The 113,499-nt window shown below is 65.0% G+C and carries 112 protein-coding genes (2 of these 112 running past the window's edge); 80 read left to right on the top strand and 32 right to left on the bottom strand.

The window, feature by feature from the left end:
* A protein-coding gene (locus XH93_RS38495) for an N-carbamoyl-D-amino-acid hydrolase (RefSeq protein WP_194471444.1) crosses the window boundary here: on the top strand, positions 1-154 show its final stretch. Its footprint begins 779 nt before the window's first position; the window shows 154 of its 933 coding nt (coding positions 780-933); its start codon lies off the left edge, out of view; it ends in the stop codon at positions 152-154.
* 49 nt (positions 155-203) lie between these two features.
* Here the strand turns inward: XH93_RS38495 and XH93_RS38490 are convergent, their stop codons facing one another.
* The gene (locus XH93_RS38490; RefSeq protein ID WP_194471443.1) at positions 204-866 is read right to left on the bottom strand and encodes an aspartate/glutamate racemase family protein; all 663 of its coding nucleotides are present in this window, start codon (positions 864-866) and stop codon (positions 204-206) included.
* Positions 867-1,021: 155 nt separating this feature from the next.
* Here XH93_RS38490 and hydA point away from each other — a divergent pair, with 155 nt between their 5' ends.
* Entirely contained in the window at positions 1,022-2,491 is a 1,470-nt protein-coding gene (gene hydA / locus XH93_RS38485) for a dihydropyrimidinase (protein ID WP_194471442.1), read from the top strand.
* Positions 2,492-2,498: 7 nt separating this feature from the next.
* Here the strand turns inward: hydA and XH93_RS38480 are convergent, their stop codons facing one another.
* Positions 2,499-2,813 carry a hypothetical protein gene (locus tag XH93_RS38480; protein ID WP_194471441.1) on the bottom strand — a complete coding sequence of 105 codons (315 nt, stop codon included), beginning with the start codon at positions 2,811-2,813 and terminating at the stop codon, positions 2,499-2,501.
* Between XH93_RS38480 and XH93_RS38475 the strand changes: the two genes are divergently transcribed.
* The 8 genes from XH93_RS38475 to pucL all read left to right on the top strand — a co-directional run bounded on the left by XH93_RS38475 (position 2,812) and on the right by pucL (position 11,196).
* A complete protein-coding gene (locus XH93_RS38475) occupies positions 2,812-4,416 on the top strand; it encodes an ABC transporter substrate-binding protein (RefSeq protein ID WP_194471440.1) in 1,605 nt (534 codons plus the stop codon). The two genes, XH93_RS38480 and XH93_RS38475, sit on opposite strands and share 2 nt — an antisense overlap.
* A gap of 20 nt (positions 4,417-4,436) precedes the next feature.
* Positions 4,437-5,378 (top strand): ABC transporter permease, encoded by a 942-nt coding sequence (locus XH93_RS38470; protein ID WP_194471439.1) that lies wholly within the window; start codon positions 4,437-4,439, stop codon positions 5,376-5,378.
* Entirely contained in the window at positions 5,375-6,298 is a 924-nt protein-coding gene (locus tag XH93_RS38465; RefSeq protein ID WP_194471438.1) for an ABC transporter permease, read from the top strand. Before XH93_RS38470 ends, XH93_RS38465 begins: the two co-directional genes overlap by 4 nt.
* A gap of 19 nt (positions 6,299-6,317) precedes the next feature.
* Entirely contained in the window at positions 6,318-7,307 is a 990-nt protein-coding gene (locus tag XH93_RS38460) for an ABC transporter ATP-binding protein (RefSeq protein ID WP_194475500.1), read from the top strand.
* Positions 7,304-8,302, top strand: coding sequence for an ABC transporter ATP-binding protein (locus XH93_RS38455; protein ID WP_194471437.1), 999 nt, complete (start codon positions 7,304-7,306; stop codon positions 8,300-8,302). Before XH93_RS38460 ends, XH93_RS38455 begins: the two co-directional genes overlap by 4 nt.
* 562 nt (positions 8,303-8,864) lie before the next feature.
* Positions 8,865-9,152 (top strand): hypothetical protein, encoded by a 288-nt coding sequence (locus XH93_RS38450; RefSeq protein ID WP_194471436.1) that lies wholly within the window; start codon positions 8,865-8,867, stop codon positions 9,150-9,152.
* Between the two features lie 96 nt (positions 9,153-9,248).
* Positions 9,249-10,130, top strand: a complete 882-nt coding sequence (uraD, locus tag XH93_RS38445) for a 2-oxo-4-hydroxy-4-carboxy-5-ureidoimidazoline decarboxylase (RefSeq protein ID WP_139857872.1) — start codon at positions 9,249-9,251, stop codon at positions 10,128-10,130.
* A 223-nt stretch (positions 10,131-10,353) separates the two neighbouring features.
* A complete protein-coding gene (gene pucL / locus XH93_RS38440) occupies positions 10,354-11,196 on the top strand; it encodes a factor-independent urate hydroxylase (RefSeq protein WP_194471435.1) in 843 nt (280 codons plus the stop codon).
* A gap of 63 nt (positions 11,197-11,259) precedes the next feature.
* On the opposite strand, the gene XH93_RS38435 is transcribed toward pucL, so the two are convergent.
* Both XH93_RS38435 and XH93_RS38430 read right to left on the bottom strand, forming a co-directional pair.
* Complete coding sequence (locus XH93_RS38435) at positions 11,260-13,980, bottom strand: molybdopterin-dependent oxidoreductase (RefSeq protein ID WP_194471434.1); 2,721 nt, start codon at positions 13,978-13,980, stop codon at positions 11,260-11,262.
* Positions 13,977-14,798: an FAD binding domain-containing protein gene (locus XH93_RS38430; protein ID WP_194471433.1), complete on the bottom strand. Its 822-nt coding sequence runs from the start codon at positions 14,796-14,798 to the stop codon at positions 13,977-13,979. The genes XH93_RS38435 and XH93_RS38430 overlap by 4 nt, the downstream gene beginning before the upstream one ends.
* 130 nt (positions 14,799-14,928) lie before the next feature.
* Between XH93_RS38430 and XH93_RS38425 the strand changes: the two genes are divergently transcribed.
* Entirely contained in the window at positions 14,929-16,278 is a 1,350-nt protein-coding gene (locus tag XH93_RS38425; protein ID WP_194471432.1) for an 8-oxoguanine deaminase, read from the top strand.
* Between the two features lie 53 nt (positions 16,279-16,331).
* Here XH93_RS38425 and XH93_RS38420 read toward each other — a convergent pair whose 3' ends face one another.
* The 5 genes from XH93_RS38420 to XH93_RS38400 form a co-directional block, all read right to left on the bottom strand.
* Positions 16,332-17,411: a BMP family ABC transporter substrate-binding protein gene (locus tag XH93_RS38420; RefSeq protein WP_139486680.1), complete on the bottom strand. Its 1,080-nt coding sequence runs from the start codon at positions 17,409-17,411 to the stop codon at positions 16,332-16,334.
* A gap of 70 nt (positions 17,412-17,481) precedes the next feature.
* On the bottom strand, positions 17,482-18,399 hold the full coding sequence (locus XH93_RS38415) for an ABC transporter permease (RefSeq protein WP_194471431.1): 918 nt from the start codon (positions 18,397-18,399) through the stop codon (positions 17,482-17,484).
* Positions 18,386-19,477: an ABC transporter permease gene (locus tag XH93_RS38410; protein WP_194471430.1), complete on the bottom strand. Its 1,092-nt coding sequence runs from the start codon at positions 19,475-19,477 to the stop codon at positions 18,386-18,388. Before XH93_RS38410 ends, XH93_RS38415 begins: the two co-directional genes overlap by 14 nt.
* Positions 19,461-21,032, bottom strand: a complete 1,572-nt coding sequence (locus XH93_RS38405) for an ABC transporter ATP-binding protein (RefSeq protein ID WP_194471429.1) — start codon at positions 21,030-21,032, stop codon at positions 19,461-19,463. The genes XH93_RS38410 and XH93_RS38405 overlap by 17 nt, the downstream gene beginning before the upstream one ends.
* Positions 21,033-21,302: 270 nt before the next feature.
* The gene (locus XH93_RS38400; protein WP_139486676.1) at positions 21,303-21,563 is read right to left on the bottom strand and encodes a hypothetical protein; all 261 of its coding nucleotides are present in this window, start codon (positions 21,561-21,563) and stop codon (positions 21,303-21,305) included.
* 17 nt (positions 21,564-21,580) lie between these two features.
* Here XH93_RS38400 and XH93_RS38395 point away from each other — a divergent pair, with 17 nt between their 5' ends.
* Positions 21,581-22,675, top strand: a complete 1,095-nt coding sequence (locus tag XH93_RS38395; RefSeq protein WP_194471428.1) for a hypothetical protein — start codon at positions 21,581-21,583, stop codon at positions 22,673-22,675.
* 109 nt (positions 22,676-22,784) lie between these two features.
* On the opposite strand, the gene XH93_RS38390 is transcribed toward XH93_RS38395, so the two are convergent.
* The 5 genes from XH93_RS38390 to XH93_RS38370 form a co-directional block, all read right to left on the bottom strand.
* Positions 22,785-23,285, bottom strand: a complete 501-nt coding sequence (locus XH93_RS38390; RefSeq protein ID WP_194471427.1) for a nucleoside deaminase — start codon at positions 23,283-23,285, stop codon at positions 22,785-22,787.
* A gap of 92 nt (positions 23,286-23,377) precedes the next feature.
* Positions 23,378-24,562, bottom strand: a complete 1,185-nt coding sequence (locus XH93_RS38385; protein ID WP_194471426.1) for a 2Fe-2S iron-sulfur cluster-binding protein — start codon at positions 24,560-24,562, stop codon at positions 23,378-23,380.
* Complete coding sequence (locus tag XH93_RS38380; protein ID WP_194471425.1) at positions 24,559-25,395, bottom strand: xanthine dehydrogenase family protein subunit M; 837 nt, start codon at positions 25,393-25,395, stop codon at positions 24,559-24,561. The genes XH93_RS38385 and XH93_RS38380 overlap by 4 nt, the downstream gene beginning before the upstream one ends.
* Positions 25,392-27,779 carry a xanthine dehydrogenase family protein molybdopterin-binding subunit gene (locus XH93_RS38375; protein ID WP_194471424.1) on the bottom strand — a complete coding sequence of 796 codons (2,388 nt, stop codon included), beginning with the start codon at positions 27,777-27,779 and terminating at the stop codon, positions 25,392-25,394. Before XH93_RS38375 ends, XH93_RS38380 begins: the two co-directional genes overlap by 4 nt.
* A 35-nt stretch (positions 27,780-27,814) precedes the next feature.
* Positions 27,815-29,092, bottom strand: coding sequence for an amidohydrolase/deacetylase family metallohydrolase (locus XH93_RS38370; RefSeq protein WP_194471423.1), 1,278 nt, complete (start codon positions 29,090-29,092; stop codon positions 27,815-27,817).
* A gap of 141 nt (positions 29,093-29,233) precedes the next feature.
* Here XH93_RS38370 and XH93_RS38365 point away from each other — a divergent pair, with 141 nt between their 5' ends.
* From XH93_RS38365 to XH93_RS38330, 8 genes are all read left to right on the top strand, one after another.
* Positions 29,234-29,716 (top strand): MarR family winged helix-turn-helix transcriptional regulator, encoded by a 483-nt coding sequence (locus XH93_RS38365; RefSeq protein WP_194471422.1) that lies wholly within the window; start codon positions 29,234-29,236, stop codon positions 29,714-29,716.
* 306 nt (positions 29,717-30,022) lie between these two features.
* Positions 30,023-31,009, top strand: a complete 987-nt coding sequence (locus XH93_RS38360) for a nitroreductase family protein (RefSeq protein ID WP_246799429.1) — start codon at positions 30,023-30,025, stop codon at positions 31,007-31,009.
* Between the two features lie 36 nt (positions 31,010-31,045).
* Positions 31,046-31,903: a transporter substrate-binding domain-containing protein gene (locus tag XH93_RS38355; RefSeq protein ID WP_139486668.1), complete on the top strand. Its 858-nt coding sequence runs from the start codon at positions 31,046-31,048 to the stop codon at positions 31,901-31,903.
* Positions 31,904-31,969: 66 nt separating this feature from the next.
* A complete protein-coding gene (locus XH93_RS38350) occupies positions 31,970-32,575 on the top strand; it encodes an amino acid ABC transporter permease (RefSeq protein WP_246799428.1) in 606 nt (201 codons plus the stop codon).
* Positions 32,572-33,228 carry an amino acid ABC transporter permease gene (locus XH93_RS38345; RefSeq protein WP_194471420.1) on the top strand — a complete coding sequence of 219 codons (657 nt, stop codon included), beginning with the start codon at positions 32,572-32,574 and terminating at the stop codon, positions 33,226-33,228. The genes XH93_RS38350 and XH93_RS38345 overlap by 4 nt, the downstream gene beginning before the upstream one ends.
* A gap of 9 nt (positions 33,229-33,237) precedes the next feature.
* The gene (locus XH93_RS38340; RefSeq protein ID WP_194471419.1) at positions 33,238-34,023 is read left to right on the top strand and encodes an amino acid ABC transporter ATP-binding protein; all 786 of its coding nucleotides are present in this window, start codon (positions 33,238-33,240) and stop codon (positions 34,021-34,023) included.
* A 22-nt stretch (positions 34,024-34,045) separates the two neighbouring features.
* Complete coding sequence (locus XH93_RS38335) at positions 34,046-34,438, top strand: RidA family protein (RefSeq protein WP_194471418.1); 393 nt, start codon at positions 34,046-34,048, stop codon at positions 34,436-34,438.
* 11 nt (positions 34,439-34,449) lie between these two features.
* Positions 34,450-35,055, top strand: coding sequence for a DUF1989 domain-containing protein (locus XH93_RS38330; protein WP_194471417.1), 606 nt, complete (start codon positions 34,450-34,452; stop codon positions 35,053-35,055).
* A gap of 424 nt (positions 35,056-35,479) precedes the next feature.
* On the opposite strand, the gene XH93_RS38325 is transcribed toward XH93_RS38330, so the two are convergent.
* The 4 genes from XH93_RS38325 to XH93_RS38310 all read right to left on the bottom strand — a co-directional run bounded on the left by XH93_RS38325 (position 35,480) and on the right by XH93_RS38310 (position 39,585).
* Positions 35,480-36,112 carry a MarR family winged helix-turn-helix transcriptional regulator gene (locus XH93_RS38325; protein ID WP_139486662.1) on the bottom strand — a complete coding sequence of 211 codons (633 nt, stop codon included), beginning with the start codon at positions 36,110-36,112 and terminating at the stop codon, positions 35,480-35,482.
* Positions 36,113-36,704: 592 nt separating this feature from the next.
* The gene (gene fliI / locus XH93_RS38320; protein WP_194471416.1) at positions 36,705-38,030 is read right to left on the bottom strand and encodes a flagellar protein export ATPase FliI; all 1,326 of its coding nucleotides are present in this window, start codon (positions 38,028-38,030) and stop codon (positions 36,705-36,707) included.
* A gap of 27 nt (positions 38,031-38,057) precedes the next feature.
* A complete protein-coding gene (flgF, locus tag XH93_RS38315) occupies positions 38,058-38,786 on the bottom strand; it encodes a flagellar basal-body rod protein FlgF (RefSeq protein ID WP_194471415.1) in 729 nt (242 codons plus the stop codon).
* A gap of 4 nt (positions 38,787-38,790) precedes the next feature.
* Positions 38,791-39,585, bottom strand: a complete 795-nt coding sequence (locus XH93_RS38310) for a DUF1217 domain-containing protein (protein WP_194471414.1) — start codon at positions 39,583-39,585, stop codon at positions 38,791-38,793.
* A 138-nt stretch (positions 39,586-39,723) separates the two neighbouring features.
* Here XH93_RS38310 and motA point away from each other — a divergent pair, with 138 nt between their 5' ends.
* The 37 genes from motA to XH93_RS38125 all read left to right on the top strand — a co-directional run bounded on the left by motA (position 39,724) and on the right by XH93_RS38125 (position 70,465).
* Positions 39,724-40,623, top strand: coding sequence for a flagellar motor stator protein MotA (gene motA / locus XH93_RS38305; protein WP_139857850.1), 900 nt, complete (start codon positions 39,724-39,726; stop codon positions 40,621-40,623).
* Between the two features lie 2 nt (positions 40,624-40,625).
* Complete coding sequence (locus XH93_RS38300) at positions 40,626-41,564, top strand: flagellar motor switch protein FliM (protein ID WP_371815140.1); 939 nt, start codon at positions 40,626-40,628, stop codon at positions 41,562-41,564.
* A complete protein-coding gene (locus tag XH93_RS38295; protein ID WP_194471412.1) occupies positions 41,545-41,856 on the top strand; it encodes a hypothetical protein in 312 nt (103 codons plus the stop codon). The genes XH93_RS38300 and XH93_RS38295 overlap by 20 nt, the downstream gene beginning before the upstream one ends.
* 110 nt (positions 41,857-41,966) lie before the next feature.
* The gene (gene fliN / locus XH93_RS38290) at positions 41,967-42,359 is read left to right on the top strand and encodes a flagellar motor switch protein FliN (RefSeq protein ID WP_139486655.1); all 393 of its coding nucleotides are present in this window, start codon (positions 41,967-41,969) and stop codon (positions 42,357-42,359) included.
* A gap of 2 nt (positions 42,360-42,361) precedes the next feature.
* Entirely contained in the window at positions 42,362-43,402 is a 1,041-nt protein-coding gene (locus XH93_RS38285; RefSeq protein WP_139486654.1) for a flagellar motor switch protein FliG, read from the top strand.
* Positions 43,403-43,415: 13 nt separating this feature from the next.
* Positions 43,416-44,501, top strand: coding sequence for a flagellar biosynthesis protein FlhB (gene flhB / locus XH93_RS38280; RefSeq protein WP_194471411.1), 1,086 nt, complete (start codon positions 43,416-43,418; stop codon positions 44,499-44,501).
* A 298-nt stretch (positions 44,502-44,799) separates the two neighbouring features.
* On the top strand, positions 44,800-45,177 hold the full coding sequence (gene flgB, locus XH93_RS38275; protein ID WP_139857847.1) for a flagellar basal body rod protein FlgB: 378 nt from the start codon (positions 44,800-44,802) through the stop codon (positions 45,175-45,177).
* 11 nt (positions 45,178-45,188) lie between these two features.
* A complete protein-coding gene (gene flgC, locus XH93_RS38270) occupies positions 45,189-45,605 on the top strand; it encodes a flagellar basal body rod protein FlgC (protein ID WP_139486651.1) in 417 nt (138 codons plus the stop codon).
* Positions 45,606-45,607: 2 nt separating this feature from the next.
* The gene (locus XH93_RS38265) at positions 45,608-45,934 is read left to right on the top strand and encodes a flagellar hook-basal body complex protein FliE (protein WP_139486650.1); all 327 of its coding nucleotides are present in this window, start codon (positions 45,608-45,610) and stop codon (positions 45,932-45,934) included.
* A gap of 16 nt (positions 45,935-45,950) precedes the next feature.
* Entirely contained in the window at positions 45,951-46,739 is a 789-nt protein-coding gene (gene flgG / locus XH93_RS38260; RefSeq protein WP_139486649.1) for a flagellar basal-body rod protein FlgG, read from the top strand.
* A gap of 13 nt (positions 46,740-46,752) precedes the next feature.
* Positions 46,753-47,217 carry a flagellar basal body P-ring formation chaperone FlgA gene (flgA, locus tag XH93_RS38255; RefSeq protein WP_246799427.1) on the top strand — a complete coding sequence of 155 codons (465 nt, stop codon included), beginning with the start codon at positions 46,753-46,755 and terminating at the stop codon, positions 47,215-47,217.
* The gene (gene flgI, locus XH93_RS38250) at positions 47,217-48,350 is read left to right on the top strand and encodes a flagellar basal body P-ring protein FlgI (RefSeq protein ID WP_194471408.1); all 1,134 of its coding nucleotides are present in this window, start codon (positions 47,217-47,219) and stop codon (positions 48,348-48,350) included. The genes flgA and flgI overlap by 1 nt, the downstream gene beginning before the upstream one ends.
* 67 nt (positions 48,351-48,417) lie before the next feature.
* Complete coding sequence (locus XH93_RS38245; RefSeq protein WP_194471407.1) at positions 48,418-49,167, top strand: MotE family protein; 750 nt, start codon at positions 48,418-48,420, stop codon at positions 49,165-49,167.
* On the top strand, positions 49,164-49,859 hold the full coding sequence (gene flgH, locus XH93_RS38240) for a flagellar basal body L-ring protein FlgH (protein ID WP_194471406.1): 696 nt from the start codon (positions 49,164-49,166) through the stop codon (positions 49,857-49,859). The genes XH93_RS38245 and flgH overlap by 4 nt, the downstream gene beginning before the upstream one ends.
* A 42-nt stretch (positions 49,860-49,901) precedes the next feature.
* Positions 49,902-50,345 carry a flagellar basal body-associated FliL family protein gene (locus XH93_RS38235; RefSeq protein WP_139486645.1) on the top strand — a complete coding sequence of 148 codons (444 nt, stop codon included), beginning with the start codon at positions 49,902-49,904 and terminating at the stop codon, positions 50,343-50,345.
* On the top strand, positions 50,342-51,082 hold the full coding sequence (gene fliP / locus XH93_RS38230) for a flagellar type III secretion system pore protein FliP (RefSeq protein WP_139486644.1): 741 nt from the start codon (positions 50,342-50,344) through the stop codon (positions 51,080-51,082). Before XH93_RS38235 ends, fliP begins: the two co-directional genes overlap by 4 nt.
* A 277-nt stretch (positions 51,083-51,359) precedes the next feature.
* Positions 51,360-52,268, top strand: a complete 909-nt coding sequence (locus XH93_RS38225; protein ID WP_194471405.1) for a flagellin — start codon at positions 51,360-51,362, stop codon at positions 52,266-52,268.
* A gap of 220 nt (positions 52,269-52,488) precedes the next feature.
* Positions 52,489-53,403, top strand: a complete 915-nt coding sequence (locus XH93_RS38220; RefSeq protein WP_139486642.1) for a flagellin — start codon at positions 52,489-52,491, stop codon at positions 53,401-53,403.
* Positions 53,404-53,647: 244 nt separating this feature from the next.
* Positions 53,648-55,267, top strand: coding sequence for a flagellar basal-body MS-ring/collar protein FliF (gene fliF, locus XH93_RS38215; protein ID WP_194471404.1), 1,620 nt, complete (start codon positions 53,648-53,650; stop codon positions 55,265-55,267).
* Complete coding sequence (locus XH93_RS38210) at positions 55,264-55,932, top strand: hypothetical protein (protein ID WP_194471403.1); 669 nt, start codon at positions 55,264-55,266, stop codon at positions 55,930-55,932. The genes fliF and XH93_RS38210 overlap by 4 nt, the downstream gene beginning before the upstream one ends.
* Positions 55,933-55,938: 6 nt before the next feature.
* Positions 55,939-57,282 (top strand): MotB family protein, encoded by a 1,344-nt coding sequence (locus XH93_RS38205; protein WP_194471402.1) that lies wholly within the window; start codon positions 55,939-55,941, stop codon positions 57,280-57,282.
* Complete coding sequence (locus XH93_RS38200) at positions 57,279-58,466, top strand: chemotaxis protein (RefSeq protein ID WP_194471401.1); 1,188 nt, start codon at positions 57,279-57,281, stop codon at positions 58,464-58,466. The genes XH93_RS38205 and XH93_RS38200 overlap by 4 nt, the downstream gene beginning before the upstream one ends.
* A 22-nt stretch (positions 58,467-58,488) precedes the next feature.
* Positions 58,489-59,772 carry a flagellar hook-length control protein FliK gene (locus XH93_RS38195; protein ID WP_194471400.1) on the top strand — a complete coding sequence of 428 codons (1,284 nt, stop codon included), beginning with the start codon at positions 58,489-58,491 and terminating at the stop codon, positions 59,770-59,772.
* Positions 59,723-60,304: a transglycosylase SLT domain-containing protein gene (locus XH93_RS38190; RefSeq protein WP_194471399.1), complete on the top strand. Its 582-nt coding sequence runs from the start codon at positions 59,723-59,725 to the stop codon at positions 60,302-60,304. Before XH93_RS38195 ends, XH93_RS38190 begins: the two co-directional genes overlap by 50 nt.
* 82 nt (positions 60,305-60,386) lie before the next feature.
* Positions 60,387-61,631, top strand: a complete 1,245-nt coding sequence (locus XH93_RS38185) for a flagellar hook protein FlgE (protein WP_194471398.1) — start codon at positions 60,387-60,389, stop codon at positions 61,629-61,631.
* 34 nt (positions 61,632-61,665) lie between these two features.
* Entirely contained in the window at positions 61,666-63,147 is a 1,482-nt protein-coding gene (gene flgK, locus XH93_RS38180; protein WP_194471397.1) for a flagellar hook-associated protein FlgK, read from the top strand.
* Entirely contained in the window at positions 63,144-64,187 is a 1,044-nt protein-coding gene (locus XH93_RS38175) for a flagellar hook-associated family protein (protein ID WP_194471396.1), read from the top strand. The genes flgK and XH93_RS38175 overlap by 4 nt, the downstream gene beginning before the upstream one ends.
* 47 nt (positions 64,188-64,234) lie before the next feature.
* The gene (gene flaF, locus XH93_RS38170) at positions 64,235-64,582 is read left to right on the top strand and encodes a flagellar biosynthesis regulator FlaF (protein ID WP_194471395.1); all 348 of its coding nucleotides are present in this window, start codon (positions 64,235-64,237) and stop codon (positions 64,580-64,582) included.
* Positions 64,579-64,989, top strand: a complete 411-nt coding sequence (flbT, locus tag XH93_RS38165) for a flagellar biosynthesis repressor FlbT (protein ID WP_194471394.1) — start codon at positions 64,579-64,581, stop codon at positions 64,987-64,989. Before flaF ends, flbT begins: the two co-directional genes overlap by 4 nt.
* A gap of 14 nt (positions 64,990-65,003) precedes the next feature.
* Positions 65,004-65,414, top strand: a complete 411-nt coding sequence (gene flgD / locus XH93_RS38160) for a flagellar hook assembly protein FlgD (protein ID WP_194471393.1) — start codon at positions 65,004-65,006, stop codon at positions 65,412-65,414.
* 3 nt (positions 65,415-65,417) lie between these two features.
* On the top strand, positions 65,418-65,684 hold the full coding sequence (fliQ, locus tag XH93_RS38155) for a flagellar biosynthesis protein FliQ (RefSeq protein WP_194471392.1): 267 nt from the start codon (positions 65,418-65,420) through the stop codon (positions 65,682-65,684).
* Between the two features lie 78 nt (positions 65,685-65,762).
* Positions 65,763-67,844 (top strand): flagellar biosynthesis protein FlhA, encoded by a 2,082-nt coding sequence (gene flhA, locus XH93_RS38150; RefSeq protein WP_194471391.1) that lies wholly within the window; start codon positions 65,763-65,765, stop codon positions 67,842-67,844.
* Complete coding sequence (gene fliR / locus XH93_RS38145; RefSeq protein ID WP_194471390.1) at positions 67,841-68,593, top strand: flagellar biosynthesis protein FliR; 753 nt, start codon at positions 67,841-67,843, stop codon at positions 68,591-68,593. Before flhA ends, fliR begins: the two co-directional genes overlap by 4 nt.
* Positions 68,594-68,599: 6 nt before the next feature.
* Positions 68,600-69,022 carry a hypothetical protein gene (locus tag XH93_RS38140; protein WP_139857825.1) on the top strand — a complete coding sequence of 141 codons (423 nt, stop codon included), beginning with the start codon at positions 68,600-68,602 and terminating at the stop codon, positions 69,020-69,022.
* Positions 69,019-69,483: a rod-binding protein gene (locus XH93_RS38135; protein WP_194475498.1), complete on the top strand. Its 465-nt coding sequence runs from the start codon at positions 69,019-69,021 to the stop codon at positions 69,481-69,483. The genes XH93_RS38140 and XH93_RS38135 overlap by 4 nt, the downstream gene beginning before the upstream one ends.
* A gap of 41 nt (positions 69,484-69,524) precedes the next feature.
* Complete coding sequence (locus XH93_RS38130) at positions 69,525-70,010, top strand: flagellar biosynthesis protein FlgN (RefSeq protein ID WP_194471389.1); 486 nt, start codon at positions 69,525-69,527, stop codon at positions 70,008-70,010.
* Complete coding sequence (locus XH93_RS38125; RefSeq protein WP_194471388.1) at positions 70,007-70,465, top strand: hypothetical protein; 459 nt, start codon at positions 70,007-70,009, stop codon at positions 70,463-70,465. Before XH93_RS38130 ends, XH93_RS38125 begins: the two co-directional genes overlap by 4 nt.
* A 183-nt stretch (positions 70,466-70,648) precedes the next feature.
* Here XH93_RS38125 and XH93_RS38120 read toward each other — a convergent pair whose 3' ends face one another.
* Positions 70,649-71,419 (bottom strand): response regulator transcription factor, encoded by a 771-nt coding sequence (locus XH93_RS38120; RefSeq protein ID WP_194471387.1) that lies wholly within the window; start codon positions 71,417-71,419, stop codon positions 70,649-70,651.
* Positions 71,420-72,231: 812 nt separating this feature from the next.
* Between XH93_RS38120 and XH93_RS38115 the strand changes: the two genes are divergently transcribed.
* Complete coding sequence (locus XH93_RS38115) at positions 72,232-73,191, top strand: hypothetical protein (protein ID WP_194471386.1); 960 nt, start codon at positions 72,232-72,234, stop codon at positions 73,189-73,191.
* A 67-nt stretch (positions 73,192-73,258) separates the two neighbouring features.
* Here XH93_RS38115 and XH93_RS38110 read toward each other — a convergent pair whose 3' ends face one another.
* From XH93_RS38110 to XH93_RS38090, 5 genes are all read right to left on the bottom strand, one after another.
* Positions 73,259-73,837, bottom strand: a complete 579-nt coding sequence (locus XH93_RS38110) for a MarR family winged helix-turn-helix transcriptional regulator (RefSeq protein WP_194471385.1) — start codon at positions 73,835-73,837, stop codon at positions 73,259-73,261.
* 341 nt (positions 73,838-74,178) lie between these two features.
* Complete coding sequence (locus XH93_RS38105; RefSeq protein WP_194471384.1) at positions 74,179-74,610, bottom strand: nuclear transport factor 2 family protein; 432 nt, start codon at positions 74,608-74,610, stop codon at positions 74,179-74,181.
* A gap of 416 nt (positions 74,611-75,026) precedes the next feature.
* Positions 75,027-76,181, bottom strand: coding sequence for an OpgC domain-containing protein (locus tag XH93_RS38100; protein ID WP_194471383.1), 1,155 nt, complete (start codon positions 76,179-76,181; stop codon positions 75,027-75,029).
* 176 nt (positions 76,182-76,357) lie between these two features.
* The gene (locus XH93_RS38095) at positions 76,358-76,972 is read right to left on the bottom strand and encodes a TetR/AcrR family transcriptional regulator (RefSeq protein ID WP_194471382.1); all 615 of its coding nucleotides are present in this window, start codon (positions 76,970-76,972) and stop codon (positions 76,358-76,360) included.
* Between the two features lie 90 nt (positions 76,973-77,062).
* The gene (locus tag XH93_RS38090) at positions 77,063-78,235 is read right to left on the bottom strand and encodes an acyl-CoA dehydrogenase family protein (protein ID WP_194471381.1); all 1,173 of its coding nucleotides are present in this window, start codon (positions 78,233-78,235) and stop codon (positions 77,063-77,065) included.
* Between the two features lie 199 nt (positions 78,236-78,434).
* Here XH93_RS38090 and XH93_RS38085 point away from each other — a divergent pair, with 199 nt between their 5' ends.
* The 4 genes from XH93_RS38085 (at position 78,435) to XH93_RS38070 (ending at position 83,756) form a co-directional block, all read left to right on the top strand.
* A complete protein-coding gene (locus XH93_RS38085; RefSeq protein WP_194471380.1) occupies positions 78,435-79,541 on the top strand; it encodes an asparaginase in 1,107 nt (368 codons plus the stop codon).
* Positions 79,542-79,564: 23 nt separating this feature from the next.
* Positions 79,565-80,377, top strand: a complete 813-nt coding sequence (locus XH93_RS38080) for an MBL fold metallo-hydrolase (RefSeq protein ID WP_194471379.1) — start codon at positions 79,565-79,567, stop codon at positions 80,375-80,377.
* Between the two features lie 123 nt (positions 80,378-80,500).
* Positions 80,501-82,360 carry a molecular chaperone HtpG gene (htpG, locus tag XH93_RS38075; RefSeq protein ID WP_194471378.1) on the top strand — a complete coding sequence of 620 codons (1,860 nt, stop codon included), beginning with the start codon at positions 80,501-80,503 and terminating at the stop codon, positions 82,358-82,360.
* A gap of 247 nt (positions 82,361-82,607) precedes the next feature.
* Positions 82,608-83,756: a DUF3095 domain-containing protein gene (locus XH93_RS38070; protein ID WP_194471377.1), complete on the top strand. Its 1,149-nt coding sequence runs from the start codon at positions 82,608-82,610 to the stop codon at positions 83,754-83,756.
* 238 nt (positions 83,757-83,994) lie between these two features.
* Here the strand turns inward: XH93_RS38070 and XH93_RS38065 are convergent, their stop codons facing one another.
* The 3 genes from XH93_RS38065 to XH93_RS38055 form a co-directional block, all read right to left on the bottom strand.
* Positions 83,995-84,441: a DUF2147 domain-containing protein gene (locus XH93_RS38065; RefSeq protein ID WP_194471376.1), complete on the bottom strand. Its 447-nt coding sequence runs from the start codon at positions 84,439-84,441 to the stop codon at positions 83,995-83,997.
* A gap of 162 nt (positions 84,442-84,603) precedes the next feature.
* Positions 84,604-85,989 (bottom strand): MATE family efflux transporter, encoded by a 1,386-nt coding sequence (locus XH93_RS38060; protein ID WP_194471375.1) that lies wholly within the window; start codon positions 85,987-85,989, stop codon positions 84,604-84,606.
* A 255-nt stretch (positions 85,990-86,244) separates the two neighbouring features.
* Entirely contained in the window at positions 86,245-86,775 is a 531-nt protein-coding gene (locus XH93_RS38055) for a GNAT family N-acetyltransferase (protein WP_194471374.1), read from the bottom strand.
* 140 nt (positions 86,776-86,915) lie between these two features.
* On the opposite strand from XH93_RS38055, the gene XH93_RS38050 reads away from it, so the two are divergent.
* The 13 genes from XH93_RS38050 (at position 86,916) to XH93_RS37990 (ending at position 103,134) form a co-directional block, all read left to right on the top strand.
* Positions 86,916-87,515 (top strand): superoxide dismutase, encoded by a 600-nt coding sequence (locus tag XH93_RS38050; RefSeq protein WP_194471373.1) that lies wholly within the window; start codon positions 86,916-86,918, stop codon positions 87,513-87,515.
* A 240-nt stretch (positions 87,516-87,755) separates the two neighbouring features.
* Positions 87,756-88,142, top strand: coding sequence for a fluoride efflux transporter CrcB (crcB, locus tag XH93_RS38045; RefSeq protein WP_246799426.1), 387 nt, complete (start codon positions 87,756-87,758; stop codon positions 88,140-88,142).
* 1,362 nt (positions 88,143-89,504) lie between these two features.
* Positions 89,505-90,218: a protein TolQ gene (gene tolQ / locus XH93_RS38040; RefSeq protein WP_139486548.1), complete on the top strand. Its 714-nt coding sequence runs from the start codon at positions 89,505-89,507 to the stop codon at positions 90,216-90,218.
* Positions 90,219-90,252: 34 nt separating this feature from the next.
* The gene (locus XH93_RS38035) at positions 90,253-90,726 is read left to right on the top strand and encodes a biopolymer transporter ExbD (RefSeq protein WP_139486549.1); all 474 of its coding nucleotides are present in this window, start codon (positions 90,253-90,255) and stop codon (positions 90,724-90,726) included.
* Positions 90,727-90,761: 35 nt separating this feature from the next.
* Positions 90,762-91,694, top strand: a complete 933-nt coding sequence (locus XH93_RS38030; protein WP_246799425.1) for a cell envelope integrity protein TolA — start codon at positions 90,762-90,764, stop codon at positions 91,692-91,694.
* A 93-nt stretch (positions 91,695-91,787) separates the two neighbouring features.
* On the top strand, positions 91,788-93,089 hold the full coding sequence (tolB, locus tag XH93_RS38025; protein ID WP_244622510.1) for a Tol-Pal system beta propeller repeat protein TolB: 1,302 nt from the start codon (positions 91,788-91,790) through the stop codon (positions 93,087-93,089).
* Between the two features lie 183 nt (positions 93,090-93,272).
* Positions 93,273-95,597 (top strand): bifunctional diguanylate cyclase/phosphodiesterase, encoded by a 2,325-nt coding sequence (locus tag XH93_RS38020; protein WP_194471370.1) that lies wholly within the window; start codon positions 93,273-93,275, stop codon positions 95,595-95,597.
* 141 nt (positions 95,598-95,738) lie between these two features.
* A complete protein-coding gene (locus XH93_RS38015; protein ID WP_139486553.1) occupies positions 95,739-96,473 on the top strand; it encodes a hypothetical protein in 735 nt (244 codons plus the stop codon).
* Positions 96,474-96,725: 252 nt separating this feature from the next.
* The gene (gene pal / locus XH93_RS38010) at positions 96,726-97,208 is read left to right on the top strand and encodes a peptidoglycan-associated lipoprotein Pal (protein ID WP_139486554.1); all 483 of its coding nucleotides are present in this window, start codon (positions 96,726-96,728) and stop codon (positions 97,206-97,208) included.
* Between the two features lie 261 nt (positions 97,209-97,469).
* Positions 97,470-98,513, top strand: coding sequence for a tol-pal system protein YbgF (gene ybgF, locus XH93_RS38005; protein WP_194471369.1), 1,044 nt, complete (start codon positions 97,470-97,472; stop codon positions 98,511-98,513).
* A gap of 51 nt (positions 98,514-98,564) precedes the next feature.
* Positions 98,565-99,590, top strand: a complete 1,026-nt coding sequence (tilS, locus tag XH93_RS38000) for a tRNA lysidine(34) synthetase TilS (RefSeq protein WP_194471368.1) — start codon at positions 98,565-98,567, stop codon at positions 99,588-99,590.
* 256 nt (positions 99,591-99,846) lie between these two features.
* Positions 99,847-101,769 carry an ATP-dependent zinc metalloprotease FtsH gene (gene ftsH / locus XH93_RS37995; protein WP_139486556.1) on the top strand — a complete coding sequence of 641 codons (1,923 nt, stop codon included), beginning with the start codon at positions 99,847-99,849 and terminating at the stop codon, positions 101,767-101,769.
* A gap of 165 nt (positions 101,770-101,934) precedes the next feature.
* The gene (locus tag XH93_RS37990) at positions 101,935-103,134 is read left to right on the top strand and encodes an ABC transporter substrate-binding protein (protein WP_194471367.1); all 1,200 of its coding nucleotides are present in this window, start codon (positions 101,935-101,937) and stop codon (positions 103,132-103,134) included.
* A 174-nt stretch (positions 103,135-103,308) separates the two neighbouring features.
* Here XH93_RS37990 and XH93_RS37985 read toward each other — a convergent pair whose 3' ends face one another.
* Positions 103,309-104,811, bottom strand: a complete 1,503-nt coding sequence (locus XH93_RS37985; RefSeq protein ID WP_194471366.1) for a hypothetical protein — start codon at positions 104,809-104,811, stop codon at positions 103,309-103,311.
* A 299-nt stretch (positions 104,812-105,110) separates the two neighbouring features.
* Between XH93_RS37985 and XH93_RS37980 the strand changes: the two genes are divergently transcribed.
* Positions 105,111-105,791, top strand: a complete 681-nt coding sequence (locus tag XH93_RS37980) for a TetR/AcrR family transcriptional regulator (protein WP_139486559.1) — start codon at positions 105,111-105,113, stop codon at positions 105,789-105,791.
* Between the two features lie 87 nt (positions 105,792-105,878).
* On the top strand, positions 105,879-106,307 hold the full coding sequence (locus tag XH93_RS37975) for an OsmC family protein (RefSeq protein WP_139486560.1): 429 nt from the start codon (positions 105,879-105,881) through the stop codon (positions 106,305-106,307).
* A 33-nt stretch (positions 106,308-106,340) separates the two neighbouring features.
* On the opposite strand, the gene pyk is transcribed toward XH93_RS37975, so the two are convergent.
* Together pyk and XH93_RS37965 are read right to left on the bottom strand one after the other, a co-directional pair.
* Positions 106,341-107,777 carry a pyruvate kinase gene (gene pyk, locus XH93_RS37970; RefSeq protein WP_194471365.1) on the bottom strand — a complete coding sequence of 479 codons (1,437 nt, stop codon included), beginning with the start codon at positions 107,775-107,777 and terminating at the stop codon, positions 106,341-106,343.
* Complete coding sequence (locus XH93_RS37965; RefSeq protein WP_194475497.1) at positions 107,774-108,331, bottom strand: DUF1036 domain-containing protein; 558 nt, start codon at positions 108,329-108,331, stop codon at positions 107,774-107,776. Before XH93_RS37965 ends, pyk begins: the two co-directional genes overlap by 4 nt.
* 252 nt (positions 108,332-108,583) lie before the next feature.
* Between XH93_RS37965 and XH93_RS37960 the strand changes: the two genes are divergently transcribed.
* From XH93_RS37960 to XH93_RS37950, 3 genes are all read left to right on the top strand, one after another.
* Positions 108,584-108,886, top strand: coding sequence for a DUF1244 domain-containing protein (locus tag XH93_RS37960; RefSeq protein WP_076862154.1), 303 nt, complete (start codon positions 108,584-108,586; stop codon positions 108,884-108,886).
* Between the two features lie 282 nt (positions 108,887-109,168).
* Positions 109,169-109,441: a DUF2312 domain-containing protein gene (locus tag XH93_RS37955; RefSeq protein WP_139486562.1), complete on the top strand. Its 273-nt coding sequence runs from the start codon at positions 109,169-109,171 to the stop codon at positions 109,439-109,441.
* Between the two features lie 131 nt (positions 109,442-109,572).
* Positions 109,573-111,336: an adenylate/guanylate cyclase domain-containing protein gene (locus XH93_RS37950; RefSeq protein ID WP_194471364.1), complete on the top strand. Its 1,764-nt coding sequence runs from the start codon at positions 109,573-109,575 to the stop codon at positions 111,334-111,336.
* Between the two features lie 33 nt (positions 111,337-111,369).
* Here XH93_RS37950 and XH93_RS37945 read toward each other — a convergent pair whose 3' ends face one another.
* Together XH93_RS37945 and XH93_RS37940 are read right to left on the bottom strand one after the other, a co-directional pair.
* A complete protein-coding gene (locus tag XH93_RS37945; RefSeq protein WP_194471363.1) occupies positions 111,370-112,962 on the bottom strand; it encodes a DUF882 domain-containing protein in 1,593 nt (530 codons plus the stop codon).
* 268 nt (positions 112,963-113,230) lie between these two features.
* Positions 113,231-113,499 carry the 3' end of a L,D-transpeptidase family protein gene (locus XH93_RS37940; protein ID WP_194471362.1) on the bottom strand. The gene runs 1,981 nt beyond the window's last position, so the window shows 269 of its 2,250 coding nt (coding positions 1,982-2,250); the start codon falls outside the window, past its right edge; its stop codon occupies positions 113,231-113,233.

Below are 113,499 nucleotides of genomic sequence, written 5' to 3'. Positions count from 1 at the left end.
CACCGAAGAGGACGAATTGCTGGTTCACCCCTGCGATCTGGACGCCACCGCTTTCGGCAAGGACACGATCTTCAACTTCGCGCAGCATCGTCGCATCGAGCATTACGGCCTGATCACCAGCCGTACCGGCGCACAACCGCCTCCGGAAAACTGATGTCCGAAACCCGGACGCCGTGGCTCGCACGTGTCAAGAACGATTGGAATCAGTGATGGGCGAACTGCACAGTGCCCAACGCCATCGTCACGGCGGCCTGTGTCGGATCGATCACGGGAATCCCGAGGGCCTGTTCCAGCGCTCGGCGGTGGCGCGCCATGCCGGCGCAGCCCATCACGATGGCGCCGGCGCCATCTTCGTCCTTCAGAGCGCGACCGACCTCGATCATCCTCGCCAGCGTTCCTTCGCCCGATGCGGTCTCCGCCACGCTCATGTTGAGCGGTCGTTCCCCCGACAGGCGATCCATCAGGCCCATCTGCCGGAGATAGCGCATATGACGGTGGATCGAGCGCTGCGCGATCGCGATGACGCCGAACGAATCGGCGCGCGCCAGCGCCGTCAGCACGCCGCACTCGGCGATGCCGAAGACGGGGCGGTCGGTTGCTTCACGGCAGACATGCAGACCAGGATCGCTGTAGCAGGCAATGACGAAGGCCGCCGAGCTGTTGTCGCTCTCCACCAGCCGGCGCAGCGGCATCGTGACACTGTCGGCATCGGCCTGGCTCTCGATTCCGTAAGGACCTTCGGCCAGCGTCGTGCAGATGATTTCGGGACCGCCCTCAAAGCCAAGCGGCTTCAAGGCGTCCTCGAGGCCCTGGGTGACGCGTTGGTTGGAATTGGGATTGATCACGAGGATGCGTGGCCGGGACATCGTGGTTTCCTGCGGAATGATGCTTCGCGCGGCAATGTGAGGCAGCGCCATGGCGAGATTACAGCAGAGGCAATCGACGTGCCATCAGCGATGCGCGGCCCGCGCGATCTGTGCGTTCTTCGAAGGGCGTAAGAGCCAGGATCCGGGAGTTTGTGATGACTGAATTCACGTATGATCTCGTCATTCGCGGCGGACGCGTCGCGACTGCGAGCGATGTGTTCGAGGCCGATGTCGCGATTTCCGGTGAAACGATTGCTGCGATCGGTCACCGGCTGGCGGGCGGGCGGCGCGAGATCGACGCGCGCGGCAAGCTGGTTCTGCCGGGCGGTGTCGACAGCCACGCCCACATCGAGCAGCTTTCGGCCGCGGGCATCGTCAACGCCGACACGTTCGAGAGCGCGACCGTCTCGGCGGCCTTCGGGGGCACCACCACCGTGATCCCGTTCGCGGCCCAGCACGTTGGCATGAAGCTGCCCCAGGTGCTCGAGGAGTATCACGCGCTCGCCAGAAAGGGCGCCGTCATCGATTATGCCTTTCACATGATCATTGCCGATCCGACCAGGGAGACGCTGGAAACGGATTTGCCTCGTCTGATCAGGCAGGGGCATGGTTCGATCAAGATCTTCATGACCTACGACCGGCTGAAGATCGAGGATGAACCGCTGCTGGATATCCTGCTGGCGGCGCGTGAGGGCGGCGCGATGTTGTGCGCTCATGCCGAGAATCACGGGATTATCTCCTGGATGGTGAAACGGCTGCTCGCGCGCGGCTACACTGATCCGAAATACCACGCCATCAGCCATGCGCGCGTCTCTGAAGCGGAGGCGTTCAATCGCCTGATCGGCATGGCGGCCCTGATCGACCAGCCGATCATGATCTTTCACGTGTCGACGGCGGAAGGCGCCAGGGTGATCCGCGATGCGCGCGGCCGAGGGCTGAAAGTATTCGCGGAAACCTGCCCGCAATATCTCTTTCTTACCGCCGACGATCTCGACAGGCCAGGCGTGGAAGGCGCGAAGTGGATGTGCAGCCCTCCACCGCGTCGCGCGGCTGATCAAGAGGCGTTGTGGCAGGCGCTCGCGCTCGGAGATTTGCAGACGGTTTCGTCCGACCACGCACCGTATCGGTTCGACGAAACCGGCAAGCTGCGCGCCGGCCCCAATCCCAACTTCAAGCAGATCGCGAACGGCTTGCCGGGACTGGAAGTGCGTTTGCCATTGCTGTTCGACGCGATGGTCTCCCAAGGCCGCCTGGGGCTTGAAAAATTCGTCGAATTGACCGCGACTGCACCGGCCAAGATCTACAATCTGCATCCGCGGAAGGGCTCGATTGCAGTCGGGGCCGATGCGGATATCGGGATCTGGGATCCGCAGCGTGAGGTCACGCTGAGCGACGCCATGATGCATGATCTCGCCGGCTACACGCCCTTCGCCGGCCGCAAGCTGCGCGGCTGGCCGGTCATCGTGCTTTCGCGCGGGCGCGTGATCGTGTCCGACGGCAAGCGTTCGGTCGAAGCGGGCTCCGGCCGTTTCCTTGCGCGTGGCGGCGGCGAGGCAGCGAAGCCAACCGGACGGCTGGTGCCGGACATGGATCCGGAACTGAATTTCGGTGCAAGGCTTCTGTAAAGGCTTCTTAGCCACTTGCGGCGACGTGTCCGGGGTGAGCGTCAGCCCGTCCGGACAACGTCATGATCGACAGCATAACGTTGTCAAGGGTGTCGGTGGGCACCTGATCGAGGATCGCAAATCCGCGTGATCGCATTGAAAAATGCGCCCGCCCGAAAGGTGCCGCTGCCCCGGCGCCGCCGGACCATGCTGGCATACCATTTGCACGCAAATTGATCAGCATCACCGGTTCGACCGCCGGGATCACCTCACCTTGTGCCAAATCTCCGCCGATGAAACCGGCGGAGTGGCCACGACAACCCGATGTTTGGGAGAGTTTCATGGATCGCAGGACTCTGTTGAAAGGATTGGCCGGGGCAGGCAGCCTCGCGGCGACAGGCGGCCTTTCGATGCCGGCCCTTTCCCAAGGCGCAGCGGCGCGCACCCTGCGCTTCGTGCCGCAGGCCAATCTTGCGAATTTCGATCCGATCTGGGGGACCCAGTATGTGGTGCGCAACGCCGCCGCGCTGGTGTGGGACACCCTCTATGGCGTCGACGCGACGTTGCAGCCGCAGCGTCAGATGGTCGAGTCCGAGGAAGTCACCGATGATGGCTTGACCTGGACCTTTCGTCTGCGGTCGGGGCTCAAGTTCCACGACGGCGAGCCTGTGCGAAGCAAGGACGTGATCGCAAGCCTCACGCGGTGGTCGGCCCGCGATCCGATGGGACTGATGATCAAGGCGCTCCAGCAGGAGTTGACTGCCGTCGACGACAAGACTTTCAAATTGGTGCTGAAGCAGCCCTATCCGAAGCTGCTCTACGCGCTGGGCAAGAACAATACGCCGATTGCCTTCATCATGCCTGAGCGCATTGCGCAAACCGACCCGTTCAAGCAGATCACCGACTATGTCGGTTCGGGGCCGATGAAGTTCGCGAAGGCCGAGTGGGTCCCCGGCGCCAAGGCGGTGTTCGAGAAATTCACCGACTATGTGCCGCGGCAGGAGAAATCGTCCTGGCTCGCCGGCGGCAAGCAGATTCTGATCGACCGCCTGGAATGGGTGGTGATCCCGGATCCCGCCACGGCAGCAGCCGCATTGCAGAACGGCGAGGTCGATTGGTGGGAAAGCCCGATCACCGATCTCGTGCCGGTGCTCAAGAGCAACCGCAACATCAACGTCGACATCGCTGATCCGCTCGGCAACGTCGGTTCTTTCAGGATGAACCACCTTTACCCGCCGTTCAACGACGTCAGGGCGCGGCGTGCGGTACTGATGGCAATGAGCCAGGAAGACTACATGCGGGCGCTGGTTGGAGATGACACCTCGCTCTGGAAGCCGCTGCCCGGCTTCTTCACGCCGGGCACGCCGCTTTATTCGGAGGCGGGCGGCGAGATCCTCAAAGGCAAGCGCGATTTCGACGCGGCCAAGAAGCTGCTGGCGGAGAGCGGCTATTCGGGCCAGCCGGTCACCTGCCTCGTGGCACAGGACCAACCGATCACCAAGGCGCAGGGCGACGTCACCGCCGATTTGCTGAAGAAGCTCGGCATGAATGTCGATTTCGTCGCGACCGACTGGGGCACGGTCGGATCGCGCCGAGCCCAGAAGACGCCTCCGGGGCAGGGTGGCTGGCAGATGTTCCACACCTGGCACGCCGGTGCCGACTGCATCAATCCCGCGCCCTACAACGCCATTCGCGCCAATGGCGACAAGGCGTGGTTCGGCTGGCCTTCGAGCGATGCCGTGGAGAAGGATGTCGTGGCGTGGTTCGAGGCCAAGAATCTCGATGAAGAGAAGGCGGCGATCAATCACCTCAACAAGGCGGCACTCGAGGACGTGGTCTATGCGCCGACTGGCTTCTTCCTGGGTTACACGGCATGGCGCAAGACCATCTCCGGCATCGCGAAGGGGCCGCTGCCGTTCTTCTGGGGCGTGTCGAAGACCGCATGACGACGGCACGGTGAACCGACATGGTCTCGTATATCCTGCGGCGCATTGTCGCGACGTTGCCGGTGATGGCAATCGTCGCGCTGTTCGTCTTCAGTCTGCTCTACATTGCGCCGGGCGATCCGGCAGTCGTGATCGCCGGCGATCAGGCCAGCCCCGCCGACGTTGAACGGATACGACAGAGCCTCGGCCTCGACCGGCCGTTTCTGGTGCAGTTCGGGTCATGGCTCTGGCACATCCTGCACGGCGATCTCGGCACCTCGATCTTCACCAGCCTGCCGGTCTCGACGCTGATCGCGCAGCGTATCGAGCCGACACTCTCTCTGATGGCGATTGCCCTCTCTCTGACCGTTCTGATCGCCGTGCCACTCGGCGTCGTGGCGGCGTGGAAGGCGGGAAGCTGGATCGACCGCAGCATCATGGCATTCGCCGTGTTCGCCTTTTCGCTTCCTGTTTTCGTGATCGGATACGTCCTGGCCTACGTGTTCGCGCTCAAGCTCGAATGGCTCCCGGTGCAGGGCTATACGCCGATCGCCGAAGGCGTCTGGCCGTGGCTGCAGAACCTGATCCTGCCGGCGGTTGCGCTCGGCGACGTCTACATCGCGCTGATCGCACGCATCACGCGCGCTTCCATGCTCGAAGTGTTGCAGCAGGATTATATCCGCACGGCTCGCGCCAAGGGTCTTGGGATGCGCGACATCCTGTTCGTTCATGCGCTGAAGAACGCCGCAGTTCCGATCGTGACGGTGATTGGTATTGGCATTGCCCTGCTGATCGGCGGCGCTGTGGTGACCGAAAGCGTGTTCGCGATCCCGGGCCTTGGCCGACTGACGATCGACGCGATCCTGCGCCGCGACTACCCGGTCATCCAGGGCATCGTGTTGCTGTTCAGCTTCCTCTATGTGCTGATCAACCTAATGGTCGACGTCATCTACACCCTGGTCGACCCGAGGATCCGCTATTGACCGTATCCACCACCCGCACTGTAACCCTGCCTCCGGGCCTCGTCATCGCGCCGCAACTGCCCGATCTGCTGCGGCCGGTGAAAATCCGGCGCGGCGTGCTCGGCTTCCTTCGCAGTCATCCGACGGTTGCGATCGGCGGCGCATTGCTGCTCTGCCTGGTCCTGGTTGCGGTCTTCGCGCCTTATCTCGGGACCGTCGACCCGACCGCGCTCGCACCCGCCAAGCGTACACGCGCGCCATCGGCCGACTTCTGGTTCGGCACCGACATGCTGGGCCGCGATATCTATTCACGCGTGCTCTACGGGACGCGGGTCTCGCTCACCGTCGGACTTTCCGTGGCGGTGCTGGCCTCGCTTGCCGGTCTTGCGGTCGGCCTCGTCTCGGGCTTCGTGCGTTGGGCGGATGGGATCTTGATGCGGTTCATCGACGGGTTGATGTCGATACCGCCGATCCTGCTCGCGGTTGCGTTGATGGCGTTGACACGTGGCAGCGTCGGCAACGTCATCCTGGCGATCACGGTTGCCGAGATCCCGCGCGTGACGCGGCTCGTGCGCGGCGTCGTGCTGTCGTTGCGCGAGCAGCCTTACGTGGACGCTGCCACGGCCTCCGGCACGCGAACGCCGATGATCATCATGCGTCACATCCTGCCCAACACGCTGGCGCCGATGTTGGTCCAGGCCACCTATATCTGCGCCAGCGCCATGATCGTGGAGTCGATCCTCTCCTTCATCGGCGCAGGTACGCCGCCGACCATTCCCTCCTGGGGCAATATCATGGCCGAGGGCAGGGCGCTGTGGCAGGTCAAGCCTTTCATCGTATTCTTTCCTGCCGCGTTCCTGTCCGTCACCGTGCTCGCCGTCAACCTGCTCGGCGACGGCCTGCGTGACGCGCTTGATCCGCGCATGGCGAAAAGCCTGTAGGAAGTCGAGGTTTGATCCGATGGCATTGCTCGAAGTCGAGAATCTGCAGATCCATTTCCGGACGCCCGATGGGATCAACCGGGCGGTCGACGGTGTGTCCTTCCAGGTCGACGAAGGTGAGACACTGGCGATCGTCGGCGAATCCGGCTGTGGCAAGTCGGTCACCTCGATGTCGCTGATGCGGCTGATCCCCGAGCCGCCGGGCAGGATCGCGGGCGCGGTCCGTTTCCAGGGCAGGGACTTGCTGCAACTCTCCGAACGCGAGATGCGCGCCGTCCGCGGCAACGACGTCTCGATGATCTTCCAGGAACCGATGTCGAGCCTCAATCCGGTGCTGACCGTCGGTCGCCAGATCGGCGAGACATTGCGGATGCATCAGGGCCTGGACAAGCAGGCTGCAGAGGTGCGCGCCGTCGAGATGTTGAATCTGGTCGGCATCCCGGAGCCGGCGCGGCGTGTGCGCGAATATCCGCATCAACTGTCCGGGGGCATGCGCCAGCGCGTGATGATCGCGATGGCACTGGCCTGTAATCCAAAGCTCCTGATCGCCGATGAGCCGACCACAGCGCTGGACGTCACGATCCAGGCGCAGATCCTGCAGTTGATGCTGGACCTCAAGCGCCGGGTCGGGGCGGCGATCGTCCTGATCACTCATGATCTCGGCGTGGTTGCCGAGATCGCCGAACGCGTCATGGTGATGTATGCCGGCCGCAAGGTCGAGGAAGCGCCGGTGGCCAGGCTGTTCCGCTCCCCCCGCCATCCGTATACGCAGGGCCTGCTCGGCGCGGTACCCAAGCTCGGCTCTTCCCTGACCGGCGCGGCGCGACGGCTCACCGAGATTCCCGGGCAGGTCCCCAGCCTCAAGAAGGCCATCGAGGGCTGCGCCTTTGCCGGGCGGTGTGCGCTCGCGACCGATCTTTGCCGGCAGGTCGCGCCGGGTCTCGAAGTAAAAGGCCCCGGCCATATCGTCGCGTGCCATTACGCTGCCAAGGAAGCTGCTGCGGCATGAGCGCCCCGCTGCTCCAGGTCAACGACCTCAAGAAGCACTTCCCGGTTCGTAGCGGCCTGTTCGGCCGCAGGTCCGGCTCGGTCTATGCCGTCGATGGCGTGTCCTTCGAGGTCGACCGTGGCGAGACCCTGTCGCTCGTCGGCGAATCCGGCTGCGGAAAATCGACGGTCGGCCGGGCGATCCTGCGACTGTTCGACATCACCTCGGGCCAGGTGGTGCTCGATGGCCAGCGCATCGACGATCTTTCACCCGGCGGGCTGCGCGCCATGCGCCGCCGTGTTCAGGTGGTGTTCCAGGATCCGTTCTCCAGTCTCAATCCGCGGATGCGCGTGCGCGATATCCTGGCCGAGCCGATCCGCAATTTCGGTCTCGCCAAGTCTGCCGCCGACCTCGAGATGCGCGTTGCGGCGCTGATGGACACCGTGCGCCTGCCGCGCGACGCGCTGAACAGGCGGCCCCACGAATTCTCGGGCGGTCAGCGCCAGCGTATCGGGATCGCCCGCGCGCTTGCGGCGGAGCCCGACCTGATCGTCTGCGACGAGGCGGTGTCGGCGCTCGACGTCTCCGTCAAGGCCCAGATCGTCAATCTGCTGCAGGATCTGCAGCAGCAATTCGGTCTTGCGCTGCTCTTCATCAGCCACGATCTGGCGATCGTCGAGCACATGACGCACCGTGTCGCTGTGATGTATCTCGGCAGGATCGTCGAGATGGCGCCAAGGCAGAAGATCTTTACCGCACCGGGGCATCCCTACACCAAGGCCTTGCTCTCGGCGGTGCCGGTGCCGGAGCCTGGCGCCGCGCGAAACCCGATCATCCTGAAGGGCGACGTGCCGAGTCCGATCAATCCGCCGAAGGGTTGTCGCTTCAACACCAGGTGCCCGTTCGTCTTCGACCGCTGCAAGGCAGAGGAGCCGCAGCTTCGGTCGGCCGGAGACGGTCAGTGGGTGGCATGCCATCTCGAAGCGCTTCCGGAGGCGCCAGGCTCCGCCGGATGAACGATATGGGCGCCGCGATGCAACGGTCGGCCTGGCGGACAATGCATGCGCATGCCACTATCAGCGAGCATCGGAGGAGATGTTTGGCGCCTCCCCGATTCAACCCCGCGAGGCCCCAGGGCGAACGAAGCCCGGTATTGGTCTAATGTCCGGCCGGCGCCGAATACCCGCCGGTGTAGTAGGACGGAGCGGGACTGATCACCCTGGAGGGTTGCCATGCTGCATAGGCGTCGGTGGGGCGTGCCTGCGATTGATGTGTCGGTGCAGCCTGGGGCTTGCGGTGGCGCTCTGCGGCCGTAGCGCTCTGCACGGTCAGTGCAAGCAATAGACCTGTCGCGACAGCGTAAACGTTCTTGCTCATTGGGCATCTCCCTCGCGCTTTCGAGCCGGCGTTATCGCCGGCTCGTTCCTCAGCAAATAGTGCTTGCAAGGGCGTTCCTTAGGGTGGCTACAATCACGAAGCAGTGCGCAAAATAATTGGGCGCGACTAAATTTTTGGCAGGGTCTATCGTCTGCCGGCACCAGTCAGTACCGGCTTGGACGCACCATCCGAAGGTACCCGATGAGAACGAAAATCCTTCTGGTCATGCTGCTGGCCGTTTCGCCGGCATCGGCAGAGACGCGGCCGACGCCCAAGGCCCTTCCAAGAGCCGCGGCCGGGTCGGCCGACGTTTGTGCTCCGATCGGCAAGACCGCAAAAGGCGAATTGGTCTACTCGATGAAATGCGAGGACGTGCCGCAGCCACCACCGGCCGCCGCGCCGGCGGCCGAGGCCAAGCAAGCCGCGCCGCCGCCCGAGCCGGAAACGCAGCGGACCGGATTGTTCGGCTGGTCCTACGACCGGCGGTAGCAGGGGGCACGCTACCGCGGTGCGCATTCCCACGGATGACGACCCAGCGCATTCCAGGTCGAAGTGTCATCCATCGAATGGACAATCGGACGGCCCATGACGACATTGCCTGATCTCAACAACGCCAGCCGAGATGATTTTGTCGCGGCTCTCGCCAATGTCTTCGAACACTCGCCCTGGGTTGCCGAGCAAGTTTCGATGCAGCGGCCGTATGCCGGCATCACGCAATTGTTCATGGCGATGAAGGCCGCCGTCGAGCGGGCGCCGGCAGAACTGCGGCTGGCATTGATCAAGGCGCATCCCGACCTTGCCGACAAGACGCAGCGTGCGGCGGGCCTCACCAGCGAGTCCAATGCCGAGCAAAACAGCGTGGGGCTCGATCGGCTGTCCGATGCGGAGTACGACGCGTTTCAACGCGTCAATAGCGCCTATCGCGCCAAGTTCGGCTTCCCCTACATCGTCTGCGTGCGCCGTCACACCAAGGATTCCATTCTGCGTGACTTCGCGCGCCGATTGCCGAACGACGCCGCTGCCGAGATGAAGAACTCCGTGGAGGAGATCTGCCGCATCGCAGCGCTAAGGCTCGACCAGACCGTGACGGCCGACGACAGGCTTGCCGTGCATGGGCGTCTTTCAACCCATGTGCTGGATACTCACAGCGGCAAGCCCGCGGCGGGGATTACGGTTGAACTGATCGAACTTGCAGAACTCGGCGCGAGCCGTACGGTGACGCGGACCTCGACGAACGCCGACGGACGCACCGATCGCCCCTTGATCGGTGGACGTCCCGTTCCCGCGGGGCAATACGAGCTGCTGTTCGAGGTCGGCGACTACTTCGCCAAGCGTGGCGTGCCCTTGTCCAGTCCGCCGTTCCTGGACAAGATACCGTTGCGCTTCTCGGTCAGCGAACCCGAAGGCCATTTGCATGTCCCGCTGCTCGTGACGCCATGGAGTTACGCGACCTATCGCGGAAGCTAGCTACGGAATCGGAGGCGGCAGATGACTGCTGAAAGGCGCGGCAGGGATGGTGAAGATCCCGGCAGGGCGGCCATGCCGTGGGGCCACGATCCAGTGATCGAGCCTGGTCTATCCATGGCGCGGTGGGTGGCGCGAGCTTGCCGATGGCACAAACGTTGCTCAATATCGGCCACGACGGGCGGCGGGCGATGCCGGCCGCGGGGCCATAGCTGGAGGCTTTGACGTGCCGCTGATCAAGAACCGATATGGAAAGGGCCGCGTTCGCGTGATGCGGATTCATCGCGACGGGGAGCGGCAGGAGGTCAGTCAGCTCAACATCAAGGCGATGGTCGAAGGCGACTTTGCCCGCACCTATACCGATGCCGACAACAGCATGACGGTGTCGACCGATACCATCAAGAACATCGTCAATGTCGTTGCGCGTGAAAACACCGGGCTTTGTGCCGAGGAGTTCTGCCAGGTGCTGGCGAGGAAATATCTCGACACCTATCCGCAGATTTCATCCGTCGCCCTCACCTCACACGAGACCAGATGGACCCGCCTGAGTTTCGAGGGCAAGCCGCATCCGCACAGCTTTGTGCTCGACGGCAACGGCCGTCCCACGGTCGAGGTTGCGATGGCGCGGGGCGGAGCGCCGACGCTGGCGTCAGGCGTCGACGGGTTCGCATTCATGAAATCGACCCAGTCGGGCTGGGAAAGCTATGTCAAGGATCGCTACACCACGATCCCGGAGACCGCGGATCGCATCTGCGCGACCAGCATGGTGGCGTCGTGGGCGTGGTCCGCAAAGCCGGCGAGCTATCCGGCGGCGAATGCAAGGATCCTCGACTCCATGCTGAAGGTCTTTTCGACCACCTACAGCAAGAGCGTGCAGGACAGTCTCTACCGCATGGGCGAGGCAGCGCTTGCCGCGGTCCCCGAGATATCAGAGATCAGCATGGCCTGCCCGAACATGCACTTCATCCCGATCAATCTGGCGGCCTTTGGACTGGACAACAACAACGACGTGTTCCTGCCGACCGACGAGCCCCACGGGCAGATCGAGTGTACGGTGGGACGCGGCTAGCCCGATTGTGCTTCCGCCGGTGCAGGATCGATCCATTCTATCGCCGCCTGCCGGCATCAGACGCTAGCCAAATTTGTTCAGCAGCGCCGGAAACAGCCGGTCGGGCTTGAAGGGAACGTCGGTGAAGCGAATGCCCGTCGCGTTGGCGATGGCGTTGCCGAGCGCAGCAGCGACGGGGTTGTAGGGGCTCTCGCTCATCGATTTCACCCCCATCGGGCCGACGCTGTCTGATGTGTCGGCAAAATAGACCTCGGTGCGCGGCACGTCTGCGAAAGAAGGTACGTGATAGTCCCGGAATTTTGGATTGATCACGCGGCCGTCGTCGCCGACCACCAGTTCTTCGTAGAGCGCCGCACCGAGCGATTGTGCGACGCCGCCCTCGACCTGACCGCGGCACTGCATCGGGTTGGCGACACGGCCGGCGTCCGCGGCCTGTACACTCTTCAGGATCTTCAGCGCGCCGGTGCCCTTGTTCACGGCAACGCGAAACCCCTGCACGTTGAAGGCAACCGAACGCGGCGTTCCGCTCGACGTACCGCTTGCCTGCAGGGGCTGACCACCGGCACGCGCCGATCGCGCAAGCTCGGCGTAGGGCAGTCGGTGCTTGCCGCAAACCGCATGATCGGCCTCCAGCAGGCAGATGCTCGGATCAGTTCCAGTGATCTGGCAGGCCAAAGCCTTCAGATCGCGCGCCAGGTTTTCGGCAGCCGCTTGCGTCGCACCGCCGGCGACGAAAATCCCGGCACTTCCATAGGCGCCGGTGTCGTGGCCGCCATGCGCGGTGTCGGACTGTCGCAGGAGGATGCGGTCGACTGAAGTCGCCAGCGCGGTCGCTGCGATCTGACGATGGACCGTGCTCGTGCCGTTGCCGAATTCGGCGGTGCCGACGGTCAGCTCGAAGCGTCCGTCGTCGCATAGCCTGATCGCGCAGTCCGCGATGTGGCCGGCCGGTGGCACGGTGTCGATCATGGTCAGGGCGATGCCATCGCCGATTAGCCAGTCGGCGGAGAGCTGTGGTCGGGGGGCATCCTCCGTCATCGCGCGCTCGACCAGATCAAGACATTGGTCGAGGCCGTAGGAGCCGTACTCCACGTCGTGATATTCGGAGCCGGGCGGCGAGAGCATGGGATCGCCCGGCCTGACCACATTGCGACGGCGCATATCGAACGGCGAGATGCCGAGTTGCTTGGCCAACTCGTCGATCGCGGCCTCGACGGCGATCAGCGTCTGGGGCAGGCCATAGCCGCGGAAGGCGCCTGCCGGCAGCGTGTTGGTATAGCAGGCGACGGCGTCGACCTTCTTGTTGGGGCAGTTGTAGACGCTGATGCATTCGCTGACCGCATGGAATAGCACCGGCCCCGCATGATTGCCGTAGGCGCCGGTGTCTGAGAGCACGCCGAGTTGCAGCGCGGTCAACCGGCCGTCCTTGTCTGCCCCGGCCTTTACGGTGACGCGCATCGGGTGCCGCGTCGAGGTCGCGATGAATTGCTCCTCGCGTGTGAGCTCGAGCTTGACCGGCCGGCCGGTGCGAAGCGCGGCGAGCGCGAGCACGTCCTCGACAAGCATCTCCTGCTTGCCGCCGAAGCCGCCGCCGACACGCTCGCAGAACACCCGGACCTTGTCGGGCGGCAGCTGGAAAATGCCCGCCAGCGCCCGGCGGGTGAGGAACGGGACCTGCGTGCTGGAGCGGACGTTGAGCACGCCCGAGGCATCAAGCCATGCCAGCCCGCCATGGGTCTCCAGCGCCGCATGCTGGACGCGCTGGGTGGTGAAGGTGCCTTCATAGGTGACGGCCGCCTCTGCGAGTCCGCGCGCGACATTGCCAAATTCACCATGTGTTTCGGCGACGATGTTGCGCGCGGCATTGGCGACGCGGTGCGTGGTCGTCTTGTCGGGATGAATCGGCGGGGCGCCGTCGGCGATCGCCGCGACTGGATCGAACACCGCGGGAAGGATTTCGTAGTCGACTTTGAGGCGGCGGCATGCGTCCTCTGCGGCAGCTTCGCTGTCCGCAACCACCGCGGCGACTTTCTGACCGACGAAGCGAACGATCGTGTCGAACACCCTGGTGTCATCGGGATCCATCCAGTCGCGCTCGTGGCGCGCCGTCGAGAACAGGCAGTCGGGCGCATCCTCATGCGTCAGCACCGCGTGGACGCCTGCGACCTTCAATGCATCCGTCTTGTCGATTGCGACGATACGTGCGTGAGCGTGAGGTGAGCGCAGGAGCTTGATGTGGAGCAAGCCGTCGATCGCCGTATCGAAGGTGTAGGGCGCGGCACCGCGTACGATGAGCGGGCCCGCGGGGGCGGGAAGGCTGCGGCCAAAAGCCGGGCCGGCCACAGCATCCTCGATGTTGGTCTTGCCGTCGAGCGCGTCCTGGATCGAACGATAGCCGGTGCAGCGGCAGATATTGCCCTTCAGCGCAGCGTCCAGGTCCTGTCGCTGCGCCTGATTCAGCGAGGCGCAGGTGAGGATCATGCCGGCGGTGCAGAAGCCGCACTGAAATCCTTGCGCATCGAGGAACGCGCGCTGCAGCGGATGCGTGCCGCCGATACCGCCCAAGCCCTCGATCGTGGTCACCGCATGGCCATCGGCGCGGAAGGCCGGGATCAGGCAGCTATGGACCGGCTCGCCGTCGAGCAGCACCGTGCAGGCGCCGCAGTCGCCGGCGTCGCAACCCTTCTTGACGCCGAGATGACCGAGCTCGCGCAGGAACGTGCGCAGGCATTGTCCGGGACGCGGCAGAGTCGAGAACGTGTTGCCGTTGATCTCGAACGTCATGGGCGCGCCTGCAATTCGTCGCGGATCTCCTCGGCAAGCCGCAGCGTCATGTGCTTGCGCCACAGCGGTCTGCCGTGGACGTCGGTGTGGTAGAGGCCGTCCGCAATGTTCCGCAGGATCGTGTCACGCAGTTCGTCGGCACGAGGAATGGCTGGAAACGACAATTGCACAGGGCGGACCGTCGAGGCGGTGACGGTCAGTGTGAAGATGCCGTTATTGTCGAGGCTGCCGATCAGCAGTGCGGCTGAGCGGCCGACCGGCGTCAGCGAAATCTGGCGGAACGCCGAACGCCGCCTCAGGGCGGCGATCGGGATATCGATTTGCCGCAGCAGGTCACCGGGGGCCAGCACGTTTGCATGATCCCCGGTCACGAAGTCCACGACCGGGATGGTCCGCTCGCCGCCGCCAGCCATCCAGATCCTGCACACGCCATCGAGTGCCGAGGTCAGTGAAATCATCGGTCCCGCCGGGAGCGACATGCAGATGTTGCCGCCGACGGTCGCGGTCTTCCAGATCTTGAACGAAGCGAGAAAAGCACGACAGCACTGGCTGATCAGCGGCGCGGCCATCCAGTCCGGCGGGCAGGCGAGGGCATCGAGCTGCGCGACCGTACAGGTCGCCGCGATGCTCAGTTGCGCGTCACCGATCGTGAGTGCCGGCCAATTCAGGTCGGCGAGATCGATCAGCCGGGTGAGATGCACCTGGGGCTCCGAGAACAGCCAGGTGCCGCCCGCGAGCCATGCATCGCCTGCCGTCCAAACGGGCAGTTGCGCCCGCGAGAGCGGATGGACGACCTCGGTGACGGTGTTCAAGTCCATGGATACGCCAACGCTTTCAACGAGATGCATCATTGACTATGAAGGCCTGCAAGAGCAACGCCAAGTCTCGCGGGACGTGGGATGTTCCTTGCAGGCGGGATGGGCGTTCGCCGGCCCGGGAGACGAAATGATGGATCAAATGCAGGCAATCTGGATCAAGGATCCACTGTCGATTCTGGCCGAGGGAGCCGAACGCGGCGTTGTGGTCCATGGCGGCAAGGTCGTCGAGTGCGTGGGGGCCGGGCATCAGCCGTCGACGGCAAATGTTGCGGTCTACGACGCGAGCGCCCATGTCGTGCTGCCCGGGCTGATCAATACCCACCATCACTTCTATCAGACGCTGACGCGGGCGCTGCCCGCCGCGATGGATCGCGAGCTGTTTCCCTGGCTGCAGGCGCTGTATCCGGTGTGGGCGCGACTGACTCCGCAATCGCTCGAGCTCGGCGTCAGCGTCGCGATGTCCGAGTTGCTGCTGTCTGGTTGTACCACGACCACCGATCACCACTACGTCTTTCCGGCGGGCCTCGAAGAGGCGATCGACATCGAGGTCGAGGTGGCAAAGCGGCTGGGTATCCGTGTGCTGCTCACACGCGGCTCGATGAACCTCTCGCAGCGTGACGGCGGGCTGCCGCCGGACAGCGTGGTGCAGGACGAGGATGCGATCCTGGCCGACAGCGCGCGGCTGGTGTCGAAACATCATCAGCGTCGTGAGGACGCGATGGTGCAGATCGCGCTGGCACCATGTTCGCCGTTCTCGGTGACAACGTCGCTGATGCGCTCGACCGCCGATCTCGCCCGCAAGCTCGACGTCCGGCTGCACACGCATCTTGCCGAGACTGAAGACGAGAACAGGTTCTGCCAGCAGATGTATGGCTGCCGCCCGCTCGATTACCTCGAGCAATGCGGCTGGTTGAATGCCCGGACCTGGCTGGCCCACGGCATCTTCTTCGAGACGGAGGAGATGAAACGGCTGGCCGCGGCCGGAACGACGGTCAGCCATTGTGCCTGCAGCAACCAGATCCTGGCCTCAGGTTGTTGTCCGGTCTGCGAGATGGAGGAGGCCGGCGTCGCGATCGGGCTCGGCGTCGACGGCTCGGCGTCGAACGACGGGTCCAACCTGATGCAGGAAGTCCGTGCCGCGTTCCTGCTGCAGCGCACCCGCTATGGCGTCACGAAGGTCAGCCACAGGGATGCGCTGCGATGGGCAACCAAGGGCTCGGCCGCCTGCGTCGGCCGTCCCGAACTCGGCGAGATCGCCGTCGGCAAGGCCGCGGACCTTGCGCTGTTCAAGCTTGATGAGTTGCGGTTTTCCGGTTCCGGCGACCCGCTCGCCGCGCTGGTGCTCTGCGGCGCGCACCGGGCCGATCGTGTGATGGTCGGCGGCAGATGGGCCGTGATCGACGGCGCCATTCCCGGGCTCGATGTCGCTGACCTGATCCGCCGCCACAGCGCGGCCGCCGCTGCGATGCGCGCGGGATAGAGCACGAGGCGGGAGGCTCGGGCGGAATTGCCCGAGCCGAAGCCTTCTCAGACCTACTTCCCGGGAATCTTGTCGTCGATCCCCTTGATGTAGAAGTTCATGCCGAGGATCTGGGTATCCTCGAGATGATCGCCGCCCTTGCATTCGACGTCCTTGCCGTCCTGCGCGACGACGGGACATTTGAATGGATGCAGCTTGCCGGCCGTGATGGCGGCCTGGGTGTCCTCCGCCATCTTCTTCACGTCGTCAGGCATGTTGGTGTAGGGAGCCATCTCGAACATCTTGCTTTCGAGGCCGCCCCAGGTGTCTTCGGACTTCCAGGTGCCGGCGAGCTCGGCCTTGACGCGCTCGATGTAGTACGGCGCCCAGGTGTCGAGGATCGAGGTGAGCTGCGCCTTGGGACCAAACTTGATCATTTCGGAATCCTGGCCGAACGCGAGCTTGCCGCGTTCGCCCGACACCTGCATTGCGGCCGGGCTGTCGGTGTGCTGCATGATGATATCGGCGCCCTGGTCGAGCAGCGCCTTGGCCGCATCGGCTTCCTTGCCGGGATCGAACCAGGAGTTCACCCAGATGATCTTGACCTTGATGTTCGGGTTGATGGTCTGGGCGCCCAGCATCGTCGCGTTGATGCCCGACACGACCTCCGGAATTGGGAAGGAGCCGATGTAGCCGAGCACGCCGGCCTTCGACATCTTGGCCGCGATCTGACCCTGGATGTAGCGGCCCTGGTACCAGCGCGCCGAATAGGTCGACATGTTCTTGTCACGCTTGTATCCCGAACAATGCTCGAAATGCACGTTGGGATATTTCTTCGCGACCTTCAGTGTCGGATCCATATAGCCGAACGAGGTGGTGAAGATCAGCTTGTTACCGGCGCGCACGAGTTGCTCGATCGCGCGTTCGGCATCCGGTCCTTCCGGCACGTTCTCGAGGAACGTCGTTTCGATCTTGTCGCCGAGTTCCTTCACAAGGGCTTGCCGAGCCTGTTCGTGCTGATAGGTCCAGCCGAGGTCGCCGACCGGTCCGAGATAGATAAAGCCGACCTTCAACTTGTCGGCGGCCCAGGCGCCGCTATTGATGCATCCGGCCAGGAGAACCGCTGCGGCCGCTGCAAATAACGTTCTCTTCATCTCAATCTCCAAACGGGGAAACCATAGTTCGGAACGTGAGCGCCCCATCGCGGCACGCACCGACTTCAAGCTAGCGGTCCGGCACGAATACGGTTCCGAGCGCGGCGGGCGCCGTCGAGCCGCCGGTGCGCGCGCGAGAGAGCAGAACCAGAACGATAATTGTCGCGAGATAGGGCAGCGACGACATGAACTGTGAGGGAATTCCGATGCCGGCGCCCTGTGCGTGGAGCTGAAGAATAGTAACGGCGCCAAACAGGTAGGCTCCGACGACCAGCCGGGTCGGCCGCCAACTCGCGAAAACGGTCAGCGCAAGCGCGATCCACCCGCGTCCTGCGGTCATGCCGGGAATGAAGAAAGGGGTGTAGGCGAGCGGCAGATAGGCTCCGGCAAGCCCGGCGCAGGCACCTCCGAACATCACCGCGTAGAGCCGGATCCGCAGAACCGGATAGCCGAGCGCATGGGCGGAGATGTGGTTGTCGCCGCAGGCGCGCAAGATCAGCCCGGCACGCGTCCGATACAGGAACCACCAGACGCCGACCACCAGGGCGATCGAAAGATAGATAAATCCGTCCTCCCCGAACAGGATGCGCCCAGCCAACGGAATATCGCTGAGGCCCGGAATGTAGAGGTGCGGTGCAGGCGTGATGCGTTCGCCGACGAAGCCCGCGCCGATCAGGCCGGACAGCCCGATCCCGAGGATGGTCAGCGCGAGGCCGGTCGCGACCTGATTGACCGCGAGCCCGAGCGCCATCAGCGCAAAGATCAGCGACATCAGGATGCCGGCAACCATGCCGCAGAGTGCGCCGACGATGATCGAACCGGAGAGCCAGGCGCCGCCGAAGCCGCAGGCGGCACCGACGATCATCATGCCTTCGACGCCGAGGTTGAGCACACCCGAGCGCTCGGTCACGAGCTCGCCGGTAGCGGCGAGCAGCAGCGGCGTGGAGGCCGCCAGCACCGACAGGATGATGGCCTCAATGAGCCCCACTTTGCACCTTTGGCGAAGTGGAAATAAGCCGAAAGCGGTAGAGGATCAGGGAATCGCAGGCGAGCACGTAGAACAGCAGGATGCCCTGGAACACCTTGGTGACGTCCAACGGGATTTTCATCGCGATCTGGGCCTGCTCGCCGCCGATAAAGGTCAATGCGAGGAATAATCCTGCAATTAATATTCCAATTGGGTTCAGCCGCCCGAGAAAGGCGACGATGATCGCCGTGAAGCCATAGCCCGGCGAAATGCCTGGCTGCAGATGGCCGACCGGGCCGGCCACCTCGATGATGCCGGCGACCCCGGCCAGCGCGCCGGAGATTGCAAAGGTCAGCAGCACCAGCTGGTTGGCGTTGAACCCGCCGAACCGCGCAGCCCGCGGCGCGGCGCCGACGACCCGGATCTCGAAGCCCTTGATGGTCCTGCCGAGCAGCACCGCGCCGGCGGCCACCACGAGCAGTGCGATGATCGAGCCAAGATGCAGCCGGCCGCCTTCGATCAGGGTCGGCACGGTCGCCACCGGATCGAACTCGGCCGTGGTCGGGAAGTTGAAGCCCTGCGGGTCGCGCCAGGGACCGCGCACGAGATAGTCCAGCAGGAGGTCGGCGACATAGACCAGCATCAGCGAGGTCAGGATCTCGCTGGCGCCGAACCGCACCTTGCAGATCGCCGGAATCAGCGCGTAGAGCGCGCCTGCGACCGCACCGAGCACCAGCATCGCCGGCAACACCCAGTGGCCGGCGTCGGTGCCCTGGGTCTTCACCGCGAGCCAGCTTCCGGCGACCGCGCCGATCAGGAATTGGCCCTCGGCGCCGATATTCCAGGCGTTGGCGAGATAGCACAACGACAGGCCGATCGCGATCATGACCAGCGGCGTCGCCTTGACCGCGATTTCCTGCAGCGAGTAGCCGTCGGTGAGCGGATCGATGAAGTAGACGGCGAGCGCGGCAATCGGATTCTTGCCGAGCACCATGAACACGATGCACAGGGTGACGATCGTCAGCCCGATCGCGATCAGCGGTGAGACCAGCGCGATCGTGGTCGAGCGCTCGGCGCGCTTCTCAAGCACGAGTTGCATGAGCTGTCTCCGCCGCTTCAATGCTGCTGCCGCCCATCAGCAGGCCAAGCGTCTCGCGGCTGGCCTCGCGGGTTGGCACGGGGACCGACAAGCGGCCATGGAACATCACGGCGATGCGGTCGGTGATTTCGGCGAGTTCATCGAGGTCCTGGCTCGTCACCAGCACCGCGGCGCCGCCCGCGGCAAGGTCGAGCAGGGCCTGCCGGATCACGGCGGCCGCACCCGCGTCGACGCCCCAGGTCGGCTGGTTGACGATGAGCACGACGGGATCGCGGAGGATTTCGCGGCCGACGATAAATTTCTGCAGGTTGCCGCCCGACAGGCTCGCCGCTTCCGGGTCGCGCTTGGCCTTGCGCACGTCGAAGGTCTCGGTGGTCCGGTCGACGGTCTTCAGGGTAGCTGCGGTGTTCACGAAGCCATGAAGCACCATGTTGCCGATGGCATGGCCGGTGAGGAGGGCGTTTTCCGAGAGCCGCATGCGCGGTGCCGTACCGTGGCCGAGCCTTTCCTCCGGGATGAAGGCGGCTCCCAGCCGGCGGCGCTTGGTGATCGACAGATGTCCCGCCGCGTGTCCGTCGATCACGATGGTGCCCGGGTCTTTCGCCAGCCGTTCGCCTGAGAGGGCTGCGAACAGTTCGTCCTGTCCGTTACCGGCTACACCGGCGATACCCAGTATTTCGCCACCGCGGAGCTCGAACGAGATGTGCTCGAGCCGCACACCATGCGGATCGTCGGGCGCGAGGCTGAGATCGTTGACCAGCAGGCGGGGCACGGTGATCTGCCGGCTCGCTGCCGCCTTCACCTCCTTGATCTCGCCGCCGACCATCATGCGTGCGAGCGATGCCGCCGTCTCGGCCTTCGGGTTGCAGGTCTCAACCTTCCGCCCGCCGCGCAGGATCGTTGCGGTGTCGCAGAGCCGCTTCACCTCTTCGAGCTTGTGGCTGATGTAGAGAATCGCTCGACCTTCGGCCTTGAGCCGGTCCAGCACGGTGAAAAGCTGGTCGGCCTCCTGCGGCGTCAGCACGGCGGTCGGCTCGTCGAGGATCAGGAACTGCGGATTCTGCATCAGTGCGCGCACGATCTCGATACGCTGCCGCTCTCCGACCGAGAGCTGCCAGACTTCTCGCTTCGGATCGAGTGGAAGCCCGTAGGTGCGGGACACCTGCTCGAGCCGCGCCGAGATGTCCCTGAAGGCCTCCTTGCCGTCGAGGCCGAGCGCGACATTCTCTGCGACCGTCAGGTTGTCGAACAGCGAGAAATGCTGGAACACCATGCCGATGCCGTGTGCGCGTGCATCCGAAGGACCCGACAGCACGATGGTCCGGCCCTGCCAGCGAATCTCGCCCTCGCTCGGCTGGATCAGGCCGTAGATCGCTTTGACCAGCGTCGATTTTCCGGCGCCGTTCTCGCCGAGCAGTGCATGGATCTGCTGTGGCCGGATTTCGAGATCGATCTTGTCGTTGGCGAGAAACGTACCGTAGCGCTTGGTCAGGCCGACCGTCTGCAGAAGCGGCGTTGCACCTGTGTGCTGCGCGGCAGATGTCGTGTCTAGCATCCCGGGATGTCGCATACGTGAGGAGAGCAGGCAGCAATAGTGGGCCAGTTTTGGCGCACGCGTAAGTAGGGAAAAAGCGCCATTGCTTGCTTAAGCCTTCGGCACGATTGAGCCTTTTCCGTAGATTTGCGGGGGCGTTGGTCGTTCGGGCCACCATTCAGTGCGGTATGCGTTGTTGCAGAACTGCAACTGTCGATTCCAATTCGAACGGGGGGTAGTCAGCGATGACGCGAAGTTGAGCAGGGCGCAATTGCGCGATTCCTGCGGATTTTACGCACGCCAGGCAGCGCCCTCCGCGGTGCGCGGAAATGTCGCGGAAATCGAGCAATGATGGGCATAATTCGAAAATTTCTGAATTTCATCGAAACCGAATTTCGCAACGATCGACGCTGACAAAACCGGTCGGGCTCGGCCGATCTCGCGGAGGCTGTTGATCAAACGCGCGTCAGCACGTGGAAAAACTTCAGGCTTCCCGTTCGCCCCGAAGCTGCGCAACGCTGTTGCGGAAGCAACGAACTCCTTGCGCTTCACTCTGGGGGTCTTTCACGATGTTCAACATTCGCCGAACCTTGTCGGCCGCTGTCTTGTCATTGGGGTTGGTACCGGCCGCCAATCTCGCGAGCGCCGCTGATCTGCCGGTCAAGGCGCCCAAGCCGGCCGCCGACCTGCCCTTTTTCTTGGTCGTCGACAATCGAGTGACCTACTCCTACATTTTCTCCGGCACCGATCCGGGCGTATTTTCCGTCCGTCCCGACGGCAGCATCGATGGAAAGACCGCCAAGCAGGTCTATTCGTTCACGCACTTCGACATCTGGGCCTACGGCCAGAACTTCTTCACGATCTCGATGTACAAGTCGGACCACAACGACCCGGCATCGCCGTGTTCGAATGTCGGTGTGACCATCACCGGAGCTCCAGCAACCTGCGCCGGCGCCACCGAAATTTATGGCCTGTTCCGATCCACCTTCGGCTGGAACCAGATCTTCAACACGAAGGCGTTCAGCATGGGACCGCTGAACAATATCTCGTTCGAAGTCGGCATGGACGCCAACACGGAGAACAACTTCCTCGCGCCCGCCAAGCGTGACGTCGTCGCCGGTCTCCAGTTCGAATTCAACCTTCCCTACAAGGGTTACATCAACGTGGCGCCGTTGATGTATTACGAGTTCGCCAATCACAACGCGTTCGACCAGTGCGGTCTGTTCGGGCCAGGTGTGCCTGGCGTGACCTGCCTCAGCGACGGCAATACCAAATTCAAGCCGACCTGGGCCGTCGAAGTGAACTACTACATGGATCTCGGCTTCCTGCCCGAGAACATGCAGTATTTCTCGATCAGTGGCCGCGCCGGCTGGTACGGCAAGAAGGGCACCGAGAACGAACCGATGGCGTTCAATCCGGTCACCAACATCAGCACCGCGGTGGAGCTCAACTCCGAGCCGATCCGTTTGACCTTCGACGCGAGCAAGGCGTTCTGGGGACCGAAGTACTCGCACTTCGTGGACGTCTGGGTCGCCTATCGCTATTGGCAGAACAAGTTCGGCCTCGACCACGCCAAGAGCGTTGTCTGTAATGTCGCGCCGGGCGTCAGCAATAATTCCTGCACCGAGGAATCGCTCTATTCCGGTATCTCCGTGAAGTTCTGATCCACCTGACCCGTTCCATCGGTGGATCCCCTGTGGCGCCGCGACACACCGCGGCGCCACTTTCACGTTCCTGCACGGGGGAATTCTGGCCGCCGGAGCCGCTGCGCGACTATCGGGTCCAGGCGCCCTCGTGCACGATCGCGGCTTCGTCTTCAAGCAACGGGCCGACAACCTCGGTCTTGCGTTGACCGCTGTCGAACACGTTGCGACACGGCAGGTCGAGCGTCGGATTGTCGGGATGATTGCCGGTCAGTTCGCGCAGCCGCTGCTCGCCCAGTCCGTAGACCACGCGGCCGATGCCTGCCCAATAGATTGCGCCGGCGCACATTGCGCAGGGCTCGGCGGATGAATAGAGCGTGGCAGCCGCCAGCACTTCCGCGGACAGCGTCGTACATGCCATGGTCGCCAGCAGTCGCTCGGCATGGGCCGTGCCGTTGCGCGACGGCATGAAGCCGTTCTCGGTCTCGAGCAGGACGCTGCCGTTCCGATCGACGAGAACGGCCCCGAACGGATGATTGCCATGGCTTACCGCCCGGCGCGCGATCGTGAACGAATGTCTGAGAAAGCGCTCGTCGTCACGCGCTTGATTGGAGTGGTTCGTCCCAGTCATGAAACATCTCCTTGCCGCCGCAATCCGAGCGCCAAGCCAGGGTCTGTGAGCAGGCCTGTTCTCCGGCGCAGAGCGCTACGATGCCATCATCGTCAGCGATGCCAAGTCCGCTGACCGATCCCCTTTGCAAATCTCCACAATTGGTGGAGCAGGAAGGCAAGACCGTCGATTGGCTGCGCGGTCTCGCGTCTGGTCGTGCCTGAAACCTGTTGCTCCAGATTGCGAGCAAAGTCCGCGGTCAGGCGGGCCGCGAGGTCCCGTACCAGTCCGTCGCGCGCGATCTGGGCCAGGATGCCTCGCAGGCTGTAGCCGATCGATAGTTCGACGCGGGTTGCGGCGCCGGCGTCGATGGACGCGAGGCGGTAGCGGATTTCGCCTGAGGTCGAGGACCGGCTGCGCTGGTCGTCTCCGGTTCCGACGATCCGGCCCGACATCGTATCGGGATCGCGCGCGATCCTGGCGGCGCCGCGGAAGGTCGCGGAAATCGGACCGAGCTTGACGCGAATCTGGCCCTCGACATGCTCCGCCGTCGGGGTACCGGTCAGCGAAACGCCGGGAAGGCAGGCTGCAACCTGCTTGACGTCGCCGAACATCGCAAACACTTCCCCGATCGGGGCGGCGATGGTGAAACTCTCTTCAAGAGTCCTGTCAGGCACGGACTCCGGAATTGCTACCTTGCGGCTCGGGCCTTCTTTCGGCTCGACAGCGGCCGCCGGTCGGATCGTCGCCGGACCTCCAATGGCTGCTCCGTTGCCGGATCCCACAGGTCCAAGTTGCTCGCGGCCCGCGCCCGGCACAGGCTGGATGCCGCGCTTGCGTCTGTCCTCAATGACCGAGTGCACGGCGCGGACGATCCCGACATAGCCGGTGCAGCGGCAGAGATTGCCGCTCAAGCCAACGCGGATTGCGTGGTCGTCGGCGGCTTCGAGGCGCAGCACGAGATCGCGCGCCGAGATCAGCATCCCCGGCGTACAATAGCCGCATTGCAAAGCGTGCTCGCGGGTGAATGCAGCGCGAAGTTCGGCTGCGATCTCATCCCTGTCGAGGCCTTCGATTGTGGTGATGTGCGCGCCGGCGCAGGCGGCTACAAAGGTGATGCAGGACCGCGCCGGCATGTCGTCGATCAGCAGCGTACAGGCCCCGCACACACCATGCTCGCAGCCGAGATGCGTGCCGGTGAGGTCGAGATGGTCACGCAGGAAGTCGGCGAGATGCGTGCGCGGTGCGACGGATGCCTTCACGGTACGCGCATTGACGTTGATGTCGATTGTCGTCACGCCGCCGCCTCGTCGATCGCCCGGCGCAGCACCGTGACATGGATGTGGCGGTCGGCAGGGCTCGTCATCCCGGCCTGAGCCAGGAGTGCATCTGCGGCGTGGGCATCGAACTGTTGCCTGAAATTGTGGGTGATGCGGCCGCCGAACAGCTCTGCTGCGTCGACAAGGAAGATCGGTGCGGCCTCGATGGCGCCGATCACTACACGCGTACTACCCAGCTCCGGATCGATCATCACGGCGGCAATCGCATGCGCAAACTCGCCCGGCTTGCGGCAGGCCTTGACGTAACCCCAGCGGGCCGAAGCGCGCATCACAGGCACGCGCACGGCCTCGACGATCTCGCCCGCCTGCAGCACCGATTCCAGCGCGCCGGCGATGAAATCCTCGACGGCAAGGTCGCGGACCCCGTGTGCGCTGCGCAGCGTTACCTTTGCGCCAAGAGCGGGAAGGGCCGAAACCCAGTCCGCGGCCGGATCGGCATGGCTGAGCGAGCCGCCGATCGTGCCGCGGTTGCGCACGGCGCGGTAGGCGATGGCGCTGGCCACTCGCTGCATGGCGCCGCGCGTGACGTCGGGGATGCGCCCGTCCTCGATGTCGCTGTGGGTCACGCAGGCGCCGATCACGAGTTCGTCGCCGCGGCGCTCCGCCTGTTTCAACTCGGCAAGCCCCGAGATGTCGATGATCAACTCGGGCTGGACAAGGCGGAGGTTCAGCATCGGGCCGAGCGACTGGCCGCCCGCCATGATTTTCGTCGATTCGCCTGCCTCCGCCATGAGCGCGATTGCTGCCCTCAGGTCGGCAGGACGTTCGTAGGCAAAGGGAGCTGCCTTCATGCGGCCGGTCTTTCCGCCTCGCGTGCCGCGAGAACGGCTTCCACGATCCGCCGCGGCGAGATCGGCGAGTGCAGAAGCTCGACGCCGAGCGGCCGCAACGCATCGTTGACGGCGTTGGCGATCGCAGCCGGCGGCGCGATGGCGCCGCCTTCACCGATGCCCTTGACGCCGAACATGGTGTAAGGCGAGGGGGTCTCCATGTGATCGAGCCGCGGCGCCGGGACTTCCGTCGGCCCAGGGAGCAGGTAATCCGCAAGCGTTGTCGCAAGCGGCTGGCCTGCACCGTCGAACGGCATTTCCTCGTAGAGCGCAGTGCCGATGCCTTGTGCGAGGCCGCCAAAGATCTGGCCGTCGACGATCATCGGATTGACCAGCACGCCGCCGTCCTCGACGATGACGTAGTCGAGCAACTCGACTTCGCCGAGATCGGGGTCTACCGCAACGGCGACGGCATGCACGGCATAGCTGAACGTGCCGCTGTCGCGGCGCGGCTTGTAGCCGCTGGTGGACTCCAGGCCTGCAGGATCGACATCGGGCGGCAAGTCTTGCGGCCGCCGGTACCAGGTATGCGCGATCTCGGAAAGCGCGATGCTGCTGTTCGGTCCGCACACGCGGCCGTTGCGCAGCGAGACTGAGGCGGGATCAAGCTGCAGGAGCTTGGCGCCGATGTGCTTCGCACGCTCGGCGATTTCCGCGCAGGCCGTTCCGACCGCGCCGCCTGCCATCACCATCGCGCGCGAGCCCCACGTCCCGGTCGAATAGGGGGTCAGTGCGGTGTCGCCGTGGATCACCCGCACCTTGGCGGTGTCGATACCGAGAATTTCGTGCGCGACCTGCGCCAGAGTGGTCTCGAGGCCCTGGCCGTGCGAATGCAGGCCGACCCGGATCTCCAGCCCGCCATCCGGCGTCATGCGCGCGGTGGCCTGTTCATGGCCCGGCACCATCGGAATGCCCCAACCGGCATAGACGGAGGTGCCGTGCGCGGCCTGCTCGCAATAGACCGAAAGACCCAGGCCGATCAGCCGCCCGTCGACCTCCTTGAGACGCTGGCGCTCGCGCCACGAGGCGACGTCGATCGTCGCAACGGCGCGCCTGATGGCTTGGGGATAATCGCCGCTGTCGAAGTGCTTCCTGGTGATGTTGTCGAACGGCATTTGCTCGGGCCGGACCAGATTACGCAGCCGCACTTCCGCGGGCTCGAGCCCTGCTTCTCTTGCCACCGCGTCGAGCATCAACTCCAGCGCGAAGCAGACCCCGGTTCGGGCCACACCGCGATAAGGCAGGATCGGGCACTTGTTGGTTGCGACCGAATATGTCCGGCAGCGATAGGCAGGCATGCGATAAGGCCCGGGCAGGATACTCGCGACTTGCGCAGCTTCGAGACAGGCCGAGAAGGGATAGGAGGAATAGGCCCCGGAATCGACGATCGCCTCGCAATCGATGCCGCGCAAGGTGCCGTCGCGGTCGGCATAGACGGTGATGTTGTAGTGGTGTTCGCGGCAGTTGGCGCTGGCGGTCAAGTGCTCGCGTCGATCCTCGATCCAGCGGACGGCAAGGCCCTGTTGCATCGCAAGCCATGCCAGGCATACTTCCTCGGGCAGCAGGATTCCCTTGTGCCCGAATCCGCCACCGATATCGGGTGAAACGATGCGGATGCGTCCTTGCTCGATGCCGAGACAATCCGACAGGCCGTTGCGCACGATATGCGGCATCTGCGCGCTGGTGTAGAGCGTGAGCTGGTCGAGGCGGTGATCGAAGCTTGCGACCACGCCGCGTCCCTCGAGCGGGGACATGCATTGCCGTGCCGTCGATATTTCACGCGTCATCTTGATGGGGGCGTCGAGCGCAGGGGCGATGTCGACCTCGAACAGGGTTTCGAGGAAGACATTGTCGCCCCAATGCTCGTGAACCAGTGCGGTTCCGGCCTCGCGCGCCTTGCACATGTCGTGCACGGCGGGCAGCGGTTCGAGCTCGAGCCCGACGCAGGCCGCGATATCTTCAGCTTCCGCCCTTGTCGGCGCCACGCACATGGCGACGAGCTCACCAACATGCCGAACTTTTCCGGTCGCGAGCACCGGCTGTTCCGAGATCTTGAATCCCGGCAGCCCGGACACGGCGCGGATCGGTGCGACGCCGGTGAGATCGGCTGCCGTGAACACGACATCGGAAAACCGCTCCGGCACGTGAATGGCCTTGATGCGCGCATGCGCCAGCGGACTGCGAACGAACGCGACGTCCTTCAGCCCGGCAATGCGGATATCGGCCACATACTGGCCGCGCCCGCGCAGGAAGCGGTCGTCCTCCTTGCGCGGCAATCGCGCACCGACGCCCTGACCGCCGCCAGCGGTCACGCCCGAAGCGGAAACGCATTCGACGTCAGACATTCGCGCTCGCCCCTGCTTGAGCCCGCATGAAGCGGTCAGGCCGCCACGGCCTGCGGAAGGATCGGCGCGACAGCATCGTGGCGGACGCCGGCGCGCAGGCAGAACACCGGCTGCAACAGCCGGTCGGCGACCACTTCGGTCTTCTCATTGTCGCGCAGGACATGGCGGCCCGGCTTCTCGGTGAGCACGCTCACATCGGCATCCATGCCGGGCTTGAGCGCACCAATCCGATCGGAAAGACCGAGCATCTCGGCCGGATTCGAAGTCACCATCGGGACCACCTGCTCCAAGGTGAGGCCGAGCGCCATCATCGAACTCATCGCCTGCACCAGGCTGAATTTCGCCTGACCCGCGAAAGGATGGTTCTCGTCGTCGGCGTGCTCTTCGGGTGTGCCGACCGGCGCCGGCACATGGGTGTTGTAGCCGTGAATGTCGGCACCAAGCGTGGTCGGCACGATCCCGGAGGCAATCGCCTTGCGCGCGAGGCGGTAGGAGAAGTGGCTGCCGTGGCCGACATCGACGCGCAGCCCGCGGTCGAGTGCAGCCTGGATCACCGGATGCACCTCGCCCTCTCGATTGACGAAGCCGCCCGGGTGCCGCGTGAAGGGATGCGCCAGAATGTCGCCGGAACGCAGCAGCGGGATCACGCGCTCCAGGATAGTGTCGACATCCTCGCCGTTGGTGCCGCTCTCCGGCAGGCCCCACAATTGTCCGAAATGTACATAGACCGGGAGATCGGCGCGGCGCCCGATCTCCGCCGCCATCTCGATGACGCGGATGCCCCAACGCGCGAAGCCGCCGATCTCGGCATGGGCTTTGATGCCGCGGACGAGGTCGCGGTTCGCGGTCGCGGCCTTCACGGTGGCGTCGATATCGACGCAGTCGGGCCGGTAGAGGTTCGGATAATAATGTCCTTCCAGTCCACCGACGAGATAGGCCGAGAGGAAGGCGTAGGTGCGCGATGACGATTTCTCGGCAATGAAGTGACGAAAGCCGGGAAGGGTCATGCAGGAGGGGCCGCCCTGGTCGACCAGCGTGGTGACGCCGGACTGCACGCCGACCATGTCGGCATTCATGCCGAAACGGCCGGTGACATACTGATAGACATGGGCGTGGGTGTCGATCAGTCCCGGTAGCACGATCATGCCGCTCACGTCGACGATTTCCCGCGCGCTGCTCGGCAGGATATCCGATTGCACCGCGGCGATCTTGCCGTCGCGGATGGCGACGTCCTTCACGCCATCGAGGCCGGAGGCGGGATCGATGACGCGGCCGCCGCGCAGAAGCAGGTCGAAGCTGGTGCTCACCGACATCGCCGATCTCCTCTCCCGCCAGCGGCGTCGGCCGCCATGCAATTGCGAAGTATACTTCGTATTTTCTTACACTAGTTTCCGTGGCATAGACAGCTTCAAATTCATGCAGGCGGCACAGCGCCGCGCCGAGGAACGAACCGGATGGCAGCAAGAAGCGGAAAGACCAAAGGCCTGTGGCCGCTCGAGGAGCGGCCGGGTTACCTGATCCGGCGGCTGCATCAGATCCACGTCGCCTTGTTCCAGGAAAGGTGTGCAGCGTTCGAGATCACGCCGCTGCAGTACAGCCTCCTCACCGCGCTCGCGAAGCGCGGAACCGCCGATCAGACGACCTTGGCTGCTGACATCGCGCTGGATCGCACGACGACCACGGGAGCGCTTAAGCGGCTGCAATCGCGTGGCTTTGTTGATCGCGCAACCGCACGCCATGATCGTCGGTCGCAGCTCTGCCGCTTGACCCCAGCCGGCGCCGCGTTGCTGCGCAAGATGGAAAGATCGGCGCGAGCGGCCCATCTGGAAACCGTGGCCGGTCTCGGCAAGGCGGACCAGAAGCGCTTCGTCGTCATGATGCAGAGGATCGTGGCGGCGCACTCGGGAACTGCCGGTGCTTCAGATGCAGTTGATTGATCCGATCTCCGTCGTGGTCGCGCGGCTATTATCTGTGCAATCTGCCTCAAAAGCGGCAGTGCGGACCTTGGCGAGGCCGCGCCGACGAGACGGCATGCGGATAATTGCGAAGCATGCTTCGCATTCCTGATTGGTCAAAATCGACCGCTGCGAGCGATTCATCTTATTGTCCCTGTGTTTCGCAGGACGATTTGGCTGGAAAGCCCGCGCACGCTGTCGCCGGACGCGCAGGGACCCATCTGGCATGTCCCTTGCTCCAATTCTCAGACGTTGAGTTGGTTGGACGAAATCCCGGGACAGCCAGACGTGGCAACTCCGGTCGATACCAATTCCGGGGTTTTGGAAGGCCAGTGTGGAGTTGGCGATGAACTGTCTCGAACCACAACCGGCAACACTGGCCGTCACCGCATCGCGGCCGCGCCCAGCGATCATCCGCAGATCTACCGGGAGGACCAGCTGATGTCGGCCTGTTCGGAGGCGGTTGCGCGGCGTTTTGGTGATGGTGGCCCTTCGGGTGCGGGAGCCGAAGAGAGTGATCTGATTTGCCGCGTCCTGTCGCGGAAAACCGTGCGGCGCTACAGCGACAGGATGCCGGCCGAGGCGCTGCTTGACCTGCTCGTCGCCTGCGCCCTCAGTGCCTCGGCGAAATCCGATTTCCAGCAGGCCTCGATCCTGCGCGTGCGCGATCCTGAGAAGCGCGCCGCCGTCGGCAAGCTGTTTCCTGCGATGCCGTGGATCGGGATCGCGCCCGTCTTCTTCGTCTTCTTAGGCGACGCCAGGCGCTTGCAACGCATCGGCGAGATGCGCGGCAAGCCGGTCGAGAACGGAACGCTGGAAGGCTTCTTCAACGCCAGCATCGACGCAGCGCTCGCCATGCAGACCATGATCCTGTCGGCTGAATCAGTCGGCCTCGGGGTCTGCCCAATCAGCGTGCTCCGCAACGAGATCGACGGCGTCGCCGGCATCCTCGGCCTGCCCAACCTCGTCTTTCCCGTCGCCGGGCTCTGTCTCGGCTATCCGCAAGCTGAGGGCCATGTGAGCCTGCGGTTGCCGCGTGGCGTGACGGCGCATCGCGACAGCTACGACGATAGCGGGCTCGCGGCCGCTATTGACGATTACGACCGGAGACGAGACGCGCTGCACGCGATCCCGAAGGAGCAGCAGCGCGCCAACGCCGAGTTCGGCGAAGCTGCCTTCTACGGCTGGTCGGAAGACAAGGCGCGCCAGGTAGCAAAGGCTGAAGGTGCGGCGTTTCCGCCCTATCTGCGTGCCCACGGATTTAGCTTGGACTGATCTTTGAATGATAAGCCAACGAAAGGGAGACTCATGATGACGACCTGTTCGCTTGCTCGCGTCAATTCGATCTCGGGACGCCTGACGCTGAGCCTCCTGGCCGCGCTCACTGTCATACCCCTGCTTGCCGGGAGTGCCCAGGCCGGCAGCCTCGACGAGATCAAGAAGCGCGGATTGATCGTCGCGACCGAGGATGATTTCCGTCCCTTCGAGTTTGTAAAGGACGGCAAGCCGACCGGCTTCGACAACGAACTGATCGAGGACCTGCGCAAGTCCGCCCCATTCGAGATCAAGCAGCAAATCCTGCCCTGGACCGGCATCCTCGCCGGCGTGAGCACCGGCAAATACGATGTGGCCATCACCGCCGCGATCATCACCAAGGAGCGCAAGCAATCGCTCGATTTCACGAGCCCGATCGCCGACGCCACGCACTATTATGTCAAGCGCAAGGACGACAAGAGCATCGCTGCGATCAAGGACCTCAACGGCAAGACGGTGGGTGTCCAGGCGGGCAGCGCCCTGCTGGCGCGGTTGCCTGAACTCGGAACGATGCTGGAGAAGGAGGGCGGCAAGCTCGGCAAGGTCGTCGAATATACGTCATATCCGGAAGCTTATCAGGATCTGGCGCTCGGCCGCGTCGACTATGTCGTCAACACGATCATCAATCTGCAGACCCTGGTCACCGAGAAGCCAGGCGTCTTCGAACTGGGACAGGCCGTGTCCGGAAAATCGTTCCCGGCTTGGGCGGTGGCCAAGGGCAACACCGAGCTGCTCGAATTCCTGAACGGCTTCATCGCCAAGGAGAAGGAGAACGGCCGGTTCGCCGAACTGCAGAAGAAGTGGTTCGGACAATCGTTCCCCGATCTGCCGGTTTCGTTTCAGCCCGAGTTCTGACGTTTCGGGCGCGGTTGATCGGTCATGACCGGTGGCGACATATTGGCCATGCTTGGGGGTGCCGTGGTGACAGTGACATTGTCGCTCGTCGGCATCCTGATCGGTCTGCCGATCGGGCTGGGCCTCGCGGTGCTGCGCTGGGCCGACGTGCCGGTTGTTGCACGCATCGTCGCCGTCTATGTCAGCATCTTGCGCGCAACCCCGCTTGTCACCTTGTTGCTCCTCCTGTTCTTTGCGTTACCCAATATCGGCATCGCCATCGGCCCGATCTCGGCCGCAATCCTTGCGCTGGTGATGAATACGGCGGCGTTCAACTGCGAGGTCTGGCGCGCGTCGCTGATGAATTTCCCGAGGGATCAATATGAGGCCGCGCAGTCGGTCGGCATGACCGCTGCACTGCGCTTTCGCCGCATCGTGTTGCCGCAGATCGCGCGCGCGAGCCTGCCCGGCCTCGTCAACGAGATGTCGCTCTTGATCAAGGTGACGCCGGTGCTGGCGGTGGTGGGCGTCGTCGACATCACACGGGCGGCGGTGCGGATCGGCGCCGAGACCTACGATCCGTTGCCGCCGTTCCTGGTCGCGGTGGCGCTCTATGCGCCGATCGTGTTTGCGCTTGTCTCGCTGCAGCGCTGGATCGAGCGGCGCCAGCTGATGGCCGAGGCGGCCGCATGATCCACGATTTCGGCGTTGTATGGAGCGAGCGCGCCCTGCTGCTGAGCGGGCTCGGCAACACCACGGTCCTGTCGGTTCTGTCGGCTGCGGCCGCGCTCCTGATCGGATTCGTCCTGACGCTGGCCTTGATGTCGAAGCAGCGCTGGCTTGCCGGCGTCGCGCACGGCTTTGTCGACGGCATGCGCTGCGTCCCGTTCCTGCTGTTCGCCTATATCGTGTATTACGGGCTGCCGTCGCTCGGGATCAGGCTGGACAACTGGACCTCCGGTCTCGTCGCCCTGACGATCTACAACGCCGCCTATATGGCCGAGATATTGCGCGGTGCCTGGATGGCACAGCCGCGCGAGCCGATCGAGGCCGGGGTCGCATTCGGCTTTACCAACGTCGCGCTGTTCCGCCGCATCGTGCTTCCGCCGCTGCTGCTTGCCGCCGGGCCCGTGATCGGCAACCAGATGATCCAGATCATCAAGGACAGCGCATTCCTGACCATCATCGCCCTGCCGGAGCTGACCCACGCCGCAAGCTCGATCCAGTCTCGGCATTATGTGCCGTTCGCGGCCTTCATCACCGCGGTGTTTCTCTATTGGGGCCTGTGCCTTGTGATCGAGGCGGGCGTCGGCTCCATCGACCGCCTGGCCGCGGCGAGACGCTAGGTATCCGAGATGACAGTGGCGAGCAGGGTTCTCGACGTGGCCGGGGTATCGAAGCGCTTTGGCGCGCTCGAGGTGCTCTCGGACATCAGCTTTCAGGTCGCGAAAGGCGAGACGGTCTGCGTGCTCGGTCCGTCCGGCTCGGGGAAATCGACGCTGCTCCGCTGCATCAATTGGCTCGAGCGGCCCGACGCCGGCCAGATCTATCTGAACGGCGCGCAAATCGGCGTCAACGGAGCCGGGCTGGTCATGAGTGACCGCGAGCTGTCGCGGATCAGGACCCGGATCGGCATGGTGTTTCAGCATTTTGCGCTCTGGCCCCACCTCACGGTGCTGCAAAACCTGATGGAGGCGCCGGTGCAGGTGCAGAAGCGGCCAAGGGCCGAGGTGCGGGACGAGGCGCTGGAACTGCTCGCGAAGGTCGGACTCGCCGACAAGCGCGATTCGTTTCCGGCAAAATTGTCCGGAGGACAGAAGCAGCGCGTCGGAATCGCACGTGCGCTCGCGATGCGGCCCGACCTTCTCCTGTTCGACGAGCCGACCAGCGCGCTCGATCCCGAGCTTGTCGGCGAGGTGCTTGTGGTGATGCGCGAGCTCGCCCGTGAGGGCAGGACGATGGTGGTGGTGACCCACGAGATGGGATTTGCGCGCGATGCGGCGACGCGGATCCTGTTCCTCGACCGCGGGCGGGTGGTCGAGACGGCCGCGCCCGAGCCGTTCTTCTCCAGTCCCGAAACCGAGCGCGCGCGCCAATTCATCCAGCGCTACGCAGGACACGCCGCGAACGGCGGACGCTGAAGCTTGATCAAGGAGGAATGCCATGGATCCGATTTTCCATCTTTTGCCCGATGCGCCGAAGCCGGTTGCGCCCTATAGCCACGCCGTCGAGGCCGGACCGTTTGTGTTCGTGACGGGACAGCTTGCCACCGATCCCGATGATGACGCCCTTCCGATTCCGCCGGGCATCGAGGCGCAGACCCGCAAGGTGATGGACAATCTGGCGCGCGTGCTCAAGGGCTGTGGGCTGACTTTCGCCAACGTCGTCTTCGTCCGCATCTACCTGACGGATTTCAAGCGTGACTACGCCGCCATGAACGCGATCTTCTCGACTTACTTTGACGAAGATCGCCGGCCCGGACGGACCACGGTCGGTGTGACCGACCTGGCGCGCGGAGGGATCATCGAGATCGACTTGATCGCCCTCAAGGCGTGAGGACCGGTGTCATGGAGACGCGCATCGAAATTCCGGCGCGCAGCGGCAAGGCTGCCTTCGTCGCCGCCGGGCAGACCATCACCGTCATCAACACCCATGGCGAGCAGGTCGTCGACACCTGGGCCTTCAACCGCGGCGATCTCGCCGAATTCATGTCGAACGAGCACACCCGGGCTCATACGCTTCATCTGGTGCCGAAACCCGGCGACATCCTGCGCACCAACAAGCGCCGGCCGATCCTGACCATGACTGAAGACACATCGGGCGGCGTGCATGACACGCTGATCGCGGCCTGCGATCGCTATCGTTACAGCTTCCTCGGTGTCGAAGGCCACCACGACAATTGCACCGACAATCTGTTTGCCGGAATGGCGGAGCTCGGCCTCATGCCGCCGGAGGTCCCAAGCCCTCTCAATCTCTTCATGAATATTCCCTGGAGCGCGGAGGGGACACTCGGCTTTGCGGCGCCGCCACGGCCCGTGCCCGGCGGCTATGTATGCCTGCGCGCCGAGATGGATCTGGTAATCGCCTTCTCAGCCTGTCCGCAGGACATCCTGCCGATCAACGGCAAGGCCGGAAGACCGGTCGAAGCACATTTCACGGTGACACGAATTTAGCGAGTGGGTAGGAAAAGCTATCCAGATAGCTACCTGCCATTTGCGGGCAATGGCGGTGAATGAGATGCCGCGTTTGGGAATCTCACCTAGCCAGATTGCTCTCTCCGGCTCAGTTGCACCAAGCCTGCGTGGTAGCCGTGTTGCGATGTTCGCGCGAAGCTTAGTGAAGCGGCTTCTCGCGCTTGAGAGCGTCCTTGTTACCGGTCGGAAATTTTCTGTTGTGATACAGCTCGATCGTGCGGAGCGTCTCGTATGCCAGTACTTGGACCTCTCCCGTGTGAAGGTCAACCAGTCCGTGCTTCAGGCCGTTGCCTCAAGTAGTAATTTGAGATGGTTGCGCCTCCCCGCAACCAAATCTCAGGACCGGTGAGATGAGAAAGCCCGCCTCTCGGTGGGCTTTTTCGTATGCGCCGCGCGGCTCGATCTACGCCTGGCTGACGACGCGGAGGCGCTCGGGCTGTTCGTCGATCTTCGGACGGTCGCGGGTGCGCTCGAAGCTGGTGCATAGGAGTTCGGTCTCTTCGAGCGCGATCGGGGCGCGGTAGAGCCGGCAGACGAATTCGGCGGTGCGGCCCTTGCCGGGTGCCGGGCCGCGTTCGGCGAGGAACATGCAGTCGCGGCAGGTGCTGGCATTGAGACGCTGATGGGCCGCGTCGAGATGATTGAGCACCCGCGTGAGGGAATCGTGCAGCCTGACGCAATCGTCATTGCCGAGCGCCGTCACTGCATTCAGCACATGATTGATCGGATCATGCTGGCTCAGGCATTTTTCGCCCTGCGGCGTCACGCAGAGCACCACCGAGCGCTTGTCTTCGTGTGATGGCTTTCTGACCAGATAGGATTTGTTCTCGAGCGTCTTCACGATCTGCGAGGCGGTGGCCTTGGTCGCGCCGATGAAGCCTGCCAGCGCGGTTGGCGTCCGCGAAAATCGATTGGCGCGGCCGAGGAAGCGCAGCGCCATCCATTCCCGATCGCGCAGCCCGTGCTGATCGCCTTCGAAGTACCAGGCTCTCGCGGCCTGAACCAGCAGTTCGACTGCTTCGCGCGTCAAGGCCATGACCTACCTCGCCGCAATCTGCTGCGCGGCGTCCCGATGCCGCGACAGGCCACGGTTGGCGCACAGCTCGAGGTAAGCGCGACTGTCGGCGAAACCTTGCGAGCGGCGCAAAGAGCTTTGCCGCTGACCGCGCGCCGATCGCAAGGGTATTGAATGGGAGCCGCAGTGATCCTCACCGCCGGACGATGGATCCGAACTCTTCAACTGAAGCCCCTAAGTCCAAGTCTCAAGTAAACGTTTTCTGAGTTACGCCGAACGATGAATCAGCTTCCCAAGAAAAGCAAGTAAAGACGCACCTGGAAAGGTTTGAACGCAAGAGTAGTACACAGCGTTCAAGTCGATCGACCTGCTCTTGTCACAAAACTCTTCGTCAAACGACTATACCGAAGTATGTGACAGTTCTAATGCACGCAAGTCGCTGCCTATCATTGATGCAGCGCGCTGACGGAAAACGTGCGTCAACGAAGTTGGCAACCAGCGCGATTGACTATCGAAATGGAGAATTTTGTAGGAATGCGCGGACAAGGTGTATTGCGCCGGCGCTGACCAACCCAGCTGCTGGTCCGGAAAAGTGATTCGCCGGATCGCCGCGTCAGTCGGCCTTCATCGCGTCGCGCAGCTCGCGGAATGGGTCGGTGCTGGGCGGAGCCGAGGCGTCCTGCCTCATCGCGGCGTAGATCTTCGGCACAATCTCGACCGACTGGTCGAGCGCCGAATTGCGCCCGGACTGATAGCCGCCCATCAGACGAAGGTCGCTGGTGTCTTCATATTTGGCGATCATGGCGCGCAGCTTGCTCACCAGCTCGCGTTCCTCGGGATCCCAGACGCAATGCGCCAAGCGTGAGACCGAGGCGAGAACGTCGACCGCCGGATAGCGCGCCTGGTCGGCAATGTGCCGGCTGAGCACGATATGCCCGTCGAGCGTGCTGCGAATCGTGTCGGCGACCGGATCATTGTGGTCATCGCCATCGACCAGCACGGAAAAAATGCCGGTGATCGTCCCCGATCCTTCCTCGCCGGGCCCGGCCCGCTCGAGCAGGCGCGGCAGGTCAGTGAACACGGTCGGGGCGTAGCCGCGCGCGACCGCGGGCTCGCCGGCGGCCAATGCCACCTCACGGGAGGCATGAGCGAATCGGGTGATCGAGTCGACCACCAGCAGCACTGATTCGCCGCGGTCGCGAAAATATTCGGCGACCGCCATCGCGGTCTTCGGCGCCAGCCGCCGCATCATCGGGCTTTCGTCGCCGGTCGAGACGATGGTGACGGCGCGGGCGCGGTTATGGCCGAGCACGTCCTCGATGAACTCCCGCACCTCGCGGCCGCGTTCGCCGACCAGCGCCAGCACCACGGTGTCGAAACCTTGGCTCTTGGCGAGCATCGCCAGCAAGGTCGACTTTCCGACGCCGGAGCCCGCAAACACGCCGACGCGCTGGCCGGCGCAAATCGGCGCGAACAGATCGATGACGCGGACGCCGCTGCGCAGCGGCTTGTGGACGCGCGCCCGCTTCATCGCCGGCGGCGGCTCCGCCTCGGCCGAGACCGCGCGCGCCCCCGGCATCAGCGGGCCCTGGCCGTCCAGCGGCGCGCCGAGCGCGTTGATGACGCGGCCTTTCCAGCTCGGGTCCGGCGCGAAGGTCAGCGGCGGCATACGGAAAGCGACCGAGCCCAGTCCGCCGGCAAATTGCCGGTCGAACGGCTTTGCGACGACGCCGTCGCTGTCGATGCGGACCACTTCGCCGATCTGGGTGCGATCAGCCGAATTGACGCCGATCAACTCGCCGAGGCGCACGAAGCGCGACAGGCCCGAGATCCGGAAATGCGTCGGCGCGATCTCCGAAATGGCGCCGCTGACGCTTGCCAGCGCCGTGTTCTGCTGCAGTTCCTGCAGCGCCCATTCCAGTTGCCGTAGCGCGTTCAAGAAAATTCCCCGCGTTCGCAGCGAGTTTTATTTCGCAGGCTCACCCAGCGTGCGGATCGCATCCTGCAGCGAGCTCTCGGTGCCCTCGACCATCGAATTGGTGCCGTCGAAGGCGCGCGACGCCGAGATCAGCCGGGTCAGTTCGAGCATCGGATTGGCGCCCGATCCTTCCACGTAGCTCTGCCGAAAACCGTCGCGGGTGAAATCGGTGACGGCGGTGGCGGCGCGATCGGGCACCACGCCGGAATTGCCGTAGCGCTCGAGATTGGCGTCGGCGGGTATCGTGAACAGGCCGATCGTGCCGACCTCGGCGCGATCCTGGGTGATCGCGCCGTTGCGCGCGATCGAGATCGGCCCGCCGTTGGGGTCGAGCGTGATCTGGGCGCCGCCGGAATCGACGACGGGAAAGCCGGTCACGGTTTGCAGGTCGCCATTGGGCGCGATCTGCAGCCGGCCGTCGCGGGTATAGACCGTTCCGTTGGGGCCGGCGAAGGCGAGCCAGCCCTGGCCGGCCACCGCGACATCGAGCGGGTTTCCGGTCTGGGTCACCGTGCCGGCCTCGCGCGAGATGATGTTGTCGCCCGGCGAGGAGAACGCCACCGGGTTGACACCGGCGCGCGACAGCACGGTCTCGAATTTCACCACGTCGGTGCGGAAGGCGGCCGTGTTGACGTTGGCGACGTTGTTGGCGATCGTCTGCAGCCGCTTTTCCAGCGCGACCTGGGCCGACAGACCGACATAGAGGGCCGATTGCATGGTGCTATCTTCCGAACCGGAGGGTTTGCAGCTTTGACAATAGGTCGGTGTCCATCCCCGACGTCGTCTGGCCGCCGATGAGGATCAACGCGGAGCTGTACGGGTTGTTGCCGGTGCCGTCGGCGGCCTGGCTCGCGTCCCACATCGCGGCAAAACGCTGCGCGAACTTGGCGACCTTGGCCGGGTCCTTGAAGTCGGCGATGTTGATCATCTTGGAGAGCATCGCGGCCTGCTTGTCGATATCGGCCGCGCTGACGTTCGGCGACAGGCCGAGCGCGGTCTGCACCACCTGGGTCAGCGCCTTGTCCGCGAGGATCTGGTAGGGACTGGTGATCGAGGACGCCTTGCGCGTAAAATAGAGTGCGAGGCGCACGCCCTCGTTCTGGTCGCCGGCGTCCTGCTCCATCACCTGCTGGACATAGTTGGTCGCGGTGCCGGTCTGCGCCGCGGTGGTCTGGGTGGCTTTGGGGCCGAGCGCGGCAAAATTGAATGCCTTGGCGAATTCCCGGTAGCGCGGGTCCGACAGCTTGTTGGCGAAGCTGTTGGTGTTCGAGATGCCCTCGGTCAGCACCTTGCGCATGAACGCCTTGGCGTAGGTCATGTCGCTCAGCCCGTAGGCCTTCATCGCGTAAGAGAAGAGGCGGTAGTTGTTCAGGAAGTCGTCGATGCTGGTGACCTTGCCGATGTTGGCCAGGTAGTAGGTGGTCTCGCGGCTGACATCCGGCTTCTTCGCGGTGAGCGAGAGCGACCGGGTCATGTTGTTCGATATTCTGGTGTAATCCGCGATCGTGGACAGCATGGGAACCCTCGCCGGCTATTGCGACGTGGCGCCAAGCTGCGCCCGATAGCTTGCGCGGGGCTGTTGCTGTGTGAAGCCAGCTTCGCGCAAGCGTCGCCGAATAGACATCGTCGATGGGATCGGCGATGGAGCGGCGCGTTGGGCAGTTTCGTGGGCATCTTGATCACGGTTGCGGCGTTGCTCGGCGGCTTTGCCGCCATGGGCGGACACCTTGGCGTGCTGATGCAGCCCTGGGAGTTCGTGATCATCCTGGGGACCGCGGTGGGCACCTTCATCGTGGCCAACCCCTGGAAAGTGGTGATGGATACCGGGCTCGCGTCGGTGCAGGCGGTGACCGGCGCGGTCCCCGGCGAGCGCTATTACCTCGATCTGCTCGGGGCGCTGCATGCCCTGATGCGCGAGTTGCGCGGCAAGGGCCGCAACGAGGTCGAAGCGCATATCGACGATCCCTCGAACTCGGAAATCTTCAAGAGCTTTCCCAGCGTGCTGGCGGACCCCGCTCTGCTGCATTTCATCTGCGACTATGTCCGCCTGATCATCATGGGCAACGCCCGCACCCATGAGATCGAGGCGCTGATGGATGAGGAAATCCACACCATCGTGAAGAGTAAGCTCGCGCCCTATCATGCCCTGGTGATCGTGGCGGAGGCGCTGCCGGCGCTCGGCATCGTCGCCGCGGTGCTCGGCGTCATCAAGGCGATGGGCGCGCTCGATCAGTCGCCCAAGCTGCTCGGCGGCTTCATCGGTGCGGCGCTGGTCGGCACCTTTGCCGGCATCTTCCTGTCCTACGGCATCATCTCGCCGTTCGCGATCAAGATAAAGATGACGCGCGAGAAGCGCTGCCGGCCCTACATCATCGTCAAGCAAACCCTGCTGGCGTTCATGAATGGCGCGATGCCGCAGATCGCGGTCGAGCACGGCCGCAAGATGATTGCCGGCACCGAGCGGCCCTCGATCGACGTCGTCGAGAACGAGACCATCGCCGGACCGGGCAAGGCTGCCGTCGCCGAGGTCGAACCGAAGGTTGCACGGGCATGATGATGGACGAGCTCGGCACCGAGCCGCAGCAGAAGCGCCTGCCGAACTACCTGCTCGACGCGGCGGGTATCTCGATCGAACGCATGCCGATGCTCAATGTGATCTTCGATCGCATGGCGGCGTCGTGCACCGACAGCCTGCAGCCGATGGCGGGCACGCCGTGCTACTTTTCGGTCAGCGGCATCAGCAACGGCCGCGTCGGCGATATCATTAAAGAGTATGAGGGCAATGCGCTGGCGGCGGTGCTCTATGCGGAGCGGTGGGACGCCCGGGTCCTCATCATGCTCGACCGCGACTTCGTGTTCACGATGGTCGAGGCGCTGTTCGGCTCCGACGGCGCGGAGCCGCCGATCGACGTCGAGCGGGCGTTCTCCAACATCGAGCTGCGTCTGGTGCACGTGTTGTTCGAGCGCTTCGCCAAGGCGCTGCAATCCGCCTTCGCCGCGACCGCCGACGTCACCTTCCGGCTCGAGCGGGTCGAGACCGCGATGGCCTCGCTGGCGATCGGCCGCAGCGGCAACATGTCGATCTGCGCCAACATCATGCTGCAGGCGCTGTACCGCGGCGGCCAGATGTTCCTGATCATCCCGCATTCGGTGCTCAATCCGCTCCGCCAGAAGCTCGCCCATGTCGTGGTCAGCGACGGCCGGGCGGCCGATCCGAACTGGCGCGAGCAGATGGAGAGCGAGGTTCAGCGCACCGAGGTGACGCTGAACGCGGTGCTCGACGAGCGGATGATCACCCTCGACGACGTCGCGAAATTCCACGTCGGACAGGTGCTCGAGCTCGACGCCACGCCGCGCACGCTGGCGCGGCTCGAGAGCAACAACCAGGTGCTGTTCTGGTGCCAGATCGGCCAGCTTGATGGCTACTACGCCATGCAGGTGGCGGATCCCGTCGATCAGAAGCGGGAGTTTGTCGATGATATCCTATCTCGTTGATGCGGTGCTGCTGATCGCGCTCGCCTTCACCAGCCTGCGGGTGACCAGGATGCACCGCGAGCTGGCGCGGCTGCGCAGCTATCACGGCGAGTTCTCGACCGTCGTCAACGAGACGGCGGGGGCCTTCGACACCGTCATCACGGCGGCGCGCGATTCCACCGCCAATCTCGGGCGGCTCGCCAATGTGCTGGGCGCCAAGATCGACCAGGCTCACGAAGCGATCGCGGCGCTCGATGCGCGGCGGCCGCAGCCGCTGCCGGCGACCGGCGGCACCGATACGGAAAGGCCGTAAGGCCGGAGGCTTGCGCCTGTCTCGAGCCGTCATCCGACGGTAGCGCACGGGCACGGAGATGATCCAGGGCCGTGCCCCTGGAAGGGGAATGACCAAGAGGCAACATTGAGATGACGCAACCTTTCGACTACGAGCCCTCTGCCAGCCGGGCAGGCGTGACCGGCGAGCCGCATATCGATACGTCGCCGCTGGAGCGGCTGGCGGAGATCGCGGCCCGAACCGCCGAAGAGACCGGCAAGTTTGCCAATGTCGATGCCATCATGCGGATTCCCGTCACCATGCAGGTGGTGCTGGGTTCTGCGACCATCCCGGTGGCCAATCTGATGAAGCTCGGCCGCGGCGCCGTGGTCCCGCTCGATCATCGGGTCGGCGAACCCGTTGACGTCGTGGTCAACGGCCGGATCGTCGCGCGCGGCGAGGTCGTCGTGGTCGAAGAGGACAATTCCCGGTTCGGCGTCTCCCTGACGGAAATCGTCGGGCCGCTCGGTCAAGGTGAAGTCTGACCGTGGCGGCAGCTCAAGGCATCGCTCCGGCCAAGCCGCGCGGCATCGCGCCGCTGGGCGGCACGGAGAAGGTCGCGGCGCTGCTGCTGGCCATGGGCCGGCAGGCGGCCGCGAGCGTGCTGGCGCAATTCGAGCCGCAGGAAATCCGCATCGTCACCAAGGCCGCGGCCGAGCTGCGGCCGATCACGGCACAGGAGCTCGAGGCGATCGTCGAGGAATTCGCCCAGCAATTCTCGATGGGTGCCAACATTCTCGGCTCCCTCGGCGGGCTCGAGGCGGTGCTCGGCGACGTGCTGCCGCCCGAGCAGGTCTCGCAGATCATGTCGGACCTGCTCGGCAATTCCAGCCGCTCGGTTTGGGACCGCGTCTCGTCGGTGTCGGAAAACTCGCTGGCGAGCTATCTCTCCAAGGAACACCCGCAGACCGCGGCGCTGATCCTCTCCAAGGTGAAGCCGGCCTGCGCCGCCAAGGTGATGAGCCAGCTGCCCTCCAGCCTGCGCAACGAACTGATGCGGCGCGTGCTCAGCCTGAAGCCGATCGTCGACGATGCGATGCGGATCGTCGAGAAGACGCTGCACGAGGACCTGACGCTGAATTTCGCCCGCAATCTCGGCGCCGACACCTATGCGCGCGTCGCCGACATCATCAACAAGATGGAGCGCGGCCATATCGAGGACATCCTCAAGAGCCTGTCGGAGAAGCGGCCGAAGTCAGCGGAAGTGCTGAAGGAGCTGCTGTTCACCTTCGACGACGTCGTCAACCTGACGCCGAAGGCGCGCACCATGATCTTCGACCAGGTGCCGACCGACCGCATCGTCGTGGCGCTGAAGGGCACCGACAAGGCCTTCCGCGAGCTGATCCTGTCCTCGGTGGCGTCGCGCGTCAGGCGTGTCGTCGATCACGAGCTGGCGGTCGGCGAGCCCTCGAACCAGCGCGACGTGCTGGAGGCGCGACGCGTGATTACCGATCTCGCGCTCGAGCTCGCGGAGCGCGGCGAAATCGAGCTCAATCCCGAGCAGGAGGATGAGCTGGTCTTTCGCTGACCGCTGACCCCGCATGGCAGAAGCATCCGATCAGGAGAGCAAGACAGAAGAGCCGACCGAGAAGAAGATCCGCGATGCGCTCGAACAGGGCAAGATTCCGGTCTCTCGGGAGGCGTCCACCTTCGCCTCGATGGCGGCGTTGATGGTGATCCTGTCGTTCCTGATCGGCCAGGGCGCGCAGCGGCTGGTGCCGAGCTTGAGGAGCCTGCTCGACGATCCCGACGGCTTTCGCTTGAGCACGGCGGCGGACGCGCAGAATCTGCTGACGGTGATCGGGCTTGAAGCGGGGCGGTTCATGGTTCCGCTGCTCGTGGTCCTGATCGCGTTCGGGCTTGCGGCATCGCTGCTGCAGAACGCGCCGCGGCTGGTGCTCGACCGCATCCAGCCGAATTTCTCGCGGATCTCGCCGGCGCAGGGCTGGAGCCGGATCTTCGGCGCCCAGGGGCTCGTCGAGTTCGCCAAATCGGTGTTCAAGCTGGTCTCGGTCAGCCTCGTGGTCGGCTTCGTGCTGCATTCCTCCGAGGCGCGGGCGTTCGAGGCGATGTTCACCGATCCGGTGGCGCTGCCGGAGATGATCCTGACGATTGCGATGCGGGTCGTCTCCGCGATCTGCATCACGACGATCGTGCTGGTTGCGGTCGACCTCGCCTGGGCGCGCTTCCACTGGCGGCGCGAGCTGCGCATGACCAAGCAGGAGATCAAGGACGAGCATAAGCAGGCCGAAGGCGATCCGTTGATCAAGGCGCGGTTGCGCTCCCTGGCGCGCGACCGCTCGCGCCGGCGCATGATCGCCGCCGCCTCGAAGGCGTCGCTGGTGATCGCGAACCCGACCCACTTTGCGGTGGCACTGCGTTACCAGCGCGACGAAAATCCGGCGCCGCTGGTGCTTGCCAAGGGCATGGACGCCATCGCGCTGAAGATCCGCGCCGTTGCCGAAGAGAACAACATCCCGATCATCGAGAACAAGGCGCTGGCGCGCGCACTTTATGAGGCGGTGCAGGTCGACCAGGTGATCCCGAGCGAGTTCTTCCGGCCCGTCGCCGAAATCATCTACTTCCTGCAGTCGCGGCAATCGCCGCGTGCCGAGCGGGTTCAGTAGATCAGGTTGACGGTCTTGGCGGCGTCATGTCGCGAGAAATGCACAGCTGCGTCCTCACCCGCACCTGTCATCGCCCGACCGGGCGACCCAGTACGCCGAGGCCTCTCGGTTCAAGCACTGCCGTCTCTGGAATACTGGATCACCCGCATGCGCGGGTGATGACACCGAGCTAGCTGTTTGACACGTGAACCAGCCTCTGACCGTCAGTCATACATTCTCTTAGGACAACGTTCGACGCGCCAGCCTGGGAAAAGCTTGCCTACCTATGGTCGTCCCGAATAGCCGGATTGGGGCCGCCGTGGGACCGCTTTATCTCTTCGACCTTGCTTCGTCACAGGCGCGCTGGCTCGAGCTGCGTCAGTCGACGATCGCAACCAATGTCGCCAATGCCAACACGCCCGGCTTCAAGGCGCGCGACGTCGAGCCGTTCAATAAGGTGCTCGACGGCATGCCGGTGAGGCTGGCGATGACGTCGCCGGCGCACATGCAGCTCAGCGCGACCGAGACCGATACGCGCGCCACCGCCAAGAAGGACAGCTGGGAGGTGGTGCATTCCGGCAACTCCGTGAGCATCGAGCAGGAAATGCTCAAGGGCGGCGAGGTCAATCGCGACTACTCGATGAATGCTGCGATCGTGCGGTCGTTTCACCGCATGTTGATGACCGGCGCGAAGTGAGGTGACTTGAAATGGTGGATTCCCTGCAGGCGTCGATGATGGTTGCGAGCTCCGGGCTCGAGGCGCAGTCGACCCGGATGCGGATCGTCTCGGAAAACCTCGCCAACGCCAACGCCACCGGCCGCGCCGCCGGCGCCGATCCCTACCAGCGCAAGACCGTGACGTTCGATGCGGCGATGGACCGCGCCGCGGGCGCGCAGCTGGTCAAGGTCAAGGATGTCGGCGTCGACAGCTCGCCGTTCCGTGTCGAGTACGATCCCGGCCATCCCGCCGCCGACAAATCCGGCTACGTCAAGCTGCCCAACGTCAACATGATGATCGAAATGGCCGACATGCGCGAGGTCAATCGATCCTATGAGGCCAATCTCCAGGTCGTGAAGCAGGTCAGGTCGATGCTCGGCATGACCATCGATCTCTTGAGGAGCTGACAATGTTGGAAGCGATTTCGTCGACCGCGATCTCCGCCGGCAAGGTTGCGTCGCGTGGCATTGAGACGGAGATGACGGCGCCGGCGGCGAGCGCCGTGCAGTCGAGCAACGATGTCGGGTTCGACTCCGTGATGAAGCAGGTGACGTCGGATGCGATCGGGACGCTGAAGGCCGGCGAGGCGGCGTCGATCTCGGCGATCCAGGGCAAGGAATCGACCCGGCGCGTGGTCGAGGCGCTGATGTCGGCGGAGCAGGCGCTGCAGACCGCGGTCGCGGTTCGTGACAAGGTCGTGCAGGCCTACCAGGAAGTCGTTCGGATGTCGATTTGATTGAAGGAATCACGCTGTGAAATCACTCGCCATCGCGGCCACCGGAATGAACGCGCAGCAGACCAATATCGAGGTCATCGCGAACAACATCGCCAACATCAACACCACCTCGTTCAAGCGGGCGCGCGCTGAGTTCACCGACCTGTTCTATCAGATGGATCGTATGCAGGGCGTTCCCAATGTGCAGGGCTCGTCGCCGATCCCGGAAGGCGCCAATCTCGGCCTCGGCGTCCGCTCGGCCGCGATCCGCAAGCTGCATATCCAGGGCACGCTGACGCAGACCGGCAACACCTACGACATGGCGATCAACGGGCGCGGCTGGTTCCAGATCCTCGGCCCGAACAACGAGGTGCTCTATACCCGCGCCGGCTCGTTCAACACCAATGCCGACGGCCAGCTGGTCACGCTGGACGGCTACCAGATCGATCCCTCGATCACGGTGCCGCAAGGCACGGTCGAGGTCACGGTCAACCAGACCGGCCAGGTCTTTGCAAAACTCGACACCGAGGTGAATCCGCGCCAGATCGGCCAGCTCAACCTCGCCAACTTCGCCAATGAGGCGGGTCTCGAACCGCTGGGCGGCAATCTGTATCGCGAGACCACGGCGTCGGGCACGCCGGTCGTCGGCCTGCCCGGCGATGCCGGCTACGGCAAGATCAACCAGCATTACCTGGAGTCCTCGAACGTCGATCCGGTCAAGGAAATCACCGAGCTGATTTCCGCGCAGCGCGCCTATGAGATGAATGCCAAGGTCATCCAGGCGTCGGATGAGATGGCGTCGACGGTGTCGAAGGGTCTTCGCTAGTTCCGGTGCGGGCATGTTGAACTCGATCATGCGAGGCGTCGTCGCTGCGCTGCTGGGGCTGGCGTTGGCCGGCCCGGCGGCTGCCGACGAGCGCCGGCTGCCGGTGCCTGCGGTGACGATCCGCGCCGGCGAGGTGATCAGGGACGACATGATCACCGAACGCGCCTTCGCGTCGAATCTGCTGGGCGTCGCTCTGTTCATCGACGGCCGTCCGACGCTGGTCGGACGGATGGCGCGGCGGACGCTGCTGCCGGGCCAGCCGATTCCGACCAACGCCGTCGAGGATCCCTGGGCCGTCGCACGGGGCGCTACCGTCAAGGTGATCGTCGAAGACAGCGGCCTGTCGATCGTGACCTACGGCTCCGCCATGCAGTCGGGTGCGGTCGGCGCGCTGATTCCGGTGCGCAATACCGACACCGGCGTCGTGATCAGGGGCATCGTCCAGCCGGACGGCACCATCAAGGTTGTTGACGGATGATGACCCGGCTTTTGCTTACGCTGTTCCTCGTCTGCTGCACGGCCAGTGCGCAGGCCGCCGTCCGCATCAAGGACATCGCGGACATCAGGGGATTGCGCGAAAACCAGATCGTCGGCTACGGCCTTGTCATCGGCCTCAACGGCACCGGCGATACGCTGCGCAACGCGCCGTTCACCGAGCAATCGCTGCAGTCGATGCTCGACAACATGGGCATCAACGTCAGGAACGACAATACGGGCGGCACCACGCCGACGCGGCCGACCACGCTGCGCACGCGCAACGTCGCGGCGGTGATGGTGACGGCGGACCTACCGCCCTCGATCGCGCCGGGTGAGCGCATGGACATCACGGTGTCGTCGCTCGGCGACGCCACCTCGCTGCTCGGCGGCACGCTGGTGATGACGCCGCTGCGCGGCGCCGACGGCGCGGTCTATGCGGTGGGGCAGGGCGCCGTTACGGTGGCCGGCTACAGCGTGCAGGGCCAGGCTCAGAGCGTCAGCCAGGGCACGCCGACCACTGGCCGCATTCCGAACGGCGCATTGGTCGAGCGCGAGGTACAGGGGCGTCTCCATGACATGGAATTCCTGGTGCTCGAGCTGAAGAACCCCGATTTCGTCACGGCGACGCGGATCCTCGATGCCATCAACCGTTTTGCCGGCGGCCGCTACCGGTCGCAGATCGCGTTCGAGCGCGACTACCGCACCATCGTGCTGTCGAAGCCGCGCTACATCGGCCCGGTGCGTTTCCTCGCCGAAATCGGCGAGCTGACCGTCGAGCCCGACACGCCCGCGCGGGTGGTGATCAACGAGCGCACCGGCACGGTGGTGATCGGACGCGACGTCCGGATCTCGACCGTCGCGGTGACGCACGGCAATCTGACGGTCCGCGTCACCGAGCTTCCCGTGGTGTCGCAGCCGGCGCCGTTCTCGCGCGGCGGACAGACCGTGGTGGTCCCGCAGACCGCGATCGAGGCCAACGAGGCCGGGTCGCAGGTGGCGATCCTCAGCGGCGTCGACCTGCAGCGCCTGGTCCGCGGGTTGAACCAGATCGGCCTGAAACCGTCCGGCATCATCGCGATCCTGCAGGCGATCAAGACCGCCGGTGCGCTGCAGGCGGACGTCATCGTTCAATGAAGCATAAGCGTCGTGCAAGCTTGGTCGCGCATTGCTGTGTTCTCGACCGAGAATCGCACGCCGCCCGATGCTGAAGCTGGATCACAAATCGCAAGTTCTCGTCCTGGTCGCGGCGTTTGCATTGGTGAGCGCCGCGCCGGTGCGGGCGCTGGACGCGGCCAAGCCGCTCGACCTCAAGTCTTTTGCGCGACCGCGTAGCGTCGGTGCACAGAAGCCGGTTGCGCCGGCTTCGCCGTCCGCCGCCGACAACGGGTCGGCCAGGGCGACGGCCTGGGCTCCCGAGGACACCGGCCCGCTGATGACCGGCGCGGTGCCGGCGCCCGAGAATCCGCCTGCTGCCGCGCGTCCCGCCAAGACCGGCAACAGCGCTGCGCCGCCGAAGCCGGCCCCGGTCGCCGCGACCCCGCCGCCGGAGAACGAGGTCGCCCAGTTCTGCAGCAATGTCGCCGATCCTGCCGTCGATGCCCGCCTGGCCTGGCAGCTGAAGGAACTGGAGAAGGCCGAGGCCAAGTTGCGCGAGCGGATCGCGGAGGTCGAAGCCAAGCGCGTCGAATACGAGCAGTGGATGGCGCTGCGCGACGAATTTCTGAAGAAAGCCGAAGCCTCGATGGTCGAGATCTATTCGCGCATGCGCCCCGAGGCCGCCGCCACCCAGATCGCCGGCATGGCGGACGAGACCGCGGCCGCGGTGCTGGCGAAGCTGAGCCCGCGCAACGCCAGCGCGATCTTCAACGAGATGGAATCGGCGCGCGCGGCGCATCTCGCCGATCTGCTCGGCGGAATGCGGCGCGTCGACGACGGAAAGACCAACAGATGAAAAAGCCGATGCTGATCCTCTCGCTGCTGCTGCTCGGCGGCTGCGCCCAGGAGGTGGCCGACACGCTGAAGGGGCCGCAGCTGTCCCCGGTCGGTGACGGCTTGCGGACGCAGGCCTTGCCGATCCCGGTGACGCCGCGGGTCCACACCCCGGTCAGCTATCGCTCGACCTGGGACGACGGCACTGACCTGTATCGCGATCCGCGCGCCAAGCGCGTCGGCGACGTCGTGACGGTGGTGATCTCCATGCAGGACAAGGCCAAGCTCGACAACAAGACCGATCGCTCACGCGACTCGCAGATCAAGTTCGGCCTGGACTGGCTGATGAATGCCGCCGGCTGGCAGAACACCGGCCAGACCAACGCCAATTTGAGCTCGAGCACGTCGACCAAGGGCGCCGGCCAGATCGACCGCACCGAGGACATCAAGCTGTCGGTCGCCGCGATCGTCACCGACGTGCTGCCGAACGGCAACATGATGATCAGCGGCTCGCAGGAATTTCGCGTCAATGCGGAAATGCGCGTGCTCAATGTCGGGGGCATCGTTCGTCCCCGCGACATCTCGCGCGGCAACACCATTTCCTATGAGAAGATCGCCGAGGCACGTGTCTCCTATGGCGGCCGCGGCCGCCTGACCGACATGCAGCAGCCGGCATGGGGACAACGGGTCTATGACGTCGCGGCGCCATTCTGATCGCGCGGCGGAGCAGGCCGCGTCACCGGGACGAGGGACGCCATGCGCCTGATCGCCGCGATCGTTGTCCTGACGCTGATCGCGATCGGCGCCGGCGCGCTCGCGGGCCTGCAACTCATCGCGGCGGCGGAGCGCGTCGCCGACGCCCGCAAGAACGTCACCCAGCCGCCGGTCGCGGCCAGCTACGCCGGCAGCGCGCGGCTGCGCAAATTGTCTCCGGTCGTGACCAATCTGGCGGCGCCGCCGAACAACTGGGCGCGGGTCGAGGCCTCGATGGTGACCGAAACCATGAACGACGAGGAGGCCGGCATCCTTGCCGCCCATATCAGCGAGGACATCGTCGCCTATCTCAGGTCGGCCACGGTTGCCCAGTTCGAGGGCGCCCGCGGGCTGCAGCATCTGCGCGACGATCTGACCGAACGCGCCAATGTCAGGTCGTCGGGCAAGGTGCGCGAATTGATCATTGAGACGCTGGTGATCCAATGAGAGTGCTTTTCCTCGTCGTGGCGGTGGTGCTGGTCTTGCTGCCCGAGGCGGCGTCGGCCCAGATTCCGGATCTCAACTCGCTGCTGCCGCCGGGCAACGGCAGCACCAGCGGGCGCATCGTCCAGCTGATGGCGCTGATCACGGTGCTGTCGGTGGCGCCGGGGTTGCTGATCATGGTGACGAGTTTTACGCGATTTGCCGTCGCGCTGTCGTTTCTGCGCGCCGGGCTCGGCCTGCAGACGACACCGGCAAACCTCGTCCTGATCAGCCTCGCGCTGTTCATGACCTTCTATGTGATGGCGCCGACCTTCGACCGCGCCTGGGAGACCGGCGTTCAGCCGCTGATGAAGAACGAGATCTCGGAGGAGGACGCCTATCTGAAGATCACCGATCCATTCCGCGAATTCATGCTGGCCCATGTCCGCGAGAAGGACCTGCAGACCTTCGAGGCGCTGGCCGCCGAAAGCTTTCGCAAGAAATTCGACGACAAGCGCATCGACATGCGGGTGATCATCCCGGCCTTCATGATCTCGGAGCTTCGTCGCTCGTTCGAGATCGGATTCTTGATCATCCTGCCGTTCCTGGTGATCGACATGATCGTGGCGACGCTCACCATGTCGATGGGCATGATGATGATGCCGCCGACGGTGATCGCGCTGCCGTTCAAGATGCTGTTCTTCGTCTTGATCGACGGCTGGAATCTGCTCGCCTCCGGCCTGGTCCGGTCATTCTCGTAGCGAGCGCCCGGCAGGGAACGCGGCGCGACCTGTGCCATCCTGGGGCGGTCGTGGCCTCGTCATCGTTACCGGATCGCAAACTGGCGGCCGCGCTATTGCGGCGAAATAAAATCCCGTCTTAAGCCACGGCTAACGTTCGGCTGCTACGACAGCGGCTACGGAAGGTTGGACCTTAACCCACACACGTCCAAAGGCATGATGCCGCCCTGCCGTACCGGTGCAAGTCCGGTATGTCCCCTCATGAAAAAGTTAACGCGTACATAAAGGGACATGCTTCATGTCAAGCCTGCTTACGAATACGTCCGCCATGACCGCGCTGCAGACCCTCCGGTCGGTCAGCGCCAGCATGGCCACCACGCAGAACCGGATCTCGACCGGCCAGCGCGTGGCGTCTGCCTCGGACAACTCCGCCTACTGGTCGATCGCGACCTCGATGCGCGCCGACAACTCCGCGCTCTCCGCCGTCTCCGACTCGCTCGGTCTGTCGGCCGCGACCGTTGACACGCAGTACACCGCGCTGTCCACGGTTCTCGGCAGCGACGGCAACAGCGGTCTCACCAAGATGCAGTCGCTGCTGGTCGAAGCCAAGACCGCCGGTATCGACCGCAAGAAGATCCAGACCGAAATCACCCAGATCCAGCAGGACATGAAGAACACCGCCAACGCGGCGACCTTCAACGGGGTGAACTGGCTGAGCGCCACCGCGACCACGCCGACCAGCGTCGACCTGGTGTCGTCGTTCTCGCGCGTCGGCGCCGTGCCGACCACCGGCAAGATCACGCTGACCGTTGCCAACTACTCGCTCTATACCGCCACCTCGAGCGGCTTCCTCGACTCGGCCGGCGGCGGCAGCTCGATCGACACCATCAACATCGGTGCGCTGACCGATTCGGCCGCCGACCAGACCACGCTCGATGGCTACATTGCGCAGGTCACTGGCGCGATCAACTCGGTCAGCCAGGCGGCTGCAGACCTCGGTGCCGTCAAGAACCGTATCGACAACAACTCCAACTTCGTGAAGTCGCTGATGGACTCGGTGAGCCGCGGTATCGGCCAGCTGGTCGACGCCGACATGAACGCGGAATCGACCCGCCTGCAGGCGCTCCAGGTCCAGCAGCAGCTCGGCGTTCAGGCGCTCTCGATCGCCAACCAGAACAGCCAGAGCCTGCTCTCGCTGTTCCGCTAAGTCCTATACATCGGGTGAAAGGCCGCGCTCCTCGGGCGCGGCCTTTCATTTTTTGGCCCGCTGCGACGCAAGCCTCGCACAAGCCTCAGTCCCTAGCTTCGTCGCCACGACAGGTTGGGCCCTTGCTGCGATAGCCGGCCCAAAGGCATGACGCCGCTCTGCCGTACCGGTGCAAGTCCGGTATGTCCCCCCGCACAACTCACCTCAAGGGACATCCAAGATGGCTTCCAGCTTGCTCACCAACTCGGCGGCGATGACCGCGCTGCAGACCCTGCGCTCGGTCAGCACCAACATGCAGACGACCGAGAACCGGATCTCGACCGGCCAGCGCGTCGCGACCGCCTCCGACAATTCCGCCTACTGGTCGATCGCGACCTCGATGCGCGCCGACAACGCCGCGCTTTCCGCTGTCTCCGACTCGCTCGGCCTGTCGGCTGCGACCGTCGACACCGAATACACCGCGCTGACCTCGGTGCTCGGCAGCGACGGCAACAGCGGCCTCACCAAGCTGCAGTCGCTGCTGGTCGAAGCCAAGACCGCCGGCATCGACCGCAAGAAGATCCAGACCGAAATCACCCAGATCCAGCAGGACATGAAGAACACCGCCAACTCGGCGACCTTCAACGGGGTGAACTGGCTCAGCACCAACGCGACCACGCCGACCACCGTCAACCTGGTGTCGTCGTTCTCGCGCGTCGGCGGCGTACCGACCATCAACACGATCTCGGTGACCGTCGCCAACTACTCGCTCTACACTGCCACCGCGACCGGCTTCCTCGACACCGTCGGTGGCGGCGGCAGCTCGATCGACAACCTCAACATCGGCGCGCTGACCGATTCGGCTGCCGACCAGACCACGCTCGACGGCCTGATCGCGCAGGTCACCGGCGCGATCAACACGGTCAGCCAGGCCGCCGCCGACCTCGGCGCCATCAAGAACCGTATCGGCAACAACACCGATTTCGTCAAATCGCTGATGGACTCGGTGACCCGCGGTATCGGCCAGCTCGTCGACGCCGACATGAACGCGGAATCGACCCGCCTGCAGGCCCTCCAGGTCCAGCAGCAGCTCGGTGTCCAGGCGCTCTCGATCGCCAACCAGAACAGCCAGAGCATCCTGTCGCTGTTCAAGTAAGCTAACGGCTTCGCAACCGACCGTGCTCCTCGCGGAGCACGGTCCTAGTCGCAAGATATCGGCCGTGAAAGACGGCCATGACGCCGGCATCGGCGCGGCCCCGGGCGGGGGGCGATCATCCGCTCCCAATCCTTTGCCAAATTGCCACGCCTGCAGCGCGAACTGATGCGCCGGCGCACCCGCGCAACCTTCAGACAAGGTTGGCAGCGGAGTGTTCTGGCCATTCGCATCGATACGAGGTCATATGCTCAGTCGCGCGCAGATCCAGCAGCTGCTCAACAATCTGCTGCAGCTTGGGCCGCGACGCCTGATGGCCCTCGGCCTGATCGGCTTTGCCGTTCTGGTCACGGTGGTTGGCGGCGCCTATTACCTGAGCCGGCCCGAATTCGAGGTGCTTTACAACGGCCTCGCCCGCGAGGACGTGACGCGGATCGGGGCAGCGCTGCGCGAGCAGAACATCGCCTTCGACGTCAACGCCGCCGGCGACGCGGTCTCGGTTCGCCCGAGCCAGACCATGCAGGCGCGCATGCTGCTGGCCGAGAAGGGCCTGCCGACCAGCGCCAATTCCGGTTACGAGCTGTTCGACAAGATCGGCTCGCTTGGCCTCACCTCGTTCATGCAGGAGGTCACCAAGCTCAGGGCGCTCGAAGGCGAGATCGCCCGCACCGTTCAGCTGATGAAGGGCGTGAAGGCGGCGCGGGTTCATATCGTGCTGCCGGTGCGCGGCTCGTTCCGGGCGACCCAGCAGCCGCCATCGGCGTCGGTCGTGCTGCGCACCGACGGCGCGATCGAGGCCCGCACCGCGCAGTCGATCCGCCACCTCGTCGCGGCGGCGATCCCCGGCATGTCGCGGGACAAGGTGACGGTGCTGGACGCCGACGGCTCGATGCTACTGGCCGAGGAGGACGAGGCCAGCGCCGCGCCGACCAAGATGGCGAGCCTGCAGAAGATGGTCGGCCAGATGGTGCAGGAGAATATCCGCAAGGCGCTGACGCCCTATCTCGGGCTCGACAATTTCGAGGTCAGCGTCGCGCCGCAGCTCTCGACCGACAAGCGGCAGACCAACGAGACCGTCTACGATCCGGAAAGCCGCGCCGAGCGCTCGGTGCGCAACGTCCGCGAAAAGGAGACCTCGCAGAACGCCGACCGGCAGACGCCGACCACGGTGCAGCAGAATCTCCCGGACCAGCAGGTCAATGCCGGCGGCACCAAGAACTCCAACGAGGAGAAGCAGCGCCGCGAGGACATCACCAATTTCGAGGTGTCGTCCAAGACCACGACCACCGTGAGCGACGGCTATGCCGTCAAGAAGCTGTTCATCGCCGTCCTGATCAACCGCACCCGGCTGATCGCCGACCTCGGCGACAAGACCAACCAGGCCATCGTCGACAGCAAGATCGCCGAGATCAGCCAGCTCGCGGCGACCGCCGGCGGCATCGACAAGCAGCGCGGCGACCAGATCCAGGTGACGGCGGTCGACTTCGTCGAGGGCTCGCGTGAGCTGGCGCCGGTGCCGCCGATCGGATTTGTCGAGATGCTCAACCGTCAGATGGGCAGCTTCATCAATGCGGCGACCATCCTTGCCGTCGCCGCGATGCTGGTCTGGTTCGGCCTGCGGCCCGCGGTCAACGGCATCCTGACCCACCGTGCGGAGCAGGAGCAGGTCGAAGCGGCGGAAACCGCCGCCGAGTTCGAGGCCGCCGCGCTGTCTCTGCCGGAGCAGGACGAGTTGAACCTGGTGGAAGATCTCGAGGGCAAGCTGCAGCGCACGCCGCAGAAGCGGCTTGAACAGATCGTGCGTCTCGACCAGACGCAGGCGGCGGCGATCCTGAAAGATTGGATGCGTCGGGAGGAGGCGGCATGAACGCGGCGATCGGAAAACTCCTCACCCAGTTCGACGCCAGCGGCCGCGTCAGGCCGCCGGCTGAGCGGCCGAAACCCGCGGAGCAATTTGCGAGGCCAATGGAAGCCAGGCGAGAGCCGGCGCCGGCACCGCAGCCTGTACCCATGCCCGCTCCGCAGGCCGAAGCGTCGCCGGTCAATCTTTTGGACGAAGCCTATCGTCGCGGCTATTCCACCGGCGTCTCGGAAGGCAACGCCAGCCTCGCGGAGGAGCGCGTTCGCAGCGCGATCCGGCTTGGCGAAGAGCGCGCCAAATGGTCGGATCAGCAGGCGGCCGTCATCGTCAATGGTTTTGCCGCGGCCTGCCGCGAGCTCGAATCGAACATCGCAAGCTCGGTTGCCCGCATCCTGCAGCCGTTCCTTGCCGACGCGGTCCGCGACAAGGCGGTCGCGGCGCTGGTCGAGCAGATCGCGGCGCTGACCTCAAGCTCACCCGTACCCGTGTTCAAGATCAGCGGCCCCGGCGATCTGCTCGAGCGGGTCAAGGCGCAGCTCGATGCGGCGCAGCGCACCGGAATCGACTATCAGGCCACTGACACTGTGGAGATCCGCGTCGTCGCCGACCAGACCGTGATCGAGACGCAGCTGTCGGCGTGGATCGAGCGTCTCAATGAAGCGCGCCGGTAGTTCTTCATGAACGAGGTCAAGCAAGAGCTCGTCATCATCCGGCGGCGCAGCGCGTTCGAGGACGCGCCGCACAAGGGAGGCGTCTGGAAGATTGCTTACGCGGACTTCATGACCGCCATGATGGCGTTCTTCCTGGTGATGTGGCTGCTCACCGCGCTCAACCAGGACCAGCGTCAGATCGTGGCGAGCTACTTCAACCCGATCAAGCTTGCCGAGAATTCACCTGCCCCGAAGGGCCTCCGGGATTTCCCCAAGAAGGATTCCCCGGTGTCCGAAGGCCAGGACGGCAAGCGCCAGCCTGCGGGCCCCAATGAAGAGCGCCGCGGCGATTCGCCGACGGCGGAGCAGCCGCCTTTCTATGAAGAGAAGGTGCTGTTTCGCGATCCCTACGCGACGCTGACCGAGATCATGGCGAGCTCGAGCCAGGCGTCGGGCCAACGGCGCGCCGGCGCCCTGACCTCCGCGGAAGAGGACGGCTTGAAGGGCGGCGAGGCCTACCGCGATCCGTTCGACCCCGGCTACTGGAAGCTCGAGCCCCAGGCCGGTAAGGACGCCGAGCGGGTGATCGAGAGCGAGCCCGCACCAAAGTCCGCGCGTGAAATGCCGCAAGCGTCTAGTCAAGGCGCGCCATCGCCCGCACGCCGCAGCAAGTTGGACGATCCCGGCGGCAGCGCTGCAGCAAGCACGGAGGCGCAGTCCGCCAGCGGAACGCCGCTGCTGCCACCCGGGGCGGCACCGTCGCAGCCCGGTCGCGACGGCAACGCCCAAGGCAATGTCCAGGCTAACGTCCAAGCCAACAATCAATCCAACGCTCAGTCCAATGCAGCGGCCCAGCCGCGTCCGGGCGAGGCTGCGAAGGATGCCGCGCCGCGCGACGCGCAGGCGCAGCCGACCGTCAAGCAGCTGCAGGCGGCGATCAGCGATGCGCTGTCGGGCACCAGGGCGGGCACCGGGCCGGTCGCGGAAGTCCGCCAGGTCGAGGAGGGCCTGCTGATCAGCCTCACCGACGATGCCAGTTTCGGCATGTTCGCGGTCGGCTCCGCCGAACCGCGTCCCGAGCTGATCCGCGTCATCGACAAGATCGGCCCGCTGCTGACCAAGCGGTCCGGTGTGATCATCGTGCGCGGCCACACCGACAATCGGCCGTATCGCTCGGACACCTACGACAATTGGCGGCTGTCGACCGCGCGGGCGCAGATGGCGTATTACATGCTGGTTCGATCCGGCGTCGATGCGCAGCGCATCGAACATGTCGAGGGTTATGCGGACCGGCGTCCCAAGCTTCCGAACGATCCGGCGGCGGCGCAGAATCGCCGGATCGAAATCCTGATCAGGGACAAGCGCCCATGATCAGGTTGCGATCTCTGGCCACGCTGTTGCTTGCATTGTCCTCGGCGTCGGCGCTCGCCGCCGCGCCGGATCCGGTGTCCCTGTCCGGCGAGCCGTACGAAATGGTTCGGAGGTTGCAGGAGGTGCAGGACGGGATCGCGAAGGGCGACAGCGCCGCACAAAACGGCCACCTCGTGCTGGTCCGGCAGGTCGGCGAAAAATTTCTCGCCGCCGATCCCGCTGTATGGGGCAATCCGCAGAACGGCCAGGCCGTCGTCGTCTATCTCTTGAGCGGCGGCGCGCCGCAGCTCGTGCGTAAGCTGCCGCGCGACAAGCTGAAGGTCGACGAGCGGCTGTTCAATGCCGCGCTGGCCTATGTCGAGGGCCGCCAGGACGAAGCCCGCGAGCTGTTGAAGGACGTCAAGCCGCGCGCCGTGCCATCGAGCATGAGCGGACATATCGCCCTGGTGCAGGGCGCGCTGCTCGCGAACTCGGACGTGCCGGCTGCGATCGAGCGGCTCGACGAAGCGCGCCTGCTGCTGCCGGGCACGCTGGTGGAAGAGGCCGCCCTGCGCCGCGAGATTTTGCTGGTCGAGCAGGCCGAGGATTTCGACAAGTTCGAGTTTCTCACCGAGTCCTATGTCCGGCACTACCGCAACTCGATCTATGCCGGCGATTTTTGGCAGCGGTTTTCCTCGGCGCTGACGCGCTCAAGCCTTGCGCTCGACGAGCACCGCTTTGCGCGGGTCGCGGCCATGCTGGAACGGCTCGACCGTGCGAGCCGCCTCAAGCTCTACGTGGTGATCGCGCGAAGTGCGCTGATCCGCGGCCGGCTGGCCGTGGTGCGGCTCGCCGGCGAGCAGGCGCTGTCGCTCAGCGCCGACGGCAGCCCCGATCGCGAGCGCGCGCATCTGTTCCGCGGCGCCGCGCGTGCGCTCGGCGATGACTATGACGGCGGCGTTGCCGAGCTCAGGGCGGTCGACCGCGCCAAGGTCGGGGAGCGCGACGTCGCGCTTCTGAATGCAGGCCTGCAGCTCGCGCTCGACATTCGCAAGCCGACCACGGGATCATCGAGTGTGCTCGCCGCTGACAAGCCGCCGCCAACGCCGGCGCGTCTCGATCTCGCCCGCTCGGCGACCCTGCTGGCACGCGCGCAGAAGCAACTCAGCGAACTGGAGCTCCTCACCAGGGATCGCCGCCCATGACTACTCATATGACCAGGCTCACATGACCAAGCTCAGCGGAACGTCCGGTCAGCTTTTCTCGGGCATCGCCGAAACTTTTTCGCGCGGCAGCCGCGCTGGAACCGGCGCGGCCAAGCAGGCGACCGGCGACAAATCATTCCAGGATCTGATTCACACCGTGTCGAACCAGGCGAAGCGGGCCCCGGACGATCAGGACAAGGCCGTGTCGCTGAAGCCGGTCGCGCTGCGCACGCGCATCGCAGAGCTGGTGGAACGCGATGAGCCCCACGACGAGCCGGTGCGCGAGCAGCCGGAGACGGCCGAGGAGCGGCACACGTCGCAGGCCTCGCCAATGCGCGATCACGCGGCCACGCTGGATGTCCCGAGCCGAGTGACCCAACCATCGATCGTTGGCCAGGAACTCGCCGCTGCGCCGCTCGTGAAGCCGCAGACGCAACCGCAACCCCCTGCGCGGGACAAGGCCGCGCATGACCGCGCCGAGCGGTCCTCGACCGCACGCGATCTTCCGGCGACGCGCGCTCCGACTGCGGCAAACGCCGATGTTGTGGACGCCGGCAGCCGCCCGCCGGTCGATGCCCCGCGCCCAGCGGCGCCCCCGCAGGCCGACGCAACGCCGAAGGCTGCACCGGCCGCGTCCGGCTTCGAGACCGTCGCCGCCAACGTTGGGCGCGCGGCAAAAGTCGCGGCGCGCGAGGCGCTGCCGGAAGCGACTAAAGTCACCGTGGTGCAGCAGGAGACCCATTTGCCGCCGCTGCAGCAATTCACCGCGCCCCAGCAGGTTGCGAATGCCGTGGTGGCCGAGCTGGAGGGCGCCGCGCAGCCCGCGCCAGCGGCGGCGCCCGATCTCGCATCATCGCAAAGCAATGCACCCGATCAGCCGCTCAAGATCCTGACCATCAGTCTCGAGCCACCTGATCTCGGCAACGTCACGGTGCGCCTGCGTCTGGTCGGCGAAGCGGTCTCGATCCATCTCGCGGCGGACCGCAAGGACACCAGCCAGATGCTGGACCAGCAGCGCGACTCGATCCGCGAGCTGATGCAGTCGGCGGGTTACGTCGCCGATGTCGCGCCGGTCCGCCATGGATCGCTGGACGGATTTCAGACAGGCTCGAACCAGCCGCAGGCTTCATTCGCCGGGCAGCAGCAATCGTCACAGCCGCAGGGCGGGCCCGGCGGCTCCGGGACATCGTCCGGCCAGCCGCAGGACGGCGCGAAGCAGCCGCGGCAGGAGCATCAGAACCACCGGGAGACACGTCATGATCAGGACGTGGCGCTGCGCGATCGTCGCGGCGCTGTCTATCTGTAGCGTCACCGCCGGCGCGGCGAGGGCGGACAGCGCGCGTCCCTGCGAGCGCGAGATGGCGCGCGCCGCAAGGGTTCACGGAATTCCGCTCGGCATTCTCTATGCCGTCGGCCTGACCGAGACCGGGCGCCGCGGCGCGCTGCATCCTTATGCGCTCGGCGCCGACGGCCAGACGGTGTTTGCCAAGGACATCGACGACGCCATCGCCAATTTCGAGGCGATGAGGCGCCGCCGCACCAAGCTGATCGACCTCGGCTGCATGCAGATCAATCACTACTATCACGGCGACAAGTTCGCCTCGGTCAAGGCGATGTTCGATCCCGCCAGGAATGTCGACTACGCCGCGCGCTTTCTCAAGGAGTTGAAGCAACGCGAGGGCAGCTGGACCATGGCGGTCGCCCGCTACAATGCCGGTCCCAACAACCAGCCCGCGCAGAAGCGTTACGTCTGCCACATCGTCGCGCACCTCGTCTCCAGCGGCTTCGGCGCCTGGACCGACAAGGCGCGTTCGCTGTGCCAGCCGCGAACGATTTGAGGTTGCGCCGCACCAGCGACCGTCAGCCCCGCGCAAGCAAGAGCCGCCATTGTAGCGGCAAACTACCAAAGGAGCCCAATCCATGAGCCTGTATGGTGTGATGCGCACCGGCGTTTCCGGGATGTCTGCGCAGTCTAACAAGCTGTCGACGGTCTCGGACAACATCGCGAACGTCAACACGACCGGCTACAAGCGGGCTTCGACCGAGTTCTCGTCGCTGATCCTGAAGAGCGGCTCGGGCAAATACGATTCGGGCGCCGTCGAAACCAACGTCCGCTACGCCATCACCGATGCCGGCAATCTGCAATTCACGACCTCGACGACCGATCTCGCCGTGCAGGGCAACGGCTTCTTCGTGGTGCAGGATTCATCGGGCAACAACTTCCTGACCCGCGCCGGCTCGTTCGTGCCCGACAGCCAGGGCAATCTGGTCAACGCCGCCGGCTTCCAGCTGATGGGTTACGACGTCCGCAACGGCGCGGCACCGGCGGTCGCCGCCAACGGCTTCGCCGGCCTTCAGGTCATCAATGTCAACCAGTCGGCGCTGCAGGCGCAGCCCTCGACCAAGGCGACCGTCGCCGCCAATCTCGATCCCAGCGCCGCCATCAGCGGCGGCCCGCCGGCCTACACCTCGAAGACCTCGGTCGTCACCTACGACAACATCGGCAACGCGGTCACGCTCGACGTCTACGCGTTCAAGACCGGTGCGAACACCTGGCTGGTGCAGACCTACGACGCCTCGACCTCGACGTCGGGGACCGGCGGCTTCCCCTATTCGGGCGGCCCGCTCGCCTCCAACACTTTCACCTTCGACGTCAGCGCCACCGGCAAGGGCGCGCTTGCCGCGGCGAGTCCGAAGTCGCTGACCATGACCATTCCGGGCGGTTCGGCGTTCACGATGGACCTCTCGGCGATGACGCAGGTCGCCTCCGGCTTCGACTTCAAGGCCACCGTCGACGGCAACGCGCCGTCCGCGGTCGAGAAGGTCGATATCGACGAGACCGGCCTTGTCACCGCGATCCTCCAGAACGGCACCAAGATCCCGAGCTACCGGATCGCGCTCGCCGACGTGCCGAGCCCCGACAATCTGACCCCCGAGGTCGGCAACGTCTATTCGCCGAACCTGAAGTCCGGCAACGTCCAGGTCGGCCTTGCCGGCCAGGGTGGGATGGGTGCGATCCAGTCCGGCGCGCTGGAGGAATCCAACGTCGACCTCGCGGACGAACTGACCTCGATGATCGAGGCGCAGCGCGGCTTCACCGCCAATTCAAAATCCTTCCAGACCGGCGCGGACCTGCTGGACGTCGTCGTCAACCTGAAGCGCTGATTATATCGGCGCTTCCCCAGGCCAAGAGCACGCAATGTCCCTGACCGCCGCTCTCGATTCCGCCCGCAACTCTCTGATTGCGTCGGGCGTTCAGTCGTCGGCGATCTCGCGCAATATCGCCGGCGCCGGCCAGGTCGGCTATTCGCGCAAGATCGCGGTGCTGGACACGCTTCCCGGTGCCGGCGTCTATGTCGCGGCGATCCAGCGCGCCGCCAGCACCGGCCTGTTCACCAATGTGCTGACAGCGACCTCCGCGTCCGCCAAGCAGAGCGCGATCTATGACGGCCTGCAGCAGATCGCCGCTACCACGGTGGACGATCCGGAGCAGGACCAGTCGCCGACCGCGATGCTCAACAAGCTGAAGCAGGCGCTGCACCAATATGCGACCGCGCCCGACAACGCGACGCTGGCGCAGGCCGCGGTCTCCGCCGCCAAGGACATGGCGTCGACGCTGAACCAGGCCACCCAGACCGTGCAGTCGGTCCGCGAGGGCGCCGACGCCGACATCGCGACCTCGGTCGCCAACATCAACCAGTTGCTCGCCCAGTTCGACACCGTCAACACCGCGGTGGTGAAGGGCACCATCGCCGGCGACGACGTCACCGACTATCTCGACCAGCGCGACAGCATCATCTCAAAACTGTCGCAGGAGATCGGCATCTCGGTCTCGATTCGCCCCAATGGCGATGCGGCGCTCTATGCCGACAGCGGCGCCGCGCTGTACGACAAGAAGGCGCGCACCGTCAGCTTCACGCCGACCAACACCTATACGCCGGGTACCACGGGCAATGCGGTCTATATCGACGGCGTGCCGGTGACCGGCGCCTCGTCGGTGATGCCGCTGAAATCCGGCAAGATTGCGGGCCTTGCCGAGCTCCGCGACAAGGCCACCGTCACCTATCAGAGCCAGCTCGACGAAGTCGCGCGCGGCCTGATCTCCGCCTTTGCCGAGAGCGATCAGTCCGGCGCCGCGCTGCCCGACGTGCCCGGCCTCTTCACCTATCCCGGCGCGCCGGGAATGCCCGCGAGCGCCACCGTGTCGGTCGGCCTCGCCGGAACCATCCGGGTTGCCGCCTCGGTCGATCCGGCCGTCGGCGGCAATCCCAATTTGCTGCGCGACGGCGCCATCAGCGGCAACGCCGCCTACAACTACAATACCGCCGGCAATGCCGGCTACTCGACGCGCTTGCAGCAGCTGATCGACAAGATGGACACACCGCAGCCGTTCGATCCGTCGGCCGGCGGCAAGCCGAGCGGCGGCGTGATCGACTTCGCCTCGTCGTCCGCGAGCTGGATCGAAACCCAGCGCAAGAGCGCCGACGACGGCATGCAATACCAGAACACGCTGCTGGACCGCAGCAACGCGGCGCTTTCCAACGTCAATGGCGTGAACATGGACGACGAGATGTCGCTGATGCTGCAGGTCGAGCGCACCTATTCGGCGTCGTCGAAGCTGATCTCGACCGTCGACGACATGCTGAACAGTCTGCTTGCCGCCGTGGGGGCCTCGACATGAGCGCGAACTACATCTCCTCCTACATGCTCACCTCGGCGCTGAGGTTCTCGATCACCAACAACCAGAGCCTGTTGAGCAAGGCCAGCAAGGAAGCGACCACCGGCCGCTTCGCCGATGTCGGGCTGCAGCTCGGCGCTGCCACGGGGCGCGACGTGTCGCTGCGGGCGGACATGAGCTACATCGACCAGATCGTCGACACCAACGAGCTCGTCTCCGGCCGCCTCGACGTGATCCAGAACCGGGTCACCCAGCTCGGCACCACCGCGCAGGATTTCCTCAAGAACCTGATCGCCGCGCGCGATGCCGACGGCGGCGCGCGGGTGATCCTGCCGAGTGCGACCGCCAATTTGCAGGACCTGACGGGCGCGCTCAACGTCTCCTACAACGGCTCGTATTTGTTCGCCGGCATCGATACCACCAACGCGCCGGTGCAGAATTACACGGCGGGCTCGACCAGCAAGAACGCGGTCGATGCCGACTTCCTGGCGGCTTTCGGCTTCTCGCAATCCGCGGCCGGCGTCAGCGGCATCACGCCGGCGCAGATGCAGAGCTTCCTCAACGGCAGCTTCGACGCCGAGTTCGCCAGCCCGGCCTGGAACACCAACTGGTCCTCGGCCACCGACCAGGTGCTGAGCAGCCGCATCTCCACCACCGAGGTCGTCGACACCTCGGTCAGCGCCAACCAGCCCGGCTTCCGCAAGCTCGCGGAGGCCTACACCATGCTCAGCGATCTCGGCAACACCAACCTGAGCAAGGCGACCTTCCAGGTCGTGGTCGACAAGGCGATCAGCCTCGTCAGCGGCGCCATCAACGATCTCGCGGTGCTTGGCGGCAGCGTCGGCGCGATCCAGCAGCGGGTCAGCAGCGCGACCGACAAGCTGAAGCTGCAGCATGACATCCTCAACAATCAGGTCGTCGGCATGGAGAATGTCGACCCGACCGAGGCGTCGGTGCGCGTCAACACCCTGCAGACCCAGATCAACACGGCGCTCGCGCTCACCGCGCAGCTGCAGAAGATGAGCCTCATCAATTATCTCTGAGCCGGGAATGCCGCCTTTGTCCTCCTCTACTGTGCAGAGTGGTCTCGATGACCTTTGAAGCTTACGAGACGATTGCCGAGGACAGCAGCCTCGAGGCGCGCTCGCGTGAGCGGCAGGCCTTGACGATCGGCATCGACCGGCTGGAGCGGCTGCAGGACGGCGTCTTCAGCAATGCGGACCTGGTCGAAAGCCTGCTCTACATCAGGAAGCTGTGGACCCTGCTGATCGAGGATCTCGCGCATCCGGACAACGGGCTGCCCGCCAAGCTGCGCGCCGACATCATCTCGATCGGCCTGTGGGTGATCCGGGAAGCCGACCGCCTGCGCGAGACCAAGTCGAACGACGTGGTGCGGCTGGTCGAAATCAACCGCCTGATCCGAGACGCGCTGCAATGAAGGTATCGCTGCGGGCGGGCGAGCTGATCTACATCAACGGGGCGGTGCTGCGCGTCGACCGCAAGGTCGCGATCGAGCTCGTCAACGATGTGATGTTCCTGCTGGAAAATCAGGTCATGCAGGCCGCCGACGCCACCACGGCGCTGCGCCAGCTCTATTTCATGGTCCAGCTCATGCTAATGAACCCGACCGATCACCAGGATGCCGCCGTGCTCTACAAGCAGCATCATGCCGCGCTGAAGGCGGTGTGCGAGAACCGGCAGATGCTCGACGGCCTCGATCAGGTCGGCGAGCTGGTGGCCGCGACCCGTTACTACGAGGCGCTGAAGCGGATACGGGCGCTGTTCCCGGTGGAGCAGGCGATCCTGTCCGGCACGGCGATCGAACTCCCCATCGAGGCTGCCTGACAGCGGAGAGAGACATGAACGTCACCAGCGCGACCGACAAGACCGGCACGGAATCCTCCGCGAGTTCGTCCACCAAGAGCACCAGCACGGTCGACTACAACACCTTCCTGCAGCTCCTGATCGCCGAGATGAAGAACCAGGATCCGACCAATCCGATGGACACCTCGCAATATATGAGCCAGTTCGCGCAGCTGTCCTCGGTCGAGCAGGCGATGCAGACCAATTCGAAGCTCGACGCGCTATTGTCGTCCTCGGCGCTGTCGCAGGCCGACGGGCTGATCGGCCGCACCGTGAGCTTCACCGACACCACCGGCGCCAGCGTCACCGGCAAGATCGCGTCGGTCTCGATCAACACCGACGGCGCCGTCGCCACGCTCGAGAACGGCACCAAGGTCATGGTCGGGCCGGGATTGACCTTGAGCTAAACCATGAACGAGAGAGACGCCCTCGATATCGTCCAGGCGGCGATCTGGACCATCATCGTCGCCTCCGGCCCCGCGGTCGGCGCGGCGATGCTGGTCGGCACGGTCATCGCGCTGATCCAGGCCCTGACCCAGGTCCAGGAGATGACGTTGACCTTCGTGCCGAAGATCATCGTCATCCTGGTCGTCGTCGCCGTCTCCGGCTCGTTCATCGGCGCCCACATCTCGACCTTCACCGAGATGATCTATTCCCGGATCGAACACGGATTCTGATCCGCAGCGCGCGAAGCCGCCACCCTCGCGTAAGCTTTGCACGGCAGATTGCCTGACTGAATCTGCTGCCGGTGACCCATGGCCGAGACGTTGACTGCTGGTCTGCCAACCCCGCGACGCCTCGGCGCGGACGCCTTCTTTGCGGGCGGCATCGTGGTCATGCTCACGATCCTGTTCCTGCCGATCCCGCCGGTGCTGATCGACCTTGGCCTGGCGTTCTCGATCGCGCTGTCGGCGCTGATCCTGATGGTCGCGCTGTGGATCCAGCGGCCGCTCGATTTCTCGGCGTTTCCGACCGTGCTCTTGATCGCGACCATCCTGCGGCTCGCGCTCAACATCGCCACCACCCGCCTGATCCTGTCGCGCGGCGGCGAGGGCGAGCACGCCGCCGGCTATGTGGTGGCGGGCTTCTCCAAATTCGTGATGGGCGGTGATTTCGTCATCGGCCTGATCATCTTCGCGATCCTGGTCACGGTGAATTTCGTCGTGATCACCAAGGGCGCCACCCGTATCGCCGAGGTCGGTGCCCGCTTCACGCTGGATGCCATCCCCGGCAAGCAGATGGCGATCGACGCCGACCTCTCCGCCGGCCTGATCGACGATAAGGAAGCCCAGCGCCGCCGCCGCGAGCTCGAGGAAGAGAGCGCGTTCTTCGGCGCGATGGACGGCGCCTCGAAATTCGTCCGCGGCGACGCCATCGCCGGCTTGCTGATCACCGCGATCAACATCTTCGGCGGCATCGTGATCGGCGTGACGCATCACGGCCTGAGCCTGGCGCGCGCCGCCGACGTCTATACAAAACTGTCGGTCGGCGACGGCCTGGTGTCGCAGATGCCGGCGCTGATCGTGTCGCTGTCGGCGGGCCTCCTGGTCTCCAAGGGCGGCACCCGCGGATCGGCCGAGCAGGCGGTGCTGCGTCAGCTCGGCGGCTATCCGCGCGCGGTGTCGGCCGCGGCGCTGATGATGTTCGTGCTGGCGCTGATGCCCGGGCTACCGATGCTGCCCTTCGTGCTGCTCGGCGCCGTGATGGGATTTGTCGGCTACTCGCTGCCGAAGCGGCAGGCCGCCGAGCTTCAGAAGGAAGAGGCGCGCAAGGCCGACGAGCGGGCCCAGACCGAGGCCAAGGACTCGGTCAAGGAATCGCTGAAGACCGCCGAGATCGAGCTGTCGCTGGGCAGCCAGCTTGCGGTGCACCTGCTCGGCTCGCGCACCGAGCTCGCGCATCGCGTCAGCAAGATCCGCAAGAAATTCGCCAAGCAGTATGGTTTCGTGATTCCGGAGATCAAGCTCACCGACAACCTGTCGATCGATCCGAAGGGATACCAGATCCGGATTCACGACACGCGGGTGGCGCATGGCGAGCTCCGGCTCGGCGAGGTGCTGGTGCTGGTCGACCAGGACGGCAAGCCCGACGTGCCCGGCGACGAGGTGATCGAGCCGGCGTTCGGCATGAAGGCGCTCTGGGTCACCGAAGCGTTCACCGAGGAAGTGAAGCGGCAGGGCTGCAAGCCGGTCGACAATCTGTCGGTGCTGCTCACCCATCTCAGCGAAGTGATCCGGGCCAACCTCGCCCAGCTGCTCTCCTACAAGGACATGCGCGGCTTGCTGGACCGGCTCGATCCCGAGTACAAACGCCTGCTCGACGACCTCTGCCCGTCGCAGATTTCCTATTCGGGCCTGCTGGCGATCCTCAAGATCCTGCTGGCCGAGCGCGTGTCGATCCGCAACCTGCATCTGATCCTCGAGGCGATCGCCGAGATCGCGCCGCATGTGCGGCGCTCCGAGCAGGTCGCCGAGCATGTCCGGGTCCGCCTCGCACAGCAGATCTGCGGCGATCTCGCCGACAACGGGGTGCTCAACGTGGTCCGGCTCGGCAACCGCTGGGACCTCGCGTTCCACAAGAGCCTGAAGCGCGATGCCAAGGGCGACGTCGTCGAGTTCGACGCCGATCCGCGCCTGATCGAGCAGTTCGCCACCGAAGCCAGCGCCGCGGTCCGCAAGTTCACCGAGAAGGGCACCAGCGTCGTGCTGGCGGTGACGCCGGAAGCGCGGCCCTATGTCCGGATGATTTTGGAGCGGGTGTTCCCGACCCTGCCGATCCTGTCGCATGTCGAGGTCGCGCGCAGCGCCGAGATCAGGGCGCTCGGAGCCGTGTCGTGATCGCTGGCCTGACTGATACCGTGCTCGCGACCTTCATCGTATTCTGCCGGATCGGCGCCTGCCTGATGCTGGTGCCGGGGTTCTCCAGCGTCAACGTTCCGCCGCAGGTCCGTCTGTTCGTCGCCGTCGTCACCACCTTCGCGCTGACCCCTCTGCTGGTCACCATGCTGCGGCCGCTGCTGGCGGACGCCTCGCCGTTCCGGCTTGCGTTCCTGATCGGCTCGGAGCTGCTGGTTGGCAGCGTCATCGGCCTCGCCGGACGCGTATTCTTCCTGGCGCTGCAGACCATGGCGACGGTGATGGCGGGCGCGATCGGGATGAGCAACATCCCGGGAACGCCGGTCGGCGATACCGATCCGGCGCCCGCGCTGGTGCCGCTGATCATGGCGGCCGTCACGACGCTGTTCTTCATGACCGACCAGCACTGGCAGGTGCTGCGCGGCCTGATGAATTCCTACGACGTCTGGCACCCCGGCAACCGGCTCGAGGGCAACATGGCGCTGATGCAGCTCGTCAATCGCCTCGCCGAGGCGTTTGTGCTGACGCTGCGGATCACCAGTCCCTTCATCGTCTATTCGGTGATCGTCAATCTCGCGGTCGGCCTCATCAACAAGCTGACGCCGACGATCCCGGTCTATTTCATCTCGATACCCTTCGTCATGTTCGGCGGGTTCCTGCTGCTTTATCTCACCAGCGACGAGCTGCTCACCCAGTTCATGCTCGGCCTGTCGTCATGGCTGGCGGAGTGACGGGCGATGGCGTCACGCGCGGAAAAGCTTGCTCGCCTGGTCTCGCTGATGAAGCTGCAGCTGCGGCTGTCCGAATGGCAGCTCGCGCAATTGCGCCAGCAGGAGCAGGCCTTGCAGGATGAGGAAGCCTGGCTGATCGGCGCGCTCAACGCGCTGCGGCCCCCGGCGGGATCGTCGAGCGCATCGATCGCGCGGCGGCTGACCACGACCAGCGTCGGGGCGCGCGCGGTTCAGGCCGAGGCCTCGCGGCAACTCGACCAGGTGCGGACCGAGAACCGCCGCGTCAAGCAGGTCGAGCAGGTCGCCCGGGCCGCGGCTGCCGACCGGCGTCGCGAGGCGGAGAAGCGCTCGCTCGAGGAGATCGCAGGCAGGCCCGTGCGCCGGCATGATTGGCTGGCTGCGACCAAGGGAGCCGGGTCCAGGCAATGATCGTGACACCCACAACCGACGTCGTGCTCGACGTTCTGCAGGCCGCCGACCCGGTGGCGCAGCGCGCCGCGACCGCAAAGCTCGACGCGCTGAAATCCGCCGCGGCGGATTTCTCCACGATGCAGTCCGAAGTCGGCAAGGCCGCTGCAGCCGATGGTCAAGCCGCGGCAGATGCCGAACTGGGCGCGTCGAACATGAACGCGCCAGGAACCTTCAAGGCGGCCGCCTCGGGCGATGTGTATCGCAAGTTCGAGGCCTTCGTGCTGCAGGTGTTCGTCGAGACGATGCTGCCGCAGCAGACGCAGGAGCTGTTTGGGAAAGGCACCGCAGGCAATGTCTGGCGGTCGATGCTGGCCGAGCAACTCGGCAACCAGCTGGCGCAGGGCAAGGGGATCGGCATCGCGAAACAACTCGCCGCCACGCATCCGGCAGCGCGCAACGATTCAGGAAAGGCAGAATGATGCAATTGGGATGGCTGAGCAAAGCCGCGGGGGGAACTTCAATGCAGGCAAGTGACGGCGCAGTGGCCATGGCGGCCGAACAATTCGGTGCGGAGACCGAAGGCCGGAAGGGCACCACGTTGCCGGTGCTGGTGCCCGACGTGAGCAGAGAGACCGTCGAGACCGACGGCGTGAGGTCGGACGAGGTGCGCGGCCTGCTGGCGTCGATCCAGCGCCTAGAGGCCGTCATCGAGGAGGAAACCAGCGCGCTCGAGACCGGCAAGAAGATCGACTTCGACGATTTCAGCGCGCGCAAGAGCCGCAGCATGCTGGAATTCGTCCGCCTGATGCGGGCGCGGGTGTATCTCGGCAGCGAGGCCGAGATCGCCGAGGAGATCCGCCAGCTGCGCGACAAGCTCGAGCGCAACCGCGCGATTCTGGAGCGGCACTACGACGCCGTGCGTGAGGTCGCGACCATCATCGTCAGGGCGATCCGCGAGGCCGAGTCGGACGGCACCTACGCCCGCCGGGCACAGGACAGCAAATGATCAGGCTGGTGCTGGCCGGGCTCTGGGTGTGCATCCTCACGGCGGGGACGAGCTATGCCGTCGCCTACTGGAAGGAAAACGGCAGCCTGCTGCCGGCAAAGGACGACTATCTCGAGGGCCTGCAGTCGCAGAAGACGCGGGCGCTGAGCGTGCCGATGGTCGAGAACGGCAATGTGCAGGGCTACATCATCGCGCGCTTCGCCTACACCGTCGACGCGAAGACCATGCACCAGCTCAACGTTCCGCCCGAGCCGTTCATCATCGACGAAGCCTTCCGCAAGATCTATGCCGACGAGCGGCTGGATTTCAGGAAGCTCGCCCGCTACGACCTGTCGATCCTCACCGCCGCCATCAAGCAGCGCGTCAACGCGCGGATGCAGGCCGACGTCGTCCAGGACGTCCTGATCGAGGATTTCAACTACGTCTCCAAGGACGAATTCCAGCGCAAGCCATAACGCCGGCTGCGGCTCTGTTTCACCTCTCCCCGCGTGCGGGGAGAGGTCGGAACGCATCGTAAGATGCGTTCCGGGTGAGGGGGAGCTTCCGCATATCCATCTGCTGCTGCGTATGCGGAGCAGCCCCTCACCCCAGCCCTCTCCCCGTAAGGACGGGGAGAGGGAGAGCAGCGCCGTTCGCCGCTAGTTGCCGGCGGAGTACATCGCCGGACCCGCCGGGGTCCTGTTCATGCGCATGCTGACATTGCCGAAATCCGCCACCTGCAGCTCGATCGGATCGTTGGCCGGGATGTCGAGCCGGTAGCCGACATAGCGCCGCGCCACGATGGCGTCGAAGCCGAGACGGTCGCGCAGCTTCTTGCGCAGCTTGCTGACATGGCTCTCGATCACGCTCTCGTCGAATGTCGACTCGAAGATGCCGTAGACCGCGTTGAAGATCTGCGTCTTGGTGATCCACTTCCCGTGGTTGCTGACCATGTATTCGAGAATCCGCAGCTCGCGGCGCGGCAGCGTGAGGGCGCGGCCGCCGATCTCCGGATCGCGCCCGTTGAAGAACACCTGGATGCGGGTCTCGCACGGCCGCGGCGCGTCGCCGAGCCGGCGGCGCGCGATCGCCGCGGTCCTCGCCAGAATCTCGCGCAGATGAATCGGCACGTGCACGACGTCGTCGACGCCGGACTCGAACAGCTCCAGCGTGCTCTTCAGCATCTTCTGGCTGCTCATGGCGATGATCGGCGCCGACGATCGCCGGCGCACCGCCCGCGGCAGGCTGCCGCGCGCGTCGAATTCCCCGACCAGGAAGGCGTCGACCGCCGCCAGGTCCGGTTCACTTGCAGTTCGCAGCCAGTCCCAGAATTCGTTGGAAGAGAAGCCGATCGATGAAACGCCTTCACGAACCAGGCCTCCAACATAGCTGTTCGTGACGCTCTCGCGGTCATCAACGATGATATACATTTAGTTCTTCGCCCCTGTTTCGCACTCGCTGAGACCCGGCCGGTTGGTTTGTTGTGATGCCCGGCGCGGGCAGCCATGCTGTTTGACGACATTCCCCTGCGAACGGTTGTTCTGGTTGAGTTGTTCGCAGGCAGCCCTACGCATTCAGCGCCTGCGCTTGCAGGCCTGTTACTTCGACGCCGATACCGAACGCTACGACATGATGCCTGGCGGGTGTCTTACGGATCACCGCGCGAAGCTGTTGAGAAACGACCTAGAACGGTTGCGCCAACTGGCTGATCGTGTCCAATCAGCGCTGTGATCTGTGTCAGTTTCTCCTCGCCAACTGGCGAGAATCACTTAGGCAAACCGTAACAACTGGCAATTTCTGATCAAGCGCACGAAACGAATCTGTTGGTAAACTTGCTTTATGTTATTGTTGTTTACTGATCGTTTCTTGGTGTTTCGATGAATACCAATTGGTTTTGAAATCGAACTATATGTATTCGCACATCGTTTGATCTTGTTAAGTGGCGGTGAAATCCGAGCAGTTTGAACGGGTTCGTCCTCGTGCTCGTTGAGCGGTTTGCAATCCCGGATTGACGCCTGAACGCCCGCCTGGTGCCGCGAAGCTTCGCCGAGGTGTCGCGGTGCAATAGACTTTCTTAAATCTTGCGGCGGCGGTGTGTCTTTTCAGACTCATCTTTGCCTTGGATGTGTCGAACTGAATTGAGCTGGCAACGTCGCATCGACGTCTTGCCGTGCACTGGCTTCGGGCAAGCTTTGGCAACTAGCGTCGCTCAGCAGAATCAAATCGAGGCGGAGCATTTCAGATGTCGTCCGGCGGCAAAGCTCGTCCCAATGACACCGTGAATACGCTGGGGGCGGCGAAGCAGGCCACCGAGCCGCGCGACCCGAAGCAGGCTTCGATGCAGACCGCTAGCCCTGCGACAGGTGCGAAGGCCTCGACCGCGACGGCTGACGAGGTGCTGGCCAGGCAGGCGCTCGAGGGTCTCAAGCGCATTCGCGCCAAGGCGCGCATGGACAAGATGGCGATCCCGACACCCGCGCCGGCGGTGGTGCGGCCGGCCGTGATCGTGGCCAAGCCGCCGCCGCCGCGTCCGCCCTGGGTGGTGCCGCTCGCAAGCCTGGCGGTTGCCGTCGGCGTCGTGGTCAGCGTCTGCACGGGCGTGATGGCCTACCTCATCACCATGCAGCCGGCCCCGACCAACACCGCGGCCAATGCCGAGATCAGGAGCCTGCGCGATACGGTGGCGCAGCTGCGCAAGCAGATGTCGGGCGTCACCGAAAACCTCGACGGCTTGCGCACGGCGGTCGATCAATCGAGCAAGGCGACCAACGATCGCTTCGGCCGGTTCGCCGAGAATCTGGACCGCATCGAGCGGGTCAGCTCGTCCCCGACGGTGAAGCTCGACAGGCTGGCCCAGGCGCAGGCCCAGGCGGCCGCGCCGGTCGCGCCGCAATCGCAGCCAGCGGCGCAGGCGATGCCGATGCTGGCGTCGGCCGCCGCGGCTGCCGACATCAGCGTCACCGGTTCGGTATCGCCGCCCGAGCACGCACAGGCGCCGCGCAAGGTGGTCAAGGGCTGGACGGTTCGCCAAGCATATGAAGGCATTGCCATCCTGCAGGGACCGAACGGCGTGGTCGAGGCCATGCTCGGCCAGCAGGTTCCCGGGCTCGGCCGCATCGAGGACATCAGAAACGAGAACGGACGCCTGGTCGTGCTGTGCGGCAGCGGGGCGATCTACTCGGCGCGCAAGCCGGCGCCGTGATCGCGAGGCTTGCGTTGGCCACCGCGACTAGAAGCGCGATGACGATTCAACCCAATCTCATCGTGCTTTAGGGCCGGTGATGCTCGAAGCTCGTGCACAGCAGATCGGTCTCCGCCTCGGCGATCCCGGCGCGAAACAGCCGGCAGGTGAATTCCACCACTGTCTTGCCGGCGATGGTCGTGCGATCCTCCCTGAGGAAAATGCAGCGCTTGCAGACATCGGCATGGTGCTTGCGATCGGCCTCGTCGGATTGATCGAGCACATGGCGGAGCGCGTCGCGAAAATGCAGCTTGCTGTCGTCGTCGAGCGCGCCGAGTGCGCCTTCCAGCGCCTTGACGGGATCGCGCGCCAGGAACTTCCTGCCCGGCTGTGTGACATTGAGCATCACAGAGCGCTTGTCCTCGGCGGAGGGCTTGCGCTCCAGATACCCCAGCCGTTCAAGCTCGTTGATGATGAAGGACGCGGTGCCTCGGGTGGTGCCGACATAGCTCGCCAGCGCCGACGGCGTTCTGGAGAAGCGGTTGGCGCGGGAGAGGAAGCGCAGCGCCATCCATTCGCGGTCGCGCAGTCCGTGCCTGGTGCCTTCAAACCACAGGATCCGCGCCAGCTGGCCCAGTAACTCGATCGACTCGCGTGCTACGCTCATTTCCATTCCAGGCCGAATAAAGCTTTGTTTTATTGAGCCGCCCGCAGCGCAAATGAGGTCGATGCGACCGAAATGCTCGCGTAGTCCGTAACCCGTAACCGGCAGGGAGAATGACCGCTGAAGGGGCGCCGCTCCGTTCTGGAGATGGGAACTTTCGGCGCTGCAGCTAGAGGGCCGCGACGGAAATTCGAGTAAAAGGCGGCACCAAAATCTTCAGAAAATTTCAGTCGAAAGTGCTGGCGTTTTCCGCCGACGAGGTCTCTCCACTGATATGATAAGGCGAATGAGCAGGGGTAAACCTGCAATTTGGGGGCCGACCCTTTGTCTTGGGCCGGCGAGCTTCAGATGATGCCGTGCTGTTGCAGGACGGCCTGCTCGTCGCCCGATACCCAGCCGAAGATCTTCGCCTGCGTGCCGAGTTGCTGCACCAGGTAATGCACGTCGAAGTCGATCGTCACGTCGGGCAGGTCCTTGCGCGCATAGCGTGCCCGCCAGGCGACGTGGGCGACGCAATGCTGCTCGTCGATCGGCGAGATCCGCAGATGTCGGATCTGCATGGCCTTGGTTCCGATCGACCGGTAGCGGGCATAGCCTTCGGCCATCAGCTGCCTCAGTCGCGCATCGTTCTTTCCGGTCATGACTCCGTTCGGCGACGCCGCAATGAATTCGGCGGCATAGAACGATTCCGCCTCACCCATCGCGGCCTCGCCGGCAAGCGCGCGGCCGAAGAAGCGCTCGTAGGCGTCAAACAGGTCTTTGATATTGCTCTCCACGGCGTTCTCCCATCGTGGTCGATCCGGCAGCGCGAGGCGTCTGCTACCGCAACGAGGCTCAATCCACCTTGTTCCCCGCTAATTGCGCAACGGATGTGTCGTCGTGCAGGCCAATGACGGGAGCGGGGATCCGACGCGTGCGGCAATCTGTCGTCGGACGATGCGCATCGCTTTGCAAAATCTCGCGATGGCCGGCGCGGGGCGCGGAGCCAAGACGTGATGAGATCAAGCTGAGCAGCAGCCGCAGACGACACTGCGCTCCCTCGCCCCGTTCTTACGGGGAGAGGGTTGGGGTGAGGGGCTATCTCCTCGAACTCGCTGACAGGTGGATTTGCGGAGGCTCCCCCTCACCCGGATCGCATCTTGGATGCGATCCGGCCTCTCCTCGCAGATGGGGAGAGGCGAAGGGCAGGGATCTACTCCGCCAGCTTCACCGCTGCCGGTGTCTTTGCCGGCGCCTTGTCGACCTTCTTCGACCATGAGCGGTAATAGGCGAGTATCGTCATCAGCACGATGCCGATCACGCTGACCAGGATCTGCATCCACAGACTGCCGGAAACCTCGACCAGGATCACGTGGGCGACGACGGCAAGGAACACGCCGGAGCAGAACACCTCGAGCGACTGCTGGCCACACTTGATGATGGGCTGGAAGATCGGCCATTCGTAGCCGGGCCACTCGCGCGGCAAATAGCGGGTGACGAAGAAGGCGAGCACCACGAAGTGCAGCACGCGATAGGGCGCGAGGTTGGTCTTGTCGTTCGGATTGAACGCATCGTAGAGCCAGGCCGGCATCGCCTGCCCGAGCTCGGGGAAGCGTCCTGCCAGCGTCATGACAAGCGCGAACAGCAGATAGGCCGCGCCCAGCACCAGGAAGGCGCGCGAGCGGATGAACTTGATCGACTCGCTGGCGCCGCCGAGCGCGAACCAGCCGCCGAACACGAACAGGAATTGCCAGCAGAACGGATTGAAGTACCACGAGCCGCTCGGATAGGCCGGCACGTTCCAGCCGAAATGGCGTGCGGCGAGATAGAGCAGGAACGACAGCAGAAGCGTCAGATTGAGCCGCCGCAACATCATTGCGAGCACCAGCGGATATACCAGCATCAGCGCGATATAGAGCGGCAGCACGTCCATGTTGACCGGCTTGAACGCCAGCAGCAGGCCCTGATAGAGCGTCTCGGCCGGGTTGTGCATGAAGCCCGCGACGTTGAATTCGTTCTCCAGGTTCGGGTCGTGGTAGTGCTGCGCGAGATAGCCGATCTCGGCGATGTAGATCACGAACAGCAGGACATGCGCGACATAGATCTGCCAGGCCCGCTTGACCAGGCGGGTGGCGCCGATCACGAAGCCGCGCTCCATCATGATCCGCGCATAGACGAACGAGGCGGTGTAGCCGGAGATGAACACGAACAGGTCGGCGGCGTCGCTGAAGCCGAAATTCTTCTGCGTGATCCAGTTGACCGCGTTGTTCGGGATGTGATCGAGATAGATCGCCCAGTTGGCGAACCCGCGCAGCAGATCCAGGCGATAGTCGCGTCCGCGCGGCGGCAGGACAGCCCTCACGTCCATCGGTTCATTCCCCTTGCCCGCCCCTTGCCCGATCGCCGCGACATCAGGTTCGCGCGGTCTCCGCCAGTCATACTAGAGCATGATCGAGACAGCTGTGTAGGGGGTGCGAAGACTATCTTCTCAACCACGCTGTCGTCCCATGCTTCGCATGGACGACGGCCAGACACTGGGAGGTGTTAACGCTGCACGAAGCCGTTATGCAGTGTCGTGAACAGCGACTTGCCCTTCTTCACCAGATCGTATTTGCGGCCGTACAGCAGCCAGACCGCGGTGAGGTGGCACATCCCGCCCATCATCAGCGACATCGCGGTGTAGGGATCGAGATTTTTGCGATAGGTGCCGGCGCGGATCGCCTGCTTGATCAGCTGCACGTAGCGCAGCGCGTATTTGTCGACCGCCTTCTTGACCCGCGGCTCCGAGGCGAGGACGCTCGGCCAGATCTCGAGGAAGAACACGCGGCCCCAGCTCGGATTCTCCCTGATGTATTCGAAGTTGGTCATGAAGATGATGCGCAGCTGCTCGACGGCGTCGCCGCCCTTCACCAGCAGCGGCTCGGTCTTCTGATACAGCGCTTCGAAATTGCCCTCGGGCACCTCCAGCACCAGCGCCCGCTTGTCCTCGAAGTAATCGTAGAGGCTGGAGAGCGGCACCTTGGCCGCCGCGGCGATGTCGGTGAGCGAGGTGCCGTCGATGCCCCGCTCGCCGAACAGTTTTGTCGCCGCGGCAAGGATCTGCTCGCGCCGCTCACGGCTGCGCTGCTGCTTGAGCTTGAGTGTCGTCCCCGAAGCCACCGGCGTCTCCTCGCGTCCCCCGAAAAAGAGTAAGGCAGGGACCGGAGAACACCAAGCGCTATTGCCATCGGATACAGCGCGGGTCTGCCATCAGGGCGGCGCATTGCGCCGTTCATGGGCCCGGAACGCGTTGCGGGCGATGATCTGGCGCATGATCTCGGATGTGCCATCCAGGATGCGGACCACCCGGGTTTCCCGCCAGATCCGTTCAATCGGCAGGTCTCTGGAATAACCGGCACCACCGAACAGCTGCATGGTGGTGTCGGCAACGCGCTGCACCATGTCGGCGCCGGTGTATTTCGACAGCGCCGCCGCCGCGGTTCGCGCCGCCGCGTCGCCCTGGTCGTAGCGCCAGGCCGCCTCATAGGCGACGAGGCGCGCGGCGTGCAGCGCGCTCGCCATGTCGGCGATCTGCCATTCGATGCCCTGGTGGTCGCGCAGCTTGCGTCCGAACGCCTCGCGCGCGGAGACATGGTCGAGCGCATAGTCCAACAGCTGGCTCGCCGCGCCGACGCAATAGGCGCCCCAATGCGTGCGCCCCGCATCCAGGCACCGCATCGCGATGGCAAAGCCTTCGCCCTCCTGGCCCAGCAGGTTCTCGCGCGGCACGCGGCAGTTCTCGAAGATCATCTCCGCATGCGCCGAGCCGCGCCCGGCGGCCATCTCGACCACGCGGCCGATGCCGAGGCCGGGGGTTTTGGCGTCGACGGCGAACGCCGCGATGCCCCTGGTGCCGGCGGATGGATCGAGCGTGGCGAACACGGTGAAGACGCCGGCGACCGGCGCGTTGGTGATGTAGGTCTTGGTGCCGTCGAGGACGTAATGGTCGCCGTCGCGCCGCGCCGTGGTCTGGATCCGCGCCGCGTCGGAGCCGGCATTCGGCTCGGTCAGCGCGAAGGCGCCGATCACCCGCCCGCTGGCGAGCTCGGGCAGCCAGCGGTCGCGAACCTCGGGCGTGGCGAAGAACTCGATCGCCTTCGAGCCGATGTGAACGTTGACGCCGCTCAGATAGTAGAAGGCGGTATGGGCCTTCGCCAGTTCCTCGATCGCGATGCAACTGCCCAGCATCGTGAGTCCAAGGCCGCCGAATAGCTTCGGCGTGTTGGTGCCGAACAATCCCATTTTGCGCAGACCGGCCATCCCGCTTTCCGGCACCTCGCCGGTCTCCTCGATCGCCCGGTCGTGCGGCTTGAGCTCGCGGCGCACGAATTCGCGGATCCGGCCCTGCAGGACGAGGAGGTCGTCGGGAAGCTGGAAATCCATGGTTTACCGAAATTCGAATAATATTCGAAAAATGTGCGACGCGGCCCCCGCGATGTCAAGGTTTAACCCTGCAGGAATCCTGCAAGGCTGGATTGAGGCTGAGCATTCCGCCGGTCACATGGTCTGCCGCAAGTTTGTCCATTTGTTGCGCGACAAAACCACGAGTTGTGGCAGGCCAATGTGTCGCTGGGGGAAAGCAATGACGCCTCACTCGCTTCGATCGACCCGTTTTGCGCTGACGACCATCGGCGCCGCTTTTGCCCTCATGATCGGGCTGCTGGTGTCGCCCGCCGCCGCACAGCGCGCCTCGGACACCGCCTTGGCGCGGGTGCTCGTGCTCGGCACCGGCGGCACCATTGCCGGGCAGGCCAGCGCGCGCGCCGGCAACGCCTATGACTCGGGCAAGGTGAACTCGGCGGACCTGGTCGCCGCTATCCCGGGGATCGACAAGCTCGCCCGGATCTCGGCCGAGCAGATCGCCTCGATCGGCTCGCAGGACATGAACGACAAGGTCTGGTTCGACCTCGTCAAGCGCATCCGCGCGGCGATCGAGGGCAAGGAGGTCGACGGTGTCGTCATCACGCACGGCACCGACACGATGGAGGAGACCGCGTTCTTCCTGCAAAACGTGCTCGACACCGACGTGCCGGTGGTGCTGGTCGGCTCGATGCGGCCCTCGACCGCGATCGGCGCCGACGGTCCGGCCAATCTTTACGAGGCGATGCGGGTCGCCTCTGCGCCGGAATCGCGCGGCCGCGGCGTGCTGGTGGTGCTCAACGACACCATCCATGGCGCGCGCTGGGTGCAGAAGACCAACACCACCAGCGTCCAGACTTTCGTTTCGCCCGATGCCGGGCCGGTCGGCTATGTCGACACCGGCGCGCTGCGCTATTTGCATCCGGCGGTCCCGGCCGAGCGTGCAAAGCTGAAGCTGCCGGAGGCGCCGCCGCTGCCGCGGGTCGACATCATCTACTCGCATGCCAATATGGACGCCGCGCCGATCGAGGACGCGGTCAAGCGCGGCGCCAAGGGCATCGTGCTGGCGGGGGTCGGCGACGGCAATTCGTCCAAGGCCGCGATCGATGCGCTGGCCGCGGCGGCGAAGCAGGGCGTCGTGGTGGTCCGCTCGAGCCGCGTCGGCTCCGGCTTCGTCAACCGCAACGTCGAGGTCGAGGACGACAAGCTCGGCTTTGCGGTCGCGCTCGACCTCAACCCGCAGAAGGCGCGCGTCCTGCTGCAGCTCCTGATCGCGGGTGGCATCACCGAGCCGAAGGCGGTTCAGCAGGCCTACACGGCGACGCAATGATCGGAAAGCGATGGTGACATTCGATGCCCCTGTGGACCTGCGAACAATGCGGCGCGCAATTCCCTGAAACCGCGACACCGCCGGCGTCCTGCCCGATCTGCGAGGACGAGCGGCAATATGTCAACTGGAAGGGCCAGACCTGGCTGACCCGCGAACAACTGGCGGCGCGGCATCACCTGGTGTGGCGCGACGATCTCGGCCTGACCGGGATCGCGCTCGAGCCGTCATTTGCCATCGGCCAGCGCGCGCTGCTGGTGCCGGGCCGCGGCGGCTGCGTGATGTGGGACTGCGTGCCGCTGGCGACGCCGGAGGCGATCGCCGATGTCGCCTCGCTCGGTGGCCTCAAGGCGATCGCGATCTCGCATCCGCATTATTATGGCGCGGTCGCCGACTGGAGCGCGGCGTTTGGCAACGCGCCGGTCTATCTGCACGGCGACGACGCGCAATGGGTGACGCGGCCGTATCCATCGATCGTGCCGTGGCAGGGCGACAGCCATCGCATCTCCGACGACATCTTGCTGATCCGGGCCGGCGGGCACTTTGCCGGCGCCACCATGCTGCACTGGCGCGGAGGCGCCGACGGCCGCGGCGCGCTGCTCACCGGCGACATCGCAATGGTCAATATGGACCGCCGCTCGGTGAGCTTCATGTACAGCTATCCGAACTACATTCCGCTCAACGCCGCCGCGGTCCGCACGATCGCGGGCAGAGTGGCGCCGCTGGCGTTCGACCGCATCTACGGCGCCTGGTGGGGCAAGAACATCGCCTCGGACGCCAAGGCGGCGTTCGAGCGCTCGGCGCGCCGCTACATCTCGGCGATTTCCGAGCGGAACTAAGGCGCGGCCCGCAGTGGAGTACCGGCTGAGCGCCGGGCCGGAAGCCTTCGCCAATCTTGCCAGCCGGCGTGGCGGCGCTATATCAGGGCTTTCCCGCCACTTCCGGATTGCCCCGAGATCCCCATGACCACCACTGCCGCTGCCGAATCCCAGCCGTTCCAGGCCGAGGTCGCCGAACTGCTGCACCTGATGGTGCATTCGGTCTATTCCGAGACCGACATCTTCCTGCGCGAATTGATCTCGAACGCGTCGGATGCCTGCGACAAGCTGCGTTACGAGGCGATTGCCCATCCCGAGCTGATCGCCGACGGCGCGCCGCCCGCGATCAGGATCGCGCCCGACAAGGCCGCCAACACGCTCGCCGTCGCCGATACCGGCATCGGCATGGACCGCCAGGAGCTGATCGACAATCTCGGCACCATCGCGCGCTCCGGCACGAAATCGTTCCTGGCAAAGCTGACCGAGGCCAAGGACGGCGCCAATCTGATCGGCCAGTTCGGCGTCGGCTTCTATGCCGCCTTCATGGTCGCCGAGAAGATCGTCGTCACCAGCCGCCGCGCCGGCTCCGACGAGGTCTGGGTGTGGACCTCCGCCGGCGGCAGCGGCTTCGAGATCGCGCCCGCGAGCGAGGAAGATGCCAGGCGCGTCGCGCGCGGCACCGAGATCGTGCTGCATCTGAAGCCGGACGCCGCAAAATATCTCGAGGCTTACGAGATCGAGCGCATCGTCCGCGAATATTCCGACAACATCCAGTTCCCGATCCTTTTGGCGGCGGCGGAGGGCGAGCCGCGCCAGATCAATTCGGCGAGCGCGCTGTGGCAGCGCTCGAAATCCGAGCTGAAGCCGGAAGACTATGCGCAGGCCTACAAGCAGATCGCCGGCGCGTTCGACGAGCCGGCGATGACGCTGCATTACCGCGCCGAGGGCCGGCAGTCCTACGCCGTGCTGCTGTTCGCGCCGTCGCAAAAGCCGTTCGACCTGTTCCAGGTCGAGCGCAAGGGCAAGGTCAAGCTCTATGTCCGCCGCGTCTTCATCGCCGACGACGCTGAGCTGCTGCCGGCGTACCTCCGCTTCATCCGCGGCGTGATCGACAGCGAGGACCTGCCGCTCAACATCTCGCGCGAGATGCTGCAGAACAACCCGCAGCTGGCGCAGATCCGGAAGGCCGTCACCGGCCGCGTCATCGGCGAGCTCGAGACGATCGGCGAGAAGGAGCCCGAGACCTTTGCAAAGATCTGGGACGCGTTCGGTCCGGTGATCAAGGAAGGCCTGTGGGAAGACTTTGAGCGCCGCGAAAAGCTGCTGGCGCTGTCGCGTTTCACCACGACATCGGGCGAGAACCGCTCGCTGAAGCACTATGTCGACGATCTCAAGCCGAACCAGACCGAAATCTACTATCTGGTCGGCGACAGCATCGAGCGGCTGAAGTCGAACCCGAAGCTGGAATCGGCGCGCGCCCGCGGCATCGAGGTGCTGCTGCTGACCGATCCGGTCGATGCGTTCTGGACCTCGGCGCCGCTCGATTTCGGCGGCAAGCCGCTGAAGTCGCTGAGCCAGGGCGACGTCGATTTCGGCCTGATCCCGCTCACCGACGCCGACGAGAAAAAGGACGAGCCGGAAGCGGACGCCGCGACCACGATCGCGCTGATCAAGGATGCGCTCGGCGAGCGCGTCTCTGATGTGCGCGCCTCGCAGCGCCTGACCGCGAGCGCCTCCTGCCTGGTCGCCGGCGGCGATGCGCGCGACCGCGCGCTGGAGCGGCTGCTCGCCCAGCAGAACCGCGGCGCGGTGACAAAACCGATCCTCGAGGTCAACCTGCGCCACCCGCTGGTGGCAGCCCTCGCCGGCGACACCGCGCAGGCCAAGGATCTGTCGCTGCTGCTGTTCGAGCAGGCCCAGATCCTCGACGGCGAAATGCCCGACGACCCCGCCGCCTTCGCCAGCCGCCTCAACCAGCTCGTGCTGCGCGGGATGGGGAAGTAGTCGCGCCGCATCCGGGCTACGGCCACTCCATCCCCGTCATCCTGAGGTGCGAGCCTCTTGGCGAGCCTCGAAGGATCGACGGCCACCGGCCGGGCCGATTCATCCTTCGAGGCTCGCAAGCGCTCGCACCTCAGGATGACGGGGCAATAAATTCGCTCGTGGCGAATCCGGGGCTCTTGCAAAACCGGATCGCAAACTGCTGCGTATCTGCTACAGATTCTCTCGGGTAGAACGGCGCGGCGGTGCGATGGCTGGCGGCAGCGAAAATTTTTACGGCGGCATTCCGGTGTTTCGCGGCTTCGCGCGGCTGATGGACCCGGCGCTGTATGCGCCGTTGCCCGACGACTGGAGCGTCGGCGTCGCCGATATCGTCGAATCGACCAAGGCGATCGCCGCGCAGCGCTACAAGGCGGTCAACATGGCCGGCGCCGCGGTGGTCGCCGCCGTCACCAATGCGCTGGAGGGGCGCGAATTTCCCTTCGTGTTCGGCGGCGACGGCGCCAGCTTTGCGATCGCGCCGGCCGATTTCGACAAGGCGCGCGAGGCGCTGGCGGCGACCGCGCGCTGGGTCCGCGACGACCTCGATCTGGTGCTGCGGGTGGCGCTGGTGCCGGTCAAGGCGATCCGCGCCGCCGGCCTCGACGTGCGCGTCGCGCGGTTCGGGCCGTCGGCCAATCTGTCCTATGCGATGTTCTCCGGTGGCGGGCTGGCATTTGCCGATGCCGCGATGAAGCGCGGCGAGTTTGCCATCGATCCGGCGCCCGCCGGCACGCAGCCCGATCTGTCCGGCCTGTCGTGCCGCTTCGAGGTGATGCCCTCGGCGCGCGGCACCATCCTGTCGGTGCTGGTGCTGCCGGCCAAGGGCGCCGATCCGGCGGCGTTCCGCAAGGTGATCGAGGACATCGTCGCGCGGGTGGAGAAGACCCCGGAAGCCGGGCGGCCGGTGCCGGCCGGCGGCCCGCCGCTGCGCTGGCCGCCGCAGGGGGTCGAGTATGAGGCGCGCGCGCGGCGTGGCGGCTCGCTGGCGCTGCGGCGCGCCGTCGTGCTCAGCTTCACGCTATGGGCCTATACCTTGATGCGGTTCAACATTCCGATCGGCAAGTTCGTGCCGAAGACCTATGTGCGGCAGGTGGTCGAAAACTCCGACTTCCGCAAATTCGACGACGGTCTGCGCATGATCCTCGACTGCACGGTCGAACTCGCCGCCGAGCTCGAGCAGCGCCTCGCGGCCGCCGCCGCACAGGGCATCGTGCGCTACGGCCTGCACCAGCAGGACGCCGCGATGATGACCTGCTTCACGCCGTCGGTGATGCGCGCCGACCACGTCCATTTCATCGACGGCGCCAGCGGCGGCTACGCCGCCGCCGCCACGCTGCTGAAGACCCGCGCGATGTAGTTGGTTTCTTTTCACCTCTCCCCGCCCTTTGCGGGGAGAGGTCGGATCGCCCCGGCAATGCGTAGCATTGTCCGGTGCGATCCGGGTGAGGGGCAGGGCACACTGCTCAACGATCGGCGAATTGCTCGCCGGATGGAAGCCCCTCACCCCAACCCTCTCAGAGCGAGCTTCGCTCGTCTCGGCCCCGCAAGAGCGGGGCGAGGGAGCGCACTGAGCAAGCGGGGAGAAGGAGAAGAGTCTACCGTCCGACCCGCGTCCAGGTCTCGCCGCCGCAGAGTGCGCCGACGCAGCCTTCGACGCGCAGCGTGCTTTCGCCGGTCACGGTGACGCTGCTGGCATAGGTGCCGCCGTCGTCGGCATTGTAGATTTGGCCCTGCCATTTGCCCGCCGCGACCGGATGCATGCCGGAGAACAGCGGCAGTCCGATGATCGGGCGGGTGGCCAGCGACGGGTTGGGGTTCTTGTTGTCGACCTGCGGCTTGCCGGTCATCGGATCGATCGGCTCGCGCAGGCTGACGACCACGCCGCAGATGCCGCCGCCGCATTTGCTGACCTTGACGTGGGCATCGCCGGCCTGGGTCTGCCAGACGCCGGTCGGCTCCGGCGAGGTGCCTTGCGCATGCGCGGCGGGCGCGGCGAGCGCCGCCGCAACGAGTGCGATCACGTATCCGAATCGGCTGGCCATGATTGTTCCCCCAGAAAGGCGGGCCTGCATAGCAAGTCGAACAACTTCTGCAATGTCATAATCTCGCGATCAGGCGAGCGTCGTCGGAAAAATTATGCAGCGCGTCGCCGACGAGGTCATGCTCAGGCAACGATCGGATGCAGGGCGACAGTTGGTCGCGCTTCAGCCCCAGCGCGTCAGCCGGATCGATACGATCGTGGCAAGGCCGAACGCCACCATCGCGCCGCCGACCAGCGCAAACAGCGTCCAGGCCGGCGCGCTCACCGTCGCGAGCCACCAGCCGCCGATGCCGACCACCAGGAGGCGGATCGTCCCCGCCAGCACCGGGCCGCCGACCTTGGCCGCGCCCTGCGAGGAGAAGTAGAGGCAGACGCCGACGCCGAAGAAGCCGAAGCCGGGGCCGGCCAGCGCGAAATAGGACGCGGCGGCCGCGGTCACGCCGGGATCGCTGGTGAACAGCGAGATCCACAGCGTCGGCTTGAGCGCGACGATCAGTCCGACCAGCCCGACCACCAGCCCTGCGACGGTGCCGGCGGTCCACGCCACCTTGCGCGCCCGCGCCACAAGCCCCGCACCGATGGCCATGCCGACCATCGGCACCGAGGCGACGCCGACCGCGAACGCGATCGGGATCAGCAAGAATTCCAGCCGCGAGCCCATGCCGTAGCCGGCCAGCGTCTCGGTGCCGAAGCCGGCGAGAATCTTTGTGAAGATCAAAATGGTCAGCACGCTCTGCAGCGGCGACAGGCAGGAGATCGCGCCGACTTTGAGGATGTCGAGAAACATCGCGCGCTGGAAGCTGAAGGCCTTGAAATCGAGCGTCAGCTGGCTGCGGCCGCTGACCAGATACCAGGCCAGGAACACCGCGCCGAGCGTGAAGGCGGTGAGCTGGCCCGCGGCGACGCCGCGCATGCCAAAGCTCGGCACGCCGAACAGTCCGAGTCCCAGCACGCCGCCGACCGCGATCTGCACCAAGGAGACCGCGATCAGCGTCATCGACGGGATCCGCATGTCGCCGGTGCCGCGCACCACCGCGGCCAGCGTGTTGACCAGCCAGATCGAAACAGCGCCGGAGAACAACACCTGCGAATAATGCATGGATTGCTCGAGCACGCCGCCGCGGCCGCCGAGCAGCGCATAGAAGTCGCGGCCGAAGGTCAGCATCAGCACGGTGAAGAACAGCCCGGCGCCGGCGCCGATCATCGCGGCATGCAGCGCGAGGTCGGCGGCGCGGTCGCGCTCGCCGGCGCCGATCGCGCGGCTGATCGCCGATGAGACGCCGCCGCCCATCGCGCCCGCCGACATCATCTGCGTCAGCATCGCGAACGGAAACACCAGCGCGATCCCGGCGAGCGGCTCGGTGCCGAGCCGGCCGATATAGGAGGTCTCGGCCACCGCGACCAGCGTCGAGCCGAACATCGCGATGGTGTTGGGAATCGCCAGACGCAGCAGCGTCGGCAGGATCGGCGCGGTCAGTAGCGCGTTCACGGGCACCGCGGGTGCCGCCGCGGCGGGAAGCACGGTGTCCATTGAGGCTTCAATGGTCATGCAGCGAGCTCGCTTCGCCTCTCCCGCTTGCGGGGGAGGCCGACACGCGCGCAGCGCGGGGCGGGTGGGGGCTATCTCCACGTGTCGCATCGTGGAGATAGCCCCCACCCCAACCCTCCCCCGCAAGCGGGAGAGGGGGCGCACTGCCGATGCGGCTGAAATTCGACGCCAATTGGGTCAAGCTCGCGGTCAATAAATGATGCATGACATATTACGAGCCGCACTACGCCCCGGCCACCTCCACCTGCGCAGGGGTCACCACGGCAGGCCGCATAGGTCGAGCTTGCCCTGGCGCGGCGCGCGGACGATGTCGTAGACGAACGGCGCCATCGCCTCGAACACGATTGGCCCGGAGGGCTGCTGGCAACGCACCTCGCCGGTGAAAGCATGCCAGCCGCGGGCCTGGTAGAAGGCGAAATTATGCGGCTCGCACACCAGCAGAGCAAATTTTACCGCGTCATTGGCGCGCATGGTGTGCACGGCGGCGTCGAGCGCGAGGCTGGCATAGCCGCGCCGCCGGCAATCCTCGCGCGTCGATACCCCGCCGATGCCGCCGATATGCACCTTGTGGCCGTTCCAGATGACGGTCCGGAAGTAGATACCGACATGGCAGGCGAGCCCGCCATCGTCGGGCGCGTCGACCAGCACGCGCAGATCCGCATGCGCCCATTCGATGTGCGCCCAGGGCTGTTTTTCAACGACATCGCGGCGCCACACCGCCTCGAGCAGCGGCTTGGCCCGCGGCCATGACGCGTCCCCGTTGAGAATGTCGATTTCGATGCTCATCGTCCTGATCCTCGACGCTTGTCCTTGAGCCCTGCCGATCCGTATATGCGATCTGAAAATGCGGTGTTTCTCCGCCCTGGAACCTTCTATAAGGGGGACCCGTTAAGTGTAGTCTCCCACCCTCTGTTGGACATTACCCCATGACCTTCACGCTACCCGATCTGCCCTACGCCCACGACGCCCTTGCGCCCTACATGTCCAAGGAAACGCTGGAGTTTCACCACGACAAGCATCATCAGGCCTACGTCACCAACGGCAACAACGCGATCAAGGGGACCGAATTCGAAGGCAAGTCCCTCGAGGAGATCGTGAAGGGCTCGTTCGGTAAGAACGCGGCCGTCTTCAACAATGCCGGTCAGCATTACAACCACATCCATTTCTGGAAGTGGATGAAGCCGAATGGCGGCGGCAGCAAGCTGCCGGGCCGGCTCGAGAAGAAGATCAACGAGGACCTCGGCGGCTTCGAGAAGTTCAAGACCGACTTCGCCGCCGCCGGCGCCGGCCAGTTCGGCTCGGGCTGGGCCTGGCTGCAGGTCAAGGGCGGCAAGCTCGAGATCGCAAAGACCCCGAACGGCGAGAACCCGCTGGTCCATGGCGCGGTGCCGATCCTCGGCGTCGACGTCTGGGAACACTCCTACTACATCGACTACCGCAACCGCCGTCCGGACTATCTGAAGGCGTTCGTCGAAAATCTCATCAACTGGGATTACGTCGACGAGCTGTTCGGCAAGGCAGGCTGATCGCGCGCGGCCGCCATCCACGGGCGGCTTTCGCCCTCCCCTGAAAGGGGAGGGTCGGTTCGCATGAAGCGAAGCGCAATGCGAACCGGGGAGGGGTCAACTCTCTCAACGAGCGGTCTCTCGACGGAGAGACTGTGACCCCGCCCCGCCGCTCATTTCATTCGCGTCGACCCTCCCCTTTCAGGGGAGGGTGATGTCGCGGCAGGCATCACGCTCTTCCACCACACCAGCGGGGCAATGGTGGGTAACGCAGTAAGTTATCTCCTCGTCTTCTTCGGCGGCGGTCTCGGCGCGACGCTGCGGCATCTGATCAACCTCACCTGCGCGCGCTGCATCGGCACCGCGTTTCCGTGGGGCACCTTCATCATCAACATCACGGGCTCGACGGTGATGGGCCTGATCGCCGGCTATCTCGCCTTCAAGGGCCAGGCCGCGCAGCCGTGGCGGCTGTTCCTGATGACCGGCATCCTCGGCGGCTACACCACCTTCTCCGCCTTCTCGCTCGACACCGCGCTGCTCTACGAGCGCGGCGAGCTCGGCCTGGCCGCGCTCTACGTGCTGGGTTCGGTCGCGCTGTCGATCGCCGGCCTGTTCGCGGGCCTCGCGATCGTGCGGCACCTGACGTGAACTGCGGCGCGGTTGCGTAGGATGGGTAGAGCGAAGCGAAACCCATCACCTCACAGCGCAGGTGCTATTGATGGGTTTCGCTTCGCTCTACCCATCCTACGAACCGTCTTCACGTAAGAGACGCGCCGGCGGAAGGGCTCCCTCCCCCCCTCTTGTCCGCCGAAGCCTTGGCGAAGGCGGATGCGGGGGAGGGTTGGGGAGAGGGGCGCCACACGACGCGCTCTCTCGACCAAGCGCCGATGGCGCGCGCTCAAGATTACAAGAGCAACGCCTCCACCAATCATCTCGCCCGGGGCCACCCCTCTCCCCACCCTCTCCCGCAAGGGGAGAGGGAGCACCTGGCCGGTGTGCTCACCTCACCGCAATGACGGATGTGACGGTTCTGTGACTGCCCGACGGGCAAGTCACCGCAAAAACCTGTCAATCCCCGCGCGCAAAAATATTTCGCTTTTTCGGAAACGTAACTTGGAGTATGGTTCGCCCCGTCTCACCCGATCGAGGGGCGCTGCGAATCGTCATTAGCGTCGCGGTGAGATGCGGTGGACGCCGCGCATGCCAGTGACGACAGCATGCGAGGCGGACGGTGAAGTCGTGCAGGCCTGACGCCCTAGTGGCAGGTGTCCCTCGCAAGGCGCGTAGCGTCTTGTCGAGCGCGGTGACAAAAAAGCCCAGTCTCGCCGGGGAGAGCACGTATAAGCCGTAACCCATCGCGCAGGGAAAGCCGGGTTGTTTCCGGTTACACCTGTGGTCCTACCCCGGTGCTTTTTTGTTGCACCGGGCCCATGGGTGCAATCGGCACCCGGCTTTCCCTGCGCCCTCTGATCAAGGAGAGGGCGGAACGAGAAGCAAAGCTCGGACAAATCATGTCGCGAGAATGCGAAGCTGCGTCCCCCTCCACGCTGTCATCGCCCGGCTCGACCGGGCGATCCAGTACGCCGCGGCTTCTCCGTTCTATCGCTGGCGTCTCTGGAATACTGGATCACCCGCCTGCGCGGGCGATGACACCGCGATGTTTGATGAACCGAGAACCACCCCCAACGTCGACCCGGCGTTCGATCCGGTGCCCGGCGCGCCCACGCACCGCGACCACCCTTCGGGAACCCGCCAACCACCTCACCGGCCGGCATTTCCCGCCGCAGAATTTCCCTTTGGTAACCTCGCCTTAACCATGATTAGCGTTTGGTTAGGGTCGGAATGCCGCGAGAAAAGCCCTCGTTTTGACATGTTGGCAGGGGAAGCAGGTGCCGGCTTTGGACGGGCCCCCCATGCGACAGATGTAAGAAGGCCTTCGCGCAGCTTTGCCGCGCCGGGTGCCGATGCGCGGCCAGCCTGTTGGGACCATTCGTTGAGAGGATATTGCCGATGAATCCCGCCGATGTGGCTCAGTCTACGCTGCCACTGGCATCGAGCGATGTGTCGCTGATCGCGTTGTTTTGGCAGGCCCATTGGGTCGTCAAATGCGTCATGCTGGGACTATTGTCCTGCTCGGTCTGGGTCTGGGCGATCGCGATCGACAAGATCCTGCTGTACGGGCGCACCAAGCGGGCGATGGACCGCTTCGAGCAGGCATTCTGGTCCGGCCAGTCGATCGAGGAGCTCTACCGGGCGCTGTCGGCCAAGCCGACCCAGTCGATGGCGGCCTGTTTCGTCGCTGCGATGCGGGAATGGAAACGCTCGTTCGAGAGCCAGTCGCGCTCCTTTGCCGGCCTGCAGGCCCGGATCGACAAGGTCATGAACGTCTCGATCGCCCGCGAGGTGGAACGGCTGGAGCGGCGCCTGCTGGTGCTGGCCACCGTCGGCTCGGCCGGCCCCTTTGTCGGCCTGTTCGGCACCGTCTGGGGCATCATGTCGAGCTTCCAGTCGATCGCGGCCTCCAAAAATACCTCCCTGGCGGTGGTGGCCCCCGGCATCGCCGAGGCCCTGTTTGCCACCGCAATCGGCCTGATCGCCGCAATTCCGGCGACAATTTTCTACAATAAGTTCACCTCGGAGGTGAACCGGCAGGCCCAGCGCCTGGAGGGGTTCGCCGACGAGTTCTCCGCCATCCTGTCGCGTCAGATCGACGAACGGGGCTAAGAGGCGTGATGACGATAACTGTGAGCGCGCGATCATGGCGATGAGCATGGCAGGGTCCGGCGGTGGTGGCGGACGCCGCCGCGGCGGACGCAAGCCGGTGATGGCCGAGATCAACGTCACGCCGATGGTCGACGTGATGCTGGTGCTGCTCATCATTTTCATGGTGGCGGCGCCGCTGATGACGTCGAACATCGACATCGACCTGCCGATCGCCTCTGGCGGCAAGTCGATATCGTCGAACCAGCCGCCGCTGACGCTGTCGGTGAAGCGGACCAATGGCAGCTGCAATTCGAACGTCGAGCTCTATCTCGGCGACGCGCCGATCGCGGCCGCCGACCTGCTGCCGAAGATCAAGGCGATCAAGGAGACCCGCTCGGACGCCGAAAGCGTGGTCTATCTGCGTGGCGACAAGGACGTCTGTTACACGGATATGATGAAACTGCTCGGCCAGATCAGGACCGCGGGGTTCAAGGCGAATATCGTGATCATCCCGGAGGGGGGATCGTAAGAGCAAGCATGGCGGAAGGCACGGGGAAGCCTGACTTGAAGGTCAAGGTCGACAAGACACTGGCGGCATCGATTGTCCTGCACGTCCTCGTGATCGGGTGGGGCCTCGTGTCGTTTTCGACCAAGGCGTTCGTGATGCCCGAGGAAGACACGGTCGCCGTCGACGTGATCTCCTCCGACCAGCTCTCCCGTGCCATGGCCGGCCAGAAGGACGGCAAGAAGGAAAATCCCAAGCCGCTGGTCGAGAAGGTCGCTGAAGCCAAGCCGGCCGACGACGCCGTCGGCAAGATCGACGACAAGAAGCCGCCGGTGGTGACCGACACCGCGCCCGCGCCGGCGCCGAAGGTCGAGAAGCCGGAAGACAAGAAGCCGGATCCGCCGAAGAAGGTCGAGAACAAGCCGAAGGAGGAGCCGAAGCCGGTCGAGAAAAAGCCCGATCCGGTGAAGCCCGACCCGATCGCCGAAGCGATCAAGAAGGAAGAGAAGAAGCCGCCGAAGCCGGTTGCGCAGGCCGCTAAGCCGCCGCCGGAGCAGAAGCCGAAGGACCGCGTGTTCGATAAGAGCAAGATCGCCGAGCTGCTCGACAAGCGCGATCCGACGCGCGCCTCGATGACCGGCGATACGCTGAACGCCAACGCCGCGCTCGGTACGTCAAAGGGCAAGGCCGCCGACAATTCGGCGACGTGGGGCGCGATGTTCAGACAGCAGGTCGAGGTGTGCTGGAAGAACAAACCTTATGGCGGGCTCGATGCTCAGAGGCCGGAGGTTGCGATTGATATTCGCCTGAAGCGCGACGGGGGTCTGGAGGGCATGCCGGTGCTGGATGGCACGCCGTCCACGCCTTACGCCCGCGCCTACGCGGAGAGCGCGATGCGGGCGATCATTCAGTGCCAGCCGTATCGCTTGCCAGCGGCATTCTTCGAAGAATGGAAGTCCTTCACGCCGGTCTTCCAGGAAAAACCACTTTGAGCCCGGTGCAACCATTATCCAAGCCAAAAGCGTCCGATGAGCAGTTCAGATAAGTTGCGAGAAAAGTTGTTTCGTCCCGACCGCCGCGAGATGATGTCCGGAATGGCGGCTCTTGTGGCGGCGTCGACGTTCGGCGCACGCGGAGCGTTGGCGCAGAAGCGCATCACCATCACCGAAGGCGAGTTCGCCCCGGTGCCGATCGCGATCCCGAATTTTTCCGCCGGCACGCCCGGCGATGCCGAGGTCGGCGTCGGCGTCGCGCAGGTGATCACCAACAATCTGAAGCGCAGCGGGCTGTTCGCGCCGATCGACCAGGCGGCCTATCTCGAGAAGCAGGTCAACATCGACGCGCCGCCGAATCTCAACAACTGGAAGAGCATCAACGCGCAGGCGCTGGTGGTCGGGCGCATGACGCGCCAGGCCAACGGCCGCGTGAAGGCGGAATTCCGGCTCTGGGACGTCAACACCGGCCAGCAGCTCGCCGGCAATGCGTTCGAGACCTCGGCCGAATACTGGCGGCGCATCGCCCACATCATCTCCGACCAGATCTATGAGCGGATGACCGGCGAGAAGGGTTATTTCGACACCCGCGTCGTGTTCGTCGACGAGAGCGGCGCCGCGCAGCGCCGCGTCAAGCGGCTGGCGCTGATGGACCAGGACGGCGCCAATGTGCGCTATTTGACCCGCGGCTCCGACCTCGTGCTGACGCCGCGCTTCTCGCCGACCACGCAGGAGATCACCTACATGGAGTTCGGGCAGGGCGACCCGCGGGTCTACCTGCTCAACATCGAGACCGGCCAGCGCGAGATCGTCGGCAATTTTCCGGGCATGTCGTTCTCGCCGCGCTTCTCGCCCGACGGCCAGCGCATCATCATGAGCCTGCAGCAGGGCGGCAACTCCAACCTGTTCGTGATGGATCTGCGCTCCAAGGCGATGACGCGACTGACCGACACGCCGGCGATCGACACCTCGCCGTCCTACGCGCCCGACGGCTCGCGGCTTTGCTTCGAATCCGATCGCGGCGGCAAGCCGCAGATCTACGTGATGCCGGGAACCGGCGGCGCGGCGCAGCGCATCTCGTTCGGCGACGGCAGCTACTCGACCCCGGTGTGGTCGCCGCGCGGCGACTACATCGCCTTCACCAAGCAGGGCGGCGGGCAGTTCGCGATCGGCATCATGAAGACCGACGGTTCGGGCGAGCGCATCCTGACCTCGGGCTTCCACAATGAGGGCCCGACCTTTGCGCCGAACGGCCGCGTCGTGATGTTCTTCCGCGACCCCGGCGGCAACAGCGGGCCGTCGCTGTTCACCGTCGACGTCTCCGGCCGCAACGAGCTCCGGGTGCCGACGCCGGGTTTTGCCTCCGATCCCGCCTGGTCGCCGCTGCTGTCGTGAGGGGGTGTGCACAGTGCCGCAGGGAACGGGCGCGGGCCGGCAGTTCTCACCTAGCGCACTGAAACTGATGGTATATTTCTGATCTGAAATGTCCGCGACAACGACTCGCTAACGATATTCGCTCAGAAAGACTTCATCTGCGGTGGGTAAGAGTTGCGCCTGAGTAGGACGCGCGCCCCAACAATGCAGTTTGCAAGTCAGAGCGGACAGCCGGACCAGCGGCAAGTGTCGCCGTCGATTTCGGCGGCGCTGATCGATTCGCTGTTCGAGACGCCCGGTCCGCTGATGGCCGGGATCGTGTTCGTCGCGCTGTCGGCGGCGCTGACTGCGGTGCGAACCGGTCAGAACGTGATCTGGGGCTGCGTCGCCTGCCTCATCCTGGCCGGCGCGGCCCGCGCCATCGACCTGTACCGCTACCAGGCGCGGGTCCGCAAATCGGCGCTGACGGCCGGCGAGGCCGCGCGGTGGCAGAAGCGCTATCAGATCGGCGCGATGATCCAGGCGGCGGCGATCGGCGCCTGGTGCTCCATCACGCTCCTGGTCACCGACGACGCGGTGGCCCACATGATCTGCCTTGCGGTGACCACCGGGATCGCCGCCGGCGGCGCCGGCAGGGCCTACGGCCGGCAGTGGATCTTCCAGCTCCAGGTGACGCTGGTGTTCGGTCCGACCGTGCTCGCGCTGGCCTGGCATGGCACGCCCTATTATCTGGCGATGTCGATCATCAGCACCGCGTTCCTGCTGGCCCTGATGGGCATCTCGGCGAACCTGCACAAGATCTTCATGCGCGCGATCATCGCCCGCGAGCGCGAGGCGGCGCTCGCCGCGCAGTTCGACAGCGCGCTGAACAACATGCCGCACGGCCTGTGCATGTTCAACCATGCTGCCCAGCTCGCGGTGATGAATCATCGCTTCAGCGAGATGATGGGCCTGCCGCCCGATCTCGTGACCAGCGGCGGCAGCGCCGCCGACATCATCGGCGCCTGCGTCAAGTTCGGCTCGATCTCGGTGGACAGCGGCCGGGTCATCCTCGACGAGATCGAGGATCCGCAGGCGCGGGACATCGTCACCTCCGATCCGCATCCGACCCGGAACCGGGCGCTGTCCTGGACCTTCCAGCCGATGGCCGACGGCGGCGCGGTGGTGCTGGTCGAGGACATCACCGAACGCCGCTCGGCCGAGGCCAAGATCAGCCATCTCGCGCGCTACGACGACCTGACCCAGCTGCCGAACCGCGTCAATTTCCGCGACGAGATCGGCCGCCTGCTGGCCCACGGCCGCAATCAATTGTCGGCGCTGCTGTTCGTCGACCTCGACCAGTTCAAGCAGGTCAACGACACGCTCGGCCATCCCTGCGGCGACCAGCTGCTGTGCGCGGTCGCCGGCCGGTTGCGCGAGATGCTGCGGCCCGAGGATTTCGTCGCGCGCTTCGGCGGCGACGAGTTCGTCGTGTTCCAGCAGAACATCCATTCGCACGAGGACGCCGCCGGGCTCGCCCGCCGCATCGTCGCGCGGCTTAGCGAGCGCTACAAGATCGACAATCATCTGGTCGAGATCGGCGCCAGCGTCGGCATCGCGATGACCGCGCCGGGCGTCAGCGCCGACACTCTGCTGAAGAACGCCGACATGGCGCTGTACCGCGCCAAGGCCGACGGCCGCGGCACCTTCTGCTTCTTCCGCGACGAGATGGCGCAGACCGTCGAGGCGCGGCGCATCCTCGAGCTCGACCTGCGCAAGGCGCTCGCCAACGAGGAGTTCGAGCTGTTCTATCAGCCGCTGATCAATTTGAAGTCCGGCAAGGTCTCGACCTGCGAGGCGCTGCTGCGCTGGAACCATCCGGTGCGCGGCACGGTGTCGCCGGTCGACATCATTCCGGTCGCCGAGGACATGGGCCTGATCGTCGATCTCGGCCGCTGGATCCTGCGCAAGGCCTGCGTCGAGTGCATGAAGTGGCCCGGCGCGGTCAGCGTCGCGGTCAACTTCTCGCCGCAGCAGTTCCACCAGCGCGACGTGCTCAGCGAGGTGCGCTATGCGCTCGAGGTCTCTGGCCTGCCGGCGCACCGGCTCGAGATCGAGATCACCGAATCCTCGCTGCTGCACAACACCCAGCTGACCCACGACGTGCTGTCGCAGCTGCGCACCCTCGGGGTGCGGATCTCGCTCGACGATTTCGGCACGGGATATTCGTCATTGAGCTATCTGCACAATTTCCCGTTGCAGAAGGTCAAGATCGACCGGTCGTTCCTCGAAGGCATCGACAGCGACCGCCCGCTGACGCTGCTGCGCGGCGTCGCGCGGCTGTCCGCCGATCTCGGCATGTCGGTTGTGGTCGAGGGCATCGAGACCAACGAGCAGCTCGAATTGATCAGCGCCGATGGCGCGGTGACGGAGGCCCAGGGCTATCTGTTCAGCAGGCCGGTTCCCGCCACGCGCATTCGTCAGTTGCTGAACGCCTCGCACGGCCACCGCAGGCCCGACGATCACGTCGTCGCCATCGCTTCCAGATAGACAACATGGGCGTCCGTCGCAGCTTCGTCGCGACGCAGCCGGCGGGGTTAACCCTAACAATTCTAAGGCTTTGCAATTTCGTTAAGGAGCCGTTAATCTTTGCACTCGTTGTAGTTGCTCGGAACTGAGTAAGGGTAGCAAATGGCAAAAGCCGAGCGCACTTCGCCAACGATACGCGGCGCGGGGCTATTTGATCGCATCGACTACCGGCTCATCGAAACTCCCGAGGACAAAGATCAACTCTACCTGATGCGCTATCGCGCGTATCTGCACGGCGGGCTGATCGTGCCGTCGGAGTCGCAGCGCGTCAGCGATCGCTATGATGACGCGCCGAACGCCTGGATCTTCGGCATCTATGTCGATGGCGAACTCTGCAGCTCGCTGCGCCTGCATGTCCTGACCTCGGAATGGCGGATGTCCTACGCCACCGAATTGTTCGGCGACGTGCTGCACGGCCGTCTCGACAAGGGCGAGGTGTTCATCGACCCGGCGCGCTTCGTTGCCGACCCCGACAAGGCCCAGCGCTTTCCCGAGCTGCCCTATCTGTCGCTGCGGCTGGCCTATCTGGCCTGCGAGCACTTCAACGCCGACACCGGGCTCGCGGTGGTTCGCGCCGAGCATCAGGCCTTTTACCGCCGGGTGTTCCTGCACCAGACCATCGCCGAGCCGCGCGCGTTTCCGAACGTGTTGAAGAAGGTCGCACTGATGGCGTCCGGGTTCCGCGACCTTCGGGAGCAGGTGCTGAACCGGTTTCCGATCATGCGCTCGAGTGCCTTCGAGCGGCGGATGCTGTTCGAGCGCCGGGCCGGCCGCCAGATCTATCCGGCTCCGGTCGTGACGCCGGTCGAACGGCCGTCGATCGTGCCGAGCAATTAAAGGCCGCGCGTTCGCGATATCGGTCCCGGGGCCGGATTTCCCAGCAAGACCCGCTTGTTCCGGCAAACCTTGCCATCTCTTCACCATCGCGCCACATTTGCCACCCATTAACCATCGGGGGCGCTTTTCGCCGTTCGCCGGCATTTGATGGGGTCCGGCAAGGTCTCATCAAGGTTGACGGAACGTTCGCTTAACCATCGCCCTGTAGACCGGTTGGGTAGTACGAAGAGCGTGAGCGTGGAGGCTCCGGGAATGAATTATCTCCAGGGTTTGAAGCTGGTTGCGGTTCTGGCGGTGGCGCTGTCGATGGGCGCCTGCGCCAACAAGAATCCGTTGGACGCCAATGGCGCGATTGGGGGCGCCGCGGCCCCGGGCAGCCAGCAGGATTTCGTGGTCAATGTCGGCGACCGCGTGTTCTTCGAGAGCGACCAGACCGATCTCAGCCCGCAGGCGACCGCGACCCTCGACAAGCAGGCGCAGTGGCTGCAGACCTACAACCGCTACTCCTTCACCATCGAAGGCCATGCCGACGAGCGCGGCACCCGCGAATACAACATCGCGCTCGGCGCCCGCCGTGCCCAGTCGGTCCGCGCCTATCTCGCCTCGCGCGGCATCGACCCGAGCCGCATGCGCACCATCTCCTACGGCAAGGAGCGCCCGGTCGCGGTCTGCAACGACATCTCCTGCTGGTCGCAGAACCGCCGCGCCGTCACCGTGCTCAACGCGAGCTCCTGACGCGATCGTTGCGAGACCATTGGATGACAGTTTCCGGCCGGCGCCTTCGGGCGCCGGTTTTGTTTTGGCCGGCTGGAATAAGGCTTGGGCTCCGTCATCTTGATGAACGGGGCCGCGCGCAATTGGCTGCTTGCTTGTTTCGGCGCCGCGACTAAACCATGTCGTGAAGTCACGCCGGATTTGAAGCGCCAGTCACAATTCCGGCGTACTCCGTCCCTCAATGTGACCGGCTTTTCACGTCGATATCGTCGTCAGGGCAAAATGTCATCGAGACTTCAATTCCTTACCTCCGCCGCGGCGATCGCGGCGCTGTTCGCCGTTTCCGTTCCGGCCTTTGCGCAATCCGACGATGGCGGCGACTACGAAATGCGGATCCAGCGGCTTGAGAATCAGCTGCGCCAGCTGACCGGGCAAAACGAGGAGCTGCAGTACCGCAACCGCCAGCTCGAGGAACGGCTGCGCCAGCTCGGCGGCCAGCCGCCCGGTCCCGCCGGCCAGCCGCCCGTAGGTCCGTCCAATGTCGCGGTGGCGCCGCCGGCGCAGCAACCGCAGGGTTATCCGCAGCAGCAGCCCGGTTACCCGCAGCAAGGCTACGGCCAGTCGCAGCAGGGATATGGACGGCCGCAGGGCGGTTACGACCAGCAGCAGATCGCCGCTCCCGCGCCGATCGTGCAGGAGGCTGCGCCTCCGGCCGCAGCCGGCGGCCGCCGCGGCGGCCGTGGCGATGCCTTCGATCCGAACCAGAACCCGAACGCGCCCGGCGCGCCGCGCGCGCTCGGCGGCGGCCAGCTGCCGATCTCCAATGATGCCGCGGTCGGCGCGCCCGGCGGCCGTGGCGCGGGCGAGCCGCTCGACCTCGGCAATGCCAGCCCGCAGCGTCCGCCCGGCGCCAGCGCGGCGCTGACCACATTGCCGCCGTCGGCGACGCCGAAGGACGAGTTCGACCTCGGCATCGGCTACATGCAGCGCAAGGATTACGCGCTCGCCGAAGAGACGATGAAGAACTTCGCCCAGAAGTACCCGAGCGATCCGCTCGCCGCCGACGCGCAATACTGGCTCGGCGAGAGCTATTTCCAACGCCAGCAATATCGCGACGCCGCGGAAACTTTCCTCGGCGTGACCACCAAGTTCGACAAATCCGCGAAGGCGCCCGACTCGCTGCTGCGGCTTGGCCAGTCGCTGGCGGCGCTGAAGGAAAAGGAAGCCGCCTGCGCCGCGTTCGGCGAAGTGACGCGGAAATATCCGCGCGCCTCCGGCGGCGTCAAAGCCGCGGTTGACCGCGAGCAGAAGCGCGTGAAGTGCTAAACCAGTAGCGGGGAGGCCGCGTCCGGCCTCCCGCGATACGCTGGTTCTGCGATGCCCGACGCTCCATCCGCCATCCCGGCCAGGGACGCCAAGCGCCTGTTCACAGGCCTCGCGTCCGCGCCGGCGGTCGTGCTCGCGGTATCGGGCGGCCCGGATTCGGTGGCGCTGATGTGGCTGGCGGCGCGCTGGCGGCGCGCCCTGTCGCGCGGGCCGCGGCTGATTGCCGTGACCATCGATCATGGCCTGCGCCCCGAGGCCGCCCGCGAGGCGCGCGACGTCAAGCGGCTGGCGCAAAGCCTCGATCTGCAGCATCACACGCTGCGCTGGACCGGGCCCAAACCGAAGACCGGAGTCCCGGCGGCCGCTCGCGAGGCCCGCTACCGCCTGCTGACGCAAGCCGCGCGCAAGCACGGCGCGACCCACATCCTCACCGCGCATACCCGCGACGACCAGGCCGAGACGCTGTTGATGCGGATGCTGCGCGGCAGCGGCATCGCGGGCCTCGCGGCGATGGCGCGCGAGACCGAGCGCGACGGCGTGCGGCTGGCGCGGCCGCTGCTCGGTGTTTCCAAGGCGCAGCTGATCGCGACGCTGCAAAGGGCGCGCATCGGCTTTGCCGACGATCCGACCAATCGCGATCCCGCCTTCACCCGTCCGCGGCTGCGTGCGCTGATGCCAGCGCTGGCGGAGGAGGGCGGCGACGCGCGGAACCTGGCGCGGCTCGCCGCGCGGCTGGCGCGGGCCAATGCGGCCGTCGAGGTGCTTGTCGACGGCGCCGAGCGCTACCTCGCGTTGAAAGACGGCGACGGCGCCGGTTTCGACGCCTCCCTGTTCGCGGCGATGCCGGAGGAGATCCGTCTTCGTCTTCTGAAACGGGCGATCGACCGGACCGGACATGAAGGGCCTGCCGAGCTCGGCAAGGTGGAAACGTTGCTCGAGGCCCTCGATCTGACCTTGGCGGATCGTCGGCCCAAGCCAAACAGGCTAAAGCAGACCCTGGCCGGGGCCGTGATCAGCGTGGCCCGCGGCCGCATCAGGGTCGAGCCGGCGCCGCCGCGCCGGGCGCGTTCCAGCTGAGCCGGATTGGATTGGTTCAATCGCTGTCATAATCCGGCAAAGAGGCTTAACCACCCCCGGAAAACACAGGGTTTTGCGCCATTATTTGACCGGGAATCGCGCTAGGATGCGGTAAATAGTCATGTGTGGTTCCCTTGGCATCGACCCCAGCGGCACCTAAATTGTATGGAGCGACGGGATGGATTCCCTGGGGATTCCCACAGAGCCTGCCCAAGGATAGGAGAGGCCGCGATCCGCGCGACCACGAAGGAAGACCATGAACGCCAATCTGCGGAATTTCGCCCTCTGGGTTATCATCGTTTTGCTGTTGCTGGCGTTGTTCACGCTTTTCCAGAATCCGGGCCAGCGCACCTCCTCGCAGGACATCTCGTTCTCGCAGCTTCTCACTGAAGTCGACCAGGGCCATGTCCGCGACGTCGTGATCCAGGGGCCGGAGATTCACGGCACCTTCACCAATGGCTCGAGCTTCCAGACCTATGCGCCCAGCGATCCGACGCTGGTGAAGCGCCTGTATGACGGCAAGGTCTCGATCACCGCGAAGCCGCCGGGCGACAACGTGCCGTGGTTCGTCTCGCTGCTCGTCTCCTGGTTGCCGTTCATCGCGCTGATCGGCGTCTGGATTTTCCTGTCGCGGCAGATGCAGGGCGGCGCCGGCAAGGCGATGGGCTTCGGCAAGTCGCGCGCCAAGATGCTGACCGAAGCGCATGGCCGCGTCACCTTCGAGGACGTCGCCGGCGTCGACGAGGCCAAGCAGGATCTGCAGGAGATCGTCGAATTCCTCCGCGACCCCGGCAAATTCCAGCGCCTCGGCGGCCGCATTCCGCGCGGCGTGCTGCTGGTCGGCCCTCCCGGCACCGGCAAGACGCTGATCGCGCGCGCGGTCGCGGGCGAAGCCAACGTGCCGTTCTTCACCATCTCCGGTTCTGACTTCGTCGAAATGTTCGTCGGCGTCGGCGCGAGCCGTGTCCGCGACATGTTCGAGCAGGCCAAGAAGAATGCGCCATGCATCATCTTCATCGACGAAATCGACGCGGTCGGCCGTCATCGCGGCGCCGGCCTCGGCGGCGGCAATGACGAGCGCGAGCAGACGCTGAACCAGTTGCTGGTCGAGATGGACGGCTTCGAGGCCAATGAGGGCGTGATCCTGATCGCGGCGACCAACCGTCCCGACGTGCTCGATCCCGCGCTGCTGCGTCCCGGCCGCTTCGACCGCCAGGTCGTGGTGCCGAATCCGGACGTCGTCGGCCGCGAGCAGATCCTCAAGGTTCACGTTCGCAAGGTGCCGCTGGCGCCGGATATCAATCTCAAGACCATCGCGCGCGGCACGCCGGGCTTCTCCGGCGCCGACCTGATGAACCTTGTCAACGAGGCCGCGCTGACCGCCGCCCGCCGCAACAAGCGCATGGTGACGCAGGCCGAGTTCGAAGAGGCCAAGGACAAGGTGATGATGGGCGCCGAGCGCAAGTCGCTCGTCATGACCGAGGAAGAGAAGCTGTTAACGGCCTATCACGAGGGCGGCCACGCCATCGTCGGCCTCAACGTCGTCGCGACCGACCCGATCCACAAGGCGACCATCATTCCGCGCGGCCGTGCGCTCGGCATGGTGATGCAGCTGCCGGAGCGCGACAAGCTGTCGATGTCGCTGGAGCAGATGACCTCGCGTCTCGCCATCATGATGGGTGGCCGCGTCGCGGAAGAGCTGATCTTCGGCCGCGAGAAGGTGACCTCGGGCGCCGCCTCCGACATCGAGCAGGCGACCCGTCTCGCTCGCATGATGGTGACGCGTTGGGGCCTGTCCGAGGAACTCGGCACCGTCTCCTACGGCGAGAACCAGGACGAGGTGTTCTTGGGCATGTCGGTCTCGCGCACGCAGAACGCGTCGGAGGCGACCGTCCAGAAGATCGACTCCGAGATCAAGCGTCTGGTCGAGGAAGGCTACAAGGAAGCGACCAAGATCCTCACCGAAAAGCGCGAGGATCTCGAGGCGCTGGCCAAGGGCCTGCTCGAGTTCGAGACCCTGACCGGCGACGAGATCATCGACCTCCTGAAGGGCAAGAAGCCCAACCGTGAGTCGGTGCTGGAGCCGTCGACGCCGCGCGCCTCCGCCGTGCCGCCGGCCGGCAAGCCGCGCCCGCGTCCCGATCCGGACACCGGTCTGGAGCCGCAGCCGCAGGCTTAACGCCCGGCGTGCTCCCGCAGAGCAGTTTGCAAAAGCCCGGCCCTCCAGCCGGGCTTTTGTATTTTGTGACCAGCGGCCGGTATGGCATCCTCGCCTCAAGCCGCTGAGCGGCACCTCCGCGTCGTCTGAGAAGCGCGGCAACGAAGAACAAGGGAGGGGAGGCCGATGCGCAACGCATTTGGTGGGCTGATCGCCGTTTCATTCCTGCTGATATCAGTCGCCTCGCACGCCGCCGAGATGCGCGGCGTCACCGCAACCGAAATCAGGATCGGCCAGACCATGCCCTACAGCGGGCCGGTGTCGGCGTTCGGGGCGCTCGGCAAGGGCGAGGTCGGCTATTTCAAGATGCTGAACGAGCGCGGCGGCATCAACGGGCGCAAGATCAATTTCATCTCGCTCGACGATTCCTACGCGCCGCCGAAGACGGTCGAGCAGACCCGCCGCCTGGTCGAGAGCGACGAGGTCGCGCTGATCTTCTCCTCGATCGGCACCGCGCATAACACCGCGATTGCAAAATATCTGCAGAGCAAGAACATCCCGCAGCTGTTCCTGGCGTCCGGCGCCTCGAAATTCGGCGATATCGCGCAGTTTCCGCAGGCAACGATGGGCGTGCAGGCGCCGTTCCGCTACGAGGCGCGGCTCTATACGCGCTACGCGCTGGCGAAGATTCCGAACGCCAAATTCGCGGTGATCGCGCAGAACGACGATTACGGCCGCGACTATCTCGCCGGCCTGAAGGACGTGCTGGGCGAGAAGTACGACGCGCTGGTCACGGTCGCGACCTACGAGATCACCGACCCGACCATCGACTCGCAGATCGTGAAGCTGAAGGCTTCCGGTGCCGACGTCTTCGTGATCGCGGCGACGCCGAAATTCGCCGCGCAGTCGATCCGCAAAGCCTACGAGGTCGGCTGGCGGCCGCTGACCTTCCTGTCCAACACCGCGGTGTGGATCTCGACCGTGATGCAGCCCGCCGGCGTCGAGGCCGGCACCGGCATCATCTCGACCGCCTATGTGAAGGACCCCGATGACCCGGCCTGGACCGACGATCCCGGGATGAAGGGCTGGCGCGAGTTCATGACCAGATACGTGCCCGACGGCGATCAGCACGACACCAACTACGTCAACGCCTACAACAGCGCGATGGCGCTGGAGGCGGTGCTGAAGGCCTGCGGCAACGATCTCTCGACCGAGAACATTTTGAAGCAGGCCTTTGCGATCAAGGATCTGGAATTGCCGATGCTGCTGCCGGGCATCAAGGTCAACACCTCGCCGACCGACCACGTGCCGGTCGACCAGATGCAGTTCATGCGCTTCAACGGCAAGAATTGGGACCGTTTTGGCGAATTGCAGACGGGGAATTGAGGGGGACGACCCAATCAATCTATCACCGTCATCCTGAGGTGTGAGCCTTGCAGCGCATTGCGCTGCTGGGCGAGCCTCGAAGGATGCACGGCCCCGCCGGTGGCCGTCGATCCTTCGAGGGCCGCTGAAGAAGCGGCCACCTCAGGATGACGGGTAGGCAGCGGTGTAGTTGAGCTACTTCACGTTCTCAGCCGCCGGAAGCGTGCTCCCCTTCGCCTCATCCGACCGGACGTGAATGACGGCGACGTCGTCCCGGTACAGCCGCTTCCAGCCCTTGACGTGATCCAGCGCGTAGCCGGCGGGCGAGGTCGCGCCCAGCAGCGTGGCGTCGATATTGTACTTGTCGAGTAGCGCCAGCAGCTCGCCGAGGTTCTTGGCGTCGAGCGCGTCGTAATAGTCGAGCACGAACTGCTCGCCATACAGCTCGGCGCGGCCGTCGATGAACACCTTCATGTCGCGGCTGACCATGTAGCCGCCGAACGGCGCGGTGCTGAACACGCGGTGCGCCTTCTGCTGCTGCAGCACGTCGACCGCCGCGGCGGGCTCGAAGCTCGGCAGGAATTTGAAGTGATGCTGCGCCACGAACATCGTGGTCGTCACGCACGCCCCGATCACGATCGCGATCGCCGCGAGGATCGTGACGATGGGCAGCGTGCGCGCCTCGCCGAAGCGCGGCTCGGCGGGGTCCGCCGTGCCCCATTGCTCGGCGATCGGTTTCGCCAGCACCAGCGGCGCGATGAAGGCGAATACCTCGATGTTGCGGACATGGGTCAGCGCCATCCAGATCAGGCCGAGCAGCAGCAGGATCCGCGGCACCGAGAGCGTCAGCTTGCGATAGAACGCAACGCCGATCAGGCCGAGCAGCGTGGCTTCGAAGAACGAGAACTTGCTGAAATCGGCCGGCATCCATTCGCCGATCAGCGTGAGCAGCTTGCCGAGGCTCATGATCTTCATCGCGCCGAGCAGGCTGCCCCAGCCATAGGGCGTGATGCAGCTCGCGGCGAGCGCGGCGAGGCCGAACAGTCCCCAGCGCATCACGAGCTCGCGACGCTGGCTGCGCTCCGCGCTCCACACCGCCTCAAGTCCGATCGGCCCGATCAGCGCCAGGCCGAGCACGAAGCCGCCATGCAGATTGGCCCACAGCGTCATCAGCGGCAGCAGCCACCATGACGGAGAGGAGCGGCGATCCGCGGCCGCCATCAGCCCGCCGACGAACATCAGCAGCACCGGCAGCGCCAGCACATGCGGACGCGCGAAGAAGTGGATGGTCGACAGCAGCAGCGCCAGCGCCGCGATCAGGAACGCGCGCGCCGGATCGAAATACGGGCGCAGCAGATGCAGGAAGATCGCAACCGTCGCGCCGATCGCCATCGACGAGATGATCACCGGACCGGCCCAGTCGCCGCCATAGACGAGGGCATAGAGCACCTGCGACAGCCACGAGCTCGAGATCCACGCTTCACCGTAGCGGGTGAACGAGAACACGTCCGTGGTGGGCATCGCGCGGTGGTCGAGGATCCACTGCCCGACCTTGATCTGCCACATCGTATCGGAATCGCGCAGCAGGATTTCGCCCGCGGCCATGTAGAACAGATATGCACCGACGCCGGCGCACAACGGCATCAGCCCGCGCGCCGCGCTACGGTTGCTCACGCTGCTGGTGATGGAGAGTGACATGTTTTGGCGTGTGGGCTTTCCTGGTTGACCGCGGAGCTGCGCGAAGGCGCGGCGTTGCGGCCACTGGACCATGGCCACCGATAAATTCGGGTAAATGCGGCCGCGCGATTGCAGCCTTTCGGCGCCGGAACCCGCCACGCGATTGTCGCAAAATCCTTACAATTCCACCTTGTCAACCGGTCTGAATAGTTGTTCACTTCTTCACGCGATTGCGGGATCAATCGCGCAAAACATTGAATACGCGTGCGTTCTCTGCCGGTGGGCGCCGGCCGGGCGCATGGTGGGGGGATGGCAACGCCATGGTTTATCGGCGAACACATCAGGTCGTGAAACGACTGGCTGCCCGGCGCAGCGCAATCCTGTCGGCGGCGCGGGACGCCGCGGCCGATGGCGGCATGGCGGCGGTCCAGATCGCGCCGGTCGCGATCCGGGCCAATGTCGCGGCGGGGACGGTCTATCGCTATTTCCCGTCCAAGGCCGAGTTGATCTCGGAGCTGATCACGGAGGTCTCGCGCGATGAGCTGACCGCGATCCGGCGCGCCGCCGATGCCGCGCCCGGGCCGTCATCGGCACTGGCCGCCGCGGTCACCACGATCGCGGTTCACGTGCTGTCGCAGCGCAAGCTCGCCTGGGGCATTCTGGCCGAGCCGGTCGATGTCGACGTCACCGCCTCGCGGCTCGCCAGCCGCCGCGACATTTCCGGCGAGCTTGCCACGCGCATCGATGCGGCGGTGCGGGCCGGGCATCTGCCGGCGCAGGACACCGCGCTCGCCGCCACCGCGTTGCTCGGCGCGCTGCATGAGGCCCTGGTCGGCCCGCTGGCGCCGGCCAATCTCGACGATCCGATCAAGCTGCGCGATGCGGTGCAGACCGTGACGCTGCTCGCGCTGCGCGCCGTCGGGGTGATGGACGCCCGCGCCCGCGGCCTCGTCGTCCAGGCGACGGCGCCGGCGAAGGCGCTGGTGGGGGCGGGGGCCTGAAGCGCGAGCGTCCGCGCCGAACACTTTCTGTCGTATTGGCGTTGTAGGTGTTGCGGGCTGGGTGAACCCAACCTCACGGAGCAACGCATGACGACGACCCATGGCTCGGCCAAATGGCAGGGCGGCATCAAGGACGGCAAGGGCGCGATCTCGACCAAGAGCGGCGCGCTGACCGACTATCCCTATGGCTTCGCCAGTCGCTTCGAGGGCAAGCCGGGCTCGAACCCCGAAGAGCTGATCGGCGCCGCGCACGCCGCCTGCTTCACGATGGCGCTGTCGCTGATCCTGGGTGAAGCCAAGCTCACCGCCGAGAACATGGAGACCAAGGCCGACGTGACCCTGGAGAAGGTCGGCGACGGCTTTGCCATCACCGCGGTGCACCTGACGCTGAGCGCGAAGATCCCGGGTGCCAACGACGCCACGTTCCAGGAACTGGCCGGCAAGGCTAAGGCGGGCTGTCCGGTGTCGAAGCTGCTCAACACCAAGATCACGCTCGACGCGTCGCTGCAGGGCTAGAGCGTTTTCCAGAGTCCCGGGACGGGAGGCTCGTCACATCTGCGCGTCGCCGTTCGGGCCGACCGAGGCGATGCGCAGCATGTTGGTGGTGCCGGGCGCGCGCAGCGGCACGCCGGCGACGATGATCACGCGCTGGCCGGCCCTGGCAAAGCCGTCGCGGAAGGCGATCGAGCCGGCGCGGTTGACCATGTCGTCGAGATCGTGGGCGTCCTCGGCGACCACGCAATGCACGCCCCACACCACCGACAGCTTGCGCCCGGTGACGAGGTTCGGCGTGATCGCGACCACCGGCACTTTCGGCCGCTCGCGCGCCACGCGGATCGCGGTCGAGCCGGAGGAGGTCCAGCAGATGATCGCCGACAGGTCGAGCGTCTCGGCGATCTGCCGCGCCGCATCCGCGATGGCGTCGCCGACGGTCGCTTCGGGATCGACGCGCTGGGCGTTGAGCACGCCGCGATAGGTCGGGTCGCGCTCCACTTCCTCGCCGATCCGGTTCATGGTCGAGACCGCCTCGACCGGATATTTGCCGGCGGCCGATTCAGCCGACAGCATGATGGCGTCGGCGCCCTCATAGACTGCGGTCGCGACGTCGGAGACCTCGGCGCGGGTCGGCACCGGGGCCTGGATCATCGATTCCAGCATCTGGGTGGCGACCACCACCGGCTTGCCGGCGCGGCGCGCCATACGGGTCATCTGCTTCTGCAGGCTCGGCACCCGCTCCAGCGGCAGCTCGACGCCGAGATCGCCGCGCGCCACCATCAGCGCATCCGACGCCTCGATGATGTCGGCGAGCCGGTCGATCGCCTGCGGCTTCTCGATCTTGGCCATGATCGCGGCGCGGCCGCGGATCATCTTCCTGGCCTCGAGCACGTCCTCGGCGCGCTGCACGAAGGAGAGCGCGACCCAGTCGATGCCCTCGGGCAGCGCAGCTTCCAGGTCGGCGCGGTCCTTCGGCGTCATCGCCGACACCGGAAGGTCGGTGTCGGGCAGGCTGACGCCCTTGCGGTCCGACATCTTGCCGCCGATCACGACGCGGGTCACCGCGCGCTCCAGCGAGGTTTCCTCGGCGATCAGCCGCACCTTGCCGTCGTCGAGCAACAGCGCGTGGCCGGGCCGCAGCGCCGCCAGAATCTCCGGATGCGGAAGATTGACGCGGCTGTTGTTGCCCGGCGCCTTGTCGGAATCGAGAATGAAGGACTGGCCGTTGTTGAGCTGGATCGAGCCGTTCTCGAACGAGCCGAGCCGCAGCTTCGGCCCCTGCAAATCGACCAGGATGCCGATCGGCCGGCCGTAGCTCGATTCGACGTTGCGGATGGTCTTGACCAGCTCCCGCATCTTGTCATGCGGGGTGTGGCTCATGTTGATGCGGAACACGTCGGCGCCCGCCTCGAACAGCTTGCGGATCATCGTGCTGTCTGAGGAGGCCGGGCCGAGCGTTGCGAGGATCTTGATTCGACGCAGGCGTCTCATTGCTTGTTTCCGGGCGGCGGCGCGGCTGGCGGCAGACCAGACGCGCCCGGAGGCGCTGCGCCCGGCGGATTGGGCAGACCCGGCATCGTTCCCGGATTTCCCGGGCCGACGCCGCCCGGCATTCCCGGTACTTTCTGCGGCTGTTGTTCGTTGGCTTCGGTCAGTTGGACGGTCCATGCACGCTGCTCGCCGGTGTCGACCTCGAAGAAGCCGGTGCGGTCAAAGCCGCGCGCTAGGCAATTCTCGGTGCCTTTGATGGTGAATTCCTTGTCGCGCGAGCACATGAAGGCCTGACCGGACCACTCGCCGCCGCGATCATAGTCGAGCGCGTAGATGTAATAATAGCGCGCGACCAGATTGCCGCGCAGCAGGGTTTCGCAGCTGCGCGACGACACGTTCCACCAGCCCTCGGTGGTCCAGCCCTCGGCGTCCTTGTAGCCGAGCGCGATCCCGACCCGGCTCGAGGTATTGTTGCACAGCCGGAAATCGGCCGCCGCCGGGCTCGTCCAGAGACATGCCGCAACCAGCGCCAGGATCGGCAGCGCGCCGGCCATCGCGAGGCGGGCGATTCGGGAGGCCAAAACCGGGGGATCTGCTGGAGTCATGCGGCGAAGCTATATCAAATCATTGACGATTTCGCGTGTTCCGACAGGCCGTGTCAACGGTCGGGCGCGCATCTTTGATGTGTTGGGGCCGGTGAGACCGTCACACAATTCGGCCGAGCGGGGCCCGTATTGCGCGGCGATATGGCAAAATCTGTGACAATTCCCACCTGATATGGTGACGACAACAGCGGGATGACGGCGATGAGCATTGACGACAAAACCAGAACGGAACTCGAGGCTGCGGTCTTCCGGCGCCTCGTCGACCATCTGCGCAATCGCACCGATGTGCAGAATATCGACCTGATGAACCTGGCCGGCTTCTGCCGCAATTGCCTCTCCAACTGGATGAAGGAGGAGGCAGACGCCAAGGGCCTTGCCGTCAGCAAGGACGAGAGCCGCGAAGCGGTCTATGGCATGCCCTACGAGGAGTGGAAGGCCAAATATCAGGGCAGCGCGACACCGGAGCAACTGGCGGCGATGAAGAAGGCCCAAAGCGGGCATTAGGGCTCAGAGCAAACCAGCAGCGTTGTTCCGGGGCGATACGCAGCATCGAACTGCGGGGCGCATTGCGCCCCTGTGAATCTCGAGATTCCGGGTCTGGTGCTGGCGCACCATCCTAGAATGACGACATCCCGATGAATCCCTCTTGTATCTCCTGTGGGCGCGCTGTGGATGAGCGCGATGTTTCCTTGACGGAAGGCGCCTCAAAATCGAGGGTCGCTCGCAACAAGCGGTGCGCGTGGCGCGTATTCGCGCGACACATCAATGCCAGTTCAGGAGTACCGGATGGCCACCACGTCTGCCGCCCTTCAGGAAGAGCCCGCAACGCGATTTGCCAAGGATCAGCTCAAGTCCATCATCGAGCGCATCGAGCGGCTGGAAGAGGAAAAGAAGACGATCTCGGACGACATCCGCGACGTCTATGCCGAGGCCAAGGGCAACGGCTTCGACGTCAAGGCACTGCGCACCATCGTGCGCCTGCGCAAGCAGGATGCCAATGAGCGCCAGGAGCAGGAGACCATCCTGGAGACCTATATGCAGGCACTCGGAATGCTCTGAGCCGGGGGCCTTCCCGACCTGCAGGGGACCTGCTTCAGAGCACCAACGCAATACTCCGGACATGACTCCGGACTTGGGCCGGTTCCTGGGATTTGCTAGACTGTGCGGTGAGATAACCGGGCAGATCACAGATGGATGTGCCAGGACCAGAGCGTCGGCTCGCTGCGGTGCTCGCGGCTGACATGGTCGGCTATAGCCGGCTCATGGAGGCTGACGAGACGGGAACGCTCGCGCGCCTGAAGACCCACCGGATCGAGCTGATCGATCCGGCCATCGCCAAGAATCGCGGGCGCATCATCAAGACCACCGGCGACGGCCTGCTGGTCGAATTTCACAGCGTGGTCGATGCGGTGCTGTGCGCCGCGGAGGTGCAGCGCCGGATGGCGAAGCGCAATGTCGACGTCGCGCCGGCGCGGTGGATGCAGTTTCGCATCGGCATCAACCTTGGCGATGTGATCGTTGACGGCAACGACATCTTCGGCGACGGCGTCAATGTCGCGTCCCGCCTGGAAACGCTGGCCGAACCGGGCGGCATCTGCGTTTCGGGCGCGGTCCGCGACCAACTCGGCGATCGTCTGGAAGATCTGAGCTTCGAGGATCTCGGCGACCAGACCGTCAAGAACATCGCACGCCCGATCCGCGTCTTCCGGATCCACCTTGGGCCGGACGCAAGATCCACTCCCGCGCACCCCAAGGACACGGCGACGCCGGCGATCGCCAGGAAACCCTCGATCGCGGTGCTGCCGCTCGTCAACATGAGCGGCGACCCCGAGCAGGAGTTCTTCGCCGACGGCCTGACCGAGGACATCATCACCGAGCTGTCGCGCTTCCGCGACCTGCTGGTGATCTCGCGCAACTCCACCTTCGTCTACAAGGGCAAGGCCGTGAAGGTGCAGGAGGTCGCGAAGGAATTCGCCGTCGACTACGTGCTGGAAGGCAGCGTGCGAAAGTCGGGCGAGCGCATTCGCGTCACGGTGCAGCTGATCGACGCCGAGGCTGACCGGCATGTCTGGGCCGAACGCTACGACCGGGAGCTTGCCGATATCTTCGCCATCCAGGACGAGATGACGCGCGCGATCGTGGCGACCTTGCCCGGCCGCGTCGAGGCCGCCGCCCATGACCGCGTCAAGCGCAAGCCGACCGACAACATGGCGGCTTACGAATGCGTGCTGGCCGCGAAGGTGCTGCATCACCGCTCGGTGCGGGAAGACAATGCGGAGGCGCAGCGGCTGCTCGAACGGGCGATCACGCTCGATCCCAATTATGCGCATGCGCACGCCTGGCGGGCCTGCGTGCTCGGGCAGAGCTGGGTCTACAGCTGGTGCGCCGATCGCGACGCGACCTTCGCGCAGGTGGCTGCGGAACTCGAGATCGCGCTCAAGCTCGACGACAATGACAGCGACGTGCACCGCATCCTCGCCGCGGTGAACCTCAATCGCGACGATCACGACAGGGCGGCCTACCACCAGGAGCGCGCGCTCGCGCTCAACCCCAATTACGACCTGGTCGTCGTGCAGCAGGGCGAGCTTCTGACCTGGCTCGGCCGGCCGGAGGAGGGCATCGACTGGATCAAGCGGGCGATGCGCCTCAACCCGTTCCACCCCGAACGGTTCTGGAGCCACCTCGGGCGGGCCTGCTATTGCGCCGAAAAATACGCCGAAGCCGCCGAGGCGTTCTCACGCATCACACGGCCCGACCATACCCATCACGCCTTCCTCGCCGCGACATTGGCGCAGATGGGGAACGCGGTGGCGGCTGCCGCGCATGCCGCAGAAGTGCGCAAACGCGAGCCGACGTTCTCGATCGCCGCGCACCTCGCTACACAGCACTACAAGCGCGACCTCGACCGGGCCCGCTACGAGGCCGGCCTGCTCAAGGCAGGACTGCCGGCTTGAGGCGGAGCGACTGAGAACGAACTTGCGTGGAGATCAGCGCAGCGAGGCGGTGCGCAGCACGAACGACTGGGTCGGCAGGGTGGCGGTGGCCGTGCCCGAGAAGCGGTCGCAGGTCATGCCCATCATCGGGTCATCCGAGAAGGTCATGGCGACGGAGGCCGGCGGCTTGATGAAATGCGCGCGCATCAGGCTCATGTCGGTGTCGCCCAGCACCGTGGTCAGCATGCCGTTGCTGGCGCTTGGCGCGAGCATCACGACGCGCATCCAGAGATCGTTGCCCTTGGCGGCCGCAAGGCGCGCCGACGTCGTGACCACGCCCTGACCCTGCGCGCCCTTGGCCACGACAGTGTTGATCTCGGTGGATACGACGGCGGGATTGCGCGCCGGGCGCACGTTGCGCGGGATCGGCGCGGTGGCCGCGACGATGTTGGCGCGGTCAACCGGAGAGGCCGCCGGCGGCGCGTAGGCGAGCGCCTTGTTGAAGTTGTCCGTCGTGGTCGCGGTGGTTTGCGGATCGGCGGCACCAACGGCTTCGCGGGCCTTCAGCGCCGCGATCTGCGCTGCGGAAGCCTGCTTGGCCGTGCCCGGCTCGTCACCCCAGAAGCCGCGGGCGTTGATGATGTCGGCGGGCGAGGTCGGCTTCGGATCGGCGGTGGTGTCGGCGGCCTGGACCGGCTTGGGCTTCGGCGCCGGGATGGGTTGCGCATCGGCGGCGGCGAGTTGGATGGTCGCGGCGATCTGCGGCTTGGCGCGCGGCATCGGAACCGGATCGGCGGCCTTGGCGGGAACTGCCGCGGCGACCACGGTGTTGGCCACGGGCTTGCTGCTCACAGCAACGGATGCTTCCTCGTCATCCTCGCTCGACTTGCCGCCACCAAACAGCTTGGCGAACAGGTTCGGCTTGGCGACGGTCGCGGCATCGTCGCCATTGCCGCGGCGCTCGATGTCGGCCCGGGCGAGCTCATATCCCTTCAGCGGATTGCCGTCGGTCGGCAGATGCACGGTGCGGCCATCCGGGAACACTCTGGCCAGCTGGTCACGCGTCATGCGCGGCCAGTGGCGAATGCTGCCGGTGTCGAGATGGACGAACGGCGAGCCGGAGGTCGGATAGAAGCCGACGCCGCCGCGCTGCAGGCGCAGGCCGGCGTAGCGGATCTGCTCCAGCGGCACGCCGGGAATGAAGAAGTCCATCGCATGGCCCAGCATATGCTGGCTGTGGCGCGCCACACCCGAGGAGCGGCGGCGCAGCATCGCGTTGGTGGCCGGCGAGCGATAGGCGGAGATGATCTGGATCGGCTGCTTGCCGCCGACGTCGCGATAGACGTCCCAGAGGATGTCGAACAGGTGACGGTCCATCACCGTCTCATCCTGGTTGCGCCAGTCACGCAGGAAATGATTGAGCTGCTTCAGCGCGGCCTCGTCATAGCGGCCTTCGCGCTTGAAGGTGACGGTGAGGTCTTCGCCGGAATGGGTGTGGTGGAAGGAGAGGGTACGGGTCTCGTTCAGGGCGGTTGCGTCATGCACGGATCCGGCGCCCGCCAACAGCAATAGCGAGGTCAGGCCGACGCGGTATCCGGCCTTAGGCAGCAATAGCGAATTGAAGCGGCGTGCGAAGACAGCCAGCACTATGAGCCCACCCAAGTCGACGAGCGTTCGGTCGGCACCTTTCGCAGACCCCCCGCGAAAGACGGTGAACGCTTTCTTAAAGCGGGAGGGTTAACCGAGGTTTACCGACCCGCCCCCAAGTTAGCCTTAACTAACTTCTTGAGTGTGGCAAAAAAGAGCCCTGTTCCCCAGCAGAGACAGGTAATGGTTAACGTAAACGATCCCGCCTTGGGAGGTGAGATCGTTGATTTCACTTCAAAATTTACCCGAATCAGCCCCGCAACAGGGGTCAGCGGGTGATCACCCGGCGCTGCGGTTGGGCCTGGCCGCGGCGGACCGGCGGCGGTGCCGGCTGTGCAAAACCCCCGCCGAACAGCCGTTCGAAGAACGACGGTCCGGAGGAATTGAAGCCGGTGTTGTCGCCGCTGGCATAGACGTTGGAGGGCAGGCTGCTGCTCGGCGGGCGCGAGTAGCTCGGCTGCGAATGCGCGACCACCATCTCGAGATCCTTGCCGCGGTTGTTCTTGAGCAGCGACAGCATGGTGGCGTCGCGGCCGT

This window comes from Bradyrhizobium sp. CCBAU 51753 (genome assembly GCF_015291565.1).
GTDB lineage: Bacteria > Pseudomonadota > Alphaproteobacteria > Rhizobiales > Xanthobacteraceae > Bradyrhizobium > Bradyrhizobium ivorense.
This window is presented reverse-complemented; position numbering and strand designations above follow the sequence as displayed.

Bases quoted from the DNA above. Each gene is read 5' to 3' on its own strand.
- XH93_RS38065 (WP_194471376.1), bottom strand. From the start codon at position 84,441: ATGGCCAGCCGATTCGGATACGTGATCGCACTCGTTGCGGCGGCGCTC.
- XH93_RS38455 (WP_194471437.1), top strand. From the start codon at position 7,304: ATGAGCGCCCCGCTGCTCCAGGTCAACGACCTCAAGAAGCACTTCCCG.
- XH93_RS38245 (WP_194471407.1), top strand. From the start codon at position 48,418: ATGCTGAAGCTGGATCACAAATCGCAAGTTCTCGTCCTGGTCGCGGCG.
- XH93_RS38295 (WP_194471412.1), top strand. From the start codon at position 41,545: ATGATATCCTATCTCGTTGATGCGGTGCTGCTGATCGCGCTCGCCTTC.
- XH93_RS38050 (WP_194471373.1), top strand. From the start codon at position 86,916: ATGACCTTCACGCTACCCGATCTGCCCTACGCCCACGACGCCCTTGCG.
- tolB (WP_244622510.1), top strand. From the start codon at position 91,788: ATGTCCGGAATGGCGGCTCTTGTGGCGGCGTCGACGTTCGGCGCACGC.
- XH93_RS38370 (WP_194471423.1), bottom strand. From the start codon at position 29,092: ATGTCGGTGAGCACCAGCTTCGACCTGCTTCTGCGCGGCGGCCGCGTC.
- flgI (WP_194471408.1), top strand. From the start codon at position 47,217: ATGACCCGGCTTTTGCTTACGCTGTTCCTCGTCTGCTGCACGGCCAGT.
- XH93_RS38380 (WP_194471425.1), bottom strand. From the start codon at position 25,395: ATGAAGGCAGCTCCCTTTGCCTACGAACGTCCTGCCGACCTGAGGGCA.
- XH93_RS38120 (WP_194471387.1), bottom strand. From the start codon at position 71,419: ATGTATATCATCGTTGATGACCGCGAGAGCGTCACGAACAGCTATGTT.
- XH93_RS38060 (WP_194471375.1), bottom strand. From the start codon at position 85,989: ATGACCATTGAAGCCTCAATGGACACCGTGCTTCCCGCCGCGGCGGCA.
- XH93_RS38085 (WP_194471380.1), top strand. From the start codon at position 78,435: ATGACGCCTCACTCGCTTCGATCGACCCGTTTTGCGCTGACGACCATC.
- XH93_RS37985 (WP_194471366.1), bottom strand. From the start codon at position 104,811: ATGTCACTCTCCATCACCAGCAGCGTGAGCAACCGTAGCGCGGCGCGC.
- flgK (WP_194471397.1), top strand. From the start codon at position 61,666: ATGTCCCTGACCGCCGCTCTCGATTCCGCCCGCAACTCTCTGATTGCG.
- XH93_RS38235 (WP_139486645.1), top strand. From the start codon at position 49,902: ATGCGCCTGATCGCCGCGATCGTTGTCCTGACGCTGATCGCGATCGGC.
- XH93_RS38410 (WP_194471430.1), bottom strand. From the start codon at position 19,477: ATGCAACTCGTGCTTGAGAAGCGCGCCGAGCGCTCGACCACGATCGCG.
- XH93_RS38420 (WP_139486680.1), bottom strand. From the start codon at position 17,411: ATGAAGAGAACGTTATTTGCAGCGGCCGCAGCGGTTCTCCTGGCCGGA.
- XH93_RS37980 (WP_139486559.1), top strand. From the start codon at position 105,111: ATGGTTTATCGGCGAACACATCAGGTCGTGAAACGACTGGCTGCCCGG.
- XH93_RS38490 (WP_194471443.1), bottom strand. From the start codon at position 866: ATGTCCCGGCCACGCATCCTCGTGATCAATCCCAATTCCAACCAACGC.
- XH93_RS38205 (WP_194471402.1), top strand. From the start codon at position 55,939: ATGAACGAGGTCAAGCAAGAGCTCGTCATCATCCGGCGGCGCAGCGCG.
- XH93_RS38345 (WP_194471420.1), top strand. From the start codon at position 32,572: ATGATCCACGATTTCGGCGTTGTATGGAGCGAGCGCGCCCTGCTGCTG.
- XH93_RS38475 (WP_194471440.1), top strand. From the start codon at position 2,812: ATGGATCGCAGGACTCTGTTGAAAGGATTGGCCGGGGCAGGCAGCCTC.
- XH93_RS38055 (WP_194471374.1), bottom strand. From the start codon at position 86,775: ATGAGCATCGAAATCGACATTCTCAACGGGGACGCGTCATGGCCGCGG.
- flgF (WP_194471415.1), bottom strand. From the start codon at position 38,786: ATGCAATCGGCCCTCTATGTCGGTCTGTCGGCCCAGGTCGCGCTGGAA.
- tolQ (WP_139486548.1), top strand. From the start codon at position 89,505: ATGAATCCCGCCGATGTGGCTCAGTCTACGCTGCCACTGGCATCGAGC.
- XH93_RS38080 (WP_194471379.1), top strand. From the start codon at position 79,565: ATGCCCCTGTGGACCTGCGAACAATGCGGCGCGCAATTCCCTGAAACC.
- XH93_RS38355 (WP_139486668.1), top strand. From the start codon at position 31,046: ATGACGACCTGTTCGCTTGCTCGCGTCAATTCGATCTCGGGACGCCTG.
- flbT (WP_194471394.1), top strand. From the start codon at position 64,579: ATGAAGGTATCGCTGCGGGCGGGCGAGCTGATCTACATCAACGGGGCG.
- XH93_RS38405 (WP_194471429.1), bottom strand. From the start codon at position 21,032: ATGCTAGACACGACATCTGCCGCGCAGCACACAGGTGCAACGCCGCTT.
- flgA (WP_246799427.1), top strand. From the start codon at position 46,753: ATGTTGAACTCGATCATGCGAGGCGTCGTCGCTGCGCTGCTGGGGCTG.
- XH93_RS38020 (WP_194471370.1), top strand. From the start codon at position 93,273: ATGCAGTTTGCAAGTCAGAGCGGACAGCCGGACCAGCGGCAAGTGTCG.
- XH93_RS38100 (WP_194471383.1), bottom strand. From the start codon at position 76,181: ATGGACGTGAGGGCTGTCCTGCCGCCGCGCGGACGCGACTATCGCCTG.
- flgH (WP_194471406.1), top strand. From the start codon at position 49,164: ATGAAAAAGCCGATGCTGATCCTCTCGCTGCTGCTGCTCGGCGGCTGC.
- XH93_RS38480 (WP_194471441.1), bottom strand. From the start codon at position 2,813: ATGAAACTCTCCCAAACATCGGGTTGTCGTGGCCACTCCGCCGGTTTC.
- XH93_RS38210 (WP_194471403.1), top strand. From the start codon at position 55,264: ATGAACGCGGCGATCGGAAAACTCCTCACCCAGTTCGACGCCAGCGGC.
- XH93_RS38310 (WP_194471414.1), bottom strand. From the start codon at position 39,585: ATGCTGTCCACGATCGCGGATTACACCAGAATATCGAACAACATGACC.
- ybgF (WP_194471369.1), top strand. From the start codon at position 97,470: ATGTCATCGAGACTTCAATTCCTTACCTCCGCCGCGGCGATCGCGGCG.
- XH93_RS38070 (WP_194471377.1), top strand. From the start codon at position 82,608: ATGGCTGGCGGCAGCGAAAATTTTTACGGCGGCATTCCGGTGTTTCGC.
- XH93_RS38140 (WP_139857825.1), top strand. From the start codon at position 68,600: ATGGCGTCACGCGCGGAAAAGCTTGCTCGCCTGGTCTCGCTGATGAAG.
- XH93_RS38015 (WP_139486553.1), top strand. From the start codon at position 95,739: ATGGCAAAAGCCGAGCGCACTTCGCCAACGATACGCGGCGCGGGGCTA.
- XH93_RS37975 (WP_139486560.1), top strand. From the start codon at position 105,879: ATGACGACGACCCATGGCTCGGCCAAATGGCAGGGCGGCATCAAGGAC.
- XH93_RS37955 (WP_139486562.1), top strand. From the start codon at position 109,169: ATGGCCACCACGTCTGCCGCCCTTCAGGAAGAGCCCGCAACGCGATTT.
- XH93_RS38110 (WP_194471385.1), bottom strand. From the start codon at position 73,837: ATGAGCGTAGCACGCGAGTCGATCGAGTTACTGGGCCAGCTGGCGCGG.
- XH93_RS38175 (WP_194471396.1), top strand. From the start codon at position 63,144: ATGAGCGCGAACTACATCTCCTCCTACATGCTCACCTCGGCGCTGAGG.
- XH93_RS38135 (WP_194475498.1), top strand. From the start codon at position 69,019: ATGATCGTGACACCCACAACCGACGTCGTGCTCGACGTTCTGCAGGCC.
- XH93_RS38390 (WP_194471427.1), bottom strand. From the start codon at position 23,285: ATGACTGGGACGAACCACTCCAATCAAGCGCGTGACGACGAGCGCTTT.
- XH93_RS38425 (WP_194471432.1), top strand. From the start codon at position 14,929: ATGGATCAAATGCAGGCAATCTGGATCAAGGATCCACTGTCGATTCTG.
- fliQ (WP_194471392.1), top strand. From the start codon at position 65,418: ATGAACGAGAGAGACGCCCTCGATATCGTCCAGGCGGCGATCTGGACC.
- pyk (WP_194471365.1), bottom strand. From the start codon at position 107,777: ATGAGACGCCTGCGTCGAATCAAGATCCTCGCAACGCTCGGCCCGGCC.
- XH93_RS38115 (WP_194471386.1), top strand. From the start codon at position 72,232: ATGTCGTCCGGCGGCAAAGCTCGTCCCAATGACACCGTGAATACGCTG.
- XH93_RS37950 (WP_194471364.1), top strand. From the start codon at position 109,573: ATGGATGTGCCAGGACCAGAGCGTCGGCTCGCTGCGGTGCTCGCGGCT.
- XH93_RS38130 (WP_194471389.1), top strand. From the start codon at position 69,525: ATGCAGGCAAGTGACGGCGCAGTGGCCATGGCGGCCGAACAATTCGGT.
- fliF (WP_194471404.1), top strand. From the start codon at position 53,648: ATGCTCAGTCGCGCGCAGATCCAGCAGCTGCTCAACAATCTGCTGCAG.
- XH93_RS38395 (WP_194471428.1), top strand. From the start codon at position 21,581: ATGTTCAACATTCGCCGAACCTTGTCGGCCGCTGTCTTGTCATTGGGG.
- XH93_RS38090 (WP_194471381.1), bottom strand. From the start codon at position 78,235: ATGGATTTCCAGCTTCCCGACGACCTCCTCGTCCTGCAGGGCCGGATC.
- XH93_RS38375 (WP_194471424.1), bottom strand. From the start codon at position 27,779: ATGTCTGACGTCGAATGCGTTTCCGCTTCGGGCGTGACCGCTGGCGGC.
- pal (WP_139486554.1), top strand. From the start codon at position 96,726: ATGAATTATCTCCAGGGTTTGAAGCTGGTTGCGGTTCTGGCGGTGGCG.
- XH93_RS38200 (WP_194471401.1), top strand. From the start codon at position 57,279: ATGATCAGGTTGCGATCTCTGGCCACGCTGTTGCTTGCATTGTCCTCG.
- XH93_RS38435 (WP_194471434.1), bottom strand. From the start codon at position 13,980: ATGACGTTCGAGATCAACGGCAACACGTTCTCGACTCTGCCGCGTCCC.
- XH93_RS38340 (WP_194471419.1), top strand. From the start codon at position 33,238: ATGACAGTGGCGAGCAGGGTTCTCGACGTGGCCGGGGTATCGAAGCGC.
- XH93_RS38265 (WP_139486650.1), top strand. From the start codon at position 45,608: ATGTTGGAAGCGATTTCGTCGACCGCGATCTCCGCCGGCAAGGTTGCG.
- XH93_RS38225 (WP_194471405.1), top strand. From the start codon at position 51,360: ATGTCAAGCCTGCTTACGAATACGTCCGCCATGACCGCGCTGCAGACC.
- flhA (WP_194471391.1), top strand. From the start codon at position 65,763: ATGGCCGAGACGTTGACTGCTGGTCTGCCAACCCCGCGACGCCTCGGC.
- uraD (WP_139857872.1), top strand. From the start codon at position 9,249: ATGACGACATTGCCTGATCTCAACAACGCCAGCCGAGATGATTTTGTC.
- htpG (WP_194471378.1), top strand. From the start codon at position 80,501: ATGACCACCACTGCCGCTGCCGAATCCCAGCCGTTCCAGGCCGAGGTC.
- XH93_RS38220 (WP_139486642.1), top strand. From the start codon at position 52,489: ATGGCTTCCAGCTTGCTCACCAACTCGGCGGCGATGACCGCGCTGCAG.
- XH93_RS38125 (WP_194471388.1), top strand. From the start codon at position 70,007: ATGATCAGGCTGGTGCTGGCCGGGCTCTGGGTGTGCATCCTCACGGCG.
- fliP (WP_139486644.1), top strand. From the start codon at position 50,342: ATGAGAGTGCTTTTCCTCGTCGTGGCGGTGGTGCTGGTCTTGCTGCCC.
- XH93_RS38300 (WP_371815140.1), top strand. From the start codon at position 40,626: ATGGACGAGCTCGGCACCGAGCCGCAGCAGAAGCGCCTGCCGAACTAC.
- XH93_RS38335 (WP_194471418.1), top strand. From the start codon at position 34,046: ATGGATCCGATTTTCCATCTTTTGCCCGATGCGCCGAAGCCGGTTGCG.
- XH93_RS38325 (WP_139486662.1), bottom strand. From the start codon at position 36,112: ATGGCCTTGACGCGCGAAGCAGTCGAACTGCTGGTTCAGGCCGCGAGA.
- XH93_RS37990 (WP_194471367.1), top strand. From the start codon at position 101,935: ATGCGCAACGCATTTGGTGGGCTGATCGCCGTTTCATTCCTGCTGATA.
- XH93_RS38460 (WP_194475500.1), top strand. From the start codon at position 6,318: ATGGCATTGCTCGAAGTCGAGAATCTGCAGATCCATTTCCGGACGCCC.
- XH93_RS37965 (WP_194475497.1), bottom strand. From the start codon at position 108,331: ATGGCCGGCGCGCTGCCGATCCTGGCGCTGGTTGCGGCATGTCTCTGG.
- tilS (WP_194471368.1), top strand. From the start codon at position 98,565: ATGCCCGACGCTCCATCCGCCATCCCGGCCAGGGACGCCAAGCGCCTG.
- XH93_RS38430 (WP_194471433.1), bottom strand. From the start codon at position 14,798: ATGGACTTGAACACCGTCACCGAGGTCGTCCATCCGCTCTCGCGGGCG.
- hydA (WP_194471442.1), top strand. From the start codon at position 1,022: ATGACTGAATTCACGTATGATCTCGTCATTCGCGGCGGACGCGTCGCG.
- XH93_RS38450 (WP_194471436.1), top strand. From the start codon at position 8,865: ATGAGAACGAAAATCCTTCTGGTCATGCTGCTGGCCGTTTCGCCGGCA.
- flaF (WP_194471395.1), top strand. From the start codon at position 64,235: ATGACCTTTGAAGCTTACGAGACGATTGCCGAGGACAGCAGCCTCGAG.
- fliN (WP_139486655.1), top strand. From the start codon at position 41,967: ATGACGCAACCTTTCGACTACGAGCCCTCTGCCAGCCGGGCAGGCGTG.
- XH93_RS38470 (WP_194471439.1), top strand. From the start codon at position 4,437: ATGGTCTCGTATATCCTGCGGCGCATTGTCGCGACGTTGCCGGTGATG.
- XH93_RS38185 (WP_194471398.1), top strand. From the start codon at position 60,387: ATGAGCCTGTATGGTGTGATGCGCACCGGCGTTTCCGGGATGTCTGCG.
- XH93_RS37960 (WP_076862154.1), top strand. From the start codon at position 108,584: ATGAGCATTGACGACAAAACCAGAACGGAACTCGAGGCTGCGGTCTTC.
- flgD (WP_194471393.1), top strand. From the start codon at position 65,004: ATGAACGTCACCAGCGCGACCGACAAGACCGGCACGGAATCCTCCGCG.
- flgC (WP_139486651.1), top strand. From the start codon at position 45,189: ATGGTGGATTCCCTGCAGGCGTCGATGATGGTTGCGAGCTCCGGGCTC.
- XH93_RS38195 (WP_194471400.1), top strand. From the start codon at position 58,489: ATGACCAAGCTCAGCGGAACGTCCGGTCAGCTTTTCTCGGGCATCGCC.
- XH93_RS38330 (WP_194471417.1), top strand. From the start codon at position 34,450: ATGGAGACGCGCATCGAAATTCCGGCGCGCAGCGGCAAGGCTGCCTTC.
- flhB (WP_194471411.1), top strand. From the start codon at position 43,416: ATGGCAGAAGCATCCGATCAGGAGAGCAAGACAGAAGAGCCGACCGAG.
- ftsH (WP_139486556.1), top strand. From the start codon at position 99,847: ATGAACGCCAATCTGCGGAATTTCGCCCTCTGGGTTATCATCGTTTTG.
- XH93_RS38190 (WP_194471399.1), top strand. From the start codon at position 59,723: ATGATCAGGACGTGGCGCTGCGCGATCGTCGCGGCGCTGTCTATCTGT.
- XH93_RS38365 (WP_194471422.1), top strand. From the start codon at position 29,234: ATGGCAGCAAGAAGCGGAAAGACCAAAGGCCTGTGGCCGCTCGAGGAG.
- XH93_RS38035 (WP_139486549.1), top strand. From the start codon at position 90,253: ATGGCGATGAGCATGGCAGGGTCCGGCGGTGGTGGCGGACGCCGCCGC.